Here is a 92657-nt window from a genome sequence, read left to right on the forward strand (position 1 = left end):
GCCTCTGGCAGGTGCCACGCGCCTTGCGCGGTGAACGCCTCGCCGTGCGGCCGCTCGACCAGGACGGTCGCTATGGAATCTTCTTCGGATCGTGGTCAGTCGCAACGATCGACTTGACCACGCCCAAAAGTGTCAGTGATGTCCCCGAACAGGTGTCCGACATGTCCCCGGGCTAAACACTTGTCGCGGGCATCCACGTCTTGAAAGCGCTTCATGATCAAAGACGTAGATGGCCGGGACGAGCCCGGCCATGACGTTCAATAATCAGCGTTGCTATCAGACCCAAAGGAGGGCCTTCGGCTCTGATGTCCTCAGAACCGAATGATCACTAGCGCGCCGTCACCACCACCGTGGTGCCGACCTTGACGCGCTGGAAGAGGTCGGTGACGTCGTCATTATACATGCGCACGCAGCCATACGAGACATAGCCGCCGATCGACTGCGGCCGGTTGGTGCCGTGGATGGCGTATTCACCGCCAGCCAGCGTCATGGCCGCGGCCCCCATCGGGTTCTGCGGGGTGCCGCCCGGAATCACGTTCGGCATATCGGGATTGTCGCGGCGCACGTCGGCCGGCGGCGACCAGGCCGGCTCGCGATATTTGCCGTCGATCCGGGTGATGCCCGACCACTGCTTGCCGACCTTGCCGACCCCGACCGGATAGCGAACGGCGTGCTGTTCATCGATCACGTAATACAGCCGGCGCTCCCTTGTCTTCACCACGATGGTACCGGGCGAGTAATCTCCGCGAAACGCGACGACGTCTGGGCGGGCTTCGGCCTGCGGCGCGGCAAGCAGCGCTCCAGTAATCAGGCTGGCGGCGGCAAACATCATCGTCAATCGCATCGGTATCTCCGGTCCAATGGCCGCATCAGCGGCATAAGCAATATCGTGAAGGGGCCGGCAAACGGCCCGGTCGCGCAAATGTCTGGGAGGAAATGATGGGGGGCGGTCTTTACCGATCAGTTGCCGACGCCGCTCTCAAATCGCTCCGGCGCACCGACCAAACGGCAATCGCTGGATCAAGTAAATAGCGCGCAAACAACAGCGGCCGACAAAGCACCAAAAAATATCAATCGCCGACATCAACTCTGCGCAAGGCGATAGCTGAGGCATTCGCTGGCCGCCCAAGGCTGATTGCGGCCGCCGCCCGAACATGACGATGATGACGGGGACAGCCTCCTCACAGCTTGCCGATCGAGCGTTGGCTGCGGCGCGATCCGCCCGGCGGCAACGCGGGAGACGGGGCATGCGCAGCCAGCGCATGGCGGCCACGCTGCGACAAACCGTCCGCCGGCACGCGCCTTAGTTCGCCTCATTGCCAGCTGATTGTCAGGAAAACCCGGATATATCCTGCAATGCGAACAATCGTTGCCGATCAAAGCCCTTTGACGCGACGACTCGCGATTCCGGCCCGGGCGATGTAAGACGGGCGCAGTGCAGTACAGGTTTCTCTCACGGTAACACTGACGATGGTTCTGAAATCCATGAGCGCAACACGGACGTCCGGTCGCCTGGTTCGACGCGGAGTGGCCATGGCGCTCGGTGCCTGGCTCGGATTGACCGCGGCCGACGTTGCGCGGGCGGAATCGCTGTCCGACGCATTGGTGAAAGCCTATCAGAGCAATCCGCTGCTCAATGCCGAGCGGGCGCGCCAGCGCGCCACCGACGAAAACGTGCCGCAGGCGCTGGCCGGCTACCGGCCGCAGATCATCGCTAGTCTGAGCGCGGGGCTGCAATCGGTGCGCAATACGCTGGTCGACAATACGCTGCAGACCGCGACGCTGAAGCCGTGGACCGTCGGCGTTACGGTGAGCCAGAATTTGTTCGACGGGTTCCGCACCAGCAACAGTGTGCGCGCCGCCGAATTGCAGGTGCGCGCCGGCCGCGAGGCGCTGCGCAATGTCGGCCAGGGCGTGCTGCTCGACGCCATCACCGCGTTCACCAACGTGCTGGCCAATCAGGCGCTGGTGGAAGCGCAGCGCTCCAACGTCACCTTCCTGCGCGAAACGCTGAACATCACCCAGCGCCGTCTCAGCGCCGGCGATGTCACCCCGACCGACACCGCCCAGGCCGAGGCCCGCCTCAACCGCGGTCTCGCCGATCTCAATGCCGCCGAAGTCAATCTGGCGGTCAGCCAGGCGACCTATGCCCAGGTGATCGGCCAATCGCCGGCGCGGCTGAACGCGCCCGACCCGATCGACCGGCTGCTGCCCGGCAACCGCGAGGACGCGATCGCGCAGGCCCATAAGCAGCATCCGGCGGTGATGGCGGCGAGTTTCGACGTCGATGTCGCCAGCACCGCGGTCAAGATCGCCGAAGGCGGGCTGCTGCCGACCCTGACGCTGCAGGGCACCGCCAGCCGGGATTCCGACACCGACACCTCGCTGGGCGTGCGGCGCTCCGGCCAGGCCAGCGTCGGCGGCCAGCTGGTCGCCCCGGTCTATGATGGCGGCGTCGCCGCCTCGCAGACCCGGCAGGCCAAGCAGGTGGTGTCGCAGAGCCGCCAGGTGCTCGACCTGATCCGGAACCAGTCGCGCACCGCCGTGGTCGGCGCCTGGGCCGCCAATGTCGGCGCCAAGGTCGCGGTCAGCGCTGCCGAATCCGAAGTGCGCGCCGCCACGGTGGCGCTCGACGGCGTGCGGCGCGAGGCCCAGGGCGGCCAACGCACCACGGTCGATGTGCTGAACGCCCAGCAAGATCTGGTCGCCGCCAAGGCGCGCCTGATCAGCGCGCAGCGCGACCGCGTGGTGGCGTCCTATACGCTGCTGAGCGCGGTCGGTCGGCTCGACGTCAAAACACTCGGCCTGAAAACGCCCGACTATCTGCCCGAAGTGCACTATCACCAGGTGCGCGACGCCTGGCACGGGCTGCGCACGCCGTCGGGTCAGTAACCGCCCGTCATACCATCGGGTCGTATCATTGGCCGTCATATCCGCGCGTGTCGCTTGTATCCACGCGGCGTTCGGCTGCTGAGCAGCCACAATTGACAATCATTCTTGACGAGGACCGTCCGGCGCTGACTGCGGCGGCGCAGCAATCAGCGCGCGGTGATAGACGTCAATAAATTCAGCGGGCATGCGCCGCGGCCGGCCGCTGCTGAGCTCGATACTCACCAGCTGCCAGCGGCCACGCATAATGATTGCACGATCGCGCGGCCGGATCAGCTGAAAGCTGCGCTGCATGGTCAGCTTGCCATCGCTGGCGGTGATCCAGGTGCCGAGCAGCAGCTGGTCGCCTGCAAAACTCGGCAGCAGATAATCATACTCGCCCCGGCGAATCGCCACCGCGCGGTCGAGCCGCTGCCAATCCGCCAGACACAGGCCAAGCGCTTCCGAATGCGCCCAGCCGATGCTGTCGCACCAGCGCACATAGACCGCGTTGTTGGTGTGATTGAGCCCGTCAATATCAGCCGCGGCGGGCGACACCGGCAGCACGAAGGGCGACGGGAAATCCCAGGCGAAATCGGAAACGGAAGGTTCGGTCATCAGGATGCTCGCCCCGCGGGGCACGAATCGCCCGCCCGGGTTTAGCGCATCCGCAGCGCGTTGCCAGCCCTTGGGTCGCCGGCGTCGCGTAAACCATATTGCGTTGACCGGCGCCGAATGGGATCCACGTCCTGAGCACACCAGAATTTGCAATGGAGACCGCCATGACCACCACGCTGCTGCAATTCGACTTCCCGTTCGAGGGCCCTTGGGGGCCGGAGATGACAGCCGCATTCGGCGAGCTGGCGCAGGACATCGCGGCGGAAGACGGTCTGATCTGGAAAATCTGGACCGAGAATCGCGCCGAGAATCGCGCCGGCGGCATCTATCTGTTTCGCGATGCCGAGGCGGCCGAACGCTATCGCCAAAAACATGCGGCGCGGCTGACGTCGTTCGGCATCACCGGCATCGTGGCGCGCGCTTTTGCGACCAACGCAGACCTGTCGGCGATCACGCGCGGTCCGTGCTGAGCGGATGACGCGAGGCAGCCCGTACCAGCGGGCTGCCGGCGACCGCCGTTATGATCGCGGCGAACGGAAACTCTGCGCACACACAACGGAAAACGCCGCAGCACGCGGCGACAGCAGCAGCGCTTCAGGACCATGACGCGCGGCCACGGCCGATCGCAGCCGGAGGGCTGCCATGACGTCTTTATAAGCTGAATGGATTTTGCTGCTGAGGGCGAGGCATCAAGCTGAACGAAGCAGCTTGGTGCCCAGGAGAGGACTCGAACCTCCACGGTGTTACCCACTGGTACCTGAAACCAGCGCGTCTACCAATTCCGCCACCTGGGCCCGGGCGGGTTAGTAGGGGGCCGCGAGCGACTTGTCAAACAGGTTTCGCACTTTGGCGTCGCAATGTTGACGGCTGTTGACAGAAACTGCGAAAACAAAAGCAGTTTCACAGAGATCGCGATCAGGACAGCGCCATGGCTTCGCATTCCGACACCCTTGTCACGGTTTTCGGAGGTTCCGGATTCCTCGGACGCCACATCGTCAGCGCGTTGGCACGGCACGATTACCGAATCAGGGTGGCGGTGCGCCGTCCGGACCTCGCCGGACATTTGCAGCCGCTCGGCCGGGTCGGGCAGATTCACGCCGTGCAGGCCAATCTGCGTTACCCCGAATCGCTGGCCGCGGCGGCGCGCGGCGCGGGCGTGGTGATCAATCTGGTCGGCATCCTGGCCGAGACCGGCAAGCAGACTTTTGACGCCGTGCAGGGCCAGGGCGCCGGCGCGGTGGCGCAGGCCGCCGCCGCGGTGGGCGCGCGCATGGTGCATGTCTCGGCGATCGGCGCCGACGCCAATTCCAGCTCGCGCTACGCCACCGCCAAAGCCGCCGGCGAGCGCGCCGTGCTGGCCGCGGTGCCGTCAGCGGTGATCATGCGGCCGTCGGTGGTGTTCGGCCCCGAGGATCAGTTCACCAACCGCTTTGCCGCGCTGGCGCGGCTGTTGCCGGCGCTGCCGCTGGTCGGCGGCGGCGTCAACAAGCTGCAGCCGGTCTATGTCGGCGATGTCGCGCAGGCGGTGGCGGCCGCGGTCAATGGCCGCGCCAAGCCGGGCGCGATCTATGAGCTCGGCGGGCCGGAAGTGCTGACCATGCGCGAGGTGATCGAGATCATCTTGCAGGTGATCCATCGCCGCCGCCGGCTGCTGTCGCTGCCGTTCGGGCTCGCCAAGGCGCAGGCGATGCTGCTGCAATTTGCGCCGGGCATGCTGCAATTGACGCCCGATCAGGTCGAGCTGCTAAAGGTCGACAATGTGGTGTCCGATGCCGCCAAGGATGCCGGGCTGACGCTGCAGGGCCTTGGCATCACGCCCGATTCGCTCGAGGCGGTGGCGCCGTCTTATCTGTGGCGGTTCCGCAAGACCGGCGAGTTTTCCAACGGCGCAGGCAGCGAACGCAACTCGAGCTGACGCGAGGCGCAAGCTGACGCGGCGTGCAAGCTGACGCAGGCGGGCGCCGCGCAGGCGCCCCGCCGGGATTGGACGTGTGATTAGCGTCCGAACGCCAGCGCGATCAGGCCGAGCGTGCCAACCAGCACCCGCCACCAGGCAAACAGCGTAAAGCCGTGGCGGGTGACATAGGTCAGGAAGGTCTTCACCACGATGATCGCGGTGATGAACGACACCACAAAGCCGACCGCGACCACCAGGCCGTGATCCATCGTCATCTCGCCGTGGCTTTTGTACAGATCGTACACAAAGGCGCCGAGCATGGTCGGGATCGCCAGGAAGAACGAGAATTCGGCGGCGGCGCGCCGGTCAGCGCCGAGCAGCATGGCGCCGACGATGGTGGCGCCGGAGCGCGACACGCCGGGGATCATGGCGATGCACTGCACAAAACCGATCGCCAGATAAGTGCGCAGCGGAAATTCGGTGGCCTCATGGTGCACCGGCTGCAGCTTGAGCTGATCGACCCAGAGCAGAATACCGCCGCCCAGGATCAGCGTGAAACACACCACCCAGGGATTGAACAGATAGGCCTTGATATAGCTGCCGGCGGTGGCGCCGATCACCGCGGCCGGCAGGAACGCCACCAGCACGCCAATCACGAACCGGCGCGCCGCCGGATCGCTGAACATGCCCAGCGCGATCTTCGACAGCTTGGTGAAATACAGCGCCAGGATCGCCAGAATGGCGCCGAGCTGGATCAGAATCGCAAAGCTTTTCCAAAAACTGCCCTCGCCGAGATCAAAAAACCGCTCGGCCAGCAACAGATGGCCCGTGGAGGACACGGGCAGAAATTCGGTCACCCCCTCGATCACGCCGAGGATCACCGCGCGCAAAATATCGGCTAACATGAAAGCAAGTTCCGTGATGAATGGGATCGGCCCGGAAAAAGCCGAGTTCTTCTCGCCTATTCGTCCCAGGGCCGCAACGGCAAAGATTGCAGAGTTGCGGCCAAGCGGGCCTGAAGCCGCTGCCGCGGGGCCGGCAAGGTCAGGAATTGTTAAGCACCCGATCCCTATTTAGGTTGCATGTATACGTTGTTTCACCACCCGTTTTGCCCGCTGTCGCGGTTCGTCCGCCTGGCACTCGGGGAGCATGGCCTTGACCTGCGGCTGGTGGAAGAACGGCCTTGGGAGCGCCGTACCGCGTTCCTGTCGCTGAACCCGGCCGGCACCACCCCGGTGCTGATTGCCGATGCCACCCCCGCGATCCCCGGCGCCGGCATCATTGCCGAGTACCTCGACGAAACCCACGGCGCCGCGATGGGCGACCGCCGGCTGCTGCCAAGTTCGATGGATGACCGCATCGAAGTGCGGCGGCTGATGGCCTGGTTCAACGAAAAATTCTTTGAGGAGGCCAGCGGCCCGCTGGTCACCGAACGGATCTACAAGCGTTTCATGAGCGAGGAAGACGGCGGCGGCCCGCCGTCGATGGACGTGATCCGCGCCGCGACCGCCAATGTGCGCTACCATCTCGCCTATATCGGCTGGCTGGCGCGCACCCGGAACTATCTCGCCGGCGATCTGATCACCTATGCCGACCTCGCCGCCGCGGCGCATCTGTCGGCGATCGATTATCTGGGCGATGTGCCATGGTCCGAGGACGAAGCGGCAAAGGCCTGGTACCAGCGGGTGAAATCGCGCCCGTCGTTCCGGCCGCTGCTCAGCGAATGGCTGGCCGGGGTGCCGGCGTCGCGGACCTATGTGGACCTCGACTTCTGACACGTCCCAACGATCTTAGCCCGCAACTGGCCGAGCAGGCGCGCGCGCTTGGCTTTGATGCCTTCGGGATCGTCGCGCCGGACGCGATCCCGTTTGCCGCCGCGCGGCTTGAGGCGTTTCTGGAATCCGGCGCCCACGGCACCATGGAGTGGCTGGCCGCCCATCGCGACCGCCGCGCCGACCCGCGCGTGCTGTGGCCGCAGGTGCGCTCGATCATCATGCTTGGCATGAATTACGGCCCGGATGTCGATCCGCGGCCGCTGCTGCAGATGCGCGAGCGCGGCGCGATCTCGGTCTATGCCAAGGGCGACGATTATCACGACCTGATCAAGCCGCGGCTAAAGACGCTGGCGCGCTGGCTGATCGCGCAGGCCGGCGGCGACGTCAAAGTGTTCGTCGATACCGCGCCGGTGATGGAAAAGCCGCTGGCGCAGGCGGCAGGATTAGGCTGGCAGGGCAAGCACACCAATCTGGTGTCGCGCGATCGCGGCTCCTGGCTGCTGCTCGGCGCGATCTTCACCACGCTGGAATTGCCGCGCGATGCCGGCATGGATGAGCGCTGCGGTTCGTGCCGCGCCTGCCTCGACGCCTGCCCGACGGGGGCGTTTCCGGCGCCGTATCAGCTCGATGCCAGGCGCTGCGTCTCCTACCTCACCATCGAGCACAAGGGCCCGATCGCCCCCGAACTGCGGCCGCTGCTCGGCAACCGCATCTATGGTTGCGACGACTGCCTGGCCGCCTGCCCCTGGAACAAATTCGCGGAAATCGGCCGTGAGGCGAAGCTGGCGGCGCGCGAGGCGCTGCGCGCCCCGACGCTGGCCGAACTGGTGACGCTCGATGATCCAGGCTTTCGCGCGCTGTTCAGCAAATCGCCGATCAAGCGCATCGGCCAGGCCCGCTTCATCCGCAATGTGCTGATCGCGATCGGCAATTCCGGCTCAGCGGAACTGGTCGCCAGCGCCAGATCCCGGCTCGCCGACCCCGAGCCGATGATCCGCGGCGCCGCAGTGTGGGCGCTGTCACGGCTGCTGCCGCCCGAGGAATTCGCCGCGTTGGCGGCAGCTCATTGCAGCTGCGAAAGCGATGACAGCGTCGTGCAGGAATGGCGGCTCGCGGTCGCGTCATAGAAGGGCGGAACCGCGCCGGCAGCACCCCCAGCCTCCGCTTGTACCAACGGCGATTGATACCAACCGATCCGCACGTCATGGCCGGGCTCGTCCCGGCCATCCACGTCTTTGATCTTGCAGCGATTTTAAGACGTGGATACCCGCGACAAGCGCGGGCATGACGGTCATTGATACAACCCGATGGTATTAGTCTCTGCAAAATTCCTTCAGCGTCGCGATCAGCCGGGCGATGTCCTGCGGCCGGCTCAGGCGATGGTCGCCATCCTGGATCATGGTCAGCACCACGTCGTCGCAGGGCAGCCGATCGGTCAGCGCGAACGCATGGCGCCACGGCACGTCTTCATCCTTGGCGCCTTGCAGAATCCGCACCGGGCAGCCGGTTTCGATCGCGCCGCCGAGCAACAGGTGATTACGGCCATCCTCGATCAGCTTCTTGGTAATCGGATAGGCCTCGCCATAGGCGGAGGGCTGCGCCCACTGGCCCTTGCTGTCGATCTCGGCGCGGATTTCCGGCGAAAAGTTCTGCCACATCAGCGCTTCGGTGAAATCCGGCGCCGGCGCGATCAGGATCAGCGCCGCCAGTCGGCCGCGGTAGCGCTCGGGATGGCGGGCCAGTTCGCGCGCCAGCAGCAGCGCCATCCAGCCGCCCATCGACGAGCCGAGCACGATCTGCGGGCCCTCACAGTGAGCCGCAAACACCGCCAGCGCCTCTTCCAGCCAACGCGAAATGGTGCCGTCGACGAAGCGGCCACCGGATTCGCCATGGCCGGAATAATCGAAGCGCACGCAGGCCCGGCCGGTCTCGGCGGCAAAGTCATCGACCGCCACCGCCTTGGTGCCGCCCATGTCGGAGGCAAAACCGCCGAGCCAGAACAGCCCCGGGCTCTTGCCGCTGCGGCTACGCACCGCGATGCGGCGGGCCTCATCACCCGTGCCGACCTCAATGAAAGCCGGCGCACCGGCGGACGGTTGTTGCTCTGCGATCGTCATGACTCACCTCACCCCGCTGGTGTGCGGCGCCGGCCGGCGGCCGTCAACCATCGTACAGCGACACGCAAACGGGAACTTTGGGGCCGCGCCCCGCTTATTTGTAGGTCGTTCTACGCGCCCGGGGCCCCGCGGCGTTGCCGGAAAGCCTCTTAGACGATGGTTTTGACGCGCTTCTGTACGGGTTTGCTTGCCGTCGCAGGCGGTTTCCGTCACACTGTCAAGTGATCAGCCAGTGGACTGCGGGTTCGCATCCGGTTGTGCCCGGGCTTGAAGCCGGCCGCGGAATCTGATCCCAAACCCGCACGCTGAACTGATCGTTTCGCCGACTTCGTTCACAATATTGGAGAGATACCCATTCGCCGTCCCAACAGAGCCCCGCCCACCGTCGCCAAGGATGGGCCGCGCACCAACGATGAAATCCGCAATCACGAGATCCAGCTGATCGACCAAGCTGGCGTCAACCATGGCAAGATCGAAACGATCGTCGCCATCAAGATGGCCGCCGAGGTCGGACTGGATCTGGTCGAGATTTCGCCGAACACTTCGCCTCCCGTCTGCAAGATCATGGACTACGGGAAGTTCAAGTATTCGGCGCAAAAGAAGGCCGCCGAAGCTCGCAAGAAGCAGAAGATCGTCGAGATCAAGGAGGTCAAACTCCGCCCGATGATCGATGATCACGATTACAACGTGAAGATGAAGGCGATGCAGCGGTTCTTCGAGGAAGGCGATAAGGTGAAGATCACCTTGCGCTACCGTGGCCGCGAAATGGCGCACCAGGACATCGGCACCAAGCTGTTGGAGAAGGTGAAGAGCGACGTGGCGGAATACGCCAAGGTCGAGCAGGACGCCCGCTTCGAAGGCCGCCAGGTGGTGATGGTGCTGGCGCCGCGCTGAACCTCGTTCCGCCGCCAAAATCTCCGTTCGGCCAATACGGCCCGTCAGACACCTGGCGGGCCGTATGGTTTTTGATTCGTTAACGATTGGCCCGGCATTGGCTTCGGGGAAGCCGGCCGCAGGACGGCCTGCCGAGACGGCCTTTCGAATCGGCCTCAACCGCTGCTGCAGCAGCCGGTTAGCCGTTGCCAAGCCGGCATAGCTCTGTCATAAGCGCAACCTTCATCGCCCGGCTGATCAAGGGCTGCCGTGTCGATGACCCCGTGCGAGCTGTTCACTCCCGAGAACAGGCATGCACATTCAACGCTCTAGCGAGCATTTAGTCGGCCAGCTGCCCCTCCGGGCGGATCAGCTATGGCCAATCAGGAGAGCCAAATGCCCAAGTTGAAGACGAAATCGGGCGCCAAGAAGCGATTCAAGGTGACCGGCACCGGCAAAGTGGTTTCGGCCCATGCCGGCAAGCGCCACGGCATGATCAAGCGGACCAAGAAGCAGATTCGTCAGCTGCGCGGCACCCGCATCATGTTCAAGACCGACGGCGAGAACATCAAGCAGTATTTCCTGCCGAACGCCTGACCGTTCCAGCCGCTCCCTGAGCGGCGACCTCATCGGGCCGCGCCCGCGCGGCTAGCATCCAACAAATCAGATGAAGGAGATCAGTCATGGCGCGCGTGAAACGCGGTGTGACGGCTCACGCCAAGCACAAGAAGGTCTACAAGGCAGCCAAGGGCTTTTCCGGCCGCCGCAAGAATACCATCCGCGCCGCCAAGGCCGCGGTTGACAAGGCGGGTCAATACGCCTTCCGCGACCGCAAGCGGAAGAAGCGCACGTTCCGTGCGCTGTGGATCCAGCGCATCAATGCCGCGGTCCGTCCGTTTGGCATGACCTACAGCGCGTTCATCAACGGCCTCGCCAAGTCCGGCGTGATCGTTGACCGCAAGGTGCTGTCGGATCTGGCGATCCGTGAGCCCGCGGCGTTCCAGGCGATCGCCGAGAAGGCCAAGGCCGCGCTCGCGGCCTAAGTCCGTGTCCCCTCTCTCGCACCGAGAGAGGGTCGAACGGCTGCAGCGGCGCCCGCGCCGCTGCGCAACGTTCGGGGTGGGGTGTCCTGCCGACTGACGTAAGTACGCCCCACGATTCCGTTTCACACCCACCTGCAGCGCAGACGCTGCGCTCATCCCGTTACGGGACGTGGGAGACCGGGGCGTTTCATGTCCAATCTCGAATCTCTGCAGACCCAGATCCTCGCCGATATCGCCGCTGCGGCCGATGAAGCGGCGCTGGAAGCGGTGCGTGTTGCTGCGCTCGGCAAGAAGGGCTCGATTTCCGCCCTGCTGGCCACGCTCGGCAAGATGGAGCCGGAGCAGCGCAAGACCGAAGGCGCTGCCATCAATCTCGCCAAGGAGCAGGTGACCAGCGCGCTCGCCGCCCGCCGCGAGGTGCTGAAAGCCGCGGCGCTGGAAGCGCGGCTCGCGTCCGAAACCATCGACGTCACGCTGCCGCTGCGCGACAGCGCCGCTGAGCAGGGCCGCATTCACCCGCTCAGCCAGGTGTGGGACGAACTGACCGCGATCTTCGCCGATATGGGCTTTGCGATCGCCGAAGGTCCGGACATCGAGACCGACGACAACAACTTTACCCGGCTGAACTTCCCCGAGGGTCATCCGGCCCGCGAGATGCACGACACCTTCTATTTCAATCCGAAGGATGACGGCTCGCGCCTGCTGCTGCGCACCCACACCTCGCCGGTGCAGGTGCGCACCATGCTGAGCCAGAAGCCGCCGATCCGGGTGATCTGCCCGGGCCGGACCTATCGCAGCGACTCCGATCAGACCCACACGCCGATGTTCCACCAGGTCGAGGGCCTGGTGATCGACAAGGGCAGCCACCTTGGCCACCTGAAATGGATTTTGGCCGAGTTCTGCAAGGCGTTCTTCGAGGTCGACAACATCAACATGCGGTTCCGGCCGTCGTTCTTCCCGTTCACCGAGCCGTCGCTGGAAGTCGATATCCAGTGCCGCCGCGATAAGGGCGAGATCCGGTTCGGCGAGGGCGAGGATTGGCTGGAAATCCTCGGCTGCGGCATGGTCCATCCCAACGTGCTGCGCGCCTGCGACATCGATCCCGAAGTTTACCAGGGCTTTGCCTGGGGCATGGGCATCGATCGGATCGCGATGCTGAAATACGGCATGGCCGATTTGCGCCAGCTCTTTGAAGCCGACGCCCGCTGGCTCAATCACTACGGCTTCAAGCCGCTCGACATCCCGACGCTGGCTGGGGGCCTCAGTTCGTGATGACCGGCTCGACTGCGGCTGTTAGCATCGCCGCAAGGTACGTCCGCCCCCCTCTCCCGCTTGCGGGGGAGCGGGCTGTCCGTGCCGCCCCTGTGCTTTCAGAACGCCGTCCGCCCCTCACCACATTGAATGCGGCCAAACTTATCTCCAGTATCGGCCAGCTCGGCAGCGTCGAGCTTGGCGGGGTCGTTCCCTCCCCCCTTGTGGGGGAGGGTCAGGGAGGGGGGGCAGCAGCAATGCCCCGCATCAAAGTTAGTCCGGTACAGCGCGGCCGCGCCAAAGCGCTGCGGCAAACAATGACGCCCGCCGAGACGCTGCTGTGGCGCCACATTAAAGCGCATCGCATCAATGGTCTCGGTTTCCGGCGGCAGATGCCGTTCCGCAACTATGTCGTCGATTTTGCCTGCCTGTCAGCAAAACTGATCGTTGAACTCGACGGTGCGTCGCATGATGGCCTCGCCGCTCAAGGCGCTGACGCGCACCGCGATGCTTTCTTCGCCTCGCAGGGCTTTGTCGTCATGCGCTTCACCAATGAGCAGGTGAAAACCAATCTCGAAGGCGTGGTGGAAGCTATTCGTCAGGTCGCAAGCGAGCGCCTGCGAGTTAGCCCCCCCTCCCTAACCCTCCCCCACAAGGGGGGAGGGAATGAAGAACTCAAGTGACGCTGGCGTTGCGGGATGCGCAACGCTCTTCGTCTTTTTTGGTTTGAAAACATAGGCAGGCGTGATTTTGCCCGACATGAGCGACAACTCGCTGACGTGCTGCAGGCAATAAGAAACGACTGCTTCAAGAAGACACGGCTTTCCATTGCGGAGGCCTCAAAACTACTGCTGATGCAGTGAGGTCGTTAAAACCATGAAATTCACCCTCTCCTGGCTGAAAGATCATCTCGACACCGACGAGTCGCTCGACAAGCTCGCCGACAAGCTCACCATGATCGGGCTTGAGGTCGAGCACCTCGAGGACAAGGCCAAGGCGCTGGCGCCGTTCGTGATCGCCAAGGTGATCACTGCCGAACAGCACCCCAACGCCGACCGGCTGCGGGTGTGCATGGTCGATATCGGCCAAAAGAATTCGGCCGGTGAACCCGAGCCGGTGCAGGTGGTATGCGGCGCGCCCAATGCCCGCGCCGGCCTGCTGACCGTATTCGCCCCGCCCGGCACCTATATTCCGGCCAAGAACATCACGCTCAGCATCGGCACCATTCGCGGCGTCGAAAGCCGCGGCATGCTGTGCTCGGCCGCCGAGCTGGAAATCTCCAACGATCATGACGGCATCATCGAGCTGCCGGCCGATGCGCCGGTGGGCGAGCCCTATGCCGCCTTCGCCGGCCTCGGCGATCCGGTGATCGAGATCAACCTGACGCCGAACCGCCAGGACTGCACCGGCGTGCACGGCATCGCCCGCGATCTTGCCGCGGCCGACATGGGCAAGCTCAAGGACCCGGCGATCAAGGCGATCAAGGGCGAGTTCCCGTGCCCGGTGAAGGTGATCGTCGAAGACGAAAAACTGTGCCCGGGCTTTGCGCTGCGGCTGGTGAAGGGCGTCAAGAACGGCCCCTCGCCGGAATGGCTGCAAAAGCGCCTGACCGCGATCGGGCTGCGCCCGATTAACGCGCTGGTCGACATCACCAACTACATGACGTTTGACCGCGGCCGGCCGCTGCATGTGTTCGACGCCGCCAAGGTCAAGGGCGACCTCACGGTGCGCCGCGCCCGCGCCGGCGAAACGCTGCTGGCGCTCGATGGCCGCAGCTACACGCTCGATGAGCGCGTGTGCGTGATCGCCGACGAGCATGGCGTGGAATCGCTGGCCGGCATCATGGGCGGCGAAGCCTCCGGCTGCTCGGACGACACCACCGACGTGCTGATCGAATCGGCGCTGTGGAACGAGATCAACATCGCCCAGACCGGCCGCCGGCTCGGCATCAATTCCGACGCGCGCTATCGCTTCGAGCGCGGCGTCGATCCGGCATTCATGGTGCCGGGGCTGGAACTGGCCACCAAGCTGGTGCTGGAAATGTGCGGCGGCACGCCGTCGGAAGCGGTGGTGGTCGGCCAGCGCTTTGGCGATGACCGCATCATCGAATTCCCGCTCGCCGAGGTGAAGCGGCTGGCCGGCATCGAAGTGCCGCTGCCGGAAATCCGCCTGATCCTGCAACGGCTCGGCTTCAGCATGGCCGGCCAGGGCGATACCGTGAAGGTGGCGGTGCCCTCCTGGCGCAGCGACGTGTACGGCAAGGCCGACATCGTCGAGGAAATCGTGCGCATCGTCGGCGTCGATCAGGTGCCGCTGACGCCGTTTGCCCGGGGCGAGTCGCCGCGCAAGCCGGTGCTGACCCTGATGCAGAACCGCACCCGCCGCGCCAAGCGCGCACTGGCGGCACGCGGCATGGTCGAGGCCGTGACCTGGTCGTTCATCGCCAAGGCAGAAGCCGAAGCGTTTGGCGGCGGCCAGCCCGAATTGGCGCTCGCCAATCCGATCGCGTCCGACCTGTCCGACATGCGGCCGAGCCTGCTACCGGGCCTGATCACTGCCGCGCAGGCCAATGCCGATCGCGGCTTGGCCGATCTGGCGCTGTTCGAGGTCGGCCAGGTGTTCAAGGGCGACCAGCCGCAGGATCAGCTGATGGCCGCGAGCGGCGTGCGCCGCGGCTTTGCCTCGGCGCAGGGTCTTGGCCGACATTGGTCCGGCACCGCCGCTGCAACTGCGCTCGATGCCAAGGCGGACGCCTTCGCCGCGCTCGCCGCCGCGGGCTGCCCGATGCAGGCGTTGCAAATCGCCACCGGCAAGGCGCTGCCGTCCTGGCTGCATCCTGGCCGCTCCGGCGCGATCCAGATCGGGCCGCAGAACGTGCTCGGCTATTTCGGCGAACTGCATCCGCGCGTGCTGGAGCAGCTCCATGCCGACGGCCCGGTGGTGGCGTTTGAAGTGATCCTCGACAAGATTCCAGAGGGCAAGGCCAAGGCGACCCGCGCCAAGCCGACCTTGGAGCTGTCCGCGTTCCATCCGGTGTCGCGCGACTTCGCGTTCATCGTCGATCGCGGGGTTTTGGCCGGCGATCTGCTGCGCGCGGCGCAAGGCGCCGACAAGAAGCTGATCACCGCCGCCACGGTGTTCGACGTCTATGAGGGTAAGGGCATCGACGCCGGCAAGAAGTCGGTGGCGATCGCGGTCACCATTCAGCCGCGCGAAAAGACCCTGACCGACCAGGAGATCGAGGCAATCGCCGCCAAGATCGTGGCCGAAGTCACCAAAAAGACCGGCGGCGTGCTGCGCGGCTAACCCCGCCAGCACGATCGTCTCCCCACACATTATCCGCACGTGATGGCCGGGCTGGTCCCGGCCATTGACGTCTCTGATCCTGCGAAGCTTTTAAGTAAAGCGGCAAGCGCGGGCAGGACGGCCATTGATCCGACCCGACGATACGCCCCGAAGCTTTAGCGCGCGGCCTTGCGGCTGGCGCGCACGCGGCGGCGTAGTTCGCCGATCCGGCGCAAGGTGCGCTGCGCCCAGCCATCGCCGCTGCTGTTGAGCAGCTCAGCCATCTTCGCTCTGATCTGCGCCATGATCGGCGCCACGATAGCGTGCGCCTTGGCGCGCAGATCAATCACGAACCGGTACACCGCCGCGAACCAGTTGAGCTGCAAAAGCTTGGGCTTGGTGACGTCGAAGATGAAGGCGGCGACGCCCAGCCCAATCAGATGGGCGAAGGCGAAGATCGCCAGGCCGCTGCTCCAATGACCGCCGGCCATCAGCGCCAGCGCCAAGAATTTCAGCGGATAGAGCGGCGCCACCGGCACCAGAAACACCAATAGCGCCGCGGACGGCGACAGCCGCTCGACCCAGCCCGCCAGCCACGCTTTCAGCTCGCGCAGCGGGATCACGGCGACCAGGCGCGCCACCACTGGCGCCAGATGATCCCAGAACCACGCCTCGATCAAAAAGATGATCGCGAGCAACACCCACAGCGGTTGCAGCAACCGGCGCTTCATCACTGACCCTCGCTCCGGTAAATCCGGATCGCCTCACACCAACGGTGATACCAGCCAATCCGCATGTCATGGCCGGGCTCCGTCCCGGCCATCCACGTCTTTGATCTTGCAGCGCTTTCAAGACGTGGATGCCCGCGTCAAGCGCGGGCATGACGAGCCAATGGCCGGAGCCGTTTGTATCACATATGGATGGCGCGCTTGGCCACCGAAAGGGCCGCCTCCTTGATCGCCTCCGACCGGGTCGGGTGGGCGTGGCAGGTGCGCGCCAGATCTTCGGCCGAACCGCCGAATTCCATCAGCACCGCCGCTTCATGGATCAATTCGCCGGCCTCGCGGCCGAGAATGTGCACGCCGAGCACCCGGTCGGTGCGGGCGTCGGCCAGCACTTTGACGAAGCCATCGGTGGTCTGGTTGACCTTGGAGCGGCCATTGGCGGTGAACGGGAACTTGCCGACCGTGTAGGCGATGCCGGCCTCCTTCAGCTCCTCCTCGCTCTTGCCGACGCAGGCCGCTTCCGGCGTGGTGTAGATCACGCTCGGAATCACCTCATAATTGACGTGTCCGGCCTTGCCGGCGATCAGCTCGGCGACCGCCATGCCTTCGTCCTCGGCCTTGTGCGCCAGCATCAAGCCGCGCACCACGTCGCCGATCGCATAGACGCCGGGCACGCTGGTGGCGAAGTGATCGTCGATCTCGATCCGGCCGCGCGCATCCGTGGCGATGCCGGCCTCTTGGAGGCCAAGATGGCGGGTGTAGGGAATGCGGCCGATCGCGACCAGCACCACGTCGGCTTCCAGCGTTTCGGCCGCGCCGCCGGCGGCGGGCTCAATGGTGGCGCGCAGCATCGGCCCGGAACTATCAACCGCGGTGACCTTGCTGCCAAGCTTGAAGGCAAAGCCCTGCTTTTCCAGAAGGCGCTGGAACTGCTTGACCAGCTCGCCATCCATGCCGGGCACGATCCGGTCCAAAAACTCGACCACCGTGACCTCGGCGCCGAGCCGGCGCCACACCGAGCCAAGCTCGAGCCCGATCACGCCGGCGCCGATCACGAGCAGCTTGCCCGGCACCTTGTCGAGCGACAGCGCGCCGGTCGAGGACACGATGCGCTTTTCATCGATCTCGACGCCCTTGAGCGGCGCCACGGTCGAGCCGGTGGCGATCACGATCGACTTGGTCTCGACGGTCTGCGACGCGCCGTCAGCGCCGGTCACTTCCAGCCGGCCGGTGCCGAGCACCTTGCCGGTGCCGCGCAGCACGTCGATCTTGTTCTTCTTGAGCAGGAACTCGACGCCTTTGACGTTGCCGTCGATGCCCTGCTGCTTGAACGCCATCATCGCCGGCAGATCGAGCGCCGGCTGGCTGACGCCGATGCCCATCTTGGCGAAGCTGTGGCCGGCTTCCTCGAACAATTCGGAGGCATGCAGCAGCGCCTTCGACGGCATGCAGCCGATATTGAGGCAGGTGCCGCCAAACGTGTCGCGGCGCTCCACCACCGCGACTTTCAAGCCGAGCTGGGCGGCGCGGATCGCACAGACATAGCCGCCGGGGCCGGTGCCGATGACAACGAGATCGTAAGTGGCCATGCTTGCAGTCCTGTCATTGCCGGGCGGCGATGCTAACGCCCGCCCGAAACATCGATAATGGTCGAAGTGATGTAGGAAGCCTGGTCGGACAGCAGCCAGACCACGGCATTGGCAATCTCGGTGACGGTGCCGACCCGCTGCATCGGCACATGGGTCGCCAAGCGCCGGGCACGGTCCGGATCGCCGCCCGAGGCGTGAATGTCGGTATCGATCAGTCCCGGCCGCACCGCCACCACGCGAATGCCTTCGGCGGCGACTTCATGACCAAGCCCGATGGTGAAGGAATCGATCGCGCCCTTGGAGGCGGCATAGTCGATATAGGTGTTCGGCGAGCCGAGCTTGGCGGCCACCGAGGAAATGTTGACAATCACCCCGCCGGCGCCGCCATGGCGGGTCGACATGCGTCGCACCGCCTCGCGCGCGCACAGCATGCTGCCAATGACATTGACCGCGAACATGCGCTCAAGGCGCTGCGCCGACATTTGCTCGAGCCGGCTGGTCGGGGCGACGATGCCGGCATTGTTGACCAGCGCGCCAAGCGGTCCGAGCTGATCGGCGGCCTTGAACAGCGCCAGCACATCGCGCTCATCGGCAAGGTCGCAGCGCACCGCGCTGGCTATGCCGCCCGCAGCCGCGATCGCCGCGCAGGTGTCGTCAGCCGCCGCCGAATTGCTGGCATAGCCGATCAGCACCTGATCGCCGCGCGCCGCACAGGCCAGCGCCACGGCGCGCCCGATGCCGCGGCTGCCACCCGTGACGATGACCACGCGATTGGCCATGCTTGCTCCCGAACTCGATCCTAAGCGAGGCGACCGGAGCGGTCCGCTCACCTCACCCGACGAACAGCCGCACCAGCATGGCCAGCAGCGCCAATAGCGACACGAACCAGACCACACTGCGCAGCAGCGGCACATGCACAAGATAGGCCGGAACGTACAGCACCCGCATGGTCAGCCAGGAGACCGCACCAATCGCGCCCAAACCACCGCCGCGATCCGTGACGGTCAGCGCCAGGGCCAGCGCCACGAACGCCGGGTAGGTTTCCAGAAAATTGCGGAACGCGCGCGCGGCGCGCCCGGCAAACACGCTGTTCACGGCGCGCGGCTGATCACGCGGCCCGGCCTGATAGGCGCCGCCCAGCTCGACGGTGGTCGGCACCGAGGCCAGGAACAGCTGCACCAACAGCAGCACCACGCTCAGGCCCAGCACCACGATTTCAATCGGCAGCGATTGCATGTTTCCCCCTCACCAAGCGGGCACCACGATCAGCGCCCGCCGCGTCACGCTGCAAGTTAGTCGCTGCGCGCCGTTACAGATCGAGTACCAGCCGCGCCGGATCTTCCAGGCTTTCCTTGACGCGCACCAGGAAGGTCACCGCCTCCTTGCCGTCGATCACGCGGTGATCATAGGACAGCGCCAGATACATCATCGGCCGGATTTCGATCTTGCCGCCGACCGCCACCGGCCGTTCCTGGATCTTGTGCATGCCCAAAATGCCGGACTGCGGCGCGTTCAGGATCGGGGTCGACATCAGCGAGCCGTAGATGCCGCCATTGGTGATGGTGAAGGTGCCGCCCTGCATCTCCTCGATCTTGAGCTGGCCGTCGCGGGCGCGCTTGCCGAAATCGGCGATGCTCTTTTCGATCTGCGCCAGCGACTTGTGATCGCAATCGCGCACCACCGGCACCACCAGGCCCTTGTCGGTGCCGACCGCAACGCCGATGTGGTAGTAGTTCTTGTAGATCAGATCGCTGCCATCGATCTCGGCATTGACTGCCGGAATGTCGCGCAGTCCCTGCACGCAAGCGCGCACGAAGAAGCTCATGAAGCCGAGTTTCACGCCATGGCGCTTCTCGAACACGTCCTTGTATTGCGCGCGCAGCGCCATCACCGCGCTCATGTCGACCTCGTTGAAGGTCGTCAGCATCGCCGCGGTGTTTTGCACGTCCTTGAGCCGGCGCGCGATGGTCTGGCGCAGCCGCGTCATCTTCACCCGTTCTTCGCGGGCGGCATCATCGGCCGGCGAGGGCGCGCGCACCTGCACGGCGGCGGCCGGCTGATTGACCGGGGTCGGCGCCGAAGCAGCCTTTTCGATCGCCGCCAGCATGTCGCCCTTGGTGACGCGGCCATCCTTGCCGGAACCGGCCAAACCTGTGGGATCGATCCCGGTTTCGGCGGCGAGCCGGCGCACCGACGGCGCCTGCGGCGCATCGGCGGGCGGCGCCTTGGCCTCGGGCTTCGGCTCCGGACGCGGCCGCGGTTCTTCCGGCCCGGCATTGATCGGCCTGGTGCTGTCGGTCTTGAGGTCCGGGCGGCCGGTGGTCTGCTCGGGCGCGATCGGCGCCGCGGCGGCCTTGGCTGCTTCCTTCGACGCTTCCTTGGCCGGCTCCTTGGCAGCCGGCTTGCCGGCGCCTTCGCTGATCTGGCCGAGCAGCGCGCCGACCGAGACGGTCTCGCCGTCCTTGGCGACGATCTCGCTGAGCGTGCCCGCCGACGGCGCCGGGACTTCGATGGTGACCTTGTCGGTCTCCAGTTCGACCAGCGGCTCATCGACCGCGACGGCCTCGCCGGGCTTCTTGAACCAGCGGCCGATGGTGGCCTCGGTTACCGACTCGCCGAGCGTTGGAACGCGGATTTCAGTCATGGTGGCTTTCCTCTCGGGATCGCGGCGGGCTGTGGCCTGCGCTTCGCCCTGATCATTTTCGGTAAGAGTAGTTCGCTCCAGCCTGATTGGCGAGCTGCGGGCGCTGCTAGTGCAGCGCCTCGTCCAGCAAGGCCTTGAGCTGCGCCAGATGCTTGGACATCAGGCCGGTGGCGGTGGCCGCGGAGGCCGCCCGGCCGGCATAACGCGGCCGCTTATGGGTGGCGCCGATCTGGGTCAGCACCCATTCGATATAGGGCTCGATGAAGTGCCAGGCGCCCATGTTGCGCGGCTCTTCCTGGCACCACACGAATTCGGCGCGCTTGAAGCGGATCAGCTCCTGCGCCAGCGCTTTGACCGGCACCGGATAGAGCTGCTCGATGCGCATCAGATAGATGTCATCGATGCCGCGCTTCTCGCGCTCCTCATAGAGGTCGAAATAAACCTTGCCGGAGCACAGCACCACGCGGCGGATCTTGTCGTCCGGCACGAGCTTGGTCTTCTCATCCGGCAATGTCTCGGCGCCGTCGAACAGAATGCGGTGGAAGGTGGTCTCCGGGCCGAGCTCCTCGAGCCGCGACACCGCGCGCTTGTGGCGCAGCAGCGATTTCGGCGTCATCAGGATCAGCGGCTTGCGGATTTCGCGCGTCATCTGCCGGCGCAGCACGTGGAAGCAATTGGCCGGGGTGGTGGCGTGCACCACCTGGATATTGTCCTCGGCGCACAATTGCAGGAAGCGCTCGAGCCTGGCCGAGGAATGCTCCGGCCCCTGGCCCTCATAGCCATGGGGCAGCATGCACACCAGGCCCGACATGCGCAGCCATTTGCGCTCGCCCGACGAGATGAACTGATCGAACAGCACCTGGGCGCCGTTGGCGAAGTCGCCGAACTGCGCTTCCCAGATCGTCAGCGAATTCGGCTCGGCCAGCGAGTAGCCATATTCGAAGCCGAGCACCGCCTCTTCCGACAGCAGCGAGTTGATCACCTCATAGTGGCCCTGCTCTGGGCCGAGATGATTGAACGGCGTGTAGCGGCTCTCATCTTCCTGATCGATCAGCACCGAATGGCGCTGCGAGAAGGTGCCGCGCTCGGAATCCTGGCCGGACAGCCGGACCCGGTGGCCTTCCTGCAGCAGCGTGCAGAACGCCAGTGCTTCGGCGGTGGCCCAATCGATGCCGACCCCGGTCTCGATCGCCTTGGCGCGGTTTTCCAGATAGCGTTGCACGGTGCGGTGCAGCCGGAAGCCATCCGGCACCTTGGTGATCTTGCGGCCGATATCTTTCAGCACATCGAGATCGACGCCGGTGATGCCGCGGCGCGGGTCTTCTTCCTGCTCGGCCGATTTGAAGCCGGCCCATTTGCCGTCGAGCCAATCGGCCTTGTTCGGGCGATAGCTCGAACCGGCTTCGAGCTCGGCATCAAGCCGCGCGCGCCAATCGGCCTTGGCCTTCTCGACCTCGCCTTCGGTGATGATGCCGTCGGCGATCAGCCGCTTGGCATAGATCTCCAGCGTGGTCGGATGGGTGGCGATCTTGCGATACATCGCCGGCTGGGTGAACGACGGCTCGTCGCCCTCGTTGTGGCCGTGGCGGCGATAGCAGAACATGTCGATCACCACCGGCTTATGGAATTTCTGCCGGAACTCGACCGCGATCTTGGCCGCGAACACCACCGCTTCCGGATCATCGCCATTCACATGGAAGATCGGCGCGTCGATCATCTTGGCGACGTCGGACGGATAGGGCGAGGAGCGCGAATAGCGCGGATAGGTGGTGAAACCGATCTGGTTGTTGACGATGAAATGGATCGAACCGCCGGTGCGGTAGCCCTTCAGCTCCGACAGCGCAAAGCACTCGGCGACCACGCCCTGGCCGGCGAACGCCGCGTCGCCATGCATCAGCACCGGCAGCACCGAGACGCGTTCCTCCGGCCGGTCGCCATGCTGGTCCTGCTTGGCGCGCACCTTGCCGAGCACCACCGGATCGACGATCTCGAGATGCGACGGGTTGGCGGTCAGCGACAGATGCACCTTGTTATGGTCGAACTCGCGGTCCGACGACGCGCCGAGGTGATATTTGACGTCGCCCGAGCCTTCGACCTCGTCGGGATTGGCCGAGCCGCCCTTGAATTCATGGAACAAAGCGCGGTGCGGCTTGCCCATCACCTGGGTCAGCACGTTGAGCCGGCCGCGATGGGGCATGCCGAGCACGATCTCGCGCACGCCGAGATTGCCGCCGCGCTTGATGATCTGCTCCAGCGCCGGGATCAGCGCCTCGCCGCCATCAAGGCCAAAGCGCTTGGTGCCGGTGAATTTCAGATCGCAGAATTTTTCAAAGCCTTCCGCTTCCACCAGCTTCATCAGAATGGCGCGGCGGCCTTCGCGGGTGAAGCTGATCTCCTTATCCGGACCTTCGATGCGTTCCTGTATCCAGCCCTTCTGCGCACCATTGGAGATGTGCAGGAATTCAACGCCCATGGTCTGGCAATAGGTGCGTTGGCAGATCGCCACGATCTGGCGCAGCGTGCCGTATTCCAGGCCGAGCACGTGATCGAGGAAGATTTTGCGGTCGAGATCGGCCTCGGTGAAGCCGTAGGTGCGGATATCGAGTTCTTCGTGATCCTTGGCGGGCGCGAGGCCAAGCGGATCGAGCTGGGCGTGGAAATGGCCGCGCATACGGTAGGCGCGGATCAACATCAGCGCGCGCACCGAATCGCGGGTGGCCTGATGGACATCGGCCGGTGCCAGCTCGACACCGCGCGGCTGCGCCTTGCTTTGCAGCTTGGTCTGCACCACGCGCTCGACTTCACCCCAATTGCTGTCGAGCGCGGAGAGCAGGTCGTCACGTTGGCTGAGCGGCCAGTCGCCGCTGGCCCAGGACGGGCCGGACACCGCTTTTTCGATGTCGGTCGGCCGGTCCTTCAGGCTCTTGAAGAACTCCTGCCAGTCCGGATCGACCGAGGTCGGATTCTCGTGAAAGCGGGCGTAGAGCTCGTCGATGTAGCCAGCGTTGGCGCCGTCGAGAAAGGAAGAAAGAGCAAAAGCGGCGTTCGCGTCCTGACGAGACATGGTTCCGTCCTGATCTGATTTCGCACGACCGACATCATGCTGATGCGGCAGGCCGGATCAGCAAGATAGTGCACCTTTACTCACAAAACACGGAAATGGTAGCGCCAAACGCACAAGTAGTGAATTTGGCCTTCAATTTTTCGACAAGAGTGGCGCGGAGCCATGCAAAACCGCGGTGAGGTGGCTGGTGCCGGCCTGTCCTGGCCGCTGTAGCAGGGGCGCACAAACGCGCCGGCAGCACGATCGCACCGGCATCGCGGGCCGCAGCCCGCCGCGGCGCTGGCGCGAGGCGACCGCTCGCCGCCACACAACCCATGCGGGCACTCAGTTCTCGTCGCGACCGACCAGCACCGCACCGATGATCAGCACCGCCCCTGTGATCATCACCGCGGTTGGAATCTCATTCAGCCACACGAACGCGCCAAAGATGCCGAACACCGGCACCAGCGTGAGCCACAGACCGGCTGCACCCGGGGTCAGATAGCGCAGGCCGATCAGATACAGCCAAAAGGCAATGGCATACTGAACCACTCCGGACGCAGCGGCATAGGCCAGCGTCGATAGCGACAGGTCGCCGAGAACCAGCGGCTCAATCTCCGCGGCCAGCACAGCGCCAGCCACCGCCAGCACGAAGACCAGGCCAGCCAGCTGCTGCGCCAGCGCCAGCGTCGCGGCGGGAAAATGACCGGCCACCCTGGCCGACAGCACCACATAGGTTGCGGCCGAAAAGGTCGCCAACACGATCAAGCCGTCTCCGGCCGCACTGCCCTGGCCGGCGCCCAGCAGTGTTTCGCCGGACACCAACAACAGCCCGACCACGGCGATGACGATGCAAATCCCGAGTCGCAACGACGGCTGCTGCCTGAGAAACAGCCAGGCGATCACGACGATCATGATCGGTTCGGTGGCGCCAATCACCGAAGCGCTGCCGGCGGTCGTTAACGACAGCCCGACCAAGCCGATCGAGTAAGTCAGGCCCGGTTCCAGGATGCCGATCGTTGAGGCGCGCCACAGGCGCGGCGATCGAAAGTGCCGCGGACTGTGCGGCAAAGCCAGACCTGCGAGCGCCACCACGCTTGCGACCAACTGAATGACGAGCAGCTGCAAAGGCGGCACGGTGTTGAGCAGATCGCGCGACATCACCGTTGAAAAGCCCCAACACGCCGCCGATCCGACCATGGCCACAATGGCCAACACCCCTCGGCCGGAAACGACATTGGCATTGGCAACGCTGCTCGGATTATCGGTCATCCTGATAATTCCTTCCATTTGGCGTCAACGGGGCAGTCGTGGGGGACGCAGCATTCCTCCTCACACATCCGGCAAAAGCGGTAGCCGAGCTGACGCTCGGTCAGAAGGCCGCGCAGCATCCTGTCGAGATAACCACCAAGCTGATGCACCTCGTCTGCCGACAGTACGGCGAGTGCGCGCTCCAAAATCCTGGCGCGCTGTTTCAAGACAGAACGCCGCAACTTAGTGCCGGCAGGGGTCAGATGAAGCCGCACCGTGCGGGCATCCCGGCCTTCGCGGCGCCGGACAATGCCGTCCTTCTCCAACCGATCCACTAAGCGCACCGCGCCGCTGTGCGAGAGATTGAGCGCACGGCCAAGCTCCTTGATCGGAATACCAGGATGAGCACCAAGCATGATCAGCGCGGACGCGGTTTCACCGGAGGTCTGCAGCGTGTCGTTGACGGCAGCCCAGATTTCATCGGCAAGAACGATCGAGAGGGCGCCCAGCATGTTACCGACTTTCCGCATCTAATCTCTCATTATATGCGCCGCACATATATTAGCTCACTGTAGCGATAATTGACCTCGCTGCTGCGGAGAAACGTGGAGCTGCGACATTGTGCGGCATTCATCGCGCTCAACCGATAAGTGCACCATCGTTCTGTTATATTAATATGCGCGCAACACACAATCCTAGTGAATTGAGAGCCACCCACATAAGGGACATGCCATGCTTCTCTCTGCCAATGGGATTTTGGAAGTCAGTTCTCTCAACGACCTCCTCGACCGTGCTGAAAAACACGCCCCCGACACCAGCTACGGCGACGACATCGACACCGCAAATGCAGTGTTGCTCGATCCTCAGAAGTCACATGAGGAGCGGCACGCCGCGTTCTTAGCCTGGGCGTCTCGGCACCAGCCCTGTCTTTTCGGCCGTCTGGGCTCGCGTGAAATGCAGGGGATCTGCATCGACATGTGCTGGATCGATGAAGACGAGATCGCGCTCGGCGACGATTTCGTGAGCCGCAAGATCCAAAGAACGCGTCAGGAATGGAAGGAGCGTGCGGCAGCAGGCATCGCCCATGGCTTCCTGATCATGTTCAATGGGCCGCGACTTGCCCGCCTGAAACCCGGCACTGACTTACTCGAAATCTGCGAAAAGATCGCCAATCTGTACTTGGTCGAACACGCGCCGATCAAACGTGATGTGATCTACACGGAGTCAGTACCGCTGCGAGGGAGCAGCCTCAGCGTCTTCAAAGCCGGCATCAATATTTTCTATCCATCGGCTCATCGCACGCGGAACCATGATCGACGCATACCCGGCGGCTTGGTGATTTCCGTCAATAGTCCGGGACATTGGGCAAATTCGCTGGTGATGCGCGGGCTGGTCCCTTCGCTCGATGACGCCGTGACAAAGGTGATGGAGATTACCCTTCGTTCGATTGGAAATGGCGGGATCGGCCATGACAGCATGCCGAGCGTCAGCTGGCACAATGTTGAAAACGATCCGGACTGTCTGGCGCAGCGCCGAAAGCTATCTAAGCTGCCGCACTACGTGCCGGACAATCATTCGCAGCGGGCGTACAGCGCCCTTTATCACACCGATGTCTTGGTACCGACCGACGTGACCATCGATGGAACGATCGATCCAGATATCGCGGCTTGCGAACATTGGCGGCACCTGATCATCGACTACATTTCCGTGCAGGAGCAAGCGCACGACCACATCAACTACGCATTGTTCCACGGCCACCCGATCCCCGACGAAGCGCTCTATCACAATCCGTGGTCCCCGAGACGGGCGGTCAATTCGCCTCGCAACGAAGCTTAAGGCCAACACTCCTTAATCGCGACACTCATGCGTACGCTTGTGTTCGGCGCGGCCATGACACGCTGATCGGTTGGCATCCGTTGGCACTGGTATAGGACGCTTCATGCTCGCCCGAGACAAATCGTTTTGGGCGAGCATTGGCGCGGAGCGATCAAGGCTGAGCGAAATGCGCGCGCATTCACCGGCTTTTTTCAGCCTTGGTGCTTAGTTTGACCACGGCGGTTGGATTTCATCCAGCGCATCAGCGGGCGGGTTGGCGACCGGCGGGCTACTTCGACGAAGCCGAGCTTGGCGAAGGTTGCGGGCGTGCCGACGAACCCCTCGGATGAGCTTGTCGCTGCCTCATTGGGACAGGCCTCGACGCAGGACGCGCCGCAGGCGAGCGCGTAATCAACGGCGGCCTTGATCAGGTGAGCGGTGAGGCCGTGACGGCGAAAGCCAACCCGTACATAGAGGCAGGAGATGAACCAGCAGGTCTCGACCAGCTGGTCCGGCAGCGGCGCGGCGACACGCGAGCGCATCAACACCGGATAGGCGCTGCGCGGCGCCACCGCACACCAGCCGACCGCCTGATCATCATGGATCGCCAAAATGCCGAGCGGCTGCGCCGAATCGGCCAGGCGGTGCAGCGCGGCTTTGCGCGCGTCCTTGCCCATGGCGTTGAAGCGGCTGCGGCTGACCCGCCACCACATGCACCAGCAGCCGCTGTCCGCGCCGCGCTCGGGTCCGAACAGATCTTCCAGCAACGGCCAGCTTGCAGCCGACAGCGGCACGAAACGCAGATCGCGAAGATCGGTCATGCGGCCCTCGATCGCAGGTCAGAGCGAACGACCGGCGGCGCCGCGTGCCAACCGCCCGCCCTGCCGGTCACGAGGCGTCAAAAAAGAAAGCCTCGGCTCTGAGTCAATCAGAACCGAGGCTTGCGATAAATGGCCGGTCGCGGGCGTTTTGCCGCAACCAACGGGCCTAACGAGCGGAGGCCGCTCGCGCGATCAGCGCTTGAGCACTTCGACCAGCGTGCTGCCGAGCCGGGCCGGCGACGGCGACACGGTGATGCCAGCGGCTTCCATCGCCGCGATCTTCGAGGCGGCGTCACCCTTGCCACCCGAGACGATCGCGCCGGCATGGCCCATGCGGCGGCCGGGAGGAGCGGTACGACCGGCAATGAAGCCGACCATCGGCTTCTTGCGGCCGCGCTTGGCCTCGTCGATCAGGAACTGGGCGGCGTCTTCTTCGGCCGAACCACCGATTTCGCCGATCATGATGATCGAGGTGGTCTTGTCGTCGGCCAAAAACATCTCCAGCACGTCGATGAATTCGGTGCCCTTGACCGGGTCGCCGCCGATGCCGACCGCGGTGGTCTGGCCAAGGCCGGCCTGGGTGGTCTGGAACACCGCTTCATAGGTCAGCGTGCCGGAGCGCGACACGATACCGACCGAGCCGGGGCGGAAGATGTTAGCCGGCATGATGCCGATCTTGGACTGGCCCGCGGTGACCACGCCCGGGCAGTTCGGGCCGATCAGGCGCGACTTGGAGCCGGCCAGCGAGCGCTTGACGCGCACCATGTCCAGCACCGGAATGCCTTCGGTGATACAGACGATCAGCGGGATTTCCGCATCGATCGCCTCGCAGATCGCGTCGGCCGCGCCCGGCGGCGGCACATAGACCACCGAGGCGTCGGCCCCGGTCTTCTCACGCGCCTCGCGCACGGTGTCGAACACCGGCAGGCCGAGATGAACCGAGCCGCCTTTGCCCGGCGAGGTGCCGCCGACCATCTTGGTGCCGTAGGCGATCGCCGCTTCGGAGTGGAAGGTGCCGTTCTTGCCGGTGAAGCCCTGGCAGATGACCTTGGTGTTGCTATCGATCAGGACGGACATTTAGGCGACCTTCTTCACGGCGTTGACGATCTTCTGCGCAGCGTCGTCGAGGTCGTCGGCGGGCAGAACGTTGAGACCCGATTCGCGGATGATCTTTTTGCCTTCTTCGACATTGGTGCCTTCGAGGCGCACCACCAGCGGCACGCTGAGGCCGACCGCCTTCACCGCAGCGAGCACACCGCGCGCGATCACGTCGCACTTCATGATGCCGCCGAAGATGTTGACCAGAATGCCCTTCACGTTCGGATCAGCGGTGATGATCTTGAAGGCCGCGGTGACCTTCTCTTCCGAAGCGCCGCCGCCGACGTCGAGGAAGTTGGCCGGGCTTTCGCCATAGAGCTTGATGATGTCGAGCGTGGCCATCGCCAAGCCCGCGCCGTTGACCATGCAGCCGATGGTGCCGTCGAGCGCGATGTAAGCGAGGTCATATTTCGACGCTTCGATTTCCTTGGCGTCTTCCTCGGTGGTGTCGCGCAGCGCCACGATGTCGGGGTGGCGATACAGCGAGTTGCTGTCGAACGACATCTTGGCGTCGAGGCAGCGCAGCTCACCCTGCTTGGTCAGCACCAGCGGGTTGATCTCCAGCATCTCCATGTCCTTGGCGATGAACGCCGTGTAGAGCTGGGTCGCGAGCTTTTCCGCCTGCTTGGCGAGATCGCCGGTCAGGCCGAGCGCCTTGGCGACGGTGCGGCCGTGATGCGGCATGATGCCGGTGGCCGGATCGACCGAGAACGACACGATCTTTTCCGGGGTGTCGTGGGCGACGTCTTCAATGTTCATGCCGCCTTCGGTGGACACCACGAACGAGACGCGCGAGGTCGAACGATCGACCAGCAGCGACAGATAGAACTCCTTGTCGATCTCGGAGCCTTCTTCGATGTACAGCCGGTGGACCTGCTTGCCGGCGGGGCCGGTCTGCAGCGTCACCAGGGTGGCGCCGAGCATTTCCTGAGCGAACTGCTTGACCTCATCGATCGAGCGGGCGAGGCGCACGCCGCCCTTGTCGCCGGCGGACGCCTCTTTGAACTTGCCCTTGCCGCGGCCGCCGGCGTGGATCTGGCTCTTCACCACCCACACCGGACCGGCCAGCTGCTTGGCAGCTTCTTCGGCCTCTGACGCGTTCAGGATCGCGATGCCCTTCGACAACGACACGCCGAACGGCTGCAGCACCGCCTTGGCCTGATATTCATGGATATTCATTCTGACGGCCCTCGGACCCTTGAGCGTTTATGACTAATTGAGTGCGATCACTGACCGAGCAGGTCAGGCGCGATCTTCTTGCAGGCGTCGACCAGGCCCTGCACCGAGGCGACCGACTTGTCGAACGCTTCACGATCCTTGCCGGCCAGTTCGATTTCCACGACGCGCTCGACACCGCGATCGCCGATCACCACCGGCACGCCGACATACATGTCCTTCACGCCGTAAGCGCCGTTGAGATAGGCGGCGCAGGGCAGCACGCGCTTCTTGTCCTTGAGATAGGCTTCAGCCATCGCGATCGCGGAAGCCGCCGGAGCGTAGAACGCCGAGCCGGTCTTGAGCAGGTTGACGATCTCGGCGCCGCCATTGCGGGTGCGATCGACGATTTCGTCGAGGCGGGCCTGCGAGGTCCAGCCCATCTTGATCAGGTCGGGCAGCGGGATGCCGGCGACGGTCGAATACTTGACCAGCGGCACCATGGTGTCGCCGTGGCCGCCGAGCACGAAGGCGGTGACGTCTTCCACCGAGACGTTGAATTCATCGGCCAGGAAGTAACGGAAGCGCGCCGAGTCGAGCACGCCGGCCATGCCGACCACCTTGTTGTGCGGCAGGCCGGAGGCCTTCTGCAGCGCCCAGACCATGGCGTCGAGCGGGTTGGTGATGCAGATCACGAACGCGTCCGGCGCATACTTCTTCAGGCCGGCGCCGACCTGTTCCATCACCTTGAGGTTGATGCTGAGCAGGTCGTCGCGGCTCATGCCGGGCTTGCGCGGCACGCCGGCGGTGACGATCGCCACCTTGGCACCTTCAATCGCTTCATAGGTGTTGGTGCCGGTCAGCTTGCAGTCGAAGCCGTCAACCGGGGACGATTCCGCGATGTCGAGCGACTTGCCCTGCGGGATGCCCTCGGCGATGTCGAACATCACCACGTCGCCGAGTTCCTTGAGGCCAACGAGGTGAGCCAGCGTACCGCCGATCTGACCGGAGCCAATCAAAGCAATCTTGTCACGCGCCATGGGGAACCTGTCCTTTGAGCCAAGCAGAATGAAAGGGGGTGGGAAATCTGGTGGGTGGGTTATCGCTTTCGCAGGAACCGTTCAAGGTGCGGTTCGCCGAATTGTTAGCCATGCCGCCGCGGCAGGCGGCTTTGATCAGGTTTCGACCAGGCCGGTGGTGGATTCGCTGGCGCTGGAGTCGCTGCGGCCATGCGGCCGCGCCAGGTAGGATTCCGAGCCCATTTCGATCAAACGCGAGGCCGTACGCTGGAATTCCATCGCCTCGATGCCCTGATCGGCGCAATACAGTTCGGCCGGCTCAGCGGCCGCCGAGGCCATCAGCTTAACGCCATTGTCGTACAGCGCATCGACCAAAGTGGTGAATCGTTTGGCCTCGTTGCGCTGCGCCAGATCCATCGCCGGCACGCCGTCGATCAGGATGGTATGGTATTCGTGCGCCAATCGCAGGTAATCGGACGCCGCAAGCGGCTGCTGGCACAGATCGGCGAACGAAAACCGCGCGACGTGGTGATCGGCGCGCGGCACCCGCAAGATCCGGCCCTTGATCGAGATATCGCGCGGCTGACCCTTGGCGCCGCCGGTGAGGCGCGCCCAGGTGGCGTCTATCCTCGCGGTGGCGTCGGCATCGGCCGGCACCAGCCAGGTCTTGGCGCCGGCCAGCTTCTCCAGCCGGAAATCGGTGCGGGCATCGAGCCGCAGCACGTCCATGCGCTCTTTGAACTGGCCGATGAACGGCACAAACAGCGCCCGGTTCAGGCCGCCGCGATAGAGATCGTCGGGCGCGACATTGGAGGTCGCCACCACCACCGTGCCGAGCTCGAACAGCTTGGAGAACAGCCGCCCCAAAATCATGGCATCGGCGATATCGGTGACGTGAAACTCGTCAAAGCACAGCAGCCAGGATTCCTCGAAAATCGAGGTTGCCGTCAGCGCCACCACATCGGCATCGGCGAGTTCGCCGCGCGCGATGTTTTGGCGGAACGCATAGATGCGCTCATGCGCTTCGGCCATGAATTCGTGGAAATGGGCGCGCCGCTTCAACGCCACCGGGCTGCTCTCGTAGAACAGGTCCATCAGCATGGTCTTGCCGCGGCCGACCTCGCCATGGACGTAGAGGCCGCGCGGCGGCGGCGGCAGCTTGTCGGACTTGAATAGCCGGCCGAAAAGCCCCTGTTTTTTCGAGGGTTTATAGCCCGTGAGCGACTGCTCCAGCGCTGTGAAGGCCACGACCGCGTCGGCCTGCGCCGGGTCGGGCTCGATGGCGCCAGACGACAGCAGGGCCTGATAGTGATCGCGAAAACTGGCCGGAGCGATATGCAGCATGGCGCTACTTACCGCATCAACCTGCACAAAAATGCAAGCTGAATCGCGCTGCGGTGCAGTACCAGGGGCCCGTCAACAACTGCTGATCGGCTGCCAGACCAGGTACTGAGCCGCTTGCTACGCGGTCAGCGCATAGCTGTCCTCGACCACATAGGGCCCGCCGCCGGTCGAGGCGCGCGAGGAAAACAGCGCAAAACGCGAGGCGGTGAAGGTGCGCGTCGGATAGTAGCCGCGCAGCGACAGGTAGTTGGCGACGTCCTGGGGCGAGACATCGCGCAGCCGCGCCAGCGTGATGTGCGGGGTGAATTTGCGGGCATCCGGGCCAAGCCCGAGCCGCTGCATGATCCGCTCAAGCTCGGCCTGCAATTCCAACAGCGGCCGGGTCGGCAGCACCGAGGCCACCACCGCGCGCGGCTTCTTGCCGCCGAAGCTGGCCAGGCCCTGCACCGTCACTTCGAACGGTTTTCGGTTGATGCGCAGCAGCAGCGAGGCGATTTCATTGGCGGAGCTGGGATCGATGTCGCCGATGAAGCGCAGCGTGACGTGGTAGTCCTCAGGCTCGATCCAGCGCGCCCCAGGCAGACCGCCGCGTAACAGCGAGAGCGTCTGGCTGATCTCGTCAGGAACTTCCAACCCAGCGAACAAGCGCGGCATCGCAACTCTCCGATGCAGGAGCACAGACCGAATCAACGACACTCAAGTCGTAACGCAGGAATGTAACAGCGCGAAGGGAGGGCCCGAAAAGTGCTGTGAATCCCTCGCCTTGCGCCAAGTGTTAACCGCGTTGCCGGCGGATCGCTCCAATGAACGCCTCCACCGTCGGCAGGATGTTGGCGACGATGGCCTCGACGCCGGCCTCGGTCGGGTGCAGGCCGTCGGGCTGATTGAGCCGCTCCACCGTGGCCACCCCCTCCAGGAAGAACGGGTACAGCGGCACTTCGTACTGCTTGGCCAGCTCCGGATAGATCGCGTTGAACTTGGCCGCGTATTGCTCGCCATAGTTCGGCGGCGCGTACATGCCACACAGCAGTACCGGGATATTGCGCGCCTTCAGCCGCTTCAAAATCTCCTCGAGCGATTGCCGCGCCACCTGCGGGTCGATGCCGCGCAGCGCGTCATTGGCGCCGAGTTCCAGGATCACGCCGTCGACGTCTTTGGGCAGCGACCAGTCGAGCCGCGCCAGCCCGCCCGAGGTGGTGTCGCCGGAGACGCCGGCATTGCTGATTTCGACCGTAATACCCTTGTCGCGCAACGCTTTTTGCAGCTTGGCCGGGAACGCCGCCGAGGCCGGCAGTCCATAGCCCGCGGTCAAGGAATCGCCGAGCGCCACCAGTTTGAGCGGCCGTTCCGCCGCCGTTTGCGCCAAGCTCGGCCCGGCCATGGCGAGGCCGAGCGCCACCGCCAGCACCGCCCGCCTGCAAATCCGGCTGGCCTGCCTCTCGATTGCGCCAAACCAATCGCCATATGGAACGACCATGGACAGTGTCATCACAACCTCATCACCGGCGGGCCGCGCGCCCGACACCATTGTCATTACAGACGTCGACCTGTCGCTGGGGACGGGCGCGGCACGGGTGCATATCCTTAAGGATATCAGTCTGCGCGTCGGCTCCGGCGAGGCGCTCGGCCTGATCGGACCATCAGGCTCGGGTAAATCCACCCTGCTGATGGTGATGGCGGGACTGGAGCGCCCCGACAGCGGTGAAGTGGTGGTCAGCGGCACCTCGTTCAATGCTTTGAGCGAGGACGAACTGGCGCGGTTTCGCGGCCGGCAGGTCGGCATCGTGTTCCAGTCGTTCCATCTGATCCCGACCATGACCGCGCTGGAAAACGTCTCGGTGCCGCTGGAACTGGCCGGGGTGCCGGATGCCGCGGCGCGCGCCGCGCGCGAACTGGCCTCGGTCGGGCTTGGCGAACGGCTGCACCATTATCCGACGCAATTGTCGGGCGGCGAGCAGCAGCGCGTCGCGCTGGCGCGGGCGCTGGCGCCCGATCCGGCGATCCTGGTCGCCGACGAGCCGACCGGCAATCTCGACGAGGCCACCGGCAAGCAGATCGTGGACCTGCTGTTCGCCAAACATGCCGAGCGCGGCATGACGCTGGTCTTGGTCACCCACGACAGCTCGCTGGCGCAGCGCTGCGACCGCGTGGTGCGGCTGCGCTCCGGGCGGATCGACAGCACCGCGCCGCCGCAGCGGCTGCGGGCCGAGGCGTGATGCCGATGCGGACGCCCAGCCGTTTCCCGACGTCATGGACGGGCGCGTCCCGGCCATCCACGCCCTCCACGCCGAGCTGCCTTCAAGACGTGGATACCCGCGACACGCGCGGGCATGACGAGTGCAGGGCGGGAGACGCGGCATGAGCGGCCGGATGAGCGACATGGCGACGATTTCGATGAACGCCCCTCCCCCGTCATTGCGAGCGCAGCGAAGCAATCCAGGGCCGCACACCGCAGCTGCTGGCTGGCTTCGTCGCTCTGCTGCTCGCCATGACCGCGTTCGTTCTAACCCGATGGGCAAGGCCTGATGAGCGTGCTGTCCGAGCCGATGTCACCGCCGCGCCGGCTGACGCTGGCGTTCCGCTATGCGCTGCGCGAATTGCGCGGCGGCCTGTCCGGCTTTTACGTGTTCATCGCCTGTATCGCGCTCGGCGTGCTGGCGATCGCCGGGGTCGGCTCGGTGGCCGCCTCGCTCAGCGAGGGGCTGGCGCGCGAGGGCCGCGCGCTGCTTGGCGGCGACGTGGCGTTCTCGCTGATCCAGCGCGAGGCCAAGCCCGAGGAACTGGCCTATCTGCGCTCGCGCGGCACGGTGTCGCTGGCGACCACACTGCGCGGCATGGCGCGCACCGATGACGACCGGCTGGCGTTGGTCGAGCTGAAAGCGGTCGATGACGGCTACCCGTCGATTGGCCGGCTGACGCTGGCCCCGGAACTGCCGACCCCCGAGCTGCTCGCCGAACGCGACGGCAGCTTTGGCGCCGCCGCCGACGCGGCGCTGCTGGCACGGCTCGACCTCAAGGTCGGCGACCGCGTCCATGTCGGCCAGGCGGCCTTCACGATCCGCAGCCTGATCAGCGGCGAGCCCGACAAATTGTCCGGCGCGGTCGGGTTCGGCCCGCGCTTTCTGATCAGCGAGGCGGCGCTGCGCGCCACCGGGCTGTTGCAGCCCGGCACCTTGGTGCGCTGGACCTATCGCGTGCTGCTGGCCGACAACGGCGCCGATGACCGCGCCGCCAAGGCGCTCGCCGATGCCGCGCGCACCGCGCTGCCGCAGGCCGGCTGGGAGATCCGCACCCGCGACAATGCCTCGCCGCAGCTGGAACGCACCATCGCGCGCTTCACGCAGTTTTTGACCCTGGTTGGCCTCGCCGCGCTGCTGGTCGGCGGGGTCGGCGTCGCCAATGCCGTGAAAAGCCATGTCGATCGCCGCCGCGAGGTGATCGCCGCCTTCAAGGCGCTCGGCGCCAGCGCCGGCGATGTGTTCATCATCTATCTCACCCAAGTGATGATGCTGGCGCTGATCGGCTCGGTGATCGGGCTTTTGCTCGGCGCCGCGCTGCCGTTCGTAATCGCCGGGCTGTTCGGCGCGGTGCTGCCGCTGCCGGTGGTGCCGACGCTGCATCCGGCTGAACTTTTGCTGTCGCTGATCTATGGCCTGTTGACCGCGCTGGCCTTTGGGCTGTGGCCGCTGACCCAGGTGCAGGACGTGCCGGTGGCGGCGCTGTTTCGCGACGCCGGCAGCGGCGACCGCCGGCGGCGGCCGCGGCGCAAGCACCTGATCTGGATGGCGGTGGTGATCGGGCTGCTGATCGCGGTGGTGATCGGGCTGTCCTACGACAAGCGCGTGGCCGCGGCCTTCGTCGGGGCGGCGCTGGTGGTGTTCGCGCTGCTGCGCGGCATTGCCGCGGCGCTGATGGCGCTGGCGCGCCGGCTGCCGCGCGCGCAAAACACCATGCTGCGGCTGGCGGTCAGCAACATCCACCGCCCCGGCGCGCTGACGCCGTCGGTGGTGCTGTCGCTTGGCCTCGGCCTCGCGGTGCTGGTCACGGTGACCCAGATCGACGGCAATCTGCGCCGGCAATTCTTGGCCGCGCTGCCGGAACGGGCGCCGTCGTTCTACTTCATCGATATCCCCTCGGTGGACACCGACCGCTTCGCGGCGTTCCTGAAACAGCAATCGCCCGCCGCCACCATTGAGGACGTGCCGCTGCTGCGCGGCCGGATCGTCGCGGCGCGCGGCCTCAAGGCCGAGGAGCTAAAGCCCTCGACCGACGCCGAATGGGTGCTGCAGAGCGACCGCGGCCTGACCTATGCCGCCGAGCCGCCGCGCGGCTCCAAACTGGTGGAGGGCAATTGGTGGCCGGCTGATTATGACGGCCCGCCACTCGTTTCGTTCGAGAAGAAGCTCGCGAGCGGCCTTGGCCTGAAGATCGGCGACGAAGTGGTGGTCAATGTGCTCGGCCGCGAGATCACCGCCACCATCGCCAGCCTGCGCACCGTCGACTGGCAGAGCCTCGGCATCAATTTCGTGCTGGTGTTCTCGCCGAACACTTTTGCCGGCGCGCCGCATACCCACGTCGCCACCCTGACCGAGCCGCACGGCGGCTCCGCCGCGGGCGACGGCGCCATCATCAAGGCGGTCGCCGACGCCTTCCCGATGGTGACCAGCGTGCGGGTGCGCGAGGCGCTCGAGACCATCGGCGGCGTGGTCAACAATCTGGCATTGGCGGTGCGCGGCGCCAGCGCGGTGACGCTGATTGCCGCGATCCTGGTGCTGGGCGGGGCGCTCGCCGCCGGCCATCGCCACCGCGTCTATGACGCGGTGATCCTGAAAACCCTGGGCGCCACCCGCGCGCGGCTGCTCGGCGCCTATGCGCTGGAATATCTGCTGATCGGGCTGGCGACCGCGCTGTTCGCGGTGCTGGCCGGTTCGGTCGCGGCCTGGCTGATCGTCAGCCGGCTGATGACGCTGAGCTTCGTCTGGCAGGCCGGCAGCGCCAGTGCGGTGGTGCTGGCGGCGCTGGTGCTGACCGTCGGGCTCGGGCTGATCGGAACCCTGCTCGCCCTCAACCAGAAGCCGGCGACGGTGCTGCGCAATCTGTGATTGCGGGACCTCGAAAATGGCCCGGAAACCGGGGGTTTTTCCTGAACCGCGGCGGAGAACTTCTTAACCTCAATGCCCTAGCGACATTCAGCCGCGCGTGGAAGCTTGCGGGGAATGTGTTAGTTTCCCAAATATCCACTCGGTACAGGCGTCGGTTCTGCCGACCCGGATTGCAGCTCGGACGGTAATCGGGAGATGCAATCGGCGTCATTGAGACGATCCGACTCCTGATAGAGACTCGCATTTGCGCCGTAGAACCTCCTGCGGCCTCACAACCCACGGGAATTCGCCCATGTCGGACTTGGACCGTAACTACGCATCGCCTTTCGGCCGGGCTGCGACCCGCGTCGACGCCGCGACCGTCGACGCCGGTCTGCGCGCGTATATGCTGCGCATCTACAATTACATGACGATTGGCCTCGCCATCACTGGCGCGGCTGCACTCGGCGTTTACATGGGCGCGGTGACGCCCGACGCCGCTGGCGCTGCTGGGCGGATAGGCAACACCTATCTCACCACTTTCGGCGTCTATATGTTCGCCAGCCCGCTTAAGTGGCTGTTCATCCTGGCGCCGCTGGTGATGGTGTTCGCCATCTCCTTCGGCATCAACCGCCTGAAGCCCGCGACCGCACAGCTGCTGTTCTGGGCGTTCTCGGCGTTGATGGGCATCTCGCTGTCGTCGATCTTCCTGGTGTACACGCACACCTCGATCGTGCGGGTGTTCTTCATCACCGCGGCCTCGTTCGGTGCGCTGAGCCTGTACGGCTACACCACCAAGCGTGACATGACGGCGATGGGCTCGTTCCTGATGATGGGCCTGATCGGCATCATCATCGCCAGCCTGGTGAACCTGTTCGTCGCCTCGTCGATGCTGCAGTTCATCGTGTCGGTGGTGGGCGTGCTGGTGTTCGCCGGCCTGACCGCCTGGGATACCCAGCGCCTGAAGAACGAGTACATCTACGGCTACGCTTCCGAAGGTGGCGAAGTCGCGGAGCGGGCCGCCATCACGGGTGCGCTGTCGCTGTACTTGAACTTCATCAACCTGTTCACGCTGCTGCTGCAGCTGCTGGGACAGAAGGAATAACGGGTTCGCCCTTACGCCCCGCAACGCAAAGCCCCGGCTTCGGCCGGGGCTTTTTTGTGTGCGATCTAACCTGATGTTCTGACGCGTTTTTCAGGTGCGTGGCGCTCACTCCGCGCGTCATGGCCGGACATCGTCCCGGCCATCCACCCCTTTGATCCATCACCGCGCGCAAGACGTGGATGCCCGCGACCAAGCGCGGGCATGACGGGTCATTGAGGGGGTGCAGATGGCACCTCGTTCCGATTCCATCGCCTCCGAATCTGTCCTAGCCTCCCGCCATGTCTGAATTCGCCATGTCTGAATTGATGCCTCAATGCGCGGTTCGTCCCGCCGCCGCGACCGACCTGCCCGCCATCACCGCGATCTACCGGCAAGCCGTTGAACAGGGCACCGCCTCGTTCGAGCTGACGGCACCGAGCCTGCAGGAGATGATGCGCCGCTTCGCCACCCTGACCGAAGGCGGCTTTCCCTATCTCGTGGCGTGCAGCAGTGACGAGCTGGTCGGCTATGCCTATGCCGGGCCGTATCGGCCGCGGCCGGCCTATCGCTTCACGGTCGAGAATTCGGTTTATCTCGCCCCCGCCGCGCAGCGCCGCGGCATCGGCAAACAATTGCTGCGCCGGCTGATCGCGGAATGCGAGGCGCGCGGCTATCGGCAGATGATCGCGGTGATCGGCGATTCCGAAAATGCCGGCTCGATCGGCCTGCATCGCAGCCTGGGTTTTACGCTGATCGGCACCCACCCCAATGTCGGCTTCAAATTCGGGCGCTGGCTCGACAGCGTGCTGATGCAGCGCGCGCTCGGCGAGGGCGCGGACACGGTGCCGGCCACCTGAGAGATTTCAAAACCGGCTCCCCCGGCGCCGGGCCGGCTCCCTCGCCCCGCTCTTGCGGGGAGAGGGGTGGGGTGAGGGGCTGCTGAGTCCGCGATCCGCCGCAACGCCCCCTCACCCGATCCGGCTTCGCTGCGCGTCGCCAGATCGACCTCTCCCCGCAAGCGGGGCGAGGTACAAACCAATCACACCAGCGCCAGCTTGCGATCGATCGCCAGCAGCACCCGGTCGAGATCGTGGCCGCGGCGCAGGATCAGGCCGGTGGCCGAGATCACGCTATAGGCGCCCTGTTTGCGCGCCAGCCGCGGGTCCTTTTCGATGCGGTACAGCGGAACTTCGGAGGAGCGGCGAAACACTGAAAACACCGCGCGATCCTTGAGGGCGTCGATGGCGTAATCGCGCCATTCGCCCGCGGCTACCATCCGGCCGTACAGATTGAGGATGCGGTTCAGCTCGCCGCGATTGAACATGACGCCTTGAGGGGCCTGGAGCGACGCAGACGCGCGCTCCGCGGCCTGTATATCGCTGGGGTCCCCCTCTGAGTGCAAACTCATGGCAGTCTCCTGTTACAGCGCTGACATGATTGCGCTCCCGGCGAAGCGCCGCAAGTGCAGTTTCGGCGGGGCAGATCGCCGCTACCGGCGCGGCCGCCCCATCTGGATACCATCACGCAATCGTTGGCAGAATCCTTATTGCCGCCCAATTTCGGCCCACAGCCGGCCGCTGTGCCCGGCGATAGTTCACCTGTGCGTTGGCCCGATCCGGTCGGTCCTGGATTCCTCAGCCCCCAGCCCCCGGGTCCGGTTGGGTCGGGCCTGTACGCCGCGAATTATCCCCTCCTATGGCTGGCGTTTTGCCGGCCATTTTCTTTTGTCCATTTTCCTTTTGTCCTTTGGCAGCGTGGTGCCCGGCCGGCGTTGTGCTGCAGCGCGGTCACTGCAGCGTGGTCACTGCAGCGTGGTCAGTGCCGCACCGAGCATGGTGCCGGGATGATCGCGATTGCCGTTCTGCACGAACACCACCGCGCCATCGACACCCTCGCCGACGAGATTCTCCAGCGGCACATTCCAGTGCGCCGGCTCGCCGTGCCAGTCGCCGAGCTTGAGCCAGTTACGCACCACGTTGTGATAGGTGACGCTGCGCCCGCGGTTCTCGCCGCGACCGATGGTGATCGGCACTTCACGCACGATCGCGCAAACCCAGACCTCGCCGCTGGCACCGCTCTGGCCCTGCGGCACGGTGACCTTGAGTTCATTGCCTTCGCGGCTGAGCGCAACTGGCACGGACATCGCGTCGGACTGCTGCGCGCTGGCGCGGATCGCGCGATCGATCTCGGCGCGGTCGCTACCAACCACCTGCTGCTGGCCGTTGACGATCAGTTGCGGGGTGTAGATTTCGCGATCGCCGCGCTGTGCGGAGTAAGCGCGCTGCCGCGCGGTGAAGCGCGCATCGGCCAAGGTGTCTTTCCAGCCGAGATAGTCCCAGTAATCGACCGGCAGACTGAGCGCGATCACCGACGGATCACGCGCCAGCTCGCCGACAATGCGGTCGGCGTCTGGACACGATGAGCAGCCTTGGGAGGTGAATAGTTCAACGACGGCGCGCGGGCCGGCGGGCGTGGCCGGCGCGATGGCGATCGGAAGGATCAGGGCGATAGCAACGCAAGCAAACGATACCAGCCACCGATGATCCAATCCGCTCCACTTCGTCATCGCGAGCCACGTATTGGTTATGTGGCGCGCGCGATACGCGCGCCACACCCAGGAACGAGCCTTCGGAGGTGGGAAGGCACCTTGTCTTAGGCGGCCTTCCGATCACCTGCCACTCACTTCGCAGTGAGGCTCGCGTTACGCGGCAAGACGGCGCAGCACGTAGTGCAGGATGCCGCCATTGCGGTAGTACTCCAGCTCGTCGAGCGTATCGATCCGGCACAGCAGCGGCACGCGCCGCACCTTGCCCTCGGCCGAAGTGATTTCCGCGGTCAGCGTCTGGCGCGGCTTGAGGTCACCCTCAAGGCCGTGAATGGTCACGGTCTCATCGCCCTTCAGGCCAAGCGACTGCCAGGAGGTGCCTTCCTCGAAGGTGAGCGGCAGCACGCCCATGCCCACCAGGTTGGAGCGGTGGATACGCTCAAAGCTCTGGCAGATCACCGCGCGCACGCCGAGCAGGCGCGTGCCCTTCGCCGCCCAGTCGCGCGACGAGCCGTTGCCATATTCGGCGCCGGCGAACACCACCAGCGGCACCTTGTCGTCCTGATACTTCATCGAAGCATCGTAGATCGACATCTGCTCGCCCTTCGGCCAATACTTGGTCAGGCCGCCTTCGGGAATATTGCCGTCGGCGCCCTTGAGCATGTGGTTCTTGATGCGGATATTGGCGAAGGTGCCGCGCATCATCACTTCATGATTGCCGCGGCGGGTGCCGTACTGATTGAAGTCGGCCGGACGCACCTGGCGATCCGACAGATACTTGCCGGCCGGCGAAGTCAGCTTGATCGAGCCCGCCGGCGAGATGTGGTCGGTGGTGATCTTGTCGCCGAACAGCGCCAGAATGCGCGCGTCGACCACGTCGGTGATCGGCTCGGGTTGCTGGGTCATGCCTTCGAAATAAGGCGGGTTCTGCACATAGGTGGACGCCATGTTCCACTTGTAGGTGTCGCCCGCCACGGTCTTGACTTTGCGCCAATTGGCATCGCCATTGAACACGTCGGCGTACTTCTTCTTGAAGATGCGCGCGGTGACGTACTTCTTGATGAAGGCGTTGATCTCCTTGGTGGTCGGCCAGATGTCCTTCAGATAGACCGGCTTGCCGTCGCTGCCGGTGCCGATCGGCTCCTTGGAGAGATCCTTGGTGACCGTGCCGGCCAGCGCATAGGCGACCACCAGCGGCGGCGAGGCCAGATAGTTGGCCTGCACGTCCGGCGACACGCGGCCCTCGAAGTTGCGATTACCCGACAGCACCGCGGCGGCGATCACGCCATTGTCGTTGATCGACTTGGAGATCGGCTCCGGCAGCGGGCCGGAATTGCCGATACAGGTGGTGCAGCCGAAGCCGACCAGATTGAAGCCGACCTGATCAAGATCAGCCTGCAGCCCGGAGTTAGCAAGATATTCGGCAACCACCTGCGAGCCCGGCGCCAGCGAGGTCTTAACCCACGGCTTGGCCTTGAGACCCTTGGCGGCGGCCTTGCGCGCCAACAGACCGGCACCGATCAGCACGCTCGGATTGGAGGTGTTGGTGCAGGAGGTGATGGCGGCGATCACGACGTCGCCATGGCCGATGTCGAACTTCTTGCGTTCGACCGCGTAGCGCGAGCCGTCGAGCGCCTTCTTGTATTCGTTCTCCATCGCCGCGGCGAAACCCTCGGCCACCGCGGACAGCGCCACGCGGCCTTCCGGACGCTTCGGGCCGGCCAGCGACGGCTCGACCTTGGCGAGGTCCAGCGTCAGCGTTTCGGTGAACACCGGATCCTGCGAGGCGGCGGTGCGATACAGGCCCTGCGCCTTGGAGTACTTGGTCACCAGATCGACGCGCGCGGTCTTGCGGCCCGAGGTCTTCAGGTAATCGACGGTTTCCTTGTCGACCGGGAAGAAGCCGCAGGTCGCGCCGTATTCCGGCGCCATGTTGGCGATGGTCGCCTTGTCGGCCACCGACAGATTATCGAGGCCGGGGCCGTAGAACTCCACGAACTTGCCGACCACGCCCTGCTTGCGCAGCATCTGGGTGACGGTCAGCACCAGGTCGGTGGCGGTGACGCCTTCCTTGAGCGCGCCCTTGAGCTTGAAGCCGACCACTTCCGGCAGCAGCATCGACAGCGGCTGGCCGAGCATCGCGGCTTCCGCCTCGATGCCGCCGACGCCCCAGCCGAGCACGGCGAGGCCGTTGACCATGGTGGTGTGCGAGTCAGTACCGACCAGCGAATCCGGATAGGCGACCTCGAAGGTGCCGGTCTTGCGGCCGATGGTCATCTTCTCCTTCTTGGTCCAGACGGTCTGCGCCAGGTATTCCAGATTGACCTGGTGGCAGATGCCGGTGCCGGGCGGCACCACCGAGAAGTTAGAGAACGCCTTCTGGCCCCACTTCAGGAATTCGTAGCGTTCCTTGTTCTGCTTGTATTCTTCGGCGACGTTCTTGCCGAACGCCTTGTTGTCGCCGAAGAAGTTCACGATCACCGAATGGTCGATGACGAGGTCAACCGGCACCAGCGGGTTGATCTTCTGCGGGTCGCCGCCGAGCTTCTCCATCGCGTTGCGCATCGCGGCGAGATCGACCACCGCCGGCACGCCGGTGAAGTCCTGCATCAGCACGCGCGCCGGGCGGAACGCGATCTCGTGCTCCAGCTTCTTCTTGCGCATCCACTTCGACACCGCCTGGATGTCGGCCTTGGTCACCGTGCGGCCGTCTTCGTTACGAAGCAGGTTTTCCAGCAGCACCTTCATCGAGTACGGCAGGCGGGAAATCCCTTTCAGACCGTTCTTCTCGGCGGTGGGAAGGCTGTAATACACGTAGGTCTTGCCGCCGACCGTTAAGGTCTTCCGGCATTTGAAGCTGTCGAGAGAGGTCATGTGAGGCGGTCCCGATTATCGTTGCGCAACCGGCTCACAGGTCCAGGACGGCCGAAAAGGCGGGTCGAGTGGCTTGCGGGCGCCGATTGAGTGCTGCATCAAGTGCGGGGCTTATAGAATCTTTCCAGAGACATCGCCACAGCGACAATTGATCCGGGACAATGCGCAGCAGCTTTGATCCGGCAGAGGCGGCGCGGATAGGACGGCAAGGATGCGGCTGGCGGGGCAGGGCTTACGATGCGTGCGGGGCGGCCGCGAAGTGTTTGCCGCGCTCGATTTTTCCGCGGAGAGCGGCGAGGCCGTGGCGGTGGTCGGCCCGAACGGCGCCGGCAAGACCTCGCTGCTGCGGCTGATCGCCGGGCTGCTGCAGCCGGCTGCGGGGACGATCACGCTGCACGGCGGCGATGACGAAATGTCGCTGGCCGAACAGGCGCACTATCTCGGCCACCGCGATGCACTCAAGCCCGCGCTCAGCGTCGCTGAAAATCTCGATTTCTGGCAGCGCTTTCTTGGCGGCGAACCGGCCGATGCCGCCGAGAGCCTCTCGGCAGTCGGGCTGGCGCATATCGCGCATCTGCCGGCCGCTTACCTGTCGGCCGGTCAGCGCCGGCGGCTGTCGATCGCGCGGCTGATCGCGGTGCGCCGGCCGCTGTGGCTGCTCGACGAACCGACCTCGGCGCTCGATACCGCCGGTCAGCAGATGTTTGCCCGGGTGGTTGCCGGCCATCTCGCAGGCGGCGGGCTGGTGATCGCCGCCACCCATCTGCCGCTCGGCATCGATACGCGCGAACTGCGCATCCGGGGGATGGTGTGATGGAGGACTGCTTGACTGCACTGGCTTGCCGCTGCTCGGCACCCCCACCCCGGCCTCCGCAGAGCTTGTGCCCGGACGGCGCGCAGCGCCGATCCGGGTGCTCGGCCAACCCTCCCCGCAAGGGGGAGGGAGATCGCAGCCGCTCTGCCCTCATCGAACTACGCCCGCGTCGCGTCGCAGCCTTCCTTGTCCCTCCCCCTTGTGGGGAGGGTGGCCCGGCGCAGCGCAGCGAAGCCGGGTCGGGTGGGGGTCCGCGCCACCAGCCTCTCACCACAAGAGCCGCCACATGACCGCGCTGATCGCCCTTATTCGCCGCGAATTGCGCATTGCGCTGCGGGTCGGCGGCGGCGCGCTGATCGGCGTGCTGTTCTTCCTGGCCGTGGTGGTGCTGATGCCGTTCGCGATCGGCCCCGACCTGCAATTGCTGCAGCGGCTCGGCCCTGCGGTGCTGTGGCTCGGCGCGCTGCTCGCCAGCCTGTTGACGCTCGACCGGCTGTTCATGGCCGATCACGACGACGGCTCGCTCGATCTGATCGCGATGAGCCGCACCCCGCTGGAACTGGCGTGCGCCGCCAAGGCGCTGGCGCATTGGCTGGCGGCCGGCGTGCCGCTGGTGCTGGCGACCCCGGTGCTGGGGCTGCTGCTCAACCTTGACGCCGCCGCCTCGGCCGCGATCGCCGCCACGCTGCTGGTCGGCACCCCGGCGCTGACCTTCACCGGCATGATCGGCGCGGCGCTGGCGGTGACGCTGCATCGCGGCGGCCTGCTGATGGCGGTCTTGGTGCTGCCGCTGTCGATCCCGGTGCTGATCTTCGGCGTCGCCGCCGCCAGCGCTGCGATCACCGGCCCGGTGGCCTTTGGCACCCCGTTCCAGATCCTGTGCGGGCTCAGCCTCGCCAGCCTGGTGATCGGGCCGTTTGCCGCAGCCGCTAGCCTGCGCCAAGGGCTCGATTGAATGCGGAATTGTTAACCACTGTTGGCGGATTGCTTGTGCCGCCGTCGCCGACTATCAGGTTGCCCATGACGCTGCTCAATCTTGCCAATCCGACTAGGTTCCTGACGCTGGCCCAGCGGCTGTTGCCGTGGCTGGCCGCGCTGACCGCCATTTTGCTGGTCACCGGCCTGACGCTGGCGGCCATGGCCCCCGACGACTACCAGCAGGGCGCCACCGTCAAGATCATGTTCGTGCATGTGCCGAGCGCCTGGCTGTCGATGTTCGTCTGGGGCGTGATGAGCCTGTCGGCATTCGGCACCCTGGTATGGCGTCATCCGCTCGCCGATGTCGCGGCCAAGGCCGCGGCGCCATTCGGCGCAGCCTTCACCTTCCTGGCGCTGGTCACCGGCTCGCTGTGGGGCCGGCCGATGTGGGGCACCTATTGGGAATGGGATGCCCGGCTGACCTCGATGCTGATCCTGTTCCTGATGTATCTCGGCCTGATCGCGCTGTGGCGCGCGGTCGAGGACCCGAGCCGCGCTGCCCGGGCTTGCGCGATTTTCACGCTGGTCGGCGCCATCAACCTGCCGATCATCAAATTCTCGGTCGATTGGTGGAACACGCTGCACCAGCCGGCCTCGGTGATCCGTTCCGGCGGGCCGACGCTCGACAAATCGTTCCTGATCCCGCTTCTGGTGATGGCGATCGGCTTTTCGCTGATGTTCATCACCCTGCATCTGGCGGCGATGCGTAACGAAATCCTGCGGCGCCGGATCCGCTCGCTGCAATTGCTGCAGGCCAGCCAGCAGCAGCCGGGGGTGGCGTGATGATCTCGCTTGGACCCTATGCCGGCTTCATCGTGTCGTCCTATGCGGTGGTCGCCGTGGTGGTGGCGCTGCTGATCTTCTGGGTGATGCTGGATTACCGTCGGCAGAAAGCACGGCTGCGCGATCTGGAGCGCGCCGGCGTGACGCGGCGCTCGCGACAGGGCGGATCGGAGGCTTCATGACCCGCCGCCCACCGCCTTCGCCCAGCGCGCGCAGCAGCCGCCGTTCGATCATGGTGATGCTGCCGCTGGTCGGCTTTGCGATGCTGTTCGCGCTGTTCTGGGTGCGGCTCGGCGGCGACCCCAGCAAAATCCCCTCGGCGCTGATCGGCCGCCCGGCGCCGGCGACGGTGCTGCCGGCGCTGCTCGGCCTCACCCGCAATGGCGAGGCGGTGCCGGGACTCGATCCCGCCGCCTTCCTGGGCAAGGTCAGCCTGGTCAATGTCTGGGCGTCGTGGTGCGTGCCATGCCATGACGAAGCACCGCTCCTGACCGCACTCGGCCGGCAGGATCCGCGCTTCCAGATCGTCGGCATCAACTACAAGGACACCGCCGACAATGCGCGGCGTTTCCTCGGCCGCTATGGCAATCCGTTTACCATGGTCGGGGTCGATGCCAATGGCCGCGCCGCGATCGAATGGGGCGTCTATGGCGTGCCGGAAACCTTCGTGATCGGCCGCGACGGCAAGATCGCCTACAAGCTGGTCGGCCCGATCACCCCGGAAAACCTCGAGACGGTGCTCAAGCCCGCTCTGGAGAAGGCGCTACAGGCGCCGTCCTGAGCCAAGCGCATTCAGCATAATTATTTTTGGCGTTTATCTGCGGTTCATTTCCGCGCCTTGGGCGCGCCATGAATCGGAGAGTTAGTAGCAGCCGTGATCAACAACGTCCTTGGAGGACAGATCCGATGCGTATCACCAAGCTTGCTACTCTCGCCGCCGCCACTTTGTCGCTCGGCCTGCTGGCCGCCGCGCCCAGCTTCGCGCAGGCGCCGCAGCCGACCGAAAAATCCGACAAGATGGCGCCGCCGATCGCCACCAAAACCTCGCCCACTGCTGGCGCCAAGTCGGAGCCTGCCAAGACCGAAGCCACCAAGCACGAGCTGCTTGATATCAACTCGGCGAGCGCCGAACAGCTCGACGCGCTGCCCGGCATCGGCAAGGCCTATTCCGCCGCGATCATCAAGGGCCGGCCGTATAAGGGCAAGGACGAGCTGGTGCAGAAGAAGATTGTGCCTGAGAAGACCTACGACGGCATCAAGGACAAGATCATCGCCAAGCATAAGAGCTGATCGGACGCCGGGCGGCGGCGGCCACCGCCGCCCGCACCGACTATCATTGAACCTCGTCTGCTGATTGGTAGCGGATCGCCGGCACCCCCGGCGGTCCGTTTCTTATAGGACCAGCGCACGGCAACTGATCTCATCAGCGGGGGCCTCGTCATCGAAACGTAAATGGCCGGGACGAAGCCCGGCCATGACGTGCGGAGTGGAGGATTACTATCAGGCGTGGGCGATCAGCCCTTCGACGATTCCCTGGTCGCGTTCTTGAGCTCGTCCTTGGACACGTCGCCTTCGTCGGCGGCGCTTTGCTCGAGCGTCACCGGCTCGAGCTGATGGCGCTTGATGAACGGCATCTGCGTCACCGCAAAGGCCATGGTCAGCGGCACCATGCCGAACACCTTGAACGCCACCCAGAAATCAGTCGACTGCGTGCGCCACACGATCTCATTGACCACCGCCATCGCCAAAAACCACAGCGCCCAGCGCCAAGTCAGCGTGCGCCAGCCCTGCGGCGTCAGGTTGAACATCTGGTCGAACATGATGGCGATGAACGACCGGCCGAACAGCAGGCCGCCGCCAAGCACCGCGGCGAACAGCGTGTAGATGATGGTCGGCTTCATCTTGATGAAGGTTTCGTCCTGCAGCAGCAGCGTCAGCGCGCCGAACACGATCACCACCACCGCGGTGACGATGGTCATCATCGGGATATGCCGCGTCACCCAATAGGACACCGCGATCGCGACCAGCACCGCCACCATGAAGGCGCCGGTGGCGACGAACAGATGAAACTTGGCGTTGACGAAGAAGAACACCAGCAGCGGCCCGACCTCGGTCGCAATCTTGAACAGCGGATGCGGCCGGTTTGGTTGCAGCACGGTGTTGTTGTCCATCAAAAACCCTCAGCTCGCGTTGTCAGTCCCGGCGATCGCTTTGGCGAAATCGGCCGCGGTGAATGGCGACAGATCTTCGACGCCCTCGCCGACCCCGATGAAATGCACCGGGATTTTGTGCTTCTCCGCCAGCGCGACCAGAATACCACCGCGCGCGGTGCCGTCGAGCTTGGTCATCACCAGGCCGGTGACGCCGGCGGTGCGTGAAAACGCCTCGACCTGCGACAGCGCGTTCTGGCCAACCGTGGCGTCGAGCACCAACAGCACCGCATGCGGCGCGCTGGCATCGACCTTGCGGATCACCCGCACGACCTTTTCCAGCTCGCTCATCAGCTCGGCGCGGTTCTGCAACCGGCCGGCGGTGTCGATCAACAGCACGTCGCGGCCCTCGGCCTTGGCCTGGGTCAGCGCGTTGAACGCCAGGCTGGCGGCGTCCGACCCCTGGGCGCCGGCCACCACCGGGGTGCCGGTGCGCTCGCCCCACACTTTGAGCTGCTCGATCGCGGCGGCCCGGAACGTGTCGCCGGCCGCCATCATCACCTTGCGGCCTTCGCCGGACAGCCGCGCCGCCAGCTTGCCGATGGTGGTGGTTTTGCCGGACCCATTGACGCCGACCATCAGGATCACGAACGGCTTGTGGTCACCGTCGATCACCAGCGGCTGCGCCACCGGGGCCAGGACCTTTTCGACCTCGGCGGCGACGATCGCTTTGACATCGCTCGCCGAAATCATCTTGTCATAGCGGCCTTCGCCGACCGCCGCGGCAATGCGCGCGGACACGTCGGTGCCGAGATCGGCGCGCAGCAGCACGTCCTCGATCTCCTCGAGCATCGCTCGGTCGAGCTTGCGCTTGGAGACGAATTCGGCGAGCGCGGTGCCGATCGAGCTTGAGGTGCGCTTCAGGCCGTCGGACAGCCGACGCCACCAGCTCGGTTTTTTGGTTTCAGATGTGTCGTTCATCGGGAGGCTGTGTTAGCCGTTTCGTGCCATGAACGAAAGTGACATTGAGACGGCTAAGGAACTTAGCGCCGAGGAGATCCTGGCGCGGGTGCTGCACCGCGACGGCCTGATGCTGGTGATCGACAAGCCGGCCGGGTTGCCGGTGCACCGCGGCCCCAAGGGCGGACCGAACCTGGAGGCGTCGTTCGACGCGCTGCGCTTTGGCCTGCCGCGGCCGCCGGTGCTGGCGCATCGGCTCGACCGCGATACCTCGGGCTGCCTGGTGCTCGGCCGGCACCGCAAGGCCACCGCGACGCTCGGCCTGCTGTTCAAGCACAGCAAAATCGCCAAAACCTATTGGGCGGTGGTGGAGGGTGGCCCGGACGAGGACCACGGCACCATCGACCTGCCGATCGGCAAGCGCAACGCTGAGCGCGGCTGGTGGCAAAAGATCGATCATGACGAGGGGCTGCCGTCGCTGACCAAATGGACGGTGCTGGGGCGGTACGTGCCGGAGGGCGCAGCCGCAGCCCCTGCGACAGAGCCGGAGGGGTCGGCTGCAAACAACTCCCCTCCCCCTTGCGGGCAGGGGTCGGGGGTGGGGTGCGACAGCGGCGATCTCTCCTTGGGACACCCCCCACCCCAACCCTCCCCCGCAAGGGGGGAGGGAGCGCGCGGCGCCCCTGGCAACGCCTCCGGCGAAACGGCGGTAGAGTCCAGCCAAACGGCGGCAGAGCATGCCGCGAGCAGCGGGCGGCTGACCTGGCTGGCGCTGGAGCCGATCACCGGCCGCACCCATCAATTGCGGGTGCATTGCGCGGCGATGGGCTGGCCGATCGTCGGCGACAACATCTATGGCAACGGCCCGCGGTTCGGCGAACCGACGCTGCATCTGCACGCCCGGCAGATTTCGATTCCGCTATCGCGCAACAAGCCGCCGGTGGTGGTGACCGCGCCAGTGCCGCCGCATCTGCACCAGCGCATGCGCTCCTGCGGCTGGAACGGCGAGTAGTTAGTTCGGTTGTCGCGGCAATTAGGCCGTTACCATTGGCGCGCCACTCACACTAACATTGGCGCGTCACAACTAACGTCTCAGCACGTCTTGGCCGGGCTCGTCCCGGCCATCCACGTCTTTCCTCTTGAACGATCACCTAGACGTGGATGCCAGCGGCCAGCGCGGCCATGACGCATGTGTGCGTGAGCGCCGAACTACACAGTCAGCCGCTGGCTATCGTGTCCGGCGATGGTGACCGCAACCACCGAGCCGACCACGCCACCTTCGATCGCCACCGGCAAAAAATGTTCGGTGCGGCCTTGGGTGACGCTTTCAATCAGCACCTGGCGGGGCTGGCCGATCTCGGCGGCAAACCGCCGCTGCAATGCCGCCTCGCCCACCGCGCGCAGCCGCTTGGCGCGTTCCTTGATCACGCCGCCATCGAGCTGCGGCATGTTGGCCGCCGGCGTGCCGGGCCGCGGCGAATAGGGAAACACATGCAGCAGGCTGAGCCCGCAATCCTCGACCAGATCGAGCGAACCGGCAAAGGCCTGCTCACTCTCGGTCGGAAAGCCGGCGATCAGATCGGCGCCGAGCGCGATCTCCGGCCGCAGCCGCCGCAACTGCTCGCACAGCGCGATTGCATCCGTGCGGCGATGGCGGCGCTTCATGCGCTTCAAGATCAGATCATCGCCCGATTGCAGCGACAAATGCAGATGCGGCATCAGCCGCTCGTCATTGGCGATCACATCGAGCAGATCGTGATCGACCTCGATGGAATCGATCGACGACAGCCGCAGCCGCTTCAAGTCGGTGACTTCGCGCAATATCTGCCGCACCAGGCCGCCGAGCGCCGGCGCGCCGGCAAGATCAGCGCCGTAGCTGGTGAGATCGACCCCAGTCAGCACGATCTCGCCATGGCCGCGCGCCACCAGCGTGCGTACCTGATCGATCACCGCCGCGGGCGGCAGCGAGCGCGACGGGCCGCGGCCATAAGGAATGATGCAGAAGGTGCAGCGGTGATCGCAGCCATTTTGCACCGGCACGAATACCCGCGGCAGATCGCGCGCGACCCGCTCAAGCGGCATCGGCGCCATGGCGCGCACCGCCATGATATCGCCGACCGCGATCTTTTTCGCGGCGTCATCGCCGGAAGATTCATCGAGCGTCTGCTGCAGCGCCTGCCAGGCCGCGCCGCTCAGCTTGTCATGATTGCCGAGCACGCGGTCGACTTCCGCCATCGCGGCGAACATCTCGGTCTCGACCTGGGCGGCACAGCCAGTGACCACGATGCGCGCCTGCGGCCGCTCGCGTTTCAACCGGCGAATCGATTGCCGGACCTGCGCCACCGCTTCCCTGGTGACCGCGCAGGAATTGACCACGATGGTATCGCGGCAGCCGGCCTGCTCCGCTTCGCGGCGAATAAGCTCAGCTTCAAAGGCGTTCAGTCGGCAGCCGAATGTGACGACCTCGACGGCCATCAGGCCGCGCCGGCCAGCAGCGCCGGATCGATCGTTCCGGAAAATTCGAAAGTGGCGCTGCCGGTCATCAGCACATGATCGTCGCGCTCGCGCCACTCGATGACCAACTCGCCGCCCGGCAGCGTGATCTGCACCTTGCGATCGGTGCGCCGCAGCCGCGCCGCGGCGACCGCGGTGGCACAGGCCGCCGAGCCGCACGCCTTGGTCAGCCCGACGCCGCGCTCCCAGGTCCGGATCACGATATGGCCGCGATCGACGATCTGCGCGAGCGTGATATTGGCGCGCTCCGGGAAGATCGGATGGTTTTCCAACAGCGGCCCGAACCGGGCGAGGTCATGGGCGTGCACGTCATCGACCCAGAAGATCGCGTGCGGATTGCCCATCGACACCACCGAGGGGGTATGCAGCACCGGCGCGTCGATCGGCCCGATCTGCAATTCGATGGTGCGGGTATCGGCGAACTCCTCGGCCAGCGGAATGTCCTGCCAGCCGAGCTTGGGCGCGCCCATATCGACGGTAAAAAGTTCGGGCGCGGTCCCGCGCCAGCAATGCAGCAGGCCGGCCCGGCTTTCAAAGGTCAGCGCGCTCTGCTCGGTGCCGGCAAACACCTGCTGCGCCACGCAGCGCATGCCATTGCCGCAGGCGCTCGATTCCGAACCATCATTGTTAAAGATGCGGATGAACGCATCGGTGCCGGCCACGCGCGGCGGCTGCAGCACCATCAGCTGGTCATAAGGCACCTGTTTGGCGATCGCGCGCGCATCGGCCGCGGTCACCGTCACCGGATCGACGCGCAGATCGAGCACGACGATCTCGTTGCCGATGCCGTTCATTTTGCTGAATTTGCGATTGGCCAGCGTATTCATGTCACCATCCTGCCGCGCTTATATGGCGAATGACGGCGGATTGGCCAGTGGGGCGAATCCGCAGCCGCAACGCGGCGCCAGCGCGTCCGGCAGGCGACGATGCTGCGGCTGCGTGTTAGCATGAGGATGATGAGCCGGTGGGGCCGGGGTTGCGCAGGCTCAGGGGCTTTGGAGAGACAATGACGAAGGGTTTTTATGTTTTTGGCCGCGCGATGCTGGCGGCAGCGGCCTCCGCCGGCCTGACCGCCGCCCTGACCGCCGCCCTGGCGCTGGGCGCCGCGGGCGCGAATGCCCAGACGCCGGCCGCTGCACCGGCCGCCGCGCAGCCCGCCCAGCCGGACGCGAAATCGGACGGCAAGACCGAGGCAAAGCCGGATGCGAAACCCGAGCTGAAGACGGACGCCGCCAAAACCGCCGAGCCCACGGCCAAGCTATCGCCGGGCGAGCCGGGCAAGGCCGCCGCCGAGACGCCGGCCGCCAAGACGGCGACTGAACCGGCCAAGCCTGCCGATCCGGCCAACCCGGCCGCGGCTCAGCCGGCGGCGCAGCCGCCTGCGGCCGCCGAAGCCCCTGTGCCGGCGCCGGCACAATCAGTCACCCCGCCGCCCGCGGCCAAGGTGCAGAGCGCGGACCCGTTCGGCGAGGAAGTGACACTGGCCACGAAGAATGTGGTGATCCTCAAGGGCAATGCCAGCTGGGACAACGCCTTCGAGAGCCTGGTCGAGTCGCTGAAATCGCTGCAGGCGCTGCTCGACAAGCAGGGCCTGAAGGCCGCCGGCAACATGATGATCGTCTACACCTCGACCGACGACACCGGCTTCACCTATCAGGCGGAAATCCCGGTCGATCAGGAGCCGAAGAATCTCACCAAGGCGATGAGCTACGGCAAGTCACCGGAGGGCCGCTCGCTGAAATTCGTCCATCGCGGTTCTTACGACAACATGGACAATACTTATGAGGCGATCACCAATCACCTCGACGAGAAACGACTGGAAGCCAAAGACACTTTTATTGAAGAATACATCACCGATCCGCTGAAGACCGCCGAGGACAAGCTCGTCATCAATGTCTATGTCCCGCTCAAATGAGGTCGCGACATGTACCGTCTGCTGTTGACCGCTGCCGCCGCGCTGATGGCGGCGGTGCCGCCTGCTCTCGCTGAAACGGCGCTGCCTCCGGCGATTTCGGTGGTCGGCGAAGCCTCGATCCAGGTGCCGCCCGATCTTGCCACCATCGACGGCGGCGTCAGCATCGACGCCAAGACCGCCAAGGAGGCGGCCGCCGCCAATGCCGAGGCCATGACCAAGGTGATGCAGGCGCTGAAAGCCAGCGGCATCAAGGACGAAGACCTGCAAACCTCGCGGCTGTCGCTGCTGCCGCAATATGCCGCACCCAGCCGCCCGGGCCCGAACAGCCTGACCGGATATCGCGCCAGCAACCGCGTCACCGTGCGGCTGACCGACGTCAGCAAGGTGGCGAGCGTGATCGACACCCTGGTCAGCGCCGGCGCCAACGAGATCGGCGGCATCAATTTCACGGTGGCAGCGCCATCGAAACTGCTCGACCAGGCGCGTGACAAGGCAATGGCCGACGCGCGCCGCAAGGCCGAAATCTATGCCCGCGCGGCCGGCGTTACGCTCGGCGCGCCGCTCTCGATCGCCGAAGACACGGCGCAAACACCCACTGCCTATCGCCGGATGGCGACCGGCCTCGCCGCCGCTGCGCCGGTGGCGGTGGGAGAAGAAACGCTGTCGGTCAATGTCAGCGTGTCCTGGGCGATCAAACAGGCGCAGTAACCCCGTTGCGGGTCCGCACCGATGCGATTCTGAGCGTCGCAGTATCGCAATCAAAACCGTCGTCTGAGCAGTCGGGCGCGACGCTCACCACAGCGGGCGCGCCGCAGCCTCGCGGAATTCCGTCCTACGGTACCGGGCAGGCCGTGACGGCGCGAGATATTGGCCATTGTGACGTTTTCCGCCGGCATCCTGAAACCGTTTTGTCATACAAAATTGACATTGCGAGTTGTCATGCGCGATTGACAAAAACGAGAACAGGATTAGGTTTGGCATCACTTGATTGTGATGCAGTCCTGCAGACTGCGCTACGTCGAGCTTGGATTGAAGCGATCACCGCTGCGACTGGCATCGCACGGTCGAAGGCGCGGTGGTCCACCTAATACGGTTGTTGCGTCAGCCGTGCGGTTTGATTCAGCAGCTGCCTAAAAAACCCAACGTGCGGGTCCAGCACGGAACTATCCTAGGTTTCTGAGGAGACTAAGTGATGGCAGACGATCCGAACAAGGTCTGGCCGACTGGCCTGACGATTGCGGAGTCCGAAGAGCTCCACAAGCATGTGATCGATGGCACCCGCGTTTTCGGCGCGGTCGCGATCTTCGCTCACTTCCTGGCGTTCGTTTACACGCCCTGGCTGAAATAATCGATCGCACTGAGGAGTTGAGATCATGAATCAAGGTCGTATCTGGACCGTTGTGAATCCGGGCGTGGGCCTGCCGCTGTTCCTGGGCAGCGTCGCCGTCATCGCGATTCTCGTTCACGCCGCCGTGCTGAACAACACCACCTGGTTCCCGAAGTACTGGAACGGCGGCGGCGCCACCGCTGCTGCTCCGGTTGCGGCGCCCGCGGCGCCCGCTGCTCCGGCCAAGAAGTAAGCTTTTTAGCTGACCGTCAGACCCCCGGAAGCCACGCGGCTTTCGGGGGTTTTTCGTTGTGGGGCGGATCTTGTCGGGGATGGCGTGCATATCCTTGACTCCAGCCGCGGCGGCGCGCTAAGCGTGGCTGCTTCTCTCGAAAAGAGTTTCTTTTCGACCCGCCGACTGGTCCTGGAGGCCAGAGGTCAACGCCCGACAGCGCTGTGCGCCCTCGGGCGCAATCGTGTTTGTGCATGGTCCTTTCGCTAGGACCGCTGGGTGGATTGAGCCGATGTTCGACAATCTGTCGGAAAAGCTTGGTGGCATTCTCGATCGACTGACCGGGCGCGGTGCGCTCAGTGAGGCCGACGTCGATGCGGCGATGCGTGAAATCCGCCGCGCGCTGCTGGAAGCCGACGTCGCACTGGAAGTGGTGCGCAGCTTCACCGAGCGGGTGCGCGAGCAGGCGGTCGGCGCCACCGTGGTCAAGTCGGTCAAGCCCGGCCAGATGGTGGTCAAGATCGTCCATGACGAGCTGGTCGCCACGCTCGGCTCCGACGTTCAGGCGCTCGATCTCAACACCGTACCGCCGGTGCCGATCATGATGGTCGGTCTGCAGGGCTCCGGTAAAACCACCACCACCGCCAAGCTGGCGCGCCGCCTGACCGAGCGCGACAAGCGCAAGGTGCTGATGGCCTCGCTCGACGTCTATCGCCCGGCGGCGATGGAGCAGCTCGCGGTGCTCGGCCGCGATCTTGGCATCGACACGCTGCCGATCGTTGCCGGCCAGCAGCCCGCGCAGATTGCCCGCCGCGCCATCGAAGCCGCCAAGCTCGGCGGCTATGACGTGGTGATGCTCGATACCGCCGGTCGCACCACGCTCGACGAAGCGATGATGACCGAAGCGGCCGAGATCAAGGCGGTCGCCAATCCGCACGAAGTGCTGCTGGTCGCCGACAGTCTGACCGGCCAGGACGCCGTCAATCTGGCGCGCGCCTTCGACACCCAGGTCGGTCTGACCGGCATCGCGCTGACCCGTATCGACGGCGATGGCCGCGGCGGTGCGGCGCTGTCGATGCGCGCGGTCACCGGCAAGCCGATCAAGCTGATGGGCACCGGCGAAAAGACCGACGCGCTGGAAGATTTCCATCCGAGCCGCATCGCCGGCCGCATTCTCGGCATGGGCGACGTGGTGTCGCTGGTCGAAAAGGCCGCCGCCACGCTCGACGCCGAAAAGGCCGCGGCCGTCGCCGAGAAGATGCGCAAGGGCAAGTTCGACTTGGTCGATATGCGCGATCAGCTGCTGCAGATGTCCAAGATGGGCGGCATCGGCGGGCTGATGGGGCTGATGCCCGGCATCGCCAAGATGAAGAACCAGATTGCCGCCGCCGGCATCGACGACAAGATCCTCAATCGCCAGATCGCGATCATCGATTCGATGACCCGCGAGGAGCGCAAGAACCCGGACATTCTCAAGGCCAGCCGCAAGAAGCGCATCGCCGCCGGCTGCGGCCTCAAGGTCGAGGACGTCAACAAGCTGCTCAAGATGCATCGCAACATGGCCGACATGATGAAGGCCGTGGGCCGCGGCAAGGGCGGGCCGATGGCCGGCCTCGCCAAGGCGATGGGTTTTGGCGGCGGTCTGCCGTCCGCTGAAGAAATCAAAGCCATGCAGGAAAAGGTGCAGGGCGGCGAACTTCCCGAACTGCCGAAGGAACTGCCGTCCAGCCTGCGCGGCGGCCTGCCCAACATCCCCGGCCTCACCGGGATGAGCGGCAAGCCGACGCTGCCCGGCCTCGGCGGCTTCCCGTTCGGGAAGAAGAAATGAGCCGTCGCGTCCTGACGAGCTGACCAATCACCGAAATAGCAAACTCAACGACCTCACTTAGGAGATATTGATGTCCGTCGTTATCCGCCTCGCCCGTGCCGGCACCAAGAAGCGCCCGTTCTATCATGTGGTGGTTGCCGACTCGCGCTTCCCCCGCGACGGCCGCTTCATCGAGCGTCTCGGCTACTTCAATCCGCTGCTGCCGAAGGACAACGAAGCCCGCCTCAAGCTCGACCTCGACAAGGTCAAGGATTGGGTCGCCAAGGGTGCGCAGCCCTCGGACCGCGTCGCCCGTTTCCTCGACGCCGCCGGCATCAAGAAGCGCGAAGCCCGCAACAACCCGGTCAAGGCCGTGCCGCGCAAGGAGCGCAAGGCCGCCGAAGCCGGCAAGTAAGCCGCTCGGTTGGCGCCGGTGAACGCAGGCAAATCGGCCAATGACGGCCCGGCCACCCCCTCGTCCCAACCGGACGAAGGTCAGCGCCGTGCCGATCCGCCGAATGTGGCCAGCGCACCGGCCAAGGCGGCCGATAAGCGGGTCTGCATCGCCAGAATCGGCGCGCCGCATGGCGTGCGCGGCGCGGTCAAGCTGTGGCCGTTCACCGAGGACCCGCTCGCGATCCTCGATTACGGTCCGCTGACCAGCAAGGACGGCCATCGCCGTTTTGTGGTCGAGACCGCGCGCGAAGCCAAAGGCCATCTGGTGGCGACGCTTGAGGGCGTTGCCAGCCGCAATGATGCCGAACGGCTCAATGGCGTCGAGCTCTATATCGACCGCGATCAGCTGCCGGGCACCGACGCCGACGAATACTACCACGCCGACCTGATCGGCCTCGCCGCGGAAACCACCGCCGGCGAGGCGCTCGGCCGGGTGATCGCGGTCCATAATTTTGGCGCCGGCGACATTTTGGAAATCGCGCCGCCGTCCGGGCCGACGCTGCTGCTGCCGTTCAGCAATGCGGTGGTGCCGACCGTCGATATCGCGGGCGGCCGGCTTTTGATCGAGCCGCCCGGCGAGATCGAGGGCGATACGCCCGACCATCCCGAGGCCTGAGCCTCCACCACAGCCGTCCTGCCCGGGCTTGTGCCGGGCATTCGGGTTTGTGTACCTCGCAACGAACAAGCCCTTACATGGCCGGACAACCGGCCATGACGATTTGCAGGTTTGGCCCTGATGACCTGGCGCGCCACCGTCCTCACGCTGTTTCCCGACATGTTCCCCGGGCCGCTCGGCTTCAGCCTCGCCGGCCGCGGGCTGGCGACCGGGCTATGGAGCCTGGAAGCGCGCGACATTCGCGACGCCGCCACCGACCGCCACCGCAGCGTTGACGACACCCCGGCCGGCGGCGGCCCGGGCATGGTGCTGCGCGCCGACGTGCTGGCCCGGGCGATCGACGCGGTGCCGGACCTTGAGGGACGGCCGCGGCTGGTGATGAGCCCGCGCGGCCGGCCGCTGACCCAGGCGAGGGTTGCGGAACTGGCGGCCGGGCCGGGTCCGCTGATCGTGTGCGGCCGTTTTGAGGGCATCGACCAGCGCGTGATCGACGCCAGACAGCTCGAAGAGGTCTCGATCGGCGATTATGTGCTGTCGGGCGGCGAAATCGCCGCGCTGACGCTGATCGACGCCTGCGTCCGGCTGCTGCCCGGGGTGATGGGCAAGCTGGAATCCTCGACCGACGAGAGCTTTTCGGCCGGCCTCCTCGAATACCCGCAATATACCCGTCCGCAGCTGTTTGAGGGCTTGCCGATCCCGGAAATCCTGCTGTCGGGCGACCATGCCAAGGTCGCGGCCTGGCGCCGCGCCGAGGCGGAACAGCTCACCCAAACCCGGCGTCCGGACCTGCTGGCGGCATCGCGACACCCCGTTTGCCAAAAACCGCCAAAAAACGCGACGGATGGGTGACAACGGTTTTCCGATGCCTTATAGGAGCCCCAAATCCGCGAACAGGCAGGATAACTGGATACTCGCGCAGCCTTATGCCGGGATGGCCGGGCGCGCTGCCGATGGAGAATTGCAATGAACCTGATTCAGCAGCTCGAGAAAGAGCAATTCGATAAGTTGTCCGCCGGCAAGGACATTCCGGAATTCGGACCGGGCGACACCGTGGTCGTCAACGTCAAGGTGGTCGAAGGCGAGCGTTCGCGCGTCCAGGCCTATGAAGGCGTTTGCATCGGCCGTTCCGGCGGTGGCCTGAACGAGAGCTTCACCGTGCGCAAGATTTCGTACGGCGAGGGCGTTGAGCGCGTGTTCCCGCTGCTGTCGCCGATGATCGACTCGATCAAGGTGGTGCGCCGCGGCAAGGTGCGTCGCGCCAAGCTGTATTACCTGCGCAATCTGCGCGGCAAGTCGGCCCGCATCGTCGAGAAGAAGCAGGACCGCGCTGCGGTTGCCGCGAAGTAAGTTCGCGCTCCCATCCAATCTGCGGAAAAGCGCGGCTCAGCCGCGCTTTTTTGTTGCCCGGCAGCATGAGCCGACCTGCGATTTCCGAGCGTTGTCGGCCGCGTGCGACGTGGTATAGGAATGGAATGTTTCCAGATCGCCTGCCCGCAACCTTGATCGTGCTCGACGACCGCAGCCGCCTGCCTTGGCGGTTTTTCGGACGTCTCACCACCGCCGGGCTGATGAACTGACGCGATTGCGCGCAGCGACCTGATCACCTGCGCACCCTGCTGCTCCGACAATTCAATTTGGTTTCGAGGACTGACGCTATGTCCGCTGCAAAGCCCACCACGCTGTACGACAAGATCTGGAACGACCATCTGGTCCATGAGGCCGAGGACGGCACCTGCCTGCTCTATATCGACCGCCATCTGGTGCACGAAGTCACCAGCCCGCAGGCGTTCGAAGGTCTGCGCACCGCCGGCCGCAAGGTGCACGCGCCGGAGAAAACCTTGGCCGTGGTCGATCACAACGTGCCGACCACCGATCGCAGCAAGCCCAATCCCGATCCGGAAAGCGCCGATCAGATCGCCGCGCTCGCCGAAAACGCCCGCGAATTCGGCATCACCTATTTCAACGAATTCGATAAGCGCCAGGGCGTGGTGCACGTGATCGGCCCGGAGCAGGGGTTTACGCTGCCCGGCACCACCATCGTGTGCGGTGACAGCCACACCTCGACCCATGGCGCGTTCGGCGCGCTGGCGCATGGCATCGGCACCTCGGAAGTCGAGCACGTGCTCGCGACCCAGACGCTGATCCAGAAGAAGGCCAAGAACATGCGCGTGACCGTCGACGGCAAGCTGCCGGACGGCGTCACCGCCAAGGACGTGATCCTGGCCATCATCGGCGAGATCGGCACCGCTGGCGGCACCGGCTATGTGCTTGAATATGCTGGCGAAGCGATCCGTTCCCTGTCGATGGAAGGCCGCATGACGGTCTGCAACATGTCGATCGAAGGCGGCGCCCGTGCCGGCCTGATCGCGCCCGACCAGAAGGCCTATGAGTTCCTCAAGGGCCGCCCGCTCGCCCCGAAGGGCGACGCCTGGGAAGCCGCGCTGCGCTATTGGGATACGCTGCGCTCCGACGACGGCGCGCATTTCGACACCGAGCTGCGCCTCGACGCCGCGGCGCTGCCGCCGATCGTCACCTGGGGCACCTCGCCGGAAGACGTGATCTCGATCACCGGCCGCGTGCCGAACCCGGCCGACATCGCCGATGAAGCCAAGCGCATCTCCAAGGAGCGCGCGCTGGCCTATATGGGCCTGACCCCGGGCACCAAGATCACCGACATCAAGATCGACCGGATGTTCATCGGCTCGTGCACCAACGGCCGCATCGAAGACCTGCGCGCCGCGGCCAAGATCGCCGAGGGCAAGACCGTCAACGCCAATGTCAACGCCATCATCGTGCCGGGCTCGGGCTTGGTGAAGGAACAGGCCGAGGCCGAGGGTCTGGACAAGATCTTCATCAAGGCCGGCTTTGAATGGCGCGAGCCGGGCTGCTCGATGTGCCTCGCCATGAATCCCGACAAGCTGGCGCCGAATGAGCGCTGCGCTTCGACCTCGAACCGCAACTTCGAAGGCCGCCAGGGTTTTAAGGGCCGCACCCATCTGGTGTCGCCGGCCATGGCAGCTGCGGCGGCGATCGCCGGCCACTTCGTCGACGTCCGCGACTGGAAGTAACGACAGCGGAAGCAACAAGGCTGGAAGTCATCACTTCCAACTTGCCACACCGAAACGCAACAGGCGCCCTCGCGGCGCCTGTTTTGCTTTGTGGCTCGGTTGATAGCAGCGGCGGTTGATACTCACCTCGCCGCCTCTCCGCGTCATGGCCGGGCTCGTCCCGGCCATCCACGTCTTTGAATTGGCACCGCCGCTAAGACGTGGATGCCCGCGACAAGCGCGGGCATGACGAGTCATCGGTTCGGCCGATGGATTAGTTCACGCGCTACGCGCGCAAGAATAACTACCAAGACGGATCGAGCCCGTAGCCGTGATAGAATGGAAAGAACGGCGACATGCCACTCGGCCGCGCTGGCGTGAGCGCGCGGGCATCGCTGGGGCGCTTGGCGACGCGGCTACCGCGGCGATGATGATAGCGGGCGCGCTGAGCATCGCGGCGCCGCGCGCTGAAATCAGTTACGGGCGTCGTCATCGCAGCCAAGTCGTCGCTGATCACACAAGGCGAGGGCGACGCCTGGCTGGCCGCGGCGGGGCTGGCCAGCGCGGCCAGCAGCAAGGTGGCAGCAATACACAATCCGACCCGGGCACTCATGGCTGTCTCCATGCGCGGCATTGGGCAACGAGCGAACGCGCGCGACTTGAGCAGTGTCAAACGAACAGGGCGCCGGTTCGCGCAACCAAAACCCGTCACACCAAAAAGCTAAAGCGCTTTTGGTTGTGAGGACATCACAACCGACGGTCAAATTTGATGGTTCGCGCGTGCCCGGCGCGAACCGAAATCCGGCTCGCTCCCAGCCGCCGCGCCACGCCTCAGCCGCGCCGCCAAAAGCAATTCATGCGCGGCACGATCACCGTGCCGCTCGGCCGGTATTCCTGCACATAATAGGCGGTGCAATCGCGCACCGCGTTGCGGCCGGGGAAATAGCGCGGATAGACGCCGTAACCATCGGGCTGATAGCGCGGATAGACCCGCAGCCGGGTCGGCGGCCGGGAGCTACGGCTCTGCGCCGACAGTTCGGTCGGCGCCGCCGTTACGGCCGCGCTGCTGGCGCTCTGCGCCGCCGCCGTGCCGGCCAGCGTCGGCAGTCCGATCATGGCCGCGATCAACGCCAATTCGATGATACCAAGCCGCCTCATCCTGCACCCCCGCATCCGCGCCCCGAGCGACGGTCTCCGATCGGCACCGTGCCGTCAACACTATCGCGAGGAGACTTTTTGCGCATCCGCGGCCGATCTTCTACGATGAAACCATGTGGATCACTGCAAAATCGCCATCGCTCGCCGAACTGGAGCAGATGGCTCATGAAATGTTCGCCGGCCTGCCGGAGGATTTCCGCGCGCTGTGCGAGGGGCTGATCATCCGGGTCGATGATTTTCCGACCGAGGAGGTGATGAACGAGATCGGCGCGGAGACCGAATTCGACCTGCTCGGCCTGTTTCAGGGCGTTGGCCTGCCGCAGCAGAGCCATGACGACATCGCCCGGCTGCCCAACATGATCTGGCTGTATCGCCGCCCGATCCTGGATTATTGGGCCGAAAACGACGAAACGCTCGGCCATGTGGTGCGCCATGTGCTGGTGCACGAGATCGGCCACCATTTCGGCCTGTCCGACGAGGACATGGAGGCGATCGAAGCCGAGGCCGAGGAAGACGCGCTGCCCGGCTAACGGCGATCATCAATCGGCAAAAACGCCCTTGGAGCGGCGCGGCTGCCGGGCTAAAACGCCGGTCTCATCAGGGAAATCATCGACATGGACAAGTTCACCACGCTGGAAGGCGTCGCCGCGCCCTTGAAGATCATCAATGTCGATACCGACATGATCATCCCCAAGCAGTACCTGAAGACCATCAAGCGCACCGGTCTCGGCAAGGGCCTGTTCTCGGAACAGCGCTATCGCGACGACGGCAGCGAGAACCCGGACTTCGTGCTCAACAAGCCCGCCTATCGCGGCACCAAGATTCTGATCGCCGGCGACAATTTCGGCTGCGGCTCGAGCCGCGAGCACGCGCCCTGGGCGCTGCTCGATTTCGGCATCCGCTGCGTGATCTCGACCTCGTTCGGCGACATTTTTTACAACAACTGCTTCAAGAACGGCGTGCTGCCGATCCGCGTGTCGCAGGCCGATCTCGACAAGCTGTTCGACGACGCCGAGCGCGGCTCGAACGCCACCATGACCATCGATCTGCCGAACCAGGAAATCCGTGGTCCGGACGGCGGCAAGGTCAAGTTCGAGATCGATCCGTTCCGCAAGCACTGCCTGATCAACGGCCTCGACGATATCGGCCTGACGCTGGAGAAAAAGGCCGCGATCGACAGCTTTGAGGCCAAGGCCAAGCAGGAACGCGCCTGGGCCTGATCTGGTCACGGCCGCCACAGCGCGTGGCGGCCGCTCACTACTCCCGAGCCTTCGTCTGGCCCGCTGACGGGCCGGACATGCCGCCGCTCCGCAATCAGCTCGGACGCGCGGCGCAGCAACTTTTGCGCGATGTGACGCGCACCCGCCGGGCCATGATCAGCCTGCGCTGACCCCGGTTTTCAGCATGATTTCTTGCACAGATTGGACATCGACCCGCGCGGTACACGCCGTAGTCGTACGAGGCAACTGCGAGCTGTTCGCGTAACCTTCGATAAAGGGGCGCGTCCTAGTGTCGCGACATCAATTCCGTCGTGCGGACTGTTTGTTCGCTTAGCGAACGACGGGTGCGACACGACCCGCGGCCAGACAGATATTTAGGATAGTCCGATGAAGATTCGTCTCTCGATTTCGATGATGATCGTTATTTTCGCGGCCACGGTTGCGGTGGGGCTCGCGGCGATGCTGACCACCAGCACGCTGGCGCTGAAGCAATTGCGGGTCGGCGGGCCGCTGTACACGCAGATCAAGCTCGGCAACGATCTGGTCGCCGATATCCTGCCGCCGCCGGCCTACATCATCGAAGCCTATCTGGAAGCGACGCTGGCGCTGCGCCAGCCGGCCGACCTGTCCGACCATGCCGCCAAGCTGGCGAAGCTCCATAAGGATTACAGCGAGCGCAAGGATTACTGGACCAAGTCCGATCTTGACGACGGCATCAAGAAACTACTGACCGCGGATTCCGACGCCGAGGTGCAGAAGTTCTGGAGCACCGCCGAGAATGAGCTGCTGCCGGCGCTGGCCAAGGGCGACATGGCGCAGGCCAACGCCGCCTATGCCAAGCTCGAAGCGAGCTATCTGGCGCATCGCGCCATCATCGACGCCATCGTCACCAAGGCCATCGAAGGCAATGCGGCGCTCGAGACCACCGCGGCGACCGAGGTCGGCAGCTATTCCGCCGTGGTCTGGACGGTGTCGGGGCTGGTGATCACCATCATCGCGCTCGGCGTGTTCGGCATCGCGATCGGCCTGGTGCGGCCGGTGGTGCGCCTGACCGCTGCGATGGAGGGCATGGCCGCCGGCAATCTCGCCATCGAGATCCCCGGCGCCGACCGCGGCGACGAAATCGGCGGCATGGCCAAGGCGGTGTCGGCGATCCGGGAGAATGCTGAGCAGAAAGCGCGCGACGAAGCCGAGGCTAAGCGCCGTCAGGACCAACTGGCCGCGGAGCAGCGCAAGGCGGATATGGCCCGGCTCGCCGATTCCTTCGAAGGCGCGGTCGGCGAGATCGTCGAGACCGTGTCCACGGCCGCGAACGAGCTGGAGCAGGCCGCCAACACGCTGCTGACCAGCGCAGAGCGATCGCTGACGCTGGCAACTGGCGTGGCCCAGTCCTCCGAACAGGCCTCCAGCAGCGTGCAATCGGTCGCCTCGGCCAGCGAGGAACTGACCGCGTCGGTGCATGAAATCAGCCGCCAGGTTCACACCTCGGCGCAGGTGGCGACCCAGGCGGTCGACCAGGCCAGCAAGACCAACAACCGGGTCAGCGAACTCAGCAATGCCGCCGCCCGGATCGGCGACGTGGTCGAGCTGATCAACACCATTGCTGGCCAGACCAATCTCTTGGCGCTGAACGCCACCATCGAAGCGGCGCGGGCCGGCGAAGCCGGGCGCGGCTTTGCGGTGGTGGCTTCCGAGGTCAAGGCGCTGGCGGAACAGACCGCGCGGGCGACCGGCGAGATCGGCCAGCAGATCAACGGCATTCAGGCCGCGACCGCGGAGTCGGTTTCGGCGATCCAGGAAATCGGCGGCATCATCCGGCAGATGTCGGAGATTTCGTCCACCATCGCTTCGGCGGTCGAGGAGCAGGGCGCGGCGACCCAGGAGATTTCCGGTAGCATCCAATCGGCGGCGCAGGGCACCTCGCAAGTGACCGCCGATATTTCGAGCGTCCAGGGTGGCGCCCGTGAGACCGGAGCCGCTTCGGCGCAGGTGTTGTCGGCGGCGCAATCGTTGGCCGGCGAGAGCAATCGGCTCAAGGCCGAAGTCAGCAATTTCCTGCGCTCGGTGCGGGCGGCCTAACGGCTGGGCGCATCTGCTCACCACACGCCGTCAATCCGGGGCGCGCCATAGGCGCGAGCCCGGAATCTCGATCTGGCTCGGACTAAACGATCAACAAGCTCGGGATTCCGGGTTCGCGAGCGAGCGCTCGCGCCCCGGAATGACACTGCCCTTGATGACAGCGCGCCGCCGTCCGGATCAGGCGGGCCGCGCCGGCTGCGCCATCGCCGCAATGGCATCCGCAATCGCGATGGTCTTTTTGGCGATCTCGGCATGGAGCCGTTCCACCATGCGGCCATCGAGCTGGATCGCGCCGCGCGTGGCGTTTTCCGGCAGAGCAAAGGCCGCGATGATCTTGCGCGCCTGCTCGACCTCCGCCGCGGGCGGCGTGAAGGTAGCGTTGCAGGCTTCGATCTGGCTCGGATGAATCAGCGTCTTGCCGTCAAAGCCGAAATCGCGGGCCTGCGCGCATTCGCAGGCAAAGCCTTCGATATTGGCGATGTCGCTGAACGGGCCATCCAGGATGGTCAGCCCGTAAGCGCGCGCGGCCAGCACGCAATGGCTGATCATCGGCAGCATGGTGGCGCGGCCGGGCAGCATCCTGATCCCGGTTTCGCGGGAAATGTCGTTCGGGCCGAACACGAAGCCGGCGAGCCGCATCTCCTCGTCCTGGGCCTGCGCGGCCAAATGCTCGGCATTGAGCACGCCGCGCGCGGTCTCGATCATGATCCAGACCTTGATCGACATGTCGGCGCCGATATCGGTCAGCCGGTTCGCGACCGCGGCGAGATCATCGACGCTCGACACTTTGGGCACCAGAATGCCGTCGGGCTTGGCCTTGCCGGCCATCGCGAGATCGTCGAGCCACCACGGCGAATCGAGCGCATTGATGCGCACCAGCACTTCGCGGCGGCCAAAACCGCCTTCCGCCAGCGTGCTGGCGATCTGCGCCCGCGCGGTTTCCTTGGCGTCGGGCGCGACAGCATCTTCGAGGTCGAGGATGACGCCGTCGGCCGGCAGCAGCCGCGCTTTTTCCAGCGCGCGTGCATTCGAGCCCGGCATGAACAGCAAACTGCGACGCGGTCGGATCATGGCCCCCCCTATCTTTCGGTATGACGGCGATAACACTTTGTCATGACAACCGGAAGCCTTGTGCCGCTGAACCGCCTATGGTTATCGGAGATGAACCGGGTCGAGGACAAAGATGACATCGTTTCCGCACAGCCTGCTTTCGGGCTATCGCAGTTTCAACTCGCAGCGATTGCCGACCGAGCAGGCTCGCTATCGAGAACTCTCCGAGCGCGGTCAGGCGCCGGAGATCATGGTGATCGGCTGTTGCGATTCCCGGGTGTCGCCCGAGGTGATCTTCGATGCCGGCCCCGGCGAATTGTTCGTGCTGCGCAACGTCGCCAATCTGGTGCCGGTCTATGCGCCGGACGGCGCGGTCCATGGCGTATCAGCAGCGCTGGAATATGCGGTGCAGGTGCTGCGGGTGAAGCACATCGTGGTGCTCGGCCATGCGCAGTGCGGCGGCATCCGCGCCTTTGTCGATAAGACGGAGCCGCTGTCGCCGGGCGACTTCATCGGCAAATGGATGCAGATGTTCGAGACCGCCGCGCAGGGCGTCGATCAAGCGCCGCAGGAACCGATCAGCCAGTTCCTGACCCGGCTCGAACAGGCCGGCGTCAAGCGCAGCCTGCATAATCTGATGACCTTCCCATGCATCAACGTGCTGGTCGGCCGCGGCAAGCTGCAACTGCACGGCGCTTATTTCGGCGTGGCCGAAGGCTCGCTGTCGGTGCTCGATCACGACAGCGGCGAGTTCCGCGAAGTCACGGAAGCTTTTGCCGGCTGAGTTGATGATCCGGCCCTGACCGCTCAGGACCGGATCGCTGTTAGAGCTTCGGTTCTGATAGAATCAGAACCGAAGCTCTAACTTTATGTCCTGACGCGTTTTCTTCACGCGAACCGGAATCCACTTCGCTCGAAAACGCTATTGTTACTTCGCCAGATCGACCACCGAGGCCACGGTGGCGTCGGCGTTGAGGCGATACACGACCGGCGCGCCGGTGCCGAGTTCGCGCTTCAGGATCTGCTCCGGCGTCAGCTTTTCCAGCACCATGATCAGCGCGCGCAACGAATTGCCGTGCGCGGCCACCAAGGTGCGCTCGCCGCGCAGCACGCAGGGCAAGATCTCCTGCACATAATAGGGCAGGGTGCGCGCCAGCGTGTCCTTGAGGCTTTCGCCGCCGGGCGGCGGCACGTCATAGGAACGGCGCCAGATCAGCACCTGCTCCTCGCCCCACTTCTTGCGGGCGTCATCCTTGTTGAGACCGGACAGATCGCCATAGTCGCGCTCGTTGAGCGCGAGGTTCTTGTAGGTCTTCAGCCCGGTCTGGCCGAGCTCGGTGAGCATCAGATCGAGCGTGTGCTGAGCGCGGGTCAACGCCGAGGTGAAGGCGACGTCGAAGGTAAAGCCCTGCGCTTTCAGCTTCTGGCCGGCAGCCTTGGCTTCGGTGACACCGAGTTCAGTGAGGTCGGGATCCTTCCAGCCCGTGAACAGGTTCTTCAGGTTCCAGTCGCTCTGGCCATGGCGCACGAGCACGAGGAGACGATCACTCATAATCTGCTATCCGCGTTGTGGGGGTCGATGAATCAGGATGAGGCGTCGCCAAGGCCGAGCACGTCGGCCATCGAATACAGCCCCGGCGAGCGGCCGCGCGCCCACAGCGCCGCCTTGAGCGCGCCATTGGCGAAGATCATGCGATCCTCGGCCTTGTGGGTCAGTTCGATGCGTTCCTGCGGGCCGGCGAAGATGACAGTGTGATCGCCGGTGACAGTGCCGCCGCGCAGGCTGGCAAAGCCGATATCGCCGGCGCGGCGCGCGCCGGTGACGCCGTCGCGGCCACGCGCCGAACGCTCGCTGAGCGCGATGTTGCGGCCAGCCGCGGCCGCTTCGCCGAGCAGCAGCGCGGTGCCGGACGGCGCATCGACCTTGGCCTTATGATGCATCTCGACGATTTCGATATCAAAACTGTCGTCGAGCGCCTGCGCGACGCGCTTGACCATCGCCGCCAACAGATTGACGCCAAGGCTCATATTGCCGGACTTCACCACCACCGCCTGATTGGTGACGCTGCGGATCACCGCATCATCCGACGCCGACAGCCCGGTGGTGCCGATCACATGGACGATGCCGCGCTGCGCCGCGATCGCAACATTGGCGATGGTGGCGGCCGGCACGGTGAAATCGAGAATGCCGTCGGCATGGGCCGACAGCTCCCACAGATCCGACGACAATTTCACGCCATTGGCGGGTAGCCCGGCCAGCACCCCGGAATCCTCGCCGAGCAGCGGCGAATTCGGCGATTCCAGCGCGCCGGCGATCACCGCGCCTGAGCTTTCAGTAATGGCACGGATCAACGCCCGGCCCATCCGGCCACCGGCGCCGGCAACGATCAAACGCATCTCAGACATGGTTTAGCGCCCCTTGATCTTTGGCGCGGTATAGCCGGGGCAGCCCCGAGGGGCAACCAACCCGGCCGCAGCTCACGGCTGCGGCCCGTCATACCCCTCGACCACCACCAGATCGCTGTCGGCATAGGGCGAGCGCAGCGCCACCAGCCGCTGATATTCGGGCGAGTGATAGCAGGCGAGCGCGGTCTCGTAGTCCTTGAACTCGATCACCACATTGCGGGTGCGTGATGAGCCTTCCTTGGTCTCGAACCGCCCGGTGCGCACCAGGAATTTGGCGCCGAACTGCCGGAACACCGAGCCGTTCTGCGCAATATATTCTTTGTAGCCGTCCATATCGGCGACATCGACGCGCGCCACCCAATAACCCTTCGCCATGCTGCTCCCCGATGTTGGTGGCTGGTGCCGCGGGCTAACCCAAGGCCGCGGTGATCTCCTCGACAATGGCCTCGGCCGCAGCCTTGGGATCGTCCGCGCCGATCACCGGCCGGCCCACCACCAGATAATTGGCGCCGGCCGCGATCGCGCGCGCCGGGGTCATGATGCGCTTCTGATCATCGGCCGAGCTGCCGGCCGGGCGAATGCCGGGGGTAACCAGCAGAATGTCCGGCCCGAGCAATTGCCGCAGATGGCCAGCTTCCTCCGGCGAACAGACCAGACCATTGATGCCGAACGCCTGCGCCTGCCGGGCGCGGCGCTCCACCAGATCGCGCACGCCGAGCTGATAGCCGGCTTCCTGCAGATCGGCATCGTCATAGGAGGTCAGCACCGTGACCGCGAGAATCTTGAGCTTGGACTGGCCTCGCGCCTCAACCGCGGCCTTCATGGTCTGCGGATAGGCATGCACGGTGACAAAGGTCGCGCCGAGTTCGGCCAGGCTCTCGACGCCGCGGCCCACGGTATTACCGATGTCATGCAATTTCAGATCGACGAACACTTTCTTGCCCGCGGCCTTGAGCGCGCGCGCCAGCGGCAGACCGCCGGCGTAAGCGAGCTGATAGCCGATCTTGTAGAAGCTGACGGTATCATCGAGCCGATCGACCATCGCCTCAGCGGCGCGCAGGTCAGGCAGATCGAGCGCAACGATCAGCCGATCGCGCGGATTGATAGTGGCGGTCATGAAAACTCACTTCATCTGCTGGGCGAATGCGATGAGCTGCTGCACCATGGCCTGCAGCGCCTCGACATCGGCGTTGTTCTTGAGCCGGCCCTGGTCGTCATAAGCCTGATCGGCAAACGACAGGGTGAGCTGGTTGGGGATCACCGGGGCCCGGCAACCGGACAGGATCAGCCGCAGCGCGGCCAGACAGCGCGCACCGCCGAGCTTGCCGGCCGAGGCCGCCGCCAGCGCGAACGCGCGGTGGCGAAAGACTTCACCGGCGCTCTCGCCGGGGTCCTGGATCCGCGACACCCAATCGATGGCGTTCTTGAGCAGCGGCGGCGGCGCGGAATTATATTCCGGGGTCACCAGCAGCACGCCCTGATGGGCGCCGATCATGCGCTTGAGCTGCACCGCGGCGTCCGGCACGCCGGAGCGGGCTTCCAGATCGCCGTCATAGATCGGCAGCGGATAGTCGGCGAGCGATAGCTCCGTGACGTCGGCGCCGGCACGCGCCAACGCGGCAATCGCGACCTGCGCCAGCTTGATATTGAGCGAGCCGGTGCGCAGCGAGCCGGGAATGACCAGAATCTTGACCGCTGACATAGTGACCGCTGACATGGCTCCGATCGTGACTTTCGAGACGCCGGCAGCCACGCCGACCGGGTCAGGCCCTGCGATACACCCAAACGCGCGCCGGCGGAACGTTCATCCAGATCCGCTCGGAGGCTTCGGTGGTAATGCCGTGCAGCGACTTCGGGATCGGCGGCGCCACCGAATAGGTGAATTGCACGAACGGCGCGCCCGGCGCCAGCAGCACGAAGGCGTCGCGCATCAGCCGCAGCCGGGTCAGCATCGGCTTGGTCACCAGCGGCAACCCCGACACCACGGCGGCGGCCGGGGTCTTCAGCACCTTCCAGATCGAGTCGCGCAGTCGATAGGCGTCACCCTGCACCACAGTCGCCAGCGGGTAGCGATCGCGCAGCAGCGCGCAGAAGCTGGGATTGTATTCGACCAGCACCAGGCGGCGCTGATCGACACCACGCTCCACCAACGCCTGGGTAATGGCGCCGGTACCGGGGCCCAGTTCGACCACCGGAGCATCGGAATCGATGTTGACGTAGAGCGCCATGGTGCGGGCGAGCACTTTGCCCGAGGGCATCACGGCGCCCATATGGAGCGGTTTTTCGATCCATGAGCGAAGAAAGCGGACCTCGTCGTCAAGACGGGGCTGTTTTTTCAACGCACGCACGGAAGATTGCAGAGCCATGTTTGGCTACCAGGGGCCGTTTGAACGGCGAATGTCAAATTTCTGTTACAGACGTATAGGGGACGTTACGAGGGGTCAAGTCGAAGGCGTGTCAGGATTGCGCCCGCGCGCCGAAGAAGTCTTTGACCTTGGTAAAAAAGCCAGCGGCTTCGGGCTGAGTGGCCCCCGAGGACAGTTTTTCGAACTCCGCGAGCAGCTCCTGCTGCCGCTTGGTGAGGTTTTGCGGAGTCTCGACCACCACCTGGACATACATGTCGCCGGTTTGCCGGGAACGCAGTACCGGCATGCCCTTGGAACCAATCCGGAACCGGCGGCCGGTTTGGGTTCCCGCCGGAACCTTAACCTTTGATTTACCACCGTCGATGCTCGGCACCTCGAAATCGCCGCCGAGCGCCGCGGTCACCATCGAGATCGGCACCCGGCAATGCAAATCGGCGCCGTCGCGCTGGAAGAACTCGTGATTGGCCACCGACAGGAAAATGTACAGGTCGCCGGGCGGGCCGCCGCGCAGCCCGGCCTCGCCTTCGCCGGCGAGCCGGATGCGGGTGCCGTCCTCGACACCTTGCGGGATGTTGACCGACAACGTGCGGTCGCGCGAGATCCGCCCCGAACCGGAGCAGGACGGGCAGGGATCGTCGATGGTCTGGCCACGGCCCTGGCAGCCCGGGCAGGTCCGTTCCAGGGTGAAAAAGCCCTGCGCCTGACGCACCCGGCCATGGCCGCCGCACATCGAGCAGGTGCGCGGCTTAGTGCCGGCCTTGGCGCCAGTGCCGGAGCAGGATTCGCAGGTCACCGCGACCGGGATTTCGATCTTCGCGGTCTTGCCGGCGAAGGCGTCCTCCAGGGTGATTTCCATATTGTAGCGCAGGTCGGCGCCGCGCTCGCGGCCGCCGCTGCGGCCACGCTGCCCGGCCATGCCGAACAGGTCTTCGAAAATGTCGGAGAATGACGACGCAAAGCCCGCGCCGAAGCCGGCGCCCATGCCGCCGCCCTGCTCGAACGCCGCATGACCGAAGCGGTCATAGGCCGCGCGCTTTTCGCTGTCCTTGAGGACCTCGTAGGCCTCGTTGATTTCCTTGAATTTGACTTCGCTGGACTTGTCGCCCGGATTGCGATCCGGATGCCACTTCATCGCCAGCTTGCGGAACGCGCTTTTCAGCGTGGTTTCGTCGGCGGTGCGGTCGACTTCAAGGGTTTCGTAATAGCAGCGCTTGGTGGTGGACATCAGTCTGATCCGCCCGAACTGTCGTCTTCACTCCGAGAAATGTCCCGGCACAAATCAGCCGGAAACCGATCTGGCCGGCGTGCCCGATCCGCTCCCGTCAAGAAAATGACCCCCAACCAGAATTCCGCGAAGGGTGCGGAATTCGGCCGAGGGTCACATTCATCGGGGCATTACGCCGACTTCTTGCTGTTCTTGTCGTCGTCGACTTCGGTGAATTCGGCGTCGACCACGTCGTCCTTAGCGGCGTCCTTGGCAGCATCCCGAGCGGCATCGCTTTCGGCCTGCTGCTTGTACATCGCCTCGCCGAGCTTCATCGAAGCCTGGGCCAGGGTGTTGGTCTTGGCCTTGATGGCCTCAGCGTCATCACCCTTGAGCGCTTCCTTGAGGTCGGAGACCGCATCCTCGATCACCCGGCGCTCGGACGCATCGACCTTCGAGCCATGCTCGGCCAGCGCCTTCTCGGTGGAATGCACCAGCGCGTCGGCATGGTTCTTGGCGTCGACCGCTTCGCGGCGCTTCTTGTCCTCGGCGGCGTTAGCCTCGGCATCCTTGACCATCTTGTCGATGTCGGCTTCCGACAGACCGCCCGAAGCCTGGATGCGGATCTGCTGCTCCTTGCCGGTGGCCTTGTCCTTGGCCGAGACGTTGACGATGCCGTTGGCGTCGATGTCGAACGTCACTTCGATCTGCGGCATGCCGCGCGGCGCGGGCGGAATGCCCATCAGGTCGAACTGACCGAGCATCTTGTTGTCGGCCGCCATCTCACGCTCGCCCTGGAACACCCGGATGGTGACCGCGTTCTGATTATCTTCGGCGGTCGAGAACACCTGGCTCTTCTTGGTCGGGATAGTGGTGTTGCGGTCGATGATGCGGGTGAACACGCCACCCAGCGTCTCGATGCCGAGCGACAGCGGCGTGACGTCGAGCAGCAGCACGTCCTTGACGTCGCCCTGCAGCACGCCGGCCTGAATCGCCGCGCCGATCGCCACCACCTCGTCCGGGTTGACGCCCTTGTGCGGCTCCTTGCCGAACATCTGCTTCACGACTTCCTGGACCTTCGGCATGCGGGTCATGCCGCCGACCAGCACCACTTCGCCGATCTCGCCAGCGGTCAGGCCGGCATCCTTGAGCGCCTTGCGGCACGGCTCGATGGTCTTCTGCACCAGATCATCAACCAGCGCTTCGAACTTGGCGCGGGTCAGCTTCATGGTGAGATGCTTCGGACCGGTCTGGTCTGCGGTGATGAACGGCAGGTTGACTTCGGTCTGCGTGGTCGACGACAGCTCGATCTTGGCCTTTTCAGCCGCTTCCTTAAGCCGCTGCAGCGCCAGCTTGTCGTTGCGCAGGTCGATGCCCTGCTCCTTCTGGAATTCGTCGGCGAGGTAGTTGACCAGACGCATGTCGAAGTCTTCACCGCCGAGGAAGGTGTCGCCGTTGGTCGACTTAACCTCGAACACGCCGTCGCCGATCTCCAGGATCGAGACGTCGAAGGTGCCGCCGCCGAGGTCGTACACAGCGATGGTGCCCGACTTGGCCTTGTCGAGACCGTAAGCGAGCGCGGCCGCGGTCGGCTCGTTGATGATACGCAGCACTTCAAGACCCGCGATCTTGCCGGCGTCCTTGGTCGCCTGGCGCTGCGCGTCGTTGAAGTAAGCGGGAACGGTGATCACCGCCTGATCGACCTTGGAGCCGAGATGGGCTTCGGCGGTTTCCTTCATCTTCTGCAGAATGAAGGCCGAGACCTGCGAGGGCGAATAGGTCTTGCCATCGGCTTCGACCCAGGCGTCGCCGTTGGAAGCCTTCACGATCTTATAGGGGACGAGCTTCTTGTCCTTCTCGACCATCGGGTCGTCGTAGCGGCGACCGATCAGACGCTTGACGGCGAAGAAGGTGCGTTCGGGATTGGTGACCGCCTGACGCTTGGCGGGCTGGCCGACGAGGCGCTCGCCATCATCACTGAAGGCCACGATCGACGGCGTGGTGCGCATGCCCTCGGCATTCTCGATAACCTTCGGAGACTTGCCGTCCATGACGGCCACGCACGAATTGGTGGTGCCGAGATCGATCCCAATGACCTTTCCCATGGTCCTCATATCCTTCTCTTTGCGGCAGGTTGGCTGGGCCCTGGCGGCGCGCCACTCCAACCCCCCAGAAATAATCAAAGCTCGCGATAGTGCGGCGGTGAGCCTCATATAGGAGGGGGGTCGAACGCTGCAAGGACCGTCCGCGCTCTCGGCGTACGAAAAAGCCTTAGATCGAAGCGATCTGCTGCGTCGCAGCGCCGGCTTGATGCACAAACCGCCGCGCTTGGCGTGTTAACCGTCCGGCGGGAAACCCGGGCTTCGAACATGCATCTGCAAGCAGTCGGCGCCTGGTTCGAACCGCGGCGGCCCCCTGATGATGCAAGGCGCGCCGCATGGCTGGCATGACCTGTGCGATTGCGAATTGCTATCAATCAAATGAACTCGCCGATCCTTGAGTTCGCGTGCTGCGACCACAAGGAGGTTGAACCTGATCGGCGAACTGCCGACACTTGCGGCCGACAAACACCGGGTCAGCTTCGACCGTGCCAACGCCTGGCATGCAACCAGAGCTTCTCAAGCCGTGAGCTTTCCATCCAAGGCCGCCTGTTCCACCATGGTCCGGCCGCAATGCAACCGCAGTAGACGAGCATGAATCTCATCCGACATTTGCGCGCGGCCGTGTTGGTCGCCGCCAGCCTTCCTCCGCTGATCGCCGCAGCACACGCGGCCGATGCGACCTATCCGCGGGGCATCCGCATCGGCCTCGCCCCGCTTGAGGGGCTGGCCCCGGCCAAAAGCTTCGTCGGCTTTGAAAGCGCCGATGGCGAGGTCAAAGTGCTGATGACCGAGCTGCCCCCGGCGGCCTATGGCGAAGTGGAAGCGGCGTTCAAGGCGCAGCCCGAAGGGGTTGGCGGCATCAAGCCGCAAAGCCTCGAGACCGCCTCGGGCAAGGCTTACTACACGGTCGAAAGCGGCAAGGACGGCGACACGCCGGTGCGGCGCTATTCGATGATCGTCTCGGGCGGCGCGTTTTCCGGCTATGTCGCGGTTCAGGTCGCCGAAAAGCGCAGCGCCGCGGTGACCGACGACAAGGTGCGCGAGATGTTTGGCACCGTCACCACCCGCAAGGATGTGCCGGTCGACGAACAGCTCGCCTTGATGCCGTTCAAGATCACCGAACTTGCTAATTTCAAGATGGTGCGGACGCTGGCGCCCGGCTCGGCGCTGCTGCTCGGCGACGCCGACAGCGAAGCCAAGATCGAGACCGCGCCGTTCATGGTGCTGGGGCTAATCGGCTCGGCGCCCGACAAGAGCGACGAGCGCGCCCGGTTCGCGCAGCAGGCCGCCGCCCAGGTGCCCGGACTGCGCGATGCCCGCATCACGCTGTCGGAGCCGGTGCGGATCGACGGCGCGCAGGGTTTTGAAACCCGGATCGAAGCGGTTTCCGGCGCCGACAAAACGCCGGTGACCGTGGTGCAATGGCTGCGGTTCGGCGGCGGCAGCGTCGCGGTGCGCGTCATCGCCAGCGCGCCGCGCGAGGGCTGGTCGAGCGCGTTTCCGCGGTTCCGCGCGGTGCGCGACGGCATTCGGATGCGCTAGCGCTGTTCGGTTGTGATGGCATCAGAACCGAAGCTCTAACTTGATGTTCTGATACCATCGGGTCGTATCAAAGACCGTCATACCCGCGCTTGTCGCGGGTATCCACGTCTTAAAAGCAAAGCAAGTTCAAAGGCGTGGATGGCCGGGACGAGCCCGGCCATGACGTGCGGAGGGGTTGGTATCAATCGCCATTGGCATGACGCGGACACGAACCAGCATCCACTGCGCTCGACAACGCGATCGATAAAGTTACGGCGGTTCTGAAGGATCAGAACCGCCGCTGAATCGGCCTGATTGAGAACAGACTTACGCCGCGCCGTTGCTGGAAGCGGGGGCCGGCTTGGCGCCGCCCTTGGACACGCCGACCATCGCCGGACGCAGCACGCGGTCGCCGATGGTGAAGCCGGCCTGCACCACTTGCAGCACCGTGCCGGCCGGCACCGTTTCGTCCGGAATTTCGTACATCGCCTGCTGGAAGTTCGGGTCGAACTTCTGGCCGGTCGGGTCGAACTTCTTGACGCCGTTCTTCTCCAGCGCGTTGAGCAGCGAACGCTCGGTGAGTTGCACGCCTTCGATCAGCGCCTTGAGGCCGGCATCGGCGTTGTCACGGGCGTCGGCCGGCACCGCGTCGAGCGCGCGCTGCAGATTGTCGGCAATCTCCAGCACGTCACGGGCGAACGAGGTCACGCCGTAAGTGCGGGCATCGGCCACCTCGCGCGTGGTGCGCTTCCGCAGGTTTTCCATTTCGGCCAGCGTGCGCAGCATCTTGTCGCGCGTTTCGGCCAGCTCCTTGGCGATCGCCTCAGCCGCGTTCGGCTCTGGATCGTCCGGCATGACGTAGGGCTTTGAGACCACCGGCTCGGCGGCGGCCGCCGGCTGCTCCGGAGTGTCCTTCGGTCCATTGGAATCGGTCATCATGCTGCCTTTTGCGAAAATCGTCAGGAATGGGAGGGAGATGTTGGCGGGGATATCGTGTTTGCACCGCGGAAATCAAGCTTGCCCGGCGCACACCACCCCTTAGCCGCCCAGCATCTGGCTCATGACGCGCGCGGTGTAGTCCACCATCGGGATCACACGCGCATAGTTCAGCCGTGTCGGCCCGATCACGCCGAGCACGCCGACAATGTGGCCGGCGGCATCGCTATACGGCGCGACGATGGTCGATGATCCTGACAATGAGAATAGTTTGTTCTCAGAGCCGATGAAGATGCGCACGCCTTCGGCAGTCTCGGCACGGCCGAGCAGATCGATCACACCGCGCTTGGTTTCCAGATCCTCGAACAGCAGCCGCACCCGCTCCAGATCATCAAGCGCGTGCAGGTCTTCCAGCAGATTGCCATGGCCGCGCACGATCAGCTGACGCTGATCATCGTTACCGCCCGACCAGCTCGCGACCCCGGCCTCGATCACCTTCTGCGTCAGCTGGTCGAGTTCGGCGTGATCGCGCGCCAGCGCGATTTCCAGTTCGCCGCGCGCTTCCGCCAGCGTGCGGCCGCGAATCCGGGCATTGAGGAAGTTCGACGCTTCGACCAGCGCCGACGACGGCACCCCGGCCGGCACCGCCAGAATGCGGTTCTCGACCTGGCCGTCTTCCGACACCAGGATCACCAGCGCGCGGTCGGGGTCGAGCCGCACGAATTCGATATGTTTCATCCGGGCGTTGGATTTGGTGGTCAAAACCACCGCCGCCGCCCGCGTCAGCCCGGACAGCCGGCTCAACGCCTCGCCAAGCGCGGCCTCCACCGATTGCGCCTTGCCGACCGAGGCCAGCTGCGCCTCGATCGACTGCCGCTCCGGCTCGGTCAGGTCGCCGACCTGCATCAGGGCATCGACGAAGAACCGCAGCCCGAGTTCCGTCGGCAGCCGGCCCGCCGAGGTGTGCGGGGCATAGATCAGGCCGAGCTGCTCGAGGTCCTGCATCACATTGCGGACCGAGGCCGGCGACAGCGGCACGGTGATCAGACGGGCGATATTGCGCGAGCCGACCGGCTCGCCGGTAGCTAGATAACTCTCGACAATCTGCCGAAAGATCTCCCGCGAGCGTTCATTGAGCTGCGCGAGCCCGGCATGTGGCGCGATCAGGCCAATCGGATCAATGTGAGCCAATGGGTCCCTCCTTGGACTTCTAATTTGTCCATCCTGCCGGCCGGAGACAAGTCCGGCCTTGCGGCCCTATGCCCTTGCCGCGGCGGCCCGCGCCCCCTAAAAGCACCGCCATCGACCTTTTCCCGACAATGACCGGAGGACATCCCATGCGGCCGAGCCGACGTGCGCCGGACGAATTGCGCGCCGTGACGCTGGAGCGCGGTGTGGTGAAATATGCCGAAGGCTCCTGCCTGGTGCGGTTTGGCGACACCCATGTGCTGGTCACCGCCTCGCTGGAAGAACGGCTGCCGCCGTGGCTGAAGGGCCAAGGACGCGGCTGGGTCACCGCCGAATATGGCATGCTGCCGCGCGCCACTCTGGAGCGCACCCGGCGCGAAGCCTCGACCGGCAAGCAGAACGGCCGCACCGTGGAGATTCAGCGGCTGATCGGCCGCTCGCTGCGCGCCACCGTCGATCTGGAAGCGCTCGGTGAGCGCCAGATCACCGTGGACTGCGACGTGTTGCAGGCCGATGGCGGCACCCGCACCGCCTCGATCACCGGCGCCTGGGTGGCGCTCGCCGACTGCCTGAACTGGATGGCGGCGCGCAACATGATCAAGGGCAAGGTGCTGCGCGACAACGTGGCGGCGATTTCTTGCGGCATCTACAACGGCACCCCGGTGCTGGACCTTGATTATGCTGAGGATTCCGAAGCGGAGACCGACGCCAATTTCGTGATGACCGGCGATGGCCGCATCATCGAAGTGCAGGGCACCGCCGAAAAAACCCCGTTCACGCAGGACGAGTTCCTGGCGCTGATGGCGCTGGCCCGCAAGGGCGTCGGCCGGCTGGTCGAACTGCAGAAGATTGCAGTGGCGTGATTTTGTCGCGCGCGCAGCTGGCGTAGGCTTGGTCATGCACCGACGAATCACTGGCAAGCTCGTGATTGCCACCCACAATCCGGGCAAGCTCGCCGAACTGCGCGAGCTTCTGGCGCCCTATGGCGTCGAGGCGGTCTCGGCTGGCGACCTTGGCCTCGGCGAGCCCGAGGAAACCGGCGACACCTTCCAGGCCAATGCCCGCATCAAGGCGCAGGCCGCCGCCGCGGCAGCGCAACTACCTGCGTTTGCTGACGATTCTGGGCTTGCCGTCGATGCGCTCGACGGCGCGCCCGGCATCTATTCGGCGCGCTGGGCCGGCGAGGGCAAAGACTTTCTGGCCGCGATGACCCAGATCGAGCGGCTGCTCCAGGAACGCGGCGCCAAAACACCCGAGCTGCGCACCGCGCATTTCGTGTCGGCGCTGTGCGTCGCCTGGCCCGACGGCCATCTTGAAGAGGTCGAAGGCCGCGCCGACGGCACGCTAGTCTGGCCGCCGCGCGGCACCGCCGGCTTTGGCTACGACCCGGTGTTTCTGCCCGATGGCCATGGCCGCACGTTTGGCGAGATGACCAGTGTCGAAAAGCACGGGCTGCCGCCGCTCGGCCTGGGGCTGTCGCACCGCGCCCGCGCCTTCATGAAGCTGGCGGAGATCTGCCTGTGATCAGCCACCGCGCGATTCAGATCGCACCCAGGCCGGGGCCATCCCAGCCATGACGGCGCCGTCTGAATCCGCCTTCGGCGTTTATGTGCACTGGCCGTTCTGCCTGTCGAAATGCCCCTATTGCGACTTCAACAGCCACGTCCGCCACACCGAGATCGATGAAGAGCGGTTTTTGCGCGGTTTTGTGCGCGAAATCGAGACCACGGCGGCGCGCGCGCCCGGCCGGGTGGTCTCCTCGATCTTCCTGGGCGGCGGCACGCCGTCGCTGATGCAGCCGGCCACGGTCGGCGGCATTTTGGACGCGATCAGCCGCTGCTGGCCGGTCGCGGCCGACTGCGAAGTGTCGATGGAAGCCAATCCGACCAGCGTCGAAGCCACGCGCTTCCTCGGCTATCGCGCCGCGGGCGTGAACCGGCTGTCGATCGGCGTGCAGGCGCTCGATGACGCCTCGCTGCAAGCGCTCGGCCGGATGCATAGCGCGCAGGAGGCGCGCGAGGCGATCGCGATCGCCCGCGCCATCTTCCAGCGTTACTCATTCGACCTGATCTACGCCCGGCCGGACCAGACGCCGGCGCAATGGGGCGATGAATTGCGGCTGGCGATCGCCGAGGCCGCCGAACATCTGTCGCTCTATCAACTGACCATCGAGCAGGGCACGCCGTTTTACGGGCTCTATAGCGCCGGCAAGCTGACGCCGCCCGATGAGGCGCTCGGCCGGGAATTGTATGATCTCACCCAGGAGATCTGCACCCAGCACGGCCTGCCGGCCTATGAGATTTCCAATCATGCCCGGCCCGGCGCGGAATGCCGGCACAACCTCGTCTATTGGCGCGGCCAGGAATATGCCGGCATCGGCCCCGGCGCCCATGGCCGGATCGATATTGACGGCATCCGCCACGCCACCGCCACCGAACGGCGGCCGGAAGCCTGGCTGATGCGGGTCGAAACCAGCGGCGATGGCGTCACCACCGACGACGCGCTGACCCGCAGCGAACTCGCCGACGAATATCTGCTGATGGGACTGCGGCTCGCGGAGGGCATCGATCCGTTGCGCTATCAGGCGCTGGCGGGGCGGCCGCTCGATCCGGCGCGGATCGCGGTGCTGCGCGACGAGGGCGCGATCGTGATCGACGCCGATGGCCGGCTGCGCGTCACCCAGTCCGGTTTTCCGTTGCTCGACGCCGTGGTCGCCGATCTCGCCGCGTGAGGCGGCCGTTCCGAGACGCTGACCCGGAAGCCATCAATCATTGCAAAATATCGGGATTCCGGGTTCGCGAGCTACCGCTCGCGCCCCGGAATGACGGGACGTGGTGTTTACAAAAACCCTTCCACACGTCATGGCCGGGCTCGTCCCGGCCATCCACGCCTTTGATTCTGCAGCGCTTTTAAGACGTGGATACCCGCGACAAGCGCGGGCATGACGGATCCATGGTGGCGACCACTGGCCTTACGCGCCAAAACTCTTGGGCGAACCGGCGACTGGCTGGCTGCCGCCGGAGGCAACGCGCATTACCGCCAGGCCGCGTTCATTGCTGCCATCGGAGCGAAACCGGAACAGACCGTCGATGCCGGCAAAGCCCGACGGGTTGGTGAGCACATCCGCCGTAAAGCGCGCGCCCTGGGTGCGCGCCAGCGCCGCCACCAGCGCCACCGCGTCATAGGCCAGCGTCGCGGTGCGCACCGGCTCCTGGCCGAATTTGGCACGATAACGCCCGGCAAAGGCGCGGAAGCCCGACGGGTCTGGCGCCGCATACAGCCCGCCCTGCAGCGGCTGGCTGCCGAACACCCGCGGATTGTCCCACAGCCCGGTGCCGATCAACTGCACCCGGCTAAGATCGGCGCCGCTCGCGGCCAGTGCCTCGGCGATGCCGGCCAGCGCCTCGCCATCATCGGCGAGCATCAAAGTGTCGGCCGAAGCCAGCGCCTGCGCGATGGTGCGCGCCGGGCCGTTGCGATCGGCGCCATATTTTTCAAAAGCGACGATCCGGCCGCGGCGGCGGCTGACCGCCTGTTTGAAAGCGCCCTCGACCACATTGCCATAGGCGTTTTCCGGCAGCAGCGCCGCAAAGGAGCGTTTGCCGATCGAACCGGCGTAATCGACGATGCGGTTGACGTCGGATTCCGGCAGAAAACTGAGCAGATAGACGCCGCGCCCGGCGACGCTGGAATCGGTCGAGAACGCGATCAGCGGCACGTTGCGCGCCCGCGCCGGCTGCGCGGCGGCCGGCACCGACTGCGCAAACAGCGGCCCCAGAATGATCTCGGCGCCCTCGTCGATCGCCTGTTGCGCGCCCTGCTGCGCGCCTTGCGGGCTGCCGCCGTCGTCCTTCACCAATAGCTGGATGTCGGGATTCTGGAATTCAGCGAGCGCCAGCTCGGCGGCGTGCTTCATCGATTGCGCGGCAACGCCGGCATTGCCGCTGGCCGACAGCGGCAGGATCAGCCCGACCCGCACCTTGCCGGTGCCGAGCGCCGTGCCCTGCTGCGGCGCTGCTGCCGGTTCGGTCGACGAACCCGAGGAGCCGAACGGGCCGGTCAGGCTCTGCTGCACGCCGGCGCAGGCGCTGAGCAGCGGCGCTCCCAGCATCAATCCCACCGCAGCCCGGCGTGTTGGCTGTAAGCTGCGTTGTTGTGAGTCGTGCTGTTCTGTCATGATCTCTTCCACCGATCCGACCGGCGGGATCGGACTTCACTTCCTGACGTTCGCCGCCATTGAGCCACCGCGCCGAAGAATGGTTAACTAGGACAAAAGGTTTAAGCCGTGCCGCGGGATCGTGCAATTCCCCGACCGTATCTGCAATGCCCGCGAGAATGACACCGATGCGCAGCACCCCCGCGATTCACGACACCACCGATCAGCCAGCCGATCGCGGCTTTCTGATCGCGGGCCAGCGCGTCAAGGCGCCGAAAATCGCGCCGGGCCTGTATCTGGTCGCGACCCCGATCGGCAATCTCGGCGACATCACCTTGCGGGCGCTGGAAACGCTGGCCGCGGCCGATTGGATCGCCTGCGAAGACACCCGGGTGACGCGGCGGCTGACCGAGCGCTATGGCATCGAGGCGAAACTGCTGCCCTATCATGAGCACAACGCCGCTCAGGCGCGGCCGAAAATCCTGGACAAGCTCAGCCAGGGGCTGGCGATCGCCTTGGTGTCCGATGCCGGCACGCCGTTGATCTCCGATCCCGGCTTCAAGCTGGTGCGCGAAGTCTGCGCGGCGGGCCTTTCGGTGCACGCGCTGCCGGGACCATCCTCGGTACTGACCGCGCTGACGGTGGCGGCGCTGCCGACCAATCAGTTTTTCTTTGAGGGTTTTTTGCCGTCGAAACAGGGCGCCCGCCGGGCGCGCGCCGGCGAATTGGCGCGGATCGGCGCCACCTTGGTGCTGTTTGAATCCGGCAACCGCATTGCCGAGGCGCTGCACGACCTCGCCGCGGCGATGGGCGAGCGCGAAGCTGCGATCTGCCGCGAACTGACCAAGCTGCATGAGGAAGTGCGGCGCGGGCCGCTGCACGAGCTTGCCGCGATCGCGGACGAGCTCGAAACCCGCGGCGAATTCGTGCTGGTGATCGGGCCGCCGCCCGCCGACAGCCAGCAGGTCAGCGCCAGCGATCTCGACCGGCTGCTCACCGACATGCTGCAGCAGACCAGCGTCAAGGATGCGGTGGCGCAGGCCGCCGAACTATCCGGCCGGCCGCGGCGCGAGGTCTATGCGCGCGCGCTGGAGCTGACCAAACTGAGCGCCGCCGATGGCGAGCACTGAGCGCATCCCGCCCGACCCGGAACGGGTAGCGGCGTTCCGCACCGGCGTTTCGGCCGAGGCGCGCGCGGCGGCTTTTCTGACCGAGCAGGGCTATCGGATTCTGGCGCAGCGCTTTCGCACCCGGCAGGGCGAGATCGATCTGATCGCGGCCAAACGCGGCCTGGTCGCCTTTGTCGAAGTCAAAGCCCGTGCCCGGCTCGATGACGCCGCCTATGCGGTGACGCCGCGCCAGCAACAGCGCATCATCGCCGCCGCCTCGATGTGGCTGGCGACGCATCCCGAGCACGCCACCGATGAGCTGCGCTTTGACGCCGTGCTGATCGCGCCGCGGTCATCGCCCCGTCATATCACCGCGGCATTCGACGCCAGCCCGTAGGCCGGCCTTCTTCATTTCTCAATCACTGGAAACTGCGCAATGAGTTTGAACGTCCTGGTCCAGATGGACCCCATCGACCGCATCAATATCGCCGGCGATTCGACTTTTGCGCTGCTGTTGGAAGCGCAGCGCCGCGGCCATCGGCTGAGCTACACCACGCCCGACCGGGTGTCGCTGCACGGCACCGACGTCGTCGCCGCGGTCGATCCGCTCACGGTGCGCGATCAGAAGGGCGATCACTTCACGCTCGGCGAGCGTCAGCGCGTCAATCTGCGCAGCTTCGATGCGGTGCTGCTGCGCCAGGACCCGCCGTTCGACCTTGCGTACATCACCAGCACGCATTTCTTGGAGCGCATCCATCCCGATACGCTGGTGATCAATGATCCCGCCAGCGTCCGCAACGCGCCGGAAAAGCTGTTCGTGATGGATTTCGCCGAACTGATGCCGCCGACGCTGATCTCGCGCGATCGCGATGAGATCAACGCGTTTCGCGAGACACATGGCGCGGTGGTGATGAAGCCGCTGCACGGCCATGGCGGCGCAGCGGTGTTTCGGGTGCTGCGGCAGGACCTGAATTTCGGCTCGCTGTTCGACATGTTCGCGGTGACGTTCCGCGAACCGTGGGTGATCCAGCGCTTTCTTCCCGAAGTGAAGCACGGCGACAAGCGTATTATTTTGATCGACGGCGAATTCGCCGGCGCCGTCAACCGCGTGCCGGCCGCTGATGATTTGCGCTCCAACATGGTGCGCGGCGGCGGCGCGCAGGCGACTGATCTCAGCGCCCGGGAGCGCGAGATTTGCGCACGGCTCGGGCCCGAATTGCGCAAACGCGGGCTGATCTTCGTCGGAATCGACGTCATTGACGGTTATCTGACCGAAATCAACGTCACTTCGCCGACCGGCATCCGCGCCATCGCGAGGCTCGGCGGCCCGGATATCGCCGCGCGTTTCTGGGACACGATCGAAGCTAAGCGGCGCTAACGACCGATTAAACAAACGGCGGAACGCGGACTGGTAGCGGAACAGCAACCGTTCGCCGATCTGTCGACTTGTCATCTCCATCCGCCAGGCGCAAAAATGAGCAGTTCCAGACAAGACGTCCACGGAGGGACCGGCAAAGATGAGCGTCGGCGCAAGCCACGAGTGGGGGCGACGGGCGCTCGAATTTGTCGACGCCGTCGGCCGGCTGAGTGCTCCCGACCTAATCGAGAAATTCGAGGCCCAGATCGCGGCCGCCGGATTTCACGCCTACATCATGGCGGGGCTGCCGGCGATCGGCAGCTCGCTGACCGATCTCACCATCGCCAATGGCTGGCCTGAAGCTTGGTTTGAAATCTACGAAAAAGAAAACTTCTGCCAGGTCGACCCGGTGCCGCGCCATGGCTGCTCGACCGTGCAGCCGTTCGAATGGTCCGAAGCGGTCTATGACCGAGACAAAGAGCCGCAGGCCCATCAGGTGATGACCTGGGCCGCGGAGTTCGGCCTGAAACGCGGCTACTGCATCCCGCTGCATTACGACGACGGCGGCGCGATGATCAGCATGGCGGGATCGGACCCCGAGCTCGACCCCGTCTCCAAGAGCGCGCTGCAGCTGATCAGCATCTACGCACATAATCGCATTCGGGCGCTCAATCGGCCGAAAGTGCCGCGCCGCGGGCCGTTGACGCCGCGCGAGCGCGAGATCCTGAAATGGGCCGCGGAAGGCAAGACCTCCTGGGAAATCTCGGTGATCCTCGACCTATCCGAACGCACCGTGAAGTTTCACCTGATCGAAGCGTCGCGTAAGCTCAACGCCGTGAACCGCACCGCGGCGGTCGCCAAAGCGCTGGCTTGGGGGCTGATCAAGCTCTGACCTGTCCGATCGGACAGTAGGCTGCACGTCCACGAACTACCAATCTCCGCTTGGCATTTCAGCCTTGAGGGGAGGTTCGGTGATGGAAGTGCATGTCGTCCGCCGCGAAAACCGTCGACTCTACGCAGCTCTGCTTGATGACTATTTCCGCATCCGGCACGACATCTATGTCGGCGAGCGTAAATGGACTGAATTAGCTCGACCTGACGGTCGCGAAATCGATCAGTTCGATACCGACGAGACGGTTTATCTGCTGGCGCTCGATCACGGCGCGATCGTCGCCGGCATGCGCATGGTGCCGACCCAATCGCCGACGCTGCTCAGCGAGCTGTTTCCGCAATTAGCACTGAACGGCCCGGTCCACCGCTCGGATATCTACGAGTTGTCGCGGATTTTCGTGGTGCCGCGCAAACGCGGCGAGCATGCCGGTCCGCGCTATGAGGCGGTGATCCAAGCCGCGGCGATGGAATACGGCCTGTCGATCGGACTCGCCGCTTTCACGATCGTACTCGAAACCTGGTGGCTGCCGCGCCTGCTCGATCAGGGCTGGCAGGCGAGGCCGCTCGGACTGCCGTTCGACATCAACGGTCTCTCCACCGTAGCGGTCATGGTGGAAATCAACGACCTGGCTTGGACCGAAATCTGCCGCCGCCGGGCGGTGCCCGGAGCGATGCTGGTTTGGCAGGGCCTCGCTGAGATCCCGCGCCAGCCGCTCACAACCTTCATGGAGGCAACATGAGCCGCGAAGTATTTCAGGAATTCAACGTGGGGTTGGGCGGAGCCACGGCGGTGCGCCCGCTTGGGAAGGGGAAGGATATGACTGGCAAGGATCGCGTCGAACAGTTGGTGAAGACCATCGATCGCGCCATCACCCAGGCTGAAGATCTCGGGATGACGCACGCGGTTCGGGTGTTGATGGTCGCGCGGCTCGAGGTCGACCTCTCCGAGATCGCCAATGAGAGCAAGCCCGACGGTCAGCCCCGTCTGCCCGCTTGAACCTGTTGAGGCGCCGCGGAGAGCCGCTGCGGCGCCGGATCTGTTCATGGCCTGTTCTTGCGCAACCCAAGGTTACACGCTAGCCTTGCTGCACGGGGAGCAGCGCCATGGTGCAGCGGGTTTCGACTGTTGCGTTCGAGGGCATTGAAGCGAGAACCGTCGATGTCCAGGTGCAGGTCGCACCGGGATTGCCGGCGTTTTACGTGGTCGGCCTCGCCGACAAGGCAGTGTCCGAGGCGCGCGAGCGGGTTCGCTCGGCGCTGATCGCTTCGGGTTTGGCGCTGCCGGCGCGGCGCATCACCGTCAATCTGGCGCCCGCCGATCTGCCCAAGGAAGGCAGCCATTACGATCTCCCGATCGCGCTCGGGCTGATGGCGGCGATCGGTGCGATCCCGGCCGATGCGCTGGCCGGCTACACCGTGCTCGGCGAGCTTGGCCTTGATGGCTCGATTGCCGCGGTCGCCGGGGTGCTGCCGGCGGCGATGGCCGCCAATGCCCGCGACGAGGGCCTGATCTGTCCTGCGGCGTGCGGTGCAGAAGCGGCCTGGGCCAGCCCGGACCTGCCGATCATCGCCGCCAGCTCGCTGATCCAGATCGCCAATCATTTCAAAGGCACTCAGGTGCTGAGCCGGCCGCAGCCGCGCGTGCACAGCCCCAACGCCAGCGCGCTCGACCTGCGCGACATCAAGGGCCAGGAGAGCGCCAAGCGCGCTTTGGAGATCGCCGCAGCGGGCGGGCACCATCTACTGATGATCGGGGCGCCCGGGGCCGGCAAATCGATGCTGGCGGCGCGGCTGCCCTCGATCCTGCCGCCGCTGACGCCGGCCGAACTGCTCGAAGTGTCGATGATCGCCTCGGTCGCCGGCGAAATCCGTGACGGCGCGCTGACCGCGCGGCGACCGTTTCGGGCGCCGCATCATAGCGCCAGCATGGCGGCGCTGACCGGCGGCGGTCTGCGCGCCCGGCCCGGCGAGATTTCGCTGGCGCATCAAGGCGTGCTGTTCCTGGACGAGCTGCCGGAATTCGACCCGCGCGTGCTGGATGCGCTGCGCCAGCCTTTGGAAAACGGCGAGGTCGCTATCGCGCGCGCCAATCACCGCGTCACCTATCCGGCGCGTTTCATGCTGGTGGCCGCGATGAATCCCTGCCGCTGCGGCCGCGCCTATGAACCCGGCTATGCCTGCAAACGCGGCCGGGTCGAGCGCTGCACCGCCGATTATCAGGGCCGGATCTCCGGGCCGCTGATGGATCGCATCGATCTGCGCATCGAAGTGCCGGCGGTGTCGGCGGCCGATCTGATCCTGCCGCCGCCCGCCGAGGGCTCGGCCGAGGTCGCAGCCCGGGTCGCCGCCGCGCGTGACCGGCAGCGGCAGCGCTATGCGGAGGCCGGCGCGCCGCAGATCCGCACCAATGCCGAGGCACCGGCCGCGGTGCTGGAACAGGTGGCGCAGCTCGACAATGCCGGACAGACGCTGCTGCGCGAAGCGGCGGAAACCATGCAGCTGTCGGCGCGCGGCTATCATCGCGTGCTGCGGGTGGCGCGCACGCTCGCCGATCTCGACGGCGCGGCCGCGATCAGCCGGCTGCATCTGGCCGAAGCTCTGTCCTACCGGGCGCTGGCCGAGGATTTTCAGCGCGCGGCGTGACGCGTGCGGTCATCGCTGCAACCGCTGCGCGGCACAGCCGGCCGGCGCGGCTTTAAGTCTCAATCAACCCTGTGACCAAGAGCCGGGGCATCCGCCGCCGATCTCAAACTCTTTGCAAGGTTGCTTCCGCAAAGTGCCACGGCGTGACTGCGCGGACCTTCAACATGCGCGGCAGCAATCTTTGATGGGGTGGCAGGGTGAGCGGACATCAACAATCAGCAGCGGCGCGCGCCGGGGCAGCGTCGCCGCCGCGCCGCGGCATTGGCGCCATTGTCCGGGGTGGCTTCAGTTTCTGTTTCGGCTTTGCCGCGGCCTATGCGCTGCTGCGCATCGAACCGCTGCTGGCGGGCGAGCAGGCCGAAGCTCTGGCGATCGGCGCCGGTTTGCTCGGCGGCTGGTGCTCGACCGTGATCGTGGTGCTGACCGGCGAAGTGTCGCGGCTGCGCCGCTCCGATGCCGAACTCAGCGCCCGCAACGAAGCGCTCGCCGATCGCAATTGGGAGCTGGAAGAAGCCGCGCACCGCGCCAGCACCGTTCTCGATTCCCAAGGCGATCTGATCGTGCTGCGCGACAGCGAGCAGCGCATCCGGCTCGCTAATGATGCGTTTTGCGCCATGGCCGGCAAGCCGCGCGAAGCGCTGATCGGCCATCGCTTTGCCTTCAACGTGCTCGATCACGGCGCCGATTTTATCGAAGCCGACGGCACCCGCGTCTATGATCAGAAGATCGCCACCCAAAACGGCGCGCGCTGGATTTCCTGGCGTGAGGGCTGGGTGCGCTCCGATGCCGGCGAACCGGCCGAGCTGCAATGCGTCGGCCGCGACGTCACTGATCGGATCAACACCGAACGGGCGCTCGCCGAAGCGCGCGATCTCGCCTGCGCTGCTAACCGCGCCAAATCGCGCTTCCTGGCGATGGCCTCGCACGAAATCCGCACGCCGCTCAACGGCATCATCGGCATGAGCGGGCTGCTGCTCGACACCGGCCTGACCGCCGAGCAGACCACTTACGTCAAGGCGATCAAGACCTCGGGCGATGCTTTGTCGTCGCTGATCGAGGAGCTGCTCGATTACTCCAAGATCGAAGCCGGCAAGATCGACCTTGATCTGCGGCCGTTCGCGCTGACCGCGCTGATCGAAGACATCGCCGAATTGCTGGCGCCGCGCGCCCAGGCGCGCGAGCTGGAAATCGCCACCTATGTCGATGAGCGGCTGCCGGCCCAGGTGGTGGGCGATGCCGCGCGGCTGCGTCAGGTGCTGCTCAATCTCGCCGGCAACGCCATCAAATTCACCGAGACCGGCGGCGTCGCGCTGATCGTCGAACCGGGCTTGATGCCCGACGAAGTGCGCTTTCTGGTGCGCGATACCGGCATCGGCATCGCGCCGGAAGCGCAGGCCCGCATCTTCAATGACTTTGAACAGGCCGACGCCCAGACCGCGCGCAACTATGGCGGCACCGGGCTCGGGCTCAGCATCAGCGATCGGATCGTCAAACGCATGGGCGGCCGCATCGAGCTGCAAAGCCAGCCCGGCGACGGCGCGACCTTTGAAGTCACCATCGAACTCCCCGCAGCCGAAGGCGATGCCGCGACCGCCCCGCCGTTCACCGCGCCCGAACTCGACAATCAGGCGGTGATGCTGGTCGGCCGCAACACCATTGAAGCGTCGCTGATCGCGCGCCGCCTCGAGCGCTGGGGCGCGCACACTTGTACGGTGGTTGATCCCGACGTCGCGGCGGCGCTGCTGCCGGAACGGCCCTGGCATGCGCTGCTGATCGATCGCGCCATTGGTGCTGCTGAAGTTGCGGCGCTGGCGGCTGCCGCGCGCCACCACGCCACCCATCGCATCGTGATGCTGACGCCGACCGAACGCCATGAACTGCAAACCATGGACGCCGCGCTGACCGGCTATCTGGTCAAGCCGCTGCGCGCTGCCTCGCTTGCTGCCCGGCTGGCGCTGCCGACCGCCGACGCGCCCGGTATTGCCAGCGACGACGGCGACGACAGCGCGGATTCCGAACGCAGCGTTGCCGTGCCGGCGCCAAGCGGGCTGTCGATCCTGGTCGCCGAAGATAACGAGATCAACGCGCTCTTGATGCGCTCGCTGCTGACCCGCCTCGGCCATCGCGTGCTGATCAGCACCGATGGCGAACAGGCGTTCGATGCCTGGATTGCCGCGGTCTCGGCCGGTACGCCCTATGACGTGATCCTGATGGATCTGCAGATGCCGCGGCTCGACGGCATCGAAGCCAGCAAACGGATCCGCGCTGGCGAGATCTCGCGCGGCGCGGCCCGTACCCCGATCTTCGCGCTCACCGCCAATACGCTTGGCGACGAACGCACCGCTTGCGACGAAGCGGGCATGGACGGCTTTTTGATCAAGCCGCTCGATCGCGACAAGCTCGACGAAGCGCTCGCCAGCATCGTCGCCGGCCGCTGCCTGGCGGCGTAACCCACAGCACAGCAGCGGCACTGTCACGCCGCTGCGGCGCCACCGTCACATCGCGGCAATCTGCCGGTCATACGCCTGTAGGATCGGCGTGATTGTTGACATCTAAAGACCGCACACGATTCGTTCATTGGCGGTCGCGAGGATGTCATGCAGCGCAATCCCACGGAACGCTCGTCGCCGCGCCTGATGCAATTGCTGAAGCCGGAAGCCGCCGGCGCGATCGCCGCGACGGCGATCACCTGGCTGAAAGCGCCGCCTTATCTGCCGCATGGCCGCAAGTCAGCGCCGCGCCCGCTGTCATTGCCATCGGCCTCGCTCGGCAAAATGGGCAATCTCGAAGCGCGGCTCGCCACCGAGAAGCGCGACGTGCGCCACGCCCAAAAGCTGCGCTACAAAGTATTTTACAAAGACGGCGGCGCGATTGCCGATGCCGCGACTTTGCTGGCACGGCGCGACAAGGACGCGTTCGACAAGATTTGCGACCACGTGCTGGTGGTCGATCATGCCGGCAAGCCGACCATGAGCGGCAAGCCGCCGGTGGTTGGCACCTATCGGCTGCTGCCGCAGGCCATCGCCGATCGCCATGGCGGCTTCTATACCGAAAGCGAATTCGAGATTGCCAGCCTGATCGCGCGCCATCCGGAGTCGCGTTTTCTTGAGCTTGGCCGCTCCTGCGTGCTGCCGCGCTACCGCAACAAGCGCACCGTCGAACTACTGTGGCAGGGCATCTGGAACTATGTCCGTCAGCAGCAGGTCGATGTGATGTTCGGTTGCGCCAGCTTTGAAGGCACCGACCCGGACAAGCTGGCGCTGCCGCTATCGTTCCTGCATCACTACGCCGCCGCGACGCCGGAGTGGAACGCGCGCGCGCAAGCATCGCGCTATGTCGAGATGAACCGGATGCCGAAAGAGGCGATCACGCCCAAGGCGGCGATGCAGCAACTGCCGCCGCTGATCAAGGGCTATCTGCGGCTCGGCGCCATGATCGGCGAGGGCGCGGTGATCGACTATCAGTTCGGCACCACCGACGTGCTGATCGTGCTGCCGGTCGCGGCGATCAAGGGACGCTATATCGAACACTTCTCTGCCGAGGCGGCGTAGCCTCGTATGCCAGCGGCTCCTGCCATTGACTCGTCATGCCCGCGCTTGTCGCGGGCATCCACGTCTTGAAAGAGCGCTGCAAGAGCAAAGACGTGGATGGCCGGGACGGAGCCCGGCCATGACATGCGGATAGGTTGGTATCAATCGCCGTTGGTATTACTAAGCGGCCTCGCAGCGACAACCGCGGCGCGCGCCCTCGCCCCGCTCTTGCGCACGGCTGTCCGGGGAATGATTCAACGTGTCGCAGCGCATGCCCGGCCAAACCAGCGCGAAGCGGGTACTTTCTGGTTGTCGAGACTCAGAAAG

At 65.1% G+C, this 92657-nt stretch carries 90 protein-coding genes, 1 tRNA gene and 1 pseudogene; 51 read left to right on the forward strand and 41 right to left on the reverse strand.

Translation table 11 applies throughout. The features are described 5' to 3' along the window. Window positions 1–176: pseudogene (locus BJ122_RS19630) on the forward strand (IS481 family transposase); the annotation flags it as partial. 152 nt (window positions 177–328) lie between these two features. Here BJ122_RS19630 and BJ122_RS12025 read toward each other — a convergent pair. Next, entirely contained in the window at window positions 329–832 is a 504-nt protein-coding gene (locus BJ122_RS12025; protein WP_245407720.1) for a L,D-transpeptidase, read from the reverse strand. A gap of 701 nt (window positions 833–1533) precedes the next feature. On the opposite strand from BJ122_RS12025, the gene BJ122_RS12030 reads away from it, so the two are divergent. Next, on the forward strand, window positions 1534–2892 hold the full coding sequence (locus BJ122_RS12030; protein ID WP_245407714.1) for a TolC family outer membrane protein: 1359 nt from the start codon (window positions 1534–1536) through the stop codon (window positions 2890–2892). A 99-nt stretch (window positions 2893–2991) separates the two neighbouring features. On the opposite strand, the gene BJ122_RS12035 is transcribed toward BJ122_RS12030, so the two are convergent. Beyond that, complete coding sequence (locus BJ122_RS12035; protein ID WP_245407715.1) at window positions 2992–3639, reverse strand: acyl-CoA thioesterase; 648 nt, start codon at window positions 3637–3639, stop codon at window positions 2992–2994. Between the two features lie 11 nt (window positions 3640–3650). Here BJ122_RS12035 and BJ122_RS12040 point away from each other — a divergent pair, with 11 nt between their 5' ends. Next, window positions 3651–3956, forward strand: coding sequence for a monooxygenase (locus BJ122_RS12040; RefSeq protein WP_110781321.1), 306 nt, complete (start codon window positions 3651–3653; stop codon window positions 3954–3956). A gap of 239 nt (window positions 3957–4195) precedes the next feature. Here BJ122_RS12040 and BJ122_RS12045 read toward each other — a convergent pair. After that, window positions 4196–4280: transfer RNA gene (locus tag BJ122_RS12045), tRNA-Leu, on the reverse strand. A 134-nt stretch (window positions 4281–4414) separates the two neighbouring features. Between BJ122_RS12045 and BJ122_RS12050 the strand changes: the two genes are divergently transcribed. Next, window positions 4415–5401, forward strand: a complete 987-nt coding sequence (locus tag BJ122_RS12050) for a complex I NDUFA9 subunit family protein (RefSeq protein ID WP_110781257.1) — start codon at window positions 4415–4417, stop codon at window positions 5399–5401. Window positions 5402–5481: 80 nt separating this feature from the next. Here BJ122_RS12050 and BJ122_RS12055 read toward each other — a convergent pair whose 3' ends face one another. Beyond that, window positions 5482–6288, reverse strand: a complete 807-nt coding sequence (locus tag BJ122_RS12055; RefSeq protein WP_110781258.1) for an undecaprenyl-diphosphate phosphatase — start codon at window positions 6286–6288, stop codon at window positions 5482–5484. A gap of 177 nt (window positions 6289–6465) precedes the next feature. Here BJ122_RS12055 and BJ122_RS12060 point away from each other — a divergent pair, with 177 nt between their 5' ends. Further along, window positions 6466–7158, forward strand: coding sequence for a glutathione S-transferase family protein (locus BJ122_RS12060; RefSeq protein WP_027279002.1), 693 nt, complete (start codon window positions 6466–6468; stop codon window positions 7156–7158). Then, window positions 7107–8285 carry a tRNA epoxyqueuosine(34) reductase QueG gene (queG, locus tag BJ122_RS12065; RefSeq protein WP_110781259.1) on the forward strand — a complete coding sequence of 393 codons (1179 nt, stop codon included), beginning with the start codon at window positions 7107–7109 and terminating at the stop codon, window positions 8283–8285. Before BJ122_RS12060 ends, queG begins: the two co-directional genes overlap by 52 nt. A gap of 186 nt (window positions 8286–8471) precedes the next feature. Here queG and BJ122_RS12070 read toward each other — a convergent pair whose 3' ends face one another. Beyond that, window positions 8472–9275: an alpha/beta hydrolase gene (locus tag BJ122_RS12070; RefSeq protein WP_110781260.1), complete on the reverse strand. Its 804-nt coding sequence runs from the start codon at window positions 9273–9275 to the stop codon at window positions 8472–8474. A 354-nt stretch (window positions 9276–9629) separates the two neighbouring features. Between BJ122_RS12070 and infC the strand changes: the two genes are divergently transcribed. The 6 genes from infC to pheT all read left to right on the forward strand — a co-directional run bounded on the left by infC (window position 9630) and on the right by pheT (window position 15748). After that, window positions 9630–10169: a translation initiation factor IF-3 gene (gene infC / locus BJ122_RS12080; RefSeq protein WP_110781262.1), complete on the forward strand. Its 540-nt coding sequence runs from the start codon at window positions 9630–9632 to the stop codon at window positions 10167–10169. A 375-nt stretch (window positions 10170–10544) separates the two neighbouring features. Then, window positions 10545–10745 (forward strand): 50S ribosomal protein L35, encoded by a 201-nt coding sequence (gene rpmI, locus BJ122_RS12085; RefSeq protein ID WP_027278999.1) that lies wholly within the window; start codon window positions 10545–10547, stop codon window positions 10743–10745. Between the two features lie 86 nt (window positions 10746–10831). Then, a complete protein-coding gene (gene rplT / locus BJ122_RS12090; RefSeq protein WP_027278998.1) occupies window positions 10832–11191 on the forward strand; it encodes a 50S ribosomal protein L20 in 360 nt (119 codons plus the stop codon). Window positions 11192–11380: 189 nt separating this feature from the next. Further along, complete coding sequence (gene pheS / locus BJ122_RS12095) at window positions 11381–12463, forward strand: phenylalanine--tRNA ligase subunit alpha (RefSeq protein WP_110781263.1); 1083 nt, start codon at window positions 11381–11383, stop codon at window positions 12461–12463. A gap of 236 nt (window positions 12464–12699) precedes the next feature. Continuing rightward, window positions 12700–13125: an endonuclease domain-containing protein gene (locus tag BJ122_RS12100; RefSeq protein WP_110781322.1), complete on the forward strand. Its 426-nt coding sequence runs from the start codon at window positions 12700–12702 to the stop codon at window positions 13123–13125. A gap of 193 nt (window positions 13126–13318) precedes the next feature. Continuing rightward, window positions 13319–15748: a phenylalanine--tRNA ligase subunit beta gene (gene pheT / locus BJ122_RS12105; RefSeq protein WP_110781264.1), complete on the forward strand. Its 2430-nt coding sequence runs from the start codon at window positions 13319–13321 to the stop codon at window positions 15746–15748. Between the two features lie 155 nt (window positions 15749–15903). Here the strand turns inward: pheT and BJ122_RS12110 are convergent, their stop codons facing one another. The 8 genes from BJ122_RS12110 to BJ122_RS12145 all read right to left on the reverse strand — a co-directional run bounded on the left by BJ122_RS12110 (window position 15904) and on the right by BJ122_RS12145 (window position 25491). After that, window positions 15904–16458 carry a hypothetical protein gene (locus BJ122_RS12110; protein WP_110781265.1) on the reverse strand — a complete coding sequence of 185 codons (555 nt, stop codon included), beginning with the start codon at window positions 16456–16458 and terminating at the stop codon, window positions 15904–15906. Between the two features lie 179 nt (window positions 16459–16637). After that, entirely contained in the window at window positions 16638–18041 is a 1404-nt protein-coding gene (gene lpdA, locus BJ122_RS12115) for a dihydrolipoyl dehydrogenase (protein ID WP_110781266.1), read from the reverse strand. A gap of 32 nt (window positions 18042–18073) precedes the next feature. Then, window positions 18074–18820: an SDR family oxidoreductase gene (locus tag BJ122_RS12120; RefSeq protein ID WP_110781267.1), complete on the reverse strand. Its 747-nt coding sequence runs from the start codon at window positions 18818–18820 to the stop codon at window positions 18074–18076. A 52-nt stretch (window positions 18821–18872) separates the two neighbouring features. Beyond that, window positions 18873–19277: an MAPEG family protein gene (locus BJ122_RS12125; protein WP_110781268.1), complete on the reverse strand. Its 405-nt coding sequence runs from the start codon at window positions 19275–19277 to the stop codon at window positions 18873–18875. Window positions 19278–19350: 73 nt separating this feature from the next. Then, a complete protein-coding gene (gene odhB, locus BJ122_RS12130) occupies window positions 19351–20685 on the reverse strand; it encodes a 2-oxoglutarate dehydrogenase complex dihydrolipoyllysine-residue succinyltransferase (RefSeq protein ID WP_110781269.1) in 1335 nt (444 codons plus the stop codon). 106 nt (window positions 20686–20791) lie between these two features. Continuing rightward, a complete protein-coding gene (locus BJ122_RS12135) occupies window positions 20792–23749 on the reverse strand; it encodes a 2-oxoglutarate dehydrogenase E1 component (protein WP_110781270.1) in 2958 nt (985 codons plus the stop codon). A 324-nt stretch (window positions 23750–24073) separates the two neighbouring features. Next, a complete protein-coding gene (locus BJ122_RS12140) occupies window positions 24074–25000 on the reverse strand; it encodes a DMT family transporter (RefSeq protein WP_245407716.1) in 927 nt (308 codons plus the stop codon). After that, a complete protein-coding gene (locus BJ122_RS12145) occupies window positions 24997–25491 on the reverse strand; it encodes a MarR family winged helix-turn-helix transcriptional regulator (RefSeq protein WP_198789970.1) in 495 nt (164 codons plus the stop codon). Before BJ122_RS12145 ends, BJ122_RS12140 begins: the two co-directional genes overlap by 4 nt. A gap of 220 nt (window positions 25492–25711) precedes the next feature. Between BJ122_RS12145 and BJ122_RS12150 the strand changes: the two genes are divergently transcribed. Then, window positions 25712–26815 carry a hypothetical protein gene (locus tag BJ122_RS12150; RefSeq protein WP_210205453.1) on the forward strand — a complete coding sequence of 368 codons (1104 nt, stop codon included), beginning with the start codon at window positions 25712–25714 and terminating at the stop codon, window positions 26813–26815. Window positions 26816–27006: 191 nt separating this feature from the next. Here the strand turns inward: BJ122_RS12150 and BJ122_RS12155 are convergent, their stop codons facing one another. The 7 genes from BJ122_RS12155 to BJ122_RS12185 all read right to left on the reverse strand — a co-directional run bounded on the left by BJ122_RS12155 (window position 27007) and on the right by BJ122_RS12185 (window position 33720). Beyond that, entirely contained in the window at window positions 27007–27615 is a 609-nt protein-coding gene (locus tag BJ122_RS12155; protein WP_110781272.1) for a GNAT family N-acetyltransferase, read from the reverse strand. Window positions 27616–27807: 192 nt separating this feature from the next. After that, a complete protein-coding gene (sucD, locus tag BJ122_RS12160) occupies window positions 27808–28692 on the reverse strand; it encodes a succinate--CoA ligase subunit alpha (RefSeq protein WP_027278818.1) in 885 nt (294 codons plus the stop codon). Then, window positions 28693–29892 carry an ADP-forming succinate--CoA ligase subunit beta gene (sucC, locus tag BJ122_RS12165; RefSeq protein ID WP_027278819.1) on the reverse strand — a complete coding sequence of 400 codons (1200 nt, stop codon included), beginning with the start codon at window positions 29890–29892 and terminating at the stop codon, window positions 28693–28695. A 47-nt stretch (window positions 29893–29939) separates the two neighbouring features. Further along, a complete protein-coding gene (gene mdh / locus BJ122_RS12170; RefSeq protein WP_027278820.1) occupies window positions 29940–30908 on the reverse strand; it encodes a malate dehydrogenase in 969 nt (322 codons plus the stop codon). A gap of 135 nt (window positions 30909–31043) precedes the next feature. After that, window positions 31044–32231 carry a cell division protein ZapE gene (gene zapE, locus BJ122_RS12175; protein ID WP_110781273.1) on the reverse strand — a complete coding sequence of 396 codons (1188 nt, stop codon included), beginning with the start codon at window positions 32229–32231 and terminating at the stop codon, window positions 31044–31046. A gap of 117 nt (window positions 32232–32348) precedes the next feature. Further along, window positions 32349–32885, reverse strand: coding sequence for an RNA 2',3'-cyclic phosphodiesterase (thpR, locus tag BJ122_RS12180; protein WP_110781274.1), 537 nt, complete (start codon window positions 32883–32885; stop codon window positions 32349–32351). A gap of 121 nt (window positions 32886–33006) precedes the next feature. Next, window positions 33007–33720, reverse strand: a complete 714-nt coding sequence (locus tag BJ122_RS12185) for an arylesterase (RefSeq protein WP_430694780.1) — start codon at window positions 33718–33720, stop codon at window positions 33007–33009. Here BJ122_RS12185 and BJ122_RS12190 point away from each other — a divergent pair. The 4 genes from BJ122_RS12190 to BJ122_RS12205 all read left to right on the forward strand — a co-directional run bounded on the left by BJ122_RS12190 (window position 33707) and on the right by BJ122_RS12205 (window position 39253). Continuing rightward, complete coding sequence (locus tag BJ122_RS12190; protein ID WP_110781276.1) at window positions 33707–34447, forward strand: ABC transporter ATP-binding protein; 741 nt, start codon at window positions 33707–33709, stop codon at window positions 34445–34447. The genes BJ122_RS12185 and BJ122_RS12190 overlap by 14 nt on opposite strands. A 309-nt stretch (window positions 34448–34756) precedes the next feature. Continuing rightward, entirely contained in the window at window positions 34757–37333 is a 2577-nt protein-coding gene (locus BJ122_RS12195) for an ABC transporter permease (protein ID WP_110781277.1), read from the forward strand. Between the two features lie 292 nt (window positions 37334–37625). Further along, a complete protein-coding gene (locus tag BJ122_RS12200) occupies window positions 37626–38417 on the forward strand; it encodes a Bax inhibitor-1/YccA family protein (protein ID WP_110781278.1) in 792 nt (263 codons plus the stop codon). Window positions 38418–38722: 305 nt separating this feature from the next. Then, a complete protein-coding gene (locus BJ122_RS12205; RefSeq protein WP_110781325.1) occupies window positions 38723–39253 on the forward strand; it encodes a GNAT family N-acetyltransferase in 531 nt (176 codons plus the stop codon). A 182-nt stretch (window positions 39254–39435) separates the two neighbouring features. On the opposite strand, the gene BJ122_RS12210 is transcribed toward BJ122_RS12205, so the two are convergent. The 3 genes from BJ122_RS12210 to acnA all read right to left on the reverse strand — a co-directional run bounded on the left by BJ122_RS12210 (window position 39436) and on the right by acnA (window position 43815). Then, window positions 39436–39804, reverse strand: coding sequence for a DUF2794 domain-containing protein (locus BJ122_RS12210; RefSeq protein WP_103011942.1), 369 nt, complete (start codon window positions 39802–39804; stop codon window positions 39436–39438). Window positions 39805–40197: 393 nt separating this feature from the next. Next, complete coding sequence (locus tag BJ122_RS12215; RefSeq protein WP_110781279.1) at window positions 40198–40962, reverse strand: DUF1223 domain-containing protein; 765 nt, start codon at window positions 40960–40962, stop codon at window positions 40198–40200. Between the two features lie 135 nt (window positions 40963–41097). Further along, window positions 41098–43815: an aconitate hydratase AcnA gene (gene acnA / locus BJ122_RS12220; RefSeq protein ID WP_110781280.1), complete on the reverse strand. Its 2718-nt coding sequence runs from the start codon at window positions 43813–43815 to the stop codon at window positions 41098–41100. 211 nt (window positions 43816–44026) lie between these two features. Here acnA and ccmA point away from each other — a divergent pair, with 211 nt between their 5' ends. The 6 genes from ccmA to BJ122_RS12250 all read left to right on the forward strand — a co-directional run bounded on the left by ccmA (window position 44027) and on the right by BJ122_RS12250 (window position 47680). After that, window positions 44027–44629 (forward strand): heme ABC exporter ATP-binding protein CcmA, encoded by a 603-nt coding sequence (gene ccmA / locus BJ122_RS12225; protein WP_110781281.1) that lies wholly within the window; start codon window positions 44027–44029, stop codon window positions 44627–44629. Window positions 44630–44915: 286 nt separating this feature from the next. Continuing rightward, complete coding sequence (ccmB, locus tag BJ122_RS12230; protein WP_110781282.1) at window positions 44916–45584, forward strand: heme exporter protein CcmB; 669 nt, start codon at window positions 44916–44918, stop codon at window positions 45582–45584. A gap of 65 nt (window positions 45585–45649) precedes the next feature. Then, window positions 45650–46390: a heme ABC transporter permease gene (locus tag BJ122_RS12235; protein ID WP_110781283.1), complete on the forward strand. Its 741-nt coding sequence runs from the start codon at window positions 45650–45652 to the stop codon at window positions 46388–46390. Further along, window positions 46387–46572 carry a heme exporter protein CcmD gene (gene ccmD / locus BJ122_RS12240; protein ID WP_245407718.1) on the forward strand — a complete coding sequence of 62 codons (186 nt, stop codon included), beginning with the start codon at window positions 46387–46389 and terminating at the stop codon, window positions 46570–46572. The genes BJ122_RS12235 and ccmD overlap by 4 nt, the downstream gene beginning before the upstream one ends. Further along, on the forward strand, window positions 46569–47171 hold the full coding sequence (locus BJ122_RS12245) for a DsbE family thiol:disulfide interchange protein (RefSeq protein WP_027278835.1): 603 nt from the start codon (window positions 46569–46571) through the stop codon (window positions 47169–47171). The genes ccmD and BJ122_RS12245 overlap by 4 nt, the downstream gene beginning before the upstream one ends. A gap of 125 nt (window positions 47172–47296) precedes the next feature. Further along, the gene (locus BJ122_RS12250) at window positions 47297–47680 is read left to right on the forward strand and encodes a ComEA family DNA-binding protein (RefSeq protein ID WP_110781285.1); all 384 of its coding nucleotides are present in this window, start codon (window positions 47297–47299) and stop codon (window positions 47678–47680) included. Between the two features lie 224 nt (window positions 47681–47904). On the opposite strand, the gene BJ122_RS12255 is transcribed toward BJ122_RS12250, so the two are convergent. Both BJ122_RS12255 and ftsY read right to left on the reverse strand, forming a co-directional pair. Then, window positions 47905–48561, reverse strand: a complete 657-nt coding sequence (locus BJ122_RS12255; RefSeq protein ID WP_430694781.1) for a septation protein A — start codon at window positions 48559–48561, stop codon at window positions 47905–47907. 9 nt (window positions 48562–48570) lie between these two features. Beyond that, entirely contained in the window at window positions 48571–49521 is a 951-nt protein-coding gene (gene ftsY / locus BJ122_RS12260) for a signal recognition particle-docking protein FtsY (protein ID WP_110781286.1), read from the reverse strand. A gap of 28 nt (window positions 49522–49549) precedes the next feature. Here ftsY and BJ122_RS12265 point away from each other — a divergent pair, with 28 nt between their 5' ends. Next, complete coding sequence (locus tag BJ122_RS12265) at window positions 49550–50512, forward strand: RluA family pseudouridine synthase (protein ID WP_110781287.1); 963 nt, start codon at window positions 49550–49552, stop codon at window positions 50510–50512. Between the two features lie 197 nt (window positions 50513–50709). Here the strand turns inward: BJ122_RS12265 and mtaB are convergent, their stop codons facing one another. Beyond that, a complete protein-coding gene (mtaB, locus tag BJ122_RS12270; RefSeq protein ID WP_110781288.1) occupies window positions 50710–51975 on the reverse strand; it encodes a tRNA (N(6)-L-threonylcarbamoyladenosine(37)-C(2))-methylthiotransferase MtaB in 1266 nt (421 codons plus the stop codon). After that, window positions 51975–52841, reverse strand: coding sequence for a diaminopimelate epimerase (gene dapF, locus BJ122_RS12275; protein ID WP_110781289.1), 867 nt, complete (start codon window positions 52839–52841; stop codon window positions 51975–51977). Before dapF ends, mtaB begins: the two co-directional genes overlap by 1 nt. A gap of 179 nt (window positions 52842–53020) precedes the next feature. Here dapF and BJ122_RS12280 point away from each other — a divergent pair, with 179 nt between their 5' ends. The 10 genes from BJ122_RS12280 (at window position 53021) to leuC (ending at window position 61435) form a co-directional block, all read left to right on the forward strand. Next, window positions 53021–53929, forward strand: a complete 909-nt coding sequence (locus BJ122_RS12280) for a GyrI-like domain-containing protein (protein WP_430694782.1) — start codon at window positions 53021–53023, stop codon at window positions 53927–53929. Window positions 53930–53938: 9 nt separating this feature from the next. Beyond that, window positions 53939–54637, forward strand: a complete 699-nt coding sequence (locus tag BJ122_RS12285) for an SIMPL domain-containing protein (protein ID WP_110781290.1) — start codon at window positions 53939–53941, stop codon at window positions 54635–54637. 484 nt (window positions 54638–55121) lie between these two features. Continuing rightward, the gene (gene pufB / locus BJ122_RS12290) at window positions 55122–55277 is read left to right on the forward strand and encodes a light-harvesting antenna LH1, beta subunit (RefSeq protein WP_027278844.1); all 156 of its coding nucleotides are present in this window, start codon (window positions 55122–55124) and stop codon (window positions 55275–55277) included. A gap of 25 nt (window positions 55278–55302) precedes the next feature. Beyond that, entirely contained in the window at window positions 55303–55509 is a 207-nt protein-coding gene (locus BJ122_RS12295; protein ID WP_110781291.1) for a light-harvesting protein, read from the forward strand. A gap of 271 nt (window positions 55510–55780) precedes the next feature. Beyond that, the gene (gene ffh / locus BJ122_RS12300) at window positions 55781–57316 is read left to right on the forward strand and encodes a signal recognition particle protein (RefSeq protein ID WP_110781292.1); all 1536 of its coding nucleotides are present in this window, start codon (window positions 55781–55783) and stop codon (window positions 57314–57316) included. A 70-nt stretch (window positions 57317–57386) separates the two neighbouring features. After that, window positions 57387–57710: a 30S ribosomal protein S16 gene (gene rpsP, locus BJ122_RS12305; RefSeq protein WP_027278847.1), complete on the forward strand. Its 324-nt coding sequence runs from the start codon at window positions 57387–57389 to the stop codon at window positions 57708–57710. A gap of 105 nt (window positions 57711–57815) precedes the next feature. After that, window positions 57816–58367, forward strand: coding sequence for a ribosome maturation factor RimM (gene rimM / locus BJ122_RS12310; protein ID WP_110781328.1), 552 nt, complete (start codon window positions 57816–57818; stop codon window positions 58365–58367). Window positions 58368–58487: 120 nt separating this feature from the next. Continuing rightward, a complete protein-coding gene (gene trmD / locus BJ122_RS12315) occupies window positions 58488–59216 on the forward strand; it encodes a tRNA (guanosine(37)-N1)-methyltransferase TrmD (RefSeq protein WP_110781293.1) in 729 nt (242 codons plus the stop codon). 114 nt (window positions 59217–59330) lie between these two features. Next, window positions 59331–59714, forward strand: a complete 384-nt coding sequence (rplS, locus tag BJ122_RS12320) for a 50S ribosomal protein L19 (protein WP_027278850.1) — start codon at window positions 59331–59333, stop codon at window positions 59712–59714. A gap of 308 nt (window positions 59715–60022) precedes the next feature. Continuing rightward, a complete protein-coding gene (leuC, locus tag BJ122_RS12325; RefSeq protein WP_110781294.1) occupies window positions 60023–61435 on the forward strand; it encodes a 3-isopropylmalate dehydratase large subunit in 1413 nt (470 codons plus the stop codon). Between the two features lie 283 nt (window positions 61436–61718). Here leuC and BJ122_RS12335 read toward each other — a convergent pair whose 3' ends face one another. Then, the gene (locus BJ122_RS12335; RefSeq protein ID WP_146227186.1) at window positions 61719–62027 is read right to left on the reverse strand and encodes a hypothetical protein; all 309 of its coding nucleotides are present in this window, start codon (window positions 62025–62027) and stop codon (window positions 61719–61721) included. Window positions 62028–62245: 218 nt separating this feature from the next. Continuing rightward, complete coding sequence (locus tag BJ122_RS12340) at window positions 62246–62572, reverse strand: hypothetical protein (protein WP_110781297.1); 327 nt, start codon at window positions 62570–62572, stop codon at window positions 62246–62248. Window positions 62573–62685: 113 nt separating this feature from the next. On the opposite strand from BJ122_RS12340, the gene BJ122_RS12345 reads away from it, so the two are divergent. The 3 genes from BJ122_RS12345 to BJ122_RS12355 all read left to right on the forward strand — a co-directional run bounded on the left by BJ122_RS12345 (window position 62686) and on the right by BJ122_RS12355 (window position 65871). Then, on the forward strand, window positions 62686–63102 hold the full coding sequence (locus BJ122_RS12345) for a metallopeptidase family protein (protein ID WP_110781298.1): 417 nt from the start codon (window positions 62686–62688) through the stop codon (window positions 63100–63102). A gap of 84 nt (window positions 63103–63186) precedes the next feature. Further along, window positions 63187–63792, forward strand: coding sequence for a 3-isopropylmalate dehydratase small subunit (leuD, locus tag BJ122_RS12350; RefSeq protein WP_027278854.1), 606 nt, complete (start codon window positions 63187–63189; stop codon window positions 63790–63792). A 387-nt stretch (window positions 63793–64179) separates the two neighbouring features. Beyond that, window positions 64180–65871, forward strand: a complete 1692-nt coding sequence (locus BJ122_RS12355; protein WP_110781299.1) for a methyl-accepting chemotaxis protein — start codon at window positions 64180–64182, stop codon at window positions 65869–65871. Between the two features lie 177 nt (window positions 65872–66048). Here the strand turns inward: BJ122_RS12355 and BJ122_RS12360 are convergent, their stop codons facing one another. Continuing rightward, the gene (locus BJ122_RS12360) at window positions 66049–66942 is read right to left on the reverse strand and encodes an HpcH/HpaI aldolase/citrate lyase family protein (protein ID WP_110781300.1); all 894 of its coding nucleotides are present in this window, start codon (window positions 66940–66942) and stop codon (window positions 66049–66051) included. 112 nt (window positions 66943–67054) lie between these two features. Between BJ122_RS12360 and BJ122_RS12365 the strand changes: the two genes are divergently transcribed. After that, a complete protein-coding gene (locus BJ122_RS12365) occupies window positions 67055–67705 on the forward strand; it encodes a carbonic anhydrase (RefSeq protein ID WP_110781301.1) in 651 nt (216 codons plus the stop codon). 144 nt (window positions 67706–67849) lie between these two features. Here BJ122_RS12365 and BJ122_RS12370 read toward each other — a convergent pair whose 3' ends face one another. From BJ122_RS12370 to dnaK, 8 genes are all read right to left on the reverse strand, one after another. Then, window positions 67850–68473, reverse strand: coding sequence for a 2,3-bisphosphoglycerate-dependent phosphoglycerate mutase (locus BJ122_RS12370; protein ID WP_027278858.1), 624 nt, complete (start codon window positions 68471–68473; stop codon window positions 67850–67852). Between the two features lie 32 nt (window positions 68474–68505). After that, entirely contained in the window at window positions 68506–69327 is an 822-nt protein-coding gene (gene dapB / locus BJ122_RS12375; protein WP_110781302.1) for a 4-hydroxy-tetrahydrodipicolinate reductase, read from the reverse strand. Between the two features lie 72 nt (window positions 69328–69399). Further along, window positions 69400–69702 (reverse strand): DUF1330 domain-containing protein, encoded by a 303-nt coding sequence (locus tag BJ122_RS12380; RefSeq protein ID WP_110781303.1) that lies wholly within the window; start codon window positions 69700–69702, stop codon window positions 69400–69402. Between the two features lie 34 nt (window positions 69703–69736). Next, window positions 69737–70444 (reverse strand): orotidine-5'-phosphate decarboxylase, encoded by a 708-nt coding sequence (gene pyrF, locus BJ122_RS12385; RefSeq protein WP_110781304.1) that lies wholly within the window; start codon window positions 70442–70444, stop codon window positions 69737–69739. 6 nt (window positions 70445–70450) lie between these two features. Further along, window positions 70451–71029 carry an NADPH-dependent FMN reductase gene (locus BJ122_RS12390; RefSeq protein ID WP_110781305.1) on the reverse strand — a complete coding sequence of 193 codons (579 nt, stop codon included), beginning with the start codon at window positions 71027–71029 and terminating at the stop codon, window positions 70451–70453. A gap of 61 nt (window positions 71030–71090) precedes the next feature. Next, window positions 71091–71693 (reverse strand): class I SAM-dependent methyltransferase, encoded by a 603-nt coding sequence (locus BJ122_RS12395; protein ID WP_110781306.1) that lies wholly within the window; start codon window positions 71691–71693, stop codon window positions 71091–71093. Window positions 71694–71784: 91 nt separating this feature from the next. After that, window positions 71785–72918 carry a molecular chaperone DnaJ gene (dnaJ, locus tag BJ122_RS12400; protein WP_110781307.1) on the reverse strand — a complete coding sequence of 378 codons (1134 nt, stop codon included), beginning with the start codon at window positions 72916–72918 and terminating at the stop codon, window positions 71785–71787. 170 nt (window positions 72919–73088) lie between these two features. Then, complete coding sequence (gene dnaK, locus BJ122_RS12405; protein ID WP_110781308.1) at window positions 73089–75002, reverse strand: molecular chaperone DnaK; 1914 nt, start codon at window positions 75000–75002, stop codon at window positions 73089–73091. A gap of 588 nt (window positions 75003–75590) precedes the next feature. Between dnaK and BJ122_RS12410 the strand changes: the two genes are divergently transcribed. Further along, window positions 75591–76541, forward strand: coding sequence for a hypothetical protein (locus BJ122_RS12410; RefSeq protein ID WP_110781309.1), 951 nt, complete (start codon window positions 75591–75593; stop codon window positions 76539–76541). A gap of 306 nt (window positions 76542–76847) precedes the next feature. On the opposite strand, the gene grpE is transcribed toward BJ122_RS12410, so the two are convergent. Both grpE and hrcA read right to left on the reverse strand, forming a co-directional pair. Next, complete coding sequence (grpE, locus tag BJ122_RS12415) at window positions 76848–77456, reverse strand: nucleotide exchange factor GrpE (RefSeq protein WP_110781329.1); 609 nt, start codon at window positions 77454–77456, stop codon at window positions 76848–76850. A gap of 102 nt (window positions 77457–77558) precedes the next feature. After that, window positions 77559–78647: a heat-inducible transcriptional repressor HrcA gene (hrcA, locus tag BJ122_RS12420; RefSeq protein ID WP_110781310.1), complete on the reverse strand. Its 1089-nt coding sequence runs from the start codon at window positions 78645–78647 to the stop codon at window positions 77559–77561. Between the two features lie 146 nt (window positions 78648–78793). Between hrcA and rph the strand changes: the two genes are divergently transcribed. From rph to hemW, 3 genes are read left to right on the forward strand one after another with little or no spacing between them, the layout of a single operon-like run. After that, on the forward strand, window positions 78794–79507 hold the full coding sequence (rph, locus tag BJ122_RS12425) for a ribonuclease PH (protein WP_027278869.1): 714 nt from the start codon (window positions 78794–78796) through the stop codon (window positions 79505–79507). A gap of 34 nt (window positions 79508–79541) precedes the next feature. Continuing rightward, window positions 79542–80168 (forward strand): RdgB/HAM1 family non-canonical purine NTP pyrophosphatase, encoded by a 627-nt coding sequence (gene rdgB / locus BJ122_RS12430; protein ID WP_103011907.1) that lies wholly within the window; start codon window positions 79542–79544, stop codon window positions 80166–80168. Window positions 80169–80217: 49 nt separating this feature from the next. Then, complete coding sequence (gene hemW, locus BJ122_RS12435) at window positions 80218–81375, forward strand: radical SAM family heme chaperone HemW (RefSeq protein WP_110781311.1); 1158 nt, start codon at window positions 80218–80220, stop codon at window positions 81373–81375. 240 nt (window positions 81376–81615) lie between these two features. Here the strand turns inward: hemW and BJ122_RS12440 are convergent, their stop codons facing one another. Next, entirely contained in the window at window positions 81616–82755 is a 1140-nt protein-coding gene (locus BJ122_RS12440) for a penicillin-binding protein activator (RefSeq protein ID WP_245407719.1), read from the reverse strand. 233 nt (window positions 82756–82988) lie between these two features. Between BJ122_RS12440 and rsmI the strand changes: the two genes are divergently transcribed. The 9 genes from rsmI (at window position 82989) to olsB (ending at window position 92351) form a co-directional block, all read left to right on the forward strand. After that, window positions 82989–83930: a 16S rRNA (cytidine(1402)-2'-O)-methyltransferase gene (gene rsmI / locus BJ122_RS12445; RefSeq protein WP_110781312.1), complete on the forward strand. Its 942-nt coding sequence runs from the start codon at window positions 82989–82991 to the stop codon at window positions 83928–83930. Then, entirely contained in the window at window positions 83917–84306 is a 390-nt protein-coding gene (locus tag BJ122_RS12450) for a YraN family protein (RefSeq protein ID WP_110781313.1), read from the forward strand. The genes rsmI and BJ122_RS12450 overlap by 14 nt, the downstream gene beginning before the upstream one ends. Window positions 84307–84345: 39 nt before the next feature. Next, window positions 84346–85287 carry a glutathione synthase gene (gene gshB, locus BJ122_RS12455; protein WP_110781314.1) on the forward strand — a complete coding sequence of 314 codons (942 nt, stop codon included), beginning with the start codon at window positions 84346–84348 and terminating at the stop codon, window positions 85285–85287. 139 nt (window positions 85288–85426) lie between these two features. Further along, window positions 85427–86158, forward strand: coding sequence for a LuxR family transcriptional regulator (locus tag BJ122_RS12460; RefSeq protein ID WP_110781315.1), 732 nt, complete (start codon window positions 85427–85429; stop codon window positions 86156–86158). Between the two features lie 82 nt (window positions 86159–86240). Then, a complete protein-coding gene (locus BJ122_RS12465) occupies window positions 86241–86897 on the forward strand; it encodes an acyl-homoserine-lactone synthase (protein ID WP_110781316.1) in 657 nt (218 codons plus the stop codon). Next, a complete protein-coding gene (locus BJ122_RS12470) occupies window positions 86894–87154 on the forward strand; it encodes a hypothetical protein (RefSeq protein WP_110781317.1) in 261 nt (86 codons plus the stop codon). The genes BJ122_RS12465 and BJ122_RS12470 overlap by 4 nt, the downstream gene beginning before the upstream one ends. Window positions 87155–87261: 107 nt before the next feature. Further along, a complete protein-coding gene (locus tag BJ122_RS12475) occupies window positions 87262–88800 on the forward strand; it encodes a YifB family Mg chelatase-like AAA ATPase (RefSeq protein WP_110781318.1) in 1539 nt (512 codons plus the stop codon). Between the two features lie 197 nt (window positions 88801–88997). Then, the gene (locus BJ122_RS12480) at window positions 88998–91250 is read left to right on the forward strand and encodes an ATP-binding protein (RefSeq protein WP_110781319.1); all 2253 of its coding nucleotides are present in this window, start codon (window positions 88998–89000) and stop codon (window positions 91248–91250) included. Window positions 91251–91397: 147 nt separating this feature from the next. After that, window positions 91398–92351: a l-ornithine N(alpha)-acyltransferase gene (olsB, locus tag BJ122_RS12485; RefSeq protein WP_110781320.1), complete on the forward strand. Its 954-nt coding sequence runs from the start codon at window positions 91398–91400 to the stop codon at window positions 92349–92351. Window positions 92352–92657: the final 306 nt, after the last annotated feature.

Origin of the sequence: Rhodopseudomonas faecalis (assembly GCF_003217325.1) — a bacterium.
In the GTDB taxonomy this organism is placed as follows: Bacteria; Pseudomonadota; Alphaproteobacteria; order Rhizobiales; family Xanthobacteraceae; genus Rhodopseudomonas; species Rhodopseudomonas faecalis.

Bases quoted from the DNA above. Each gene is read 5' to 3' on its own strand.
- lpdA (WP_110781266.1), bottom strand. From the start codon at position 18,041: ATGGCCACTTACGATCTCGTTGTCATCGGCACCGGCCCCGGCGGCTAT.
- dnaK (WP_110781308.1), bottom strand. From the start codon at position 75,002: ATGGGAAAGGTCATTGGGATCGATCTCGGCACCACCAATTCGTGCGTG.
- BJ122_RS12245 (WP_027278835.1), top strand. From the start codon at position 46,569: ATGACCCGCCGCCCACCGCCTTCGCCCAGCGCGCGCAGCAGCCGCCGT.
- BJ122_RS12050 (WP_110781257.1), top strand. From the start codon at position 4,415: ATGGCTTCGCATTCCGACACCCTTGTCACGGTTTTCGGAGGTTCCGGA.
- dnaJ (WP_110781307.1), bottom strand. From the start codon at position 72,918: ATGTCCACCACCAAGCGCTGCTATTACGAAACCCTTGAAGTCGACCGC.
- BJ122_RS12145 (WP_198789970.1), bottom strand. From the start codon at position 25,491: ATGCTGGGCGCCCTCTCGATCGTTCTTGCCGATGAAATCTGGGCTGCC.
- BJ122_RS12440 (WP_245407719.1), bottom strand. From the start codon at position 82,755: ATGCTGGGAGCGCCGCTGCTCAGCGCCTGCGCCGGCGTGCAGCAGAGC.
- ffh (WP_110781292.1), top strand. From the start codon at position 55,781: ATGTTCGACAATCTGTCGGAAAAGCTTGGTGGCATTCTCGATCGACTG.
- BJ122_RS12335 (WP_146227186.1), bottom strand. From the start codon at position 62,027: ATGAGTGCCCGGGTCGGATTGTGTATTGCTGCCACCTTGCTGCTGGCC.
- rpsP (WP_027278847.1), top strand. From the start codon at position 57,387: ATGTCCGTCGTTATCCGCCTCGCCCGTGCCGGCACCAAGAAGCGCCCG.
- ccmB (WP_110781282.1), top strand. From the start codon at position 44,916: ATGACCGCGCTGATCGCCCTTATTCGCCGCGAATTGCGCATTGCGCTG.
- BJ122_RS12060 (WP_027279002.1), top strand. From the start codon at position 6,466: ATGTATACGTTGTTTCACCACCCGTTTTGCCCGCTGTCGCGGTTCGTC.
- odhB (WP_110781269.1), bottom strand. From the start codon at position 20,685: ATGACTGAAATCCGCGTTCCAACGCTCGGCGAGTCGGTAACCGAGGCC.
- rdgB (WP_103011907.1), top strand. From the start codon at position 79,542: ATGCACCGACGAATCACTGGCAAGCTCGTGATTGCCACCCACAATCCG.
- mdh (WP_027278820.1), bottom strand. From the start codon at position 30,908: ATGGCGCGTGACAAGATTGCTTTGATTGGCTCCGGTCAGATCGGCGGT.
- BJ122_RS12190 (WP_110781276.1), top strand. From the start codon at position 33,707: ATGGACAGTGTCATCACAACCTCATCACCGGCGGGCCGCGCGCCCGAC.
- BJ122_RS12295 (WP_110781291.1), top strand. From the start codon at position 55,303: ATGAATCAAGGTCGTATCTGGACCGTTGTGAATCCGGGCGTGGGCCTG.
- thpR (WP_110781274.1), bottom strand. From the start codon at position 32,885: ATGCCGCGCTTGTTCGCTGGGTTGGAAGTTCCTGACGAGATCAGCCAG.
- BJ122_RS12100 (WP_110781322.1), top strand. From the start codon at position 12,700: ATGCCCCGCATCAAAGTTAGTCCGGTACAGCGCGGCCGCGCCAAAGCG.
- BJ122_RS12210 (WP_103011942.1), bottom strand. From the start codon at position 39,804: ATGAGTTTGCACTCAGAGGGGGACCCCAGCGATATACAGGCCGCGGAG.
- BJ122_RS12215 (WP_110781279.1), bottom strand. From the start codon at position 40,962: ATGACGAAGTGGAGCGGATTGGATCATCGGTGGCTGGTATCGTTTGCT.
- sucC (WP_027278819.1), bottom strand. From the start codon at position 29,892: ATGAATATCCATGAATATCAGGCCAAGGCGGTGCTGCAGCCGTTCGGC.
- olsB (WP_110781320.1), top strand. From the start codon at position 91,398: ATGCAGCGCAATCCCACGGAACGCTCGTCGCCGCGCCTGATGCAATTG.
- leuD (WP_027278854.1), top strand. From the start codon at position 63,187: ATGGACAAGTTCACCACGCTGGAAGGCGTCGCCGCGCCCTTGAAGATC.
- grpE (WP_110781329.1), bottom strand. From the start codon at position 77,456: ATGACCGATTCCAATGGACCGAAGGACACTCCGGAGCAGCCGGCGGCC.
- BJ122_RS12360 (WP_110781300.1), bottom strand. From the start codon at position 66,942: ATGATCCGACCGCGTCGCAGTTTGCTGTTCATGCCGGGCTCGAATGCA.
- BJ122_RS12205 (WP_110781325.1), top strand. From the start codon at position 38,723: ATGCCTCAATGCGCGGTTCGTCCCGCCGCCGCGACCGACCTGCCCGCC.
- BJ122_RS12140 (WP_245407716.1), bottom strand. From the start codon at position 25,000: ATGACCGATAATCCGAGCAGCGTTGCCAATGCCAATGTCGTTTCCGGC.
- rpmI (WP_027278999.1), top strand. From the start codon at position 10,545: ATGCCCAAGTTGAAGACGAAATCGGGCGCCAAGAAGCGATTCAAGGTG.
- BJ122_RS12120 (WP_110781267.1), bottom strand. From the start codon at position 18,820: ATGGCCAATCGCGTGGTCATCGTCACGGGTGGCAGCCGCGGCATCGGG.
- rplT (WP_027278998.1), top strand. From the start codon at position 10,832: ATGGCGCGCGTGAAACGCGGTGTGACGGCTCACGCCAAGCACAAGAAG.
- pheT (WP_110781264.1), top strand. From the start codon at position 13,319: ATGAAATTCACCCTCTCCTGGCTGAAAGATCATCTCGACACCGACGAG.
- trmD (WP_110781293.1), top strand. From the start codon at position 58,488: ATGACCTGGCGCGCCACCGTCCTCACGCTGTTTCCCGACATGTTCCCC.
- zapE (WP_110781273.1), bottom strand. From the start codon at position 32,231: ATGCTGCATATCGCTCCGGCCAGTTTTCGCGATCACTATCAGGCCCTG.
- BJ122_RS12410 (WP_110781309.1), top strand. From the start codon at position 75,591: ATGAATCTCATCCGACATTTGCGCGCGGCCGTGTTGGTCGCCGCCAGC.
- leuC (WP_110781294.1), top strand. From the start codon at position 60,023: ATGTCCGCTGCAAAGCCCACCACGCTGTACGACAAGATCTGGAACGAC.
- BJ122_RS12255 (WP_430694781.1), bottom strand. From the start codon at position 48,561: ATGGACAACAACACCGTGCTGCAACCAAACCGGCCGCATCCGCTGTTC.
- BJ122_RS12040 (WP_110781321.1), top strand. From the start codon at position 3,651: ATGACCACCACGCTGCTGCAATTCGACTTCCCGTTCGAGGGCCCTTGG.
- BJ122_RS12450 (WP_110781313.1), top strand. From the start codon at position 83,917: ATGGCGAGCACTGAGCGCATCCCGCCCGACCCGGAACGGGTAGCGGCG.
- BJ122_RS12380 (WP_110781303.1), bottom strand. From the start codon at position 69,702: ATGGCGAAGGGTTATTGGGTGGCGCGCGTCGATGTCGCCGATATGGAC.
- queG (WP_110781259.1), top strand. From the start codon at position 7,107: ATGGCTGGCCGGGGTGCCGGCGTCGCGGACCTATGTGGACCTCGACTT.
- rplS (WP_027278850.1), top strand. From the start codon at position 59,331: ATGAACCTGATTCAGCAGCTCGAGAAAGAGCAATTCGATAAGTTGTCC.
- sucD (WP_027278818.1), bottom strand. From the start codon at position 28,692: ATGTCCGTCCTGATCGATAGCAACACCAAGGTCATCTGCCAGGGCTTC.
- BJ122_RS12355 (WP_110781299.1), top strand. From the start codon at position 64,180: ATGAAGATTCGTCTCTCGATTTCGATGATGATCGTTATTTTCGCGGCC.
- mtaB (WP_110781288.1), bottom strand. From the start codon at position 51,975: ATGGCCGTCGAGGTCGTCACATTCGGCTGCCGACTGAACGCCTTTGAA.
- BJ122_RS12200 (WP_110781278.1), top strand. From the start codon at position 37,626: ATGTCGGACTTGGACCGTAACTACGCATCGCCTTTCGGCCGGGCTGCG.
- rsmI (WP_110781312.1), top strand. From the start codon at position 82,989: ATGCGCAGCACCCCCGCGATTCACGACACCACCGATCAGCCAGCCGAT.
- BJ122_RS12465 (WP_110781316.1), top strand. From the start codon at position 86,241: ATGGAAGTGCATGTCGTCCGCCGCGAAAACCGTCGACTCTACGCAGCT.
- pyrF (WP_110781304.1), bottom strand. From the start codon at position 70,444: ATGACCGCCACTATCAATCCGCGCGATCGGCTGATCGTTGCGCTCGAT.
- acnA (WP_110781280.1), bottom strand. From the start codon at position 43,815: ATGACCTCTCTCGACAGCTTCAAATGCCGGAAGACCTTAACGGTCGGC.
- pheS (WP_110781263.1), top strand. From the start codon at position 11,381: ATGTCCAATCTCGAATCTCTGCAGACCCAGATCCTCGCCGATATCGCC.
- hemW (WP_110781311.1), top strand. From the start codon at position 80,218: ATGACGGCGCCGTCTGAATCCGCCTTCGGCGTTTATGTGCACTGGCCG.
- BJ122_RS12150 (WP_210205453.1), top strand. From the start codon at position 25,712: ATGCTTCTCTCTGCCAATGGGATTTTGGAAGTCAGTTCTCTCAACGAC.
- BJ122_RS12235 (WP_110781283.1), top strand. From the start codon at position 45,650: ATGACGCTGCTCAATCTTGCCAATCCGACTAGGTTCCTGACGCTGGCC.
- BJ122_RS12155 (WP_110781272.1), bottom strand. From the start codon at position 27,615: ATGACCGATCTTCGCGATCTGCGTTTCGTGCCGCTGTCGGCTGCAAGC.
- BJ122_RS12470 (WP_110781317.1), top strand. From the start codon at position 86,894: ATGAGCCGCGAAGTATTTCAGGAATTCAACGTGGGGTTGGGCGGAGCC.
- BJ122_RS12185 (WP_430694780.1), bottom strand. From the start codon at position 33,720: ATGACACTGTCCATGGTCGTTCCATATGGCGATTGGTTTGGCGCAATC.
- ftsY (WP_110781286.1), bottom strand. From the start codon at position 49,521: ATGAACGACACATCTGAAACCAAAAAACCGAGCTGGTGGCGTCGGCTG.
- BJ122_RS12070 (WP_110781260.1), bottom strand. From the start codon at position 9,275: ATGACGATCGCAGAGCAACAACCGTCCGCCGGTGCGCCGGCTTTCATT.
- pufB (WP_027278844.1), top strand. From the start codon at position 55,122: ATGGCAGACGATCCGAACAAGGTCTGGCCGACTGGCCTGACGATTGCG.
- dapB (WP_110781302.1), bottom strand. From the start codon at position 69,327: ATGTCTGAGATGCGTTTGATCGTTGCCGGCGCCGGTGGCCGGATGGGC.
- BJ122_RS12370 (WP_027278858.1), bottom strand. From the start codon at position 68,473: ATGAGTGATCGTCTCCTCGTGCTCGTGCGCCATGGCCAGAGCGACTGG.
- BJ122_RS12195 (WP_110781277.1), top strand. From the start codon at position 34,757: ATGAGCGTGCTGTCCGAGCCGATGTCACCGCCGCGCCGGCTGACGCTG.
- BJ122_RS12475 (WP_110781318.1), top strand. From the start codon at position 87,262: ATGGTGCAGCGGGTTTCGACTGTTGCGTTCGAGGGCATTGAAGCGAGA.
- dapF (WP_110781289.1), bottom strand. From the start codon at position 52,841: ATGAATACGCTGGCCAATCGCAAATTCAGCAAAATGAACGGCATCGGC.
- BJ122_RS12265 (WP_110781287.1), top strand. From the start codon at position 49,550: ATGAACGAAAGTGACATTGAGACGGCTAAGGAACTTAGCGCCGAGGAG.
- BJ122_RS12460 (WP_110781315.1), top strand. From the start codon at position 85,427: ATGAGCGTCGGCGCAAGCCACGAGTGGGGGCGACGGGCGCTCGAATTT.
- BJ122_RS12125 (WP_110781268.1), bottom strand. From the start codon at position 19,277: ATGCAATCGCTGCCGATTGAAATCGTGGTGCTGGGCCTGAGCGTGGTG.
- BJ122_RS12055 (WP_110781258.1), bottom strand. From the start codon at position 6,288: ATGTTAGCCGATATTTTGCGCGCGGTGATCCTCGGCGTGATCGAGGGG.
- BJ122_RS12285 (WP_110781290.1), top strand. From the start codon at position 53,939: ATGTACCGTCTGCTGTTGACCGCTGCCGCCGCGCTGATGGCGGCGGTG.
- BJ122_RS12345 (WP_110781298.1), top strand. From the start codon at position 62,686: ATGTGGATCACTGCAAAATCGCCATCGCTCGCCGAACTGGAGCAGATG.
- BJ122_RS12135 (WP_110781270.1), bottom strand. From the start codon at position 23,749: ATGTCTCGTCAGGACGCGAACGCCGCTTTTGCTCTTTCTTCCTTTCTC.
- ccmA (WP_110781281.1), top strand. From the start codon at position 44,027: ATGCGGCTGGCGGGGCAGGGCTTACGATGCGTGCGGGGCGGCCGCGAA.
- BJ122_RS12280 (WP_430694782.1), top strand. From the start codon at position 53,021: ATGACGAAGGGTTTTTATGTTTTTGGCCGCGCGATGCTGGCGGCAGCG.
- BJ122_RS12390 (WP_110781305.1), bottom strand. From the start codon at position 71,029: ATGTCAGCGGTCAAGATTCTGGTCATTCCCGGCTCGCTGCGCACCGGC.
- BJ122_RS12025 (WP_245407720.1), bottom strand. From the start codon at position 832: ATGATGTTTGCCGCCGCCAGCCTGATTACTGGAGCGCTGCTTGCCGCG.
- BJ122_RS12340 (WP_110781297.1), bottom strand. From the start codon at position 62,572: ATGAGGCGGCTTGGTATCATCGAATTGGCGTTGATCGCGGCCATGATC.
- BJ122_RS12395 (WP_110781306.1), bottom strand. From the start codon at position 71,693: ATGGCTCTGCAATCTTCCGTGCGTGCGTTGAAAAAACAGCCCCGTCTT.
- gshB (WP_110781314.1), top strand. From the start codon at position 84,346: ATGAGTTTGAACGTCCTGGTCCAGATGGACCCCATCGACCGCATCAAT.
- rph (WP_027278869.1), top strand. From the start codon at position 78,794: ATGCGGCCGAGCCGACGTGCGCCGGACGAATTGCGCGCCGTGACGCTG.
- BJ122_RS12110 (WP_110781265.1), bottom strand. From the start codon at position 16,458: ATGAAGCGCCGGTTGCTGCAACCGCTGTGGGTGTTGCTCGCGATCATC.
- BJ122_RS12030 (WP_245407714.1), top strand. From the start codon at position 1,534: ATGGCGCTCGGTGCCTGGCTCGGATTGACCGCGGCCGACGTTGCGCGG.
- BJ122_RS12365 (WP_110781301.1), top strand. From the start codon at position 67,055: ATGACATCGTTTCCGCACAGCCTGCTTTCGGGCTATCGCAGTTTCAAC.
- BJ122_RS12250 (WP_110781285.1), top strand. From the start codon at position 47,297: ATGCGTATCACCAAGCTTGCTACTCTCGCCGCCGCCACTTTGTCGCTC.